The sequence below is a fragment of the Massilia sp. HP4 genome (assembly GCF_005222695.1).
GTDB lineage: Bacteria > Pseudomonadota > Gammaproteobacteria > Burkholderiales > Burkholderiaceae_D > Telluria.
In genome coordinates this window covers 57,672-173,014 of the sequence record NZ_STGG01000012.1, presented here as the reverse complement: position 1 = coordinate 173,014, position 115,343 = coordinate 57,672, and the positions used below count along the sequence as shown (strand labels likewise).

General features: G+C 65.8%; 93 protein-coding genes, 4 tRNA genes and 1 riboswitch (2 of these 98 cut by a window edge). Of the genes, 58 read left to right on the top strand and 39 right to left on the bottom strand.

What is annotated here, in order from left to right; translation table 11 throughout:
* From E8M83_RS06195 to E8M83_RS06130, 14 genes are all read left to right on the top strand, one after another.
* Window positions 1-232, top strand: the end of a protein-coding gene (locus tag E8M83_RS06195) for a S41 family peptidase (RefSeq protein WP_137172497.1). 1,238 nt of this gene lie to the left of the window's left edge; the window shows 232 of its 1,470 coding nt (coding positions 1,239-1,470); its start codon lies off the left edge, out of view; it ends in the stop codon at window positions 230-232.
* A gap of 35 nt (window positions 233-267) precedes the next feature.
* Complete coding sequence (locus tag E8M83_RS06190; protein ID WP_137172496.1) at window positions 268-1,038, top strand: molybdopterin-synthase adenylyltransferase MoeB; 771 nt, start codon at window positions 268-270, stop codon at window positions 1,036-1,038.
* A gap of 195 nt (window positions 1,039-1,233) precedes the next feature.
* Complete coding sequence (gene gspG / locus E8M83_RS06185) at window positions 1,234-1,671, top strand: type II secretion system major pseudopilin GspG (protein WP_137172495.1); 438 nt, start codon at window positions 1,234-1,236, stop codon at window positions 1,669-1,671.
* 8 nt (window positions 1,672-1,679) lie between these two features.
* Window positions 1,680-2,171: a GspH/FimT family pseudopilin gene (locus E8M83_RS06180; protein WP_137172494.1), complete on the top strand. Its 492-nt coding sequence runs from the start codon at window positions 1,680-1,682 to the stop codon at window positions 2,169-2,171.
* A 14-nt stretch (window positions 2,172-2,185) separates the two neighbouring features.
* Window positions 2,186-2,566, top strand: coding sequence for a type II secretion system minor pseudopilin GspI (gene gspI / locus E8M83_RS06175; RefSeq protein ID WP_137172493.1), 381 nt, complete (start codon window positions 2,186-2,188; stop codon window positions 2,564-2,566).
* Entirely contained in the window at window positions 2,563-3,225 is a 663-nt protein-coding gene (locus E8M83_RS06170; protein ID WP_137172492.1) for a type II secretion system protein J, read from the top strand. Before gspI ends, E8M83_RS06170 begins: the two co-directional genes overlap by 4 nt.
* Window positions 3,225-4,211, top strand: coding sequence for a type II secretion system minor pseudopilin GspK (gspK, locus tag E8M83_RS06165; protein ID WP_137172491.1), 987 nt, complete (start codon window positions 3,225-3,227; stop codon window positions 4,209-4,211). Before E8M83_RS06170 ends, gspK begins: the two co-directional genes overlap by 1 nt.
* 16 nt (window positions 4,212-4,227) lie before the next feature.
* Complete coding sequence (gene gspL / locus E8M83_RS06160) at window positions 4,228-5,478, top strand: type II secretion system protein GspL (RefSeq protein ID WP_137172490.1); 1,251 nt, start codon at window positions 4,228-4,230, stop codon at window positions 5,476-5,478.
* A complete protein-coding gene (gene gspM, locus E8M83_RS06155) occupies window positions 5,475-5,990 on the top strand; it encodes a type II secretion system protein GspM (protein WP_137172489.1) in 516 nt (171 codons plus the stop codon). The genes gspL and gspM overlap by 4 nt, the downstream gene beginning before the upstream one ends.
* The gene (gene gspN, locus E8M83_RS06150; protein WP_137172488.1) at window positions 5,987-6,760 is read left to right on the top strand and encodes a type II secretion system protein N; all 774 of its coding nucleotides are present in this window, start codon (window positions 5,987-5,989) and stop codon (window positions 6,758-6,760) included. The genes gspM and gspN overlap by 4 nt, the downstream gene beginning before the upstream one ends.
* A complete protein-coding gene (gene gspD, locus E8M83_RS06145) occupies window positions 6,760-9,252 on the top strand; it encodes a type II secretion system secretin GspD (protein WP_229491432.1) in 2,493 nt (830 codons plus the stop codon). The genes gspN and gspD overlap by 1 nt, the downstream gene beginning before the upstream one ends.
* 13 nt (window positions 9,253-9,265) lie before the next feature.
* Window positions 9,266-10,687: a type II secretion system ATPase GspE gene (gene gspE / locus E8M83_RS06140; protein WP_137172487.1), complete on the top strand. Its 1,422-nt coding sequence runs from the start codon at window positions 9,266-9,268 to the stop codon at window positions 10,685-10,687.
* Window positions 10,688-10,718: 31 nt separating this feature from the next.
* Complete coding sequence (gene gspF / locus E8M83_RS06135; RefSeq protein ID WP_137172486.1) at window positions 10,719-11,939, top strand: type II secretion system inner membrane protein GspF; 1,221 nt, start codon at window positions 10,719-10,721, stop codon at window positions 11,937-11,939.
* Between the two features lie 20 nt (window positions 11,940-11,959).
* Window positions 11,960-12,688 carry a hypothetical protein gene (locus E8M83_RS06130; RefSeq protein WP_229491431.1) on the top strand — a complete coding sequence of 243 codons (729 nt, stop codon included), beginning with the start codon at window positions 11,960-11,962 and terminating at the stop codon, window positions 12,686-12,688.
* Window positions 12,689-12,742: 54 nt separating this feature from the next.
* On the opposite strand, the gene E8M83_RS06125 is transcribed toward E8M83_RS06130, so the two are convergent.
* From E8M83_RS06125 to E8M83_RS06065, 13 genes are all read right to left on the bottom strand, one after another.
* On the bottom strand, window positions 12,743-13,474 hold the full coding sequence (locus tag E8M83_RS06125) for a helix-turn-helix domain-containing protein (RefSeq protein WP_137172484.1): 732 nt from the start codon (window positions 13,472-13,474) through the stop codon (window positions 12,743-12,745).
* A gap of 198 nt (window positions 13,475-13,672) precedes the next feature.
* The gene (locus tag E8M83_RS06120) at window positions 13,673-14,086 is read right to left on the bottom strand and encodes a type II toxin-antitoxin system HicB family antitoxin (RefSeq protein ID WP_137172483.1); all 414 of its coding nucleotides are present in this window, start codon (window positions 14,084-14,086) and stop codon (window positions 13,673-13,675) included.
* Window positions 14,087-14,123: 37 nt separating this feature from the next.
* A complete protein-coding gene (locus tag E8M83_RS06115; RefSeq protein WP_137172482.1) occupies window positions 14,124-14,306 on the bottom strand; it encodes a type II toxin-antitoxin system HicA family toxin in 183 nt (60 codons plus the stop codon).
* 132 nt (window positions 14,307-14,438) lie between these two features.
* The gene (locus E8M83_RS06110; protein ID WP_137172481.1) at window positions 14,439-14,642 is read right to left on the bottom strand and encodes a hypothetical protein; all 204 of its coding nucleotides are present in this window, start codon (window positions 14,640-14,642) and stop codon (window positions 14,439-14,441) included.
* Window positions 14,643-14,663: 21 nt separating this feature from the next.
* Window positions 14,664-16,004 (bottom strand): ATP-dependent protease ATPase subunit HslU, encoded by a 1,341-nt coding sequence (hslU, locus tag E8M83_RS06105; protein ID WP_137172480.1) that lies wholly within the window; start codon window positions 16,002-16,004, stop codon window positions 14,664-14,666.
* A 13-nt stretch (window positions 16,005-16,017) separates the two neighbouring features.
* Window positions 16,018-16,554, bottom strand: coding sequence for an ATP-dependent protease subunit HslV (hslV, locus tag E8M83_RS06100; RefSeq protein ID WP_137172479.1), 537 nt, complete (start codon window positions 16,552-16,554; stop codon window positions 16,018-16,020).
* Window positions 16,555-16,683: 129 nt separating this feature from the next.
* Entirely contained in the window at window positions 16,684-17,982 is a 1,299-nt protein-coding gene (locus tag E8M83_RS06095) for an STAS domain-containing protein (RefSeq protein WP_170976708.1), read from the bottom strand.
* 258 nt (window positions 17,983-18,240) lie between these two features.
* Complete coding sequence (gene dksA / locus E8M83_RS06090; protein WP_137172477.1) at window positions 18,241-18,687, bottom strand: RNA polymerase-binding protein DksA; 447 nt, start codon at window positions 18,685-18,687, stop codon at window positions 18,241-18,243.
* 262 nt (window positions 18,688-18,949) lie between these two features.
* The gene (locus tag E8M83_RS06085; RefSeq protein ID WP_137172476.1) at window positions 18,950-20,008 is read right to left on the bottom strand and encodes a GTP-binding protein; all 1,059 of its coding nucleotides are present in this window, start codon (window positions 20,006-20,008) and stop codon (window positions 18,950-18,952) included.
* A gap of 142 nt (window positions 20,009-20,150) precedes the next feature.
* Entirely contained in the window at window positions 20,151-21,077 is a 927-nt protein-coding gene (gene xerC, locus E8M83_RS06080; protein WP_137172475.1) for a tyrosine recombinase XerC, read from the bottom strand.
* A gap of 10 nt (window positions 21,078-21,087) precedes the next feature.
* Window positions 21,088-21,753: a DUF484 family protein gene (locus E8M83_RS06075; RefSeq protein WP_137172474.1), complete on the bottom strand. Its 666-nt coding sequence runs from the start codon at window positions 21,751-21,753 to the stop codon at window positions 21,088-21,090.
* A gap of 116 nt (window positions 21,754-21,869) precedes the next feature.
* Window positions 21,870-23,150, bottom strand: a complete 1,281-nt coding sequence (locus E8M83_RS06070) for a porin (protein WP_137172473.1) — start codon at window positions 23,148-23,150, stop codon at window positions 21,870-21,872.
* 207 nt (window positions 23,151-23,357) lie between these two features.
* The gene (locus tag E8M83_RS06065; RefSeq protein ID WP_137172472.1) at window positions 23,358-24,407 is read right to left on the bottom strand and encodes a porin; all 1,050 of its coding nucleotides are present in this window, start codon (window positions 24,405-24,407) and stop codon (window positions 23,358-23,360) included.
* Between the two features lie 512 nt (window positions 24,408-24,919).
* On the opposite strand from E8M83_RS06065, the gene E8M83_RS06060 reads away from it, so the two are divergent.
* Window positions 24,920-26,569, top strand: a complete 1,650-nt coding sequence (locus tag E8M83_RS06060) for an SEL1-like repeat protein (protein ID WP_137172471.1) — start codon at window positions 24,920-24,922, stop codon at window positions 26,567-26,569.
* A 146-nt stretch (window positions 26,570-26,715) separates the two neighbouring features.
* Here E8M83_RS06060 and dapF read toward each other — a convergent pair whose 3' ends face one another.
* From dapF to E8M83_RS06045, 3 genes are read right to left on the bottom strand one after another with little or no spacing between them, the layout of a single operon-like run.
* Entirely contained in the window at window positions 26,716-27,576 is an 861-nt protein-coding gene (gene dapF / locus E8M83_RS06055) for a diaminopimelate epimerase (RefSeq protein WP_137172470.1), read from the bottom strand.
* A 3-nt stretch (window positions 27,577-27,579) separates the two neighbouring features.
* Window positions 27,580-28,443: a lipid A biosynthesis acyltransferase gene (locus tag E8M83_RS06050; RefSeq protein WP_137172469.1), complete on the bottom strand. Its 864-nt coding sequence runs from the start codon at window positions 28,441-28,443 to the stop codon at window positions 27,580-27,582.
* Window positions 28,440-29,291, bottom strand: coding sequence for a lysophospholipid acyltransferase family protein (locus E8M83_RS06045; protein WP_137172468.1), 852 nt, complete (start codon window positions 29,289-29,291; stop codon window positions 28,440-28,442). Before E8M83_RS06045 ends, E8M83_RS06050 begins: the two co-directional genes overlap by 4 nt.
* A 198-nt stretch (window positions 29,292-29,489) precedes the next feature.
* Here E8M83_RS06045 and metK point away from each other — a divergent pair, with 198 nt between their 5' ends.
* The 4 genes from metK to metF all read left to right on the top strand — a co-directional run bounded on the left by metK (window position 29,490) and on the right by metF (window position 33,680).
* Entirely contained in the window at window positions 29,490-30,656 is a 1,167-nt protein-coding gene (gene metK / locus E8M83_RS06040; protein ID WP_137172467.1) for a methionine adenosyltransferase, read from the top strand.
* 208 nt (window positions 30,657-30,864) lie between these two features.
* Window positions 30,865-30,939, top strand: a riboswitch (S-adenosyl-L-homocysteine riboswitch).
* Window positions 30,940-30,968: 29 nt separating this feature from the next.
* Complete coding sequence (ahcY, locus tag E8M83_RS06035; RefSeq protein WP_137172466.1) at window positions 30,969-32,393, top strand: adenosylhomocysteinase; 1,425 nt, start codon at window positions 30,969-30,971, stop codon at window positions 32,391-32,393.
* 113 nt (window positions 32,394-32,506) lie between these two features.
* Entirely contained in the window at window positions 32,507-32,863 is a 357-nt protein-coding gene (locus E8M83_RS06030; RefSeq protein ID WP_137172465.1) for a phage holin family protein, read from the top strand.
* Window positions 32,850-33,680 (top strand): methylenetetrahydrofolate reductase [NAD(P)H], encoded by an 831-nt coding sequence (gene metF, locus E8M83_RS06025; RefSeq protein WP_137172464.1) that lies wholly within the window; start codon window positions 32,850-32,852, stop codon window positions 33,678-33,680. The genes E8M83_RS06030 and metF overlap by 14 nt, the downstream gene beginning before the upstream one ends.
* A 111-nt stretch (window positions 33,681-33,791) precedes the next feature.
* Here the strand turns inward: metF and E8M83_RS06020 are convergent, their stop codons facing one another.
* On the bottom strand, window positions 33,792-34,400 hold the full coding sequence (locus E8M83_RS06020; RefSeq protein ID WP_137172463.1) for a 5-formyltetrahydrofolate cyclo-ligase: 609 nt from the start codon (window positions 34,398-34,400) through the stop codon (window positions 33,792-33,794).
* Window positions 34,401-34,513: 113 nt separating this feature from the next.
* Here E8M83_RS06020 and E8M83_RS06015 point away from each other — a divergent pair, with 113 nt between their 5' ends.
* The 6 genes from E8M83_RS06015 to E8M83_RS05990 all read left to right on the top strand — a co-directional run bounded on the left by E8M83_RS06015 (window position 34,514) and on the right by E8M83_RS05990 (window position 41,768).
* The gene (locus tag E8M83_RS06015) at window positions 34,514-36,502 is read left to right on the top strand and encodes a lytic transglycosylase domain-containing protein (protein ID WP_137172462.1); all 1,989 of its coding nucleotides are present in this window, start codon (window positions 34,514-34,516) and stop codon (window positions 36,500-36,502) included.
* A gap of 2 nt (window positions 36,503-36,504) precedes the next feature.
* Window positions 36,505-37,473: a complex I NDUFA9 subunit family protein gene (locus E8M83_RS06010; protein ID WP_137172461.1), complete on the top strand. Its 969-nt coding sequence runs from the start codon at window positions 36,505-36,507 to the stop codon at window positions 37,471-37,473.
* Between the two features lie 16 nt (window positions 37,474-37,489).
* Entirely contained in the window at window positions 37,490-38,209 is a 720-nt protein-coding gene (locus E8M83_RS06005) for a glutathione S-transferase family protein (RefSeq protein WP_137172460.1), read from the top strand.
* A 2-nt stretch (window positions 38,210-38,211) separates the two neighbouring features.
* Window positions 38,212-39,312 carry a multifunctional CCA addition/repair protein gene (locus E8M83_RS06000; RefSeq protein WP_137172459.1) on the top strand — a complete coding sequence of 367 codons (1,101 nt, stop codon included), beginning with the start codon at window positions 38,212-38,214 and terminating at the stop codon, window positions 39,310-39,312.
* Between the two features lie 167 nt (window positions 39,313-39,479).
* Window positions 39,480-41,075, top strand: coding sequence for a diguanylate cyclase (locus tag E8M83_RS05995; RefSeq protein ID WP_229491430.1), 1,596 nt, complete (start codon window positions 39,480-39,482; stop codon window positions 41,073-41,075).
* A gap of 33 nt (window positions 41,076-41,108) precedes the next feature.
* Entirely contained in the window at window positions 41,109-41,768 is a 660-nt protein-coding gene (locus E8M83_RS05990; protein WP_137172458.1) for a GNAT family N-acetyltransferase, read from the top strand.
* 23 nt (window positions 41,769-41,791) lie between these two features.
* Here E8M83_RS05990 and E8M83_RS05985 read toward each other — a convergent pair whose 3' ends face one another.
* Both E8M83_RS05985 and E8M83_RS05980 read right to left on the bottom strand, forming a co-directional pair.
* A complete protein-coding gene (locus tag E8M83_RS05985) occupies window positions 41,792-42,484 on the bottom strand; it encodes a hypothetical protein (protein ID WP_137172457.1) in 693 nt (230 codons plus the stop codon).
* 157 nt (window positions 42,485-42,641) lie between these two features.
* Entirely contained in the window at window positions 42,642-43,151 is a 510-nt protein-coding gene (locus tag E8M83_RS05980) for an Lrp/AsnC family transcriptional regulator (protein ID WP_137172456.1), read from the bottom strand.
* 172 nt (window positions 43,152-43,323) lie between these two features.
* Between E8M83_RS05980 and E8M83_RS05975 the strand changes: the two genes are divergently transcribed.
* From E8M83_RS05975 to E8M83_RS05960, 4 genes are all read left to right on the top strand, one after another.
* On the top strand, window positions 43,324-46,899 hold the full coding sequence (locus tag E8M83_RS05975; RefSeq protein WP_137172455.1) for an indolepyruvate ferredoxin oxidoreductase family protein: 3,576 nt from the start codon (window positions 43,324-43,326) through the stop codon (window positions 46,897-46,899).
* 173 nt (window positions 46,900-47,072) lie between these two features.
* Window positions 47,073-48,662 (top strand): S41 family peptidase, encoded by a 1,590-nt coding sequence (locus E8M83_RS05970; protein ID WP_229491429.1) that lies wholly within the window; start codon window positions 47,073-47,075, stop codon window positions 48,660-48,662.
* Between the two features lie 102 nt (window positions 48,663-48,764).
* Complete coding sequence (locus E8M83_RS05965; protein ID WP_137172453.1) at window positions 48,765-50,534, top strand: M14 family metallopeptidase; 1,770 nt, start codon at window positions 48,765-48,767, stop codon at window positions 50,532-50,534.
* Window positions 50,535-50,828: 294 nt separating this feature from the next.
* The gene (locus E8M83_RS05960; protein WP_137172452.1) at window positions 50,829-51,686 is read left to right on the top strand and encodes a transposase; all 858 of its coding nucleotides are present in this window, start codon (window positions 50,829-50,831) and stop codon (window positions 51,684-51,686) included.
* Window positions 51,687-51,781: 95 nt separating this feature from the next.
* Here E8M83_RS05960 and E8M83_RS05955 read toward each other — a convergent pair whose 3' ends face one another.
* The 4 genes from E8M83_RS05955 to E8M83_RS05940 all read right to left on the bottom strand — a co-directional run bounded on the left by E8M83_RS05955 (window position 51,782) and on the right by E8M83_RS05940 (window position 54,567).
* The gene (locus tag E8M83_RS05955; protein ID WP_229491428.1) at window positions 51,782-52,315 is read right to left on the bottom strand and encodes a histidine phosphatase family protein; all 534 of its coding nucleotides are present in this window, start codon (window positions 52,313-52,315) and stop codon (window positions 51,782-51,784) included.
* A gap of 109 nt (window positions 52,316-52,424) precedes the next feature.
* Window positions 52,425-53,318, bottom strand: a complete 894-nt coding sequence (gene ttcA, locus E8M83_RS05950; protein ID WP_229491449.1) for a tRNA 2-thiocytidine(32) synthetase TtcA — start codon at window positions 53,316-53,318, stop codon at window positions 52,425-52,427.
* Window positions 53,319-53,368: 50 nt separating this feature from the next.
* Window positions 53,369-53,767, bottom strand: a complete 399-nt coding sequence (locus E8M83_RS05945) for a dihydroneopterin aldolase (protein ID WP_137172450.1) — start codon at window positions 53,765-53,767, stop codon at window positions 53,369-53,371.
* Between the two features lie 2 nt (window positions 53,768-53,769).
* Window positions 53,770-54,567, bottom strand: coding sequence for an SDR family oxidoreductase (locus E8M83_RS05940; RefSeq protein ID WP_137172449.1), 798 nt, complete (start codon window positions 54,565-54,567; stop codon window positions 53,770-53,772).
* Between the two features lie 58 nt (window positions 54,568-54,625).
* Here E8M83_RS05940 and E8M83_RS05935 point away from each other — a divergent pair, with 58 nt between their 5' ends.
* From E8M83_RS05935 to rpoC, 17 genes are all read left to right on the top strand, one after another.
* Window positions 54,626-55,774, top strand: coding sequence for a class I SAM-dependent methyltransferase (locus E8M83_RS05935; RefSeq protein ID WP_137172448.1), 1,149 nt, complete (start codon window positions 54,626-54,628; stop codon window positions 55,772-55,774).
* Between the two features lie 121 nt (window positions 55,775-55,895).
* On the top strand, window positions 55,896-56,858 hold the full coding sequence (locus E8M83_RS05930) for a J domain-containing protein (RefSeq protein ID WP_137172447.1): 963 nt from the start codon (window positions 55,896-55,898) through the stop codon (window positions 56,856-56,858).
* Window positions 56,859-57,007: 149 nt separating this feature from the next.
* Entirely contained in the window at window positions 57,008-58,645 is a 1,638-nt protein-coding gene (locus E8M83_RS05925; RefSeq protein WP_137172446.1) for a tetratricopeptide repeat-containing response regulator, read from the top strand.
* A gap of 15 nt (window positions 58,646-58,660) precedes the next feature.
* Complete coding sequence (locus E8M83_RS05920) at window positions 58,661-60,205, top strand: HDOD domain-containing protein (RefSeq protein WP_137172445.1); 1,545 nt, start codon at window positions 58,661-58,663, stop codon at window positions 60,203-60,205.
* A gap of 195 nt (window positions 60,206-60,400) precedes the next feature.
* A tRNA-Tyr gene (locus E8M83_RS05915) sits at window positions 60,401-60,485 on the top strand.
* A 37-nt stretch (window positions 60,486-60,522) separates the two neighbouring features.
* Window positions 60,523-60,596, top strand: a tRNA-Gly gene (locus tag E8M83_RS05910).
* Window positions 60,597-60,629: 33 nt separating this feature from the next.
* A tRNA-Thr gene (locus E8M83_RS05905) sits at window positions 60,630-60,704 on the top strand.
* Window positions 60,705-60,790: 86 nt separating this feature from the next.
* Complete coding sequence (gene tuf, locus E8M83_RS05900) at window positions 60,791-61,981, top strand: elongation factor Tu (RefSeq protein WP_137172444.1); 1,191 nt, start codon at window positions 60,791-60,793, stop codon at window positions 61,979-61,981.
* 120 nt (window positions 61,982-62,101) lie between these two features.
* A tRNA-Trp gene (locus E8M83_RS05895) sits at window positions 62,102-62,177 on the top strand.
* A 36-nt stretch (window positions 62,178-62,213) separates the two neighbouring features.
* Complete coding sequence (gene secE / locus E8M83_RS05890) at window positions 62,214-62,600, top strand: preprotein translocase subunit SecE (RefSeq protein ID WP_005663637.1); 387 nt, start codon at window positions 62,214-62,216, stop codon at window positions 62,598-62,600.
* 1 nt (window position 62,601) lies between these two features.
* Complete coding sequence (nusG, locus tag E8M83_RS05885) at window positions 62,602-63,264, top strand: transcription termination/antitermination protein NusG (protein WP_137172443.1); 663 nt, start codon at window positions 62,602-62,604, stop codon at window positions 63,262-63,264.
* A gap of 112 nt (window positions 63,265-63,376) precedes the next feature.
* The gene (rplK, locus tag E8M83_RS05880; protein ID WP_137172442.1) at window positions 63,377-63,808 is read left to right on the top strand and encodes a 50S ribosomal protein L11; all 432 of its coding nucleotides are present in this window, start codon (window positions 63,377-63,379) and stop codon (window positions 63,806-63,808) included.
* Window positions 63,808-64,509: a 50S ribosomal protein L1 gene (rplA, locus tag E8M83_RS05875; RefSeq protein ID WP_137172441.1), complete on the top strand. Its 702-nt coding sequence runs from the start codon at window positions 63,808-63,810 to the stop codon at window positions 64,507-64,509. Before rplK ends, rplA begins: the two co-directional genes overlap by 1 nt.
* A gap of 273 nt (window positions 64,510-64,782) precedes the next feature.
* Entirely contained in the window at window positions 64,783-65,313 is a 531-nt protein-coding gene (rplJ, locus tag E8M83_RS05870) for a 50S ribosomal protein L10 (RefSeq protein ID WP_109345476.1), read from the top strand.
* Between the two features lie 62 nt (window positions 65,314-65,375).
* The gene (gene rplL / locus E8M83_RS05865; protein ID WP_137172440.1) at window positions 65,376-65,753 is read left to right on the top strand and encodes a 50S ribosomal protein L7/L12; all 378 of its coding nucleotides are present in this window, start codon (window positions 65,376-65,378) and stop codon (window positions 65,751-65,753) included.
* Between the two features lie 298 nt (window positions 65,754-66,051).
* On the top strand, window positions 66,052-70,158 hold the full coding sequence (rpoB, locus tag E8M83_RS05860) for a DNA-directed RNA polymerase subunit beta (RefSeq protein ID WP_137172439.1): 4,107 nt from the start codon (window positions 66,052-66,054) through the stop codon (window positions 70,156-70,158).
* 229 nt (window positions 70,159-70,387) lie between these two features.
* Complete coding sequence (rpoC, locus tag E8M83_RS05855) at window positions 70,388-74,632, top strand: DNA-directed RNA polymerase subunit beta' (protein WP_137172438.1); 4,245 nt, start codon at window positions 70,388-70,390, stop codon at window positions 74,630-74,632.
* A gap of 76 nt (window positions 74,633-74,708) precedes the next feature.
* Here the strand turns inward: rpoC and E8M83_RS05850 are convergent, their stop codons facing one another.
* Both E8M83_RS05850 and E8M83_RS05840 read right to left on the bottom strand, forming a co-directional pair.
* Window positions 74,709-75,644: a bifunctional 2-polyprenyl-6-hydroxyphenol methylase/3-demethylubiquinol 3-O-methyltransferase UbiG gene (locus tag E8M83_RS05850; protein WP_137172437.1), complete on the bottom strand. Its 936-nt coding sequence runs from the start codon at window positions 75,642-75,644 to the stop codon at window positions 74,709-74,711.
* Between the two features lie 500 nt (window positions 75,645-76,144).
* Entirely contained in the window at window positions 76,145-76,618 is a 474-nt protein-coding gene (locus tag E8M83_RS05840; RefSeq protein ID WP_137172435.1) for a penicillin-insensitive murein endopeptidase, read from the bottom strand.
* 323 nt (window positions 76,619-76,941) lie between these two features.
* Between E8M83_RS05840 and E8M83_RS05835 the strand changes: the two genes are divergently transcribed.
* Complete coding sequence (locus tag E8M83_RS05835; protein WP_206077438.1) at window positions 76,942-77,604, top strand: superoxide dismutase; 663 nt, start codon at window positions 76,942-76,944, stop codon at window positions 77,602-77,604.
* Window positions 77,605-77,689: 85 nt separating this feature from the next.
* On the opposite strand, the gene E8M83_RS05830 is transcribed toward E8M83_RS05835, so the two are convergent.
* From E8M83_RS05830 to E8M83_RS05815, 4 genes are all read right to left on the bottom strand, one after another.
* The gene (locus tag E8M83_RS05830; protein WP_137172434.1) at window positions 77,690-78,538 is read right to left on the bottom strand and encodes an alpha/beta fold hydrolase; all 849 of its coding nucleotides are present in this window, start codon (window positions 78,536-78,538) and stop codon (window positions 77,690-77,692) included.
* A gap of 95 nt (window positions 78,539-78,633) precedes the next feature.
* A complete protein-coding gene (locus tag E8M83_RS05825; protein ID WP_137172433.1) occupies window positions 78,634-80,250 on the bottom strand; it encodes a M28 family peptidase in 1,617 nt (538 codons plus the stop codon).
* Between the two features lie 82 nt (window positions 80,251-80,332).
* Window positions 80,333-82,582 (bottom strand): M28 family peptidase, encoded by a 2,250-nt coding sequence (locus E8M83_RS05820; protein ID WP_137172432.1) that lies wholly within the window; start codon window positions 82,580-82,582, stop codon window positions 80,333-80,335.
* A 125-nt stretch (window positions 82,583-82,707) separates the two neighbouring features.
* Window positions 82,708-83,370, bottom strand: coding sequence for an energy transducer TonB (locus tag E8M83_RS05815; RefSeq protein ID WP_137172431.1), 663 nt, complete (start codon window positions 83,368-83,370; stop codon window positions 82,708-82,710).
* Between the two features lie 388 nt (window positions 83,371-83,758).
* On the opposite strand from E8M83_RS05815, the gene E8M83_RS05810 reads away from it, so the two are divergent.
* From E8M83_RS05810 to E8M83_RS05795, 4 genes are read left to right on the top strand one after another with little or no spacing between them, the layout of a single operon-like run.
* Window positions 83,759-84,409 (top strand): response regulator transcription factor, encoded by a 651-nt coding sequence (locus E8M83_RS05810; RefSeq protein WP_137172430.1) that lies wholly within the window; start codon window positions 83,759-83,761, stop codon window positions 84,407-84,409.
* A gap of 4 nt (window positions 84,410-84,413) precedes the next feature.
* Window positions 84,414-85,361 (top strand): hypothetical protein, encoded by a 948-nt coding sequence (locus E8M83_RS05805; protein ID WP_137172429.1) that lies wholly within the window; start codon window positions 84,414-84,416, stop codon window positions 85,359-85,361.
* A complete protein-coding gene (locus E8M83_RS05800; protein WP_137172428.1) occupies window positions 85,358-86,899 on the top strand; it encodes an ATP-binding protein in 1,542 nt (513 codons plus the stop codon). The genes E8M83_RS05805 and E8M83_RS05800 overlap by 4 nt, the downstream gene beginning before the upstream one ends.
* Before the next feature lie 5 nt (window positions 86,900-86,904).
* Window positions 86,905-88,596 (top strand): M14 family zinc carboxypeptidase, encoded by a 1,692-nt coding sequence (locus tag E8M83_RS05795; RefSeq protein ID WP_137172427.1) that lies wholly within the window; start codon window positions 86,905-86,907, stop codon window positions 88,594-88,596.
* Here E8M83_RS05795 and E8M83_RS05790 read toward each other — a convergent pair.
* Window positions 88,580-89,626 carry a YafY family protein gene (locus E8M83_RS05790; protein WP_170976707.1) on the bottom strand — a complete coding sequence of 349 codons (1,047 nt, stop codon included), beginning with the start codon at window positions 89,624-89,626 and terminating at the stop codon, window positions 88,580-88,582. The genes E8M83_RS05795 and E8M83_RS05790 overlap by 17 nt on opposite strands.
* Before the next feature lie 234 nt (window positions 89,627-89,860).
* Here E8M83_RS05790 and E8M83_RS05785 point away from each other — a divergent pair, with 234 nt between their 5' ends.
* Together E8M83_RS05785 and E8M83_RS05780 are read left to right on the top strand one after the other, a co-directional pair.
* Entirely contained in the window at window positions 89,861-91,132 is a 1,272-nt protein-coding gene (locus E8M83_RS05785; RefSeq protein ID WP_137172425.1) for a hypothetical protein, read from the top strand.
* A 27-nt stretch (window positions 91,133-91,159) separates the two neighbouring features.
* Window positions 91,160-91,762 (top strand): GDSL-type esterase/lipase family protein, encoded by a 603-nt coding sequence (locus E8M83_RS05780; RefSeq protein WP_137172424.1) that lies wholly within the window; start codon window positions 91,160-91,162, stop codon window positions 91,760-91,762.
* Here the strand turns inward: E8M83_RS05780 and E8M83_RS05775 are convergent, their stop codons facing one another.
* The 3 genes from E8M83_RS05775 to E8M83_RS05765 all read right to left on the bottom strand — a co-directional run bounded on the left by E8M83_RS05775 (window position 91,763) and on the right by E8M83_RS05765 (window position 95,281).
* Window positions 91,763-93,574 carry a DUF885 family protein gene (locus E8M83_RS05775; RefSeq protein ID WP_137172423.1) on the bottom strand — a complete coding sequence of 604 codons (1,812 nt, stop codon included), beginning with the start codon at window positions 93,572-93,574 and terminating at the stop codon, window positions 91,763-91,765.
* Between the two features lie 19 nt (window positions 93,575-93,593).
* Window positions 93,594-94,721 (bottom strand): branched-chain amino acid ABC transporter substrate-binding protein, encoded by a 1,128-nt coding sequence (locus E8M83_RS05770; protein ID WP_137172422.1) that lies wholly within the window; start codon window positions 94,719-94,721, stop codon window positions 93,594-93,596.
* A 74-nt stretch (window positions 94,722-94,795) separates the two neighbouring features.
* On the bottom strand, window positions 94,796-95,281 hold the full coding sequence (locus E8M83_RS05765; protein WP_137172421.1) for an Lrp/AsnC family transcriptional regulator: 486 nt from the start codon (window positions 95,279-95,281) through the stop codon (window positions 94,796-94,798).
* A 151-nt stretch (window positions 95,282-95,432) separates the two neighbouring features.
* Between E8M83_RS05765 and E8M83_RS05760 the strand changes: the two genes are divergently transcribed.
* The 3 genes from E8M83_RS05760 to E8M83_RS05750 all read left to right on the top strand — a co-directional run bounded on the left by E8M83_RS05760 (window position 95,433) and on the right by E8M83_RS05750 (window position 105,483).
* The gene (locus E8M83_RS05760; RefSeq protein WP_137172420.1) at window positions 95,433-96,983 is read left to right on the top strand and encodes an aminotransferase class V-fold PLP-dependent enzyme; all 1,551 of its coding nucleotides are present in this window, start codon (window positions 95,433-95,435) and stop codon (window positions 96,981-96,983) included.
* A 192-nt stretch (window positions 96,984-97,175) separates the two neighbouring features.
* Window positions 97,176-105,275, top strand: coding sequence for a GH36-type glycosyl hydrolase domain-containing protein (locus E8M83_RS05755; protein WP_137172419.1), 8,100 nt, complete (start codon window positions 97,176-97,178; stop codon window positions 105,273-105,275).
* A gap of 37 nt (window positions 105,276-105,312) precedes the next feature.
* The gene (locus E8M83_RS05750) at window positions 105,313-105,483 is read left to right on the top strand and encodes a hypothetical protein (protein ID WP_307721849.1); all 171 of its coding nucleotides are present in this window, start codon (window positions 105,313-105,315) and stop codon (window positions 105,481-105,483) included.
* A gap of 1 nt (window position 105,484) precedes the next feature.
* On the opposite strand, the gene E8M83_RS05745 is transcribed toward E8M83_RS05750, so the two are convergent.
* The 3 genes from E8M83_RS05745 to E8M83_RS05735 all read right to left on the bottom strand — a co-directional run bounded on the left by E8M83_RS05745 (window position 105,485) and on the right by E8M83_RS05735 (window position 109,705).
* Window positions 105,485-106,969 carry a DUF2779 domain-containing protein gene (locus E8M83_RS05745; protein ID WP_137172418.1) on the bottom strand — a complete coding sequence of 495 codons (1,485 nt, stop codon included), beginning with the start codon at window positions 106,967-106,969 and terminating at the stop codon, window positions 105,485-105,487.
* Between the two features lie 38 nt (window positions 106,970-107,007).
* Complete coding sequence (locus E8M83_RS05740; RefSeq protein ID WP_137172417.1) at window positions 107,008-109,101, bottom strand: ATP-binding protein; 2,094 nt, start codon at window positions 109,099-109,101, stop codon at window positions 107,008-107,010.
* Window positions 109,102-109,168: 67 nt separating this feature from the next.
* On the bottom strand, window positions 109,169-109,705 hold the full coding sequence (locus E8M83_RS05735) for a hypothetical protein (protein WP_137172416.1): 537 nt from the start codon (window positions 109,703-109,705) through the stop codon (window positions 109,169-109,171).
* A gap of 210 nt (window positions 109,706-109,915) precedes the next feature.
* Here E8M83_RS05735 and E8M83_RS05730 point away from each other — a divergent pair, with 210 nt between their 5' ends.
* Together E8M83_RS05730 and E8M83_RS05725 are read left to right on the top strand one after the other, a co-directional pair.
* The gene (locus E8M83_RS05730) at window positions 109,916-110,329 is read left to right on the top strand and encodes a hypothetical protein (RefSeq protein WP_137172415.1); all 414 of its coding nucleotides are present in this window, start codon (window positions 109,916-109,918) and stop codon (window positions 110,327-110,329) included.
* Window positions 110,329-111,336 carry a YafY family protein gene (locus tag E8M83_RS05725; protein WP_137172414.1) on the top strand — a complete coding sequence of 336 codons (1,008 nt, stop codon included), beginning with the start codon at window positions 110,329-110,331 and terminating at the stop codon, window positions 111,334-111,336. The genes E8M83_RS05730 and E8M83_RS05725 overlap by 1 nt, the downstream gene beginning before the upstream one ends.
* On the opposite strand, the gene E8M83_RS05720 is transcribed toward E8M83_RS05725, so the two are convergent.
* The 3 genes from E8M83_RS05720 to E8M83_RS05710 all read right to left on the bottom strand — a co-directional run.
* Window positions 111,327-112,979: an ATP-binding domain-containing protein gene (locus E8M83_RS05720; RefSeq protein ID WP_137172413.1), complete on the bottom strand. Its 1,653-nt coding sequence runs from the start codon at window positions 112,977-112,979 to the stop codon at window positions 111,327-111,329. The genes E8M83_RS05725 and E8M83_RS05720 overlap by 10 nt on opposite strands.
* A 95-nt stretch (window positions 112,980-113,074) precedes the next feature.
* Window positions 113,075-114,058 carry a LacI family DNA-binding transcriptional regulator gene (locus E8M83_RS05715; RefSeq protein ID WP_137172412.1) on the bottom strand — a complete coding sequence of 328 codons (984 nt, stop codon included), beginning with the start codon at window positions 114,056-114,058 and terminating at the stop codon, window positions 113,075-113,077.
* 11 nt (window positions 114,059-114,069) lie between these two features.
* Window positions 114,070-115,343, bottom strand: partial view of a GH92 family glycosyl hydrolase gene (locus tag E8M83_RS05710; RefSeq protein WP_137172411.1) — the 3' portion only. The gene runs 1,066 nt beyond the window's last position; the window shows 1,274 of its 2,340 coding nt (coding positions 1,067-2,340); its start codon lies off the right edge, out of view; the stop codon is at window positions 114,070-114,072.

Genomic DNA, 115,343 nt, shown 5'->3' with positions numbered 1-115,343 from the left:
GGACCAGGACGGCAGCCTGGCGCAGCAACAGCGCGCGCTGGCCCTGCTCAAGGACCGCAAGCCGATCGAGTTCGGCGGCCAGGAAGATTTCCAGCTGGCCCAGGCGCTCAATCACTTCAAGGGCCAGCCGGTGCAGTTGGCCAAGGGCGTGCCCGATGAAGACAAACCCGCGCCGGCGCCGTTGCCGGGGGCGGAACACAAGCCGCCTGAACTGAAAGCGCCGAAGCAGTAGGGTTGGCGTTCAGGCTGCGCACGCACACCCGATACATGAACGACAACCAACTCCTGCGCTACTCGCGCCACATCCTGCTCGACGACATCGGCATCGAAGGCCAGCAGCGCCTGCTGGACGCCCACGCCCTGGTCATCGGCGCCGGCGGCCTCGGCTCGCCCGCCGCGCTCTACCTGGCCTCGGGTGGTATCGGCCGTATCACCCTGGTCGACGACGACACGGTCGACCTGACCAACCTGCAGCGCCAGGTCATGCACACGACCGAAAGGGTCGGCCAGCCCAAGGTCGACTCGGGCCGCGCGGCCCTGCTGGCGATCAATCCCGAGATCGAGGTCGTCGCCCTGCGTGAACGCGCCGGCCCCGAACGCCTGCTGCAACTGGCCCGCACGGCCACGGTCGTGCTCGACTGCAGCGACAATTTCGCCACCCGCCACGCCGTCAACCGCGCCTCTGTGGCGGCCGGCGTGCCGCTGGTGTCGGGGGCGGCGATCCGCTTCGACGGCCAGTTGTCCGTATTCGACCCACGCCAGCCGGGTGCCCCCTGCTATGCCTGCCTGTTCCCAGAGGGCAGTGGTTTCGAGGACGTTGCCTGCAGCACCATGGGCGTATTCGCGCCGCTGGTCGGCATCGTCGGCGCGGTCCAGGCCGCCGAAGCGATGAAATTGATCTCGGGCGTAGGCGAGCCGCTGGTCGGCCGCCTGCTCATGCTGGACGGGAAATCGATGGAGTGGAGCGCGGTCACGGTGGCGCGCAATACCGGCTGCCCGGTGTGCTCGGTGCGGGGCGGCAAGCACGATGCGGTTTGATGAAGACCGCCTTAAAGGGACGGATCCAAGGTGTCGTGACAGGCGTAGGTAGCTTACAATTGCACACCCGCCGCCGCCGGCGATGTAAGCGATTTGCACGGTTTTGTACCGAGTTTCATCCGTAGTATTGTCCTGTCATATTTCGGACGTATACTGTCCCGGTTTCACCGATTCACCAGCCTAACCACACTGCATATGAATTTCCAACGCACACAACGTCGCGCCCGCGGCTTCACCCTGGTCGAGATCATGGTCGTCGTGGTGATCATCGGCATCCTCGGCGCCCTGGTCGTGCCCAAGCTGCTGGGCCGCACCGGCGAGTCGCGCGTCACCGCCGCCAAGGTCGACATCGCCACCATGATGCAGGCCCTCAAGCTGTACAAGCTCGACAACCAGCGCTATCCGACCACCGAGCAGGGCCTGAACGCCTTGATCGCCAAGCCCACGTCGGGCCCGTCCGCCAACGGCTGGAAAGACGGCGGCTATATCGAAAAGCTGCCAAAAGACCCATGGGGTAACGCCTACCAATACCTGTCGCCGGGCGTGAAAGGCGAGATCGACGTGTTCTCGTACGGCGCCGACGGCCAGCCGGGCGGTACCGGCGAGGACGCCGACGTCGGTTCCTGGCACTGAGTTTTCCCATGCCGGCCTGGCGCAGACGGGGCGCATCCTCCGGCTTCACCCTGGTGGAGCTGCTGGTCGTGATGGTCATCATCGGCATCACGCTGGGGCTGGCCACGCTGAACGCCATCCCGAGCCCGCGCCAGGACCTCGAGAACGAGGCCAAGCGCATCGCGCTGCTGCTGCAACTGGCGCGCGACGAAGCCATCGTGCGTAACCGCCTGGTGGCTTTCGAGGCCAACGGCGAGCGCTACCGCTTCATGGTGCGCGGCGACACCGGCTGGGCGCCGGTCACGCGCGACGACCTGCTGCGCGAGCGCAGCTTCAAGAATCCGCCGCTGCGCCTCGTGCTCGAGCCGGCCGCTACCGGCATCGGCAGCGGCAGCCCGGATCTGCTGCGCATCACCTTCGGACGCGAGCCGGTCGACCGCCCCTTCGTGCTGACCCTGGCCTCGGGCGCCAATGCGGTGGCGATCCGTGCCGACGGCGTCGGCCACTTTACCGTCGAATGAAGCGCCACGCCATCATGTCATCTCGCCGTGCATCAGGATTCACCCTGCTCGAAGTGCTGGTGGCGCTGGTCATCGTCGGCACCGCGCTGGCCGCCGGCCTGCGCGCGGTGGGTAGCCTGACCACCAATAGCGCCGGCCTGCGCGCCTCGATGATGGCGACCTGGTCGGCCGAGAACCGCCTGGTGCAGATCCGCCTGGGGCGCGAATTCCCCGAGATCGGCAAGCGCAGCTTTCCCTGCCCGCAAGGCGACCTGAACCTGCTGTGCGAAGAGGAAGTGCTGACCAGTCCCAATCCGCTGTTGCGCAGGATCGAAGTCTCGGTATTCGACGCCGACAATCCGGGCCGCCGCATTGTCAAACTCATCCAACTGGTCCTGAGGCCTTCCCCGATATGAACGCCAGGTCGCGCCGTGCAGGCTTCACGCTGGTCGAGCTCCTGGTGGCGATCGGCATCCTCGCCATGGTGGCCGTGCTCGGCTGGCGCGGGCTGGACGGCATCGTGCGTGCCCGCGTGGCGCTGACGAACGAGATGGAAGTTACGCGCGGCATGCAGCTGGCCTTTGCCCAGTTGCAGAACGATTGCGAGAATGCCGCCGGTAGCGAGCTCATGCGCGGCCAGCCGGCGTTGCTGTGGGACGCCGACCGCCTGACCCTGGTGCGCAAGGTGTATGTCGAACACGAACCCTCGCGCCTGCAGGTGATCAGTTACCGCGTCGTCAATGGTCAACTGATCCGGCGCGAGTCGCCCGGCACGCGCGACCTGAACCAGGTCGGGCAGCTGTGGCAGGCGCTGGCGTCGGATACGCCGGCCGACAATTCGCCATCGGTCGTGCTGCAAGTCGGCGTGACCGGCATGCAGGTGCAGGGCTGGCAAAACAATGCCTGGCGAAATGAACCGACCGCCGTTGGCGGCAATGTCGAGCCGCAGCAGCCGAACCCTTTGCCGCCCCCGGTCGCGGGCCGCTCGCTCGAGCCGACCGGCGTGCAGGTGGCGCTGACGGTGCAGGGCCTGGGCCAGCCGATGGTCAAGGCGTTCTTGCTAGGGGGCACTTGATGCGGCGCCAGGTCCACCGTCATCCTGCCCGCCAGCGCGGCGTCGCCGTGGTCACTGCCTTGCTGCTGACCACGCTGGCGATCTCGATCGTGGCCAGCCTGTTCTGGCAGCAGCAGGTGCAGGTGCGCTCGATGGAAAACCAGCGCCTGCAGCTGCAGACCAAGTGGATCCAGCGCGGCGCCCTCGACTGGGCCAGCGTGATCCTGCGCCAGCCCTTCGGCGGCCGTATCTCGCTCGAGCAGATCTGGGCCACGCCGCTGGCCGAAACCCGGCTCGACCAGTACATCGAACGCGAGCGGGTACAAGGAGAAAACTTCAATGCATCCCTGTCGGGTCAGGTTTACGACGCCACGGCGCGTTACAATCTGAGCAACCTGGCAAATGGCGGTATACGTAGCCCGGTGCAGACCGAGGTGCTGGCGCGGCTGTTGACCAATCTGCGCCTCGAGGCGCGGCTGGCGCGGCCGATCGCCGACTTCGTGGCGGCCGGCCAGCCGCTGGCGGTGGTGGATCCCGACGCGACGACCGCGGGCCCGCAGACGCCGCGTACCGGCAACCCGATGCCGATCATGCGGGTGGACGACCTGCTGGCGGTGCAGGGCGTCAAGCCCGAGACCGTCGAGGCCCTGCGCCCCTTCGTGATCGTGCTGCCGTCCGACGATACGACGGTGAACGTGAACACGGCGCCGGCCGAGGTGCTGGCCGCGGTACTGGCCGATTGCTCTCTGGCCCAGGCCAATGCCATTGTCGAGCAGCGCAAGCGGATACCGTGGAACGATGTGCAGCTGTTCAAGAGTGAATTCGAGTGCGCGCAACAACAACAGCCGCAGGGAGAAGCGAAGATTAATATCACCAGCAATTACTTCCTGGTACAGAGCCGCATCCGGCTCGACCGCGCGGCGCTGGATGCCGAATCGCTGGTGGAGCGCGGCGGCAACCTGGTCAACCGCGGCAGCATCAATGTGATCTGGACCCGCCAGAACTAGAAGAAAGCGAGACAGTTTGACTACTCTTTATATCCGGCATCCGGCCAGGAGCGAGGGCGAAGGCGCCCTGGCGCGGTTCGCGATGGTCGGCGACAACGGCGCCATCGGCCAGCAGGGCGAAGGCGCGCTGCGCAACCTGGGCGACGTGGTCGCGGCCAGCCGGCGCGTGGTGCTGATCCTGGCCGCCAGCGACGTCACCCTGCTGGCGGTAAAGGCCCCGCCGCTGGCCGGCGCGCGCCTGCGCGCGGCGCTGCCGGCCCTGGTCGAAGAATATATCCTGGGCGACCCGCTCGATTGCGTATTGGTGGCCGGCCCGGCCATGGCCGACGGCCGCCGGCCGGTGGCCGTGGTGCAGCAGGCCTGGCTCGAGCCGCTGGTGCGCAAACTCCTCGAGATGGGCGCGCGCGCGGTGGTGGCCGTGCCCGAGCAACTGTGCCTGCCGCTGCATCCGGGCAGCGTGAGCGCCGCCTTCGGCAAGGGCGAATTGATCTTGCGCCAGAGCCAATACGAAGGCCTGGGCCTGGCGCTCGACGGCAGCCCGGTGGTGGCCCTGCAGACGGCGCGCGCGCTGGCGGGCGATGCGCCGCTGGTGCTGTACGTCGAGCATGAACGGCTCGGCGAATACGGGGTGCTGCTGGCCGAGGCCGGCCCCGGCGTCACCCTCGAGAGCGACAACTGGGCGCACTGGATTGCCGGCGCCCGGGGCAGCAACCATGGCGCCGGCGCCGTCGGCCCCGCGCTCGACCTGGTGCCTGGCCTCGGCACGGCCGGCGTGGCGCGGCGCGACTGGCGCCGCTGGCGCTGGCCGGTGCGGCTGGCCCTGGCCGCGCTGGTGGTCAACGTCATCGGCCTGAACGTCGAGTGGCTGGGCATGAAGCGCGAGGCCGACGCCGTGCGCCAGCAAATGAGCCAGACCTTCCGCGCGGTCTATCCGAACCAGCCGGCGATCGATCCGGTCGCGCAGATGCAGCAGAATATCGCGCGTTCCCGCGCCGGCAGCGGCGAGGTGGGCGGCGACGAATTCACCTGGATGGCGGCGGCCTTCGGCGAAGCCATGGGTGGCCTCGGCGCGCCGCCTGCGATTGCATCAATGGAGTTCCGCGAACGCGCCCTCACGGTGCGCGTCAAACCTGAATCCGCCAACCCAGGCGCCGCAGACCAGCTGCGTCCGGCCCTGGCGGCACGCCATCTCAGCCTGGAAGCGCCTGACGCCAACACCTGGCTGATCCGCAGCACTGGAAGCACGCAACCGGGAGTCACCCAATGAGCATCGCTGGCCAAATCAGCGGCCTGCGCGAACGCGCAACCGCCTACTGGATCGCGCGCACCGAGCAGGAACGCAAGTTCCTGATGGTCGGCGGCCTGGTCGCTCTACTTGCGCTGTTCTACCTGGTCCTGCTCGAGCCCGCGCTTGATGGCCGCGAGCAGTTGCGCCGTTCGCTGCCCGAGCTGCGCCAGCAGGCCGCCCAGCTCGAGGCGCTGGCCGGCGAGGCCCGGGCCGTCGCCAGCGAGCCGGCGCCTGCCATCGCGCCGGTCACGCAAGCGTCGCTCGCGGCCAGCATGTCGGCGCGCGGCCTCAATCCGGCCTCGCTGTCGGTGAGCGGCGAATACACCAAGGTTCAGCTCAACAATGTTTCCTTCGCCAACCTGATGGCCTGGCTCGACGCCCAGCGGCGCGAAAGCCGCCTGATGGTGCAAGACGCGCAATTCTCCGCCCAGACCGCGCTGGGCCAGGTCGACGCCACGCTCACGCTGCGCCAGAGCGGTCCGGCTTCATGAGGCGGGTGCTGACGTGGAGCGTGCTGGTCATCCTGGCGGTCGTGGCAACGGTGCTGGCGTTCCTGCCGGCGTCCTGGCTGGGGCCGCTGGTCGAACGCCAGACCGGCGGTCGATTGACGCTGGGGGACGCGCAAGGTACGCTTTGGCGCGGCTCAGCCTTTATCGGCGGGGCGCCGGGGCCGGGCGGGGCGGTGACGCCCTTGCTGCCGGGCCGTTTCGCCTGGACCTTGTCGCCGCTGGTGGTGCTGGGCCAGGTGAGCATGACCCTGGAAAATGCCCAGGCGCTGGCCAACCCGGTGCGGGTCGAGGGCAGCTGGTCGCAGTGGCAGGTCAATGCCGGCGAACTATTGCTGCCAGCCGAGGGCTTGTCGGGCCTGGGCGCGCCATTGAACACATTGGCGCCGAGCGGCCGCATCCGTCTGAGCTGGAACACGCTCGACCTGCTGCGCCAGCAACATGCCGTGACGGTGCAGGGGCGCACCGTCCTGTCGATGAGCGATATGGGTGCCCGCATGTCGCCCATCAAGCCGCTCGGCAGTTATGAAATGATCATGGACTGGCGTGGACCGCAGGCCGATTTGACCCTGCGCACCGTGCGTGGCGCTTTGCTGCTGTCGGGCGCGGGGGTACTGCAAAATGGACGCCTGCGCTTTTCGGGCCAGGCCAGCGCCGCCGATGGCTATGAAGACCAGCTCGGGACCATGTTGAACCTGCTGGGCCAGCGCCGGATGGTGAACGGCAAAAACGTAATCGCACTCGAGTTCAGATAATGAAGAAAACACACCGCTCCACCTTCGCGCCCCTCGACATGTCGGCCCGGCAGCAGTTGCCGGCCCTGCAGTTGCGGGCCCAGCGCCTCGCCGCCGGCGCCATGCTGTGCTGCGCCGCCACCCTGGTCGCGCTGCCGCTGCCCGTGCGGGCGCAAGAAAGCGCGAATGCCGCTGCCTTGAGCTTCGTCAATGCCGACATCGAATCGGTGATCAAGGCCATCGGCCACTACACCGGCATGACCTTCATCATCGACCCGCGGGTCAAGGGTACATTGACACTGGTGTCCGAGAAATCGCTGAGCAAGACCGAAGCCTTCGGCCTGCTCACCTCGACCTTGCGCCTGCAGGGCTTCGCGGTGGTCACCAGCGGCGACGGCTATGCCAAGGTGGTGCCCGAGGCCGAAGCCAAGCTGCAATCCTCGCCGACCCAGGTCGGCGGCGTGCGCTCCAGCAAGGCGACCGGCGACCAGATCGCAACCCAGGTGTTTTATCTCTCCTACGAGTCGGCCGCCAACCTCACCGCCGTGCTGCGGCCGCTGATCTCGCCCAATAATTCGATCATGGCGAACCCGGGCAACAACACCCTGGTCGTCACCGACTACGCCGACAACCTGCGCCGCCTGGCGCGCATCATCGCCGCGCTCGACGCGCCGGTGGCTGCCGACCTCGACGTGATCCCGATCCGCAACGCGATCGCGAGCGACATCGCCACGCTCGTCACGCGCCTGATGGAACCGGCGGCCGGCGGCGATTCGGGCCGGGTCACGGTGCTGGCCGATCCGCGCACCAACTCGGTCGTGATCCGCGCGCCGTCGCAGGCACGCGCCAACCTGGCCAAGAGCCTGATCGCCCGCCTCGACCAAGAGAGCTCGAGCAAGGGCAATATCCACGTGGTCTACCTCAAGAATGCCGAAGCCACCCGCGTGGCCCAGACCCTGCGCGCCGTGGTCTCGCAAGACTCGTCGGCGCTGCAGGTGCAGCAGGGCACCCAGGGCAGTTCGATCACGTCCGGCACCGGCAGCCAGGCGGGGCAGGGCGGCCAAAGCGGCCTCGGCGGCCAGCAGGGCCTGCAGGGCGGCACCGGCATGGGCGGCTCCGGCAACACCTTCGGCCAGCAGGGCCAGCAAGGACAGCAGGGCGGCGGCGGCGGCCAGGGCTCGGGCTTCATCCAGGCCGACGCCTCCACCAACAGCCTGATCATCACCGCGCCGGACGCCGTGTACCGGAACCTGCGCTCCGTGATCGACCAGCTCGACGTGCGCCGGGCCCAGGTCTATATCGAGGCGCTGGTGGTCGAAGTGTCGTCCAATAAAGCCTCCGAATTCGGCGTGCAATGGGTCGGCGCCACCGGCGACTCCGACAGCAAATACCGCTTCGGCGGCTTGCAGAACTTCAATGGCGGCGGCTCGGGCAACAGCATCGTCAACCTGGCGCTGGCGGCCAGCCAGGCGACCGGCGGCACCAGCGGCACCTCGGTGCCGACCCTGCCGACCGGCCTCACCTTCGGCCTGTTCCGCCAGGTGGGCGGCGAGCTCGGCCTGGGCGCGGTCGCCCGCGCGCTGGAAAACGACGGCAACGCCAACATTCTTTCCACGCCGAACATGATCACGCTGGACAACGAGCTGGCCACCATCAAGGTCGGCCAGAACGTCCCGATCATCACCGGTTCGTTCGCCACCAACAGCACCACCGGCGGCGGCAACCCGTTCCAGACGGTCGACCGGCAAGACGTCGGCCTGCTGCTGCGGGTGCGCCCGCAGATCTCGGAAGGCGGTACCATCAAGATGGCCATCTACCACGAGAACTCGAGCGTGGATGCCTCGACCCGCAATGCCGAGTCGGGCCTGACCACGAACGTGCGCGCCATCGAGAGCAATGTGCTGGCCGACGACGGCCAGATCATCGTGCTGGGCGGCCTGATCGAAGACAGCGAAGGCGATGGCGAAGAGAAAGTGCGTGGCCTGGGCGACATCCCGGTGATCGGCAACCTGTTCAAGTACCGCACACGCAGCCGCGTCAAGACCAACCTGATGGTGTTCCTGCGCCCGGTCGTGGTGCGCAGCAAGGAAGCCTCGAATTCGATCGCGATGGACCGCTACGACTACATGCGCGCGGCCGGCGCCGCCGCCCAACCCGAGTCGTCGGCCCTGCTGCGCGACCTGGGCGCGCCGCAACTGCCGCCGCTGGTGAATGGCCAGCCGCCGGCCGGCGGCGGCATGGCGACCGTGCCGCAACAGCGCCAGCCGGCGCCGAATGCGGCGCCGGGCGCGTCGCTCGATGGCGCCGCATCGCGCCACCAGGGTACGCTGGGTGCGCCGCAAGCAACGCAGGGAACCATGCCGGGGGCGGGCGTGTCTGAACCTGGATCGGCCGTCAATCCGGCCTCGCAATTCCGCCCGGTGACGCAACCGAACCCGAGCACGAACCCGGGCTCCACCCCGGGCTCCACCCCGGGCTCCACCCCGGGCTCCACCCCGGGCTCCACCCGATAATGAGCGCAACATCATGAACAACCTGCTGCCCTACGCCTTCGCCCGCGACCATGGCGTGCTGGCGCGCGGTAACGGCGAGCCGGGCCAGAGCGTCGAAGTGCTGGTCTCCAGCGCCACGCGGCCGGCCGCCATTGCCGAGGTGTCGCGCCGCTTCGGCCGCATCCAGCTGCGCCGCCTCGACCGCGACGAGCTCGACGCGGCGATTGCCGGCGCCTATGCGGGCGGCGGCGGCGATGCGTCGCAGGTGGTCGACGAATTCGACGCCGACCTCGACCTGACCAAGCTGCTGCAAGACGTGCCCGCCATCGAAGACCTGCTCGAATCGTCCGACGACGCGCCGGTGATCCGCATGATCAATGCGCTGCTCACGCAATCGCTGCGCGAAGGCGCATCCGACATCCACATCGAGCCGTTCGAGCAAACGTCCGTCGTGCGCTTTCGCATCGACGGCGCGCTGCGCGACATCGTGCGCCCGAAAAAGGCGATCCACGCCTCGCTGATCTCGCGTATCAAGATCATGTCGCAGCTCGACATCGCCGAGAAACGCCTGCCGCAAGACGGTCGCATCACCCTGCGCGTGGGCGGCAAACCGGTCGATGTGCGCGTCTCGACCCTGCCGACCGGCCACGGCGAACGCGCCGTGCTGCGCCTGCTCGATAAAGAGGCAGGGCGGCTCGACCTGTCGCACCTGGGCATGGCGCCCGGTATGCTGCCGCAGTTCGACCGCCTGATCAACCAGCCGCACGGCATCGTGCTGGTGACCGGCCCGACCGGTTCCGGCAAGACCACCACCTTGTACGCGGCGCTGTCGCGCCTGAACGCTTCCACCACCAATATCATGACGGTGGAAGACCCGATCGAGTACGACCTGAACGGCGTCGGCCAGACCCAGGTCAATGCCCGCATCGACATGACCTTCGCCAAGGCCCTGCGCGCGATCCTGCGGCAAGACCCCGACGTCATCATGATCGGCGAGATCCGCGACCTGGAAACGGCGCAGATCGCGGTGCAGGCTTCGCTTACCGGTCACCTGGTGCTGGCGACCCTGCACACGAACGACGCCGCCTCGGCCGTCACCCGGCTGCTGGACATGGGCATCGAACCGTTCCTGCTGTCCTCGTCGCTGCTGGGCGTGATGGCCCAGCGCCTCGTGCGCAAACTGTGCTCGCAGTGCAAGACCTTCGACGGCTCCACCTGGCATGCGGTCGGTTGCGAGCGTTGCGGCCACACGGGCTACCACGGCCGCGTCGGTGTCTACGAGCTGCTCGAAACCACCGAGCAGATCCGTTCCCAGATCCACAACCGTGCCTCCGAAGCCGAGATCCGCGATGCGGCGCTGGCCACCGGCATGAAGACCATGCGCGACGACGGCGAACGCTGGCTGGCCGACGGCACCACCACCCGCGCCGAACTCGTGCGCGTGACGAAAGATTAGCGATGGGAACTGCAAGGATGGGACCTGACTGATGCCGGCATTCCGTTATGAGGCCGTCGACCTGGGGGGCGCCACCCGCAAGGGCGTGGTCAATGCCGACAGCCCGCGCGCGGCGCGCGCCGACCTGCGCACGCAAGGCCTCACGCCCCTCTCGGTCGAGGCCATCGCGGCCCAGGTCGACGCTTCCGGCGCCACCCGTGCGCGCGGCCTCGGCGAGCGCCTGTCGCAAAACGAGCTGGCGCTGTTCACGCGCCAGCTGGCCAGCCTGCTCGAGGCCGGCCTGCCGCTCGAGCAAGCCTTCACCGCCCTGCTCGAGCAGGCCGAGCGCGCCTATATGCGCGACCTGATCGCCTCGATCCGCTCCGAAGTCATCGGCGGCTCGCCATTCTCCACCGCGCTATCGCACCACCCGCGCGACTTCGCCGAGATCTACCGGGCGCTGGTCGCCTCGGGCGAGCAGATCGGGCAATTGTCGCGCGTGCTGTCGCGCCTGGCCGACTACATCGAGCGCCGCAACGCCCTGGTGCAAAAGGTGCGCCTGGCGTTTACCTATCCTGCGATCGTCACCGTGGTCGCGTTCGCGATCGTGATCTTCCTGCTCACCTATGTGGTGCCGCAGATCGTCTCGGTGTTCGCCAATACCAAACAAAAGCTGCCGTTCCTGACCATCGTCATGCTGGCCGTGTCCGACTTCGTGCGCGCCTACGGCATCTATTGCGCGATCCTGATCGCCGGCGCCTTCTGGCTGTGGCGGCGTGCGCTGCGCAATCCCGACCTCAAGCGGCGCTGGCATACCTGGCTGCTGACGGCCCCGGTCTACGGCAAGTTCGAGCGCAGCCTGAATACGGCGCGCTTTGCCAGCACCCTGGCGATCACTACCGGTTCCGGCGTGCCGATCCTGCGCGCGCTCGACACCAGCCGCGAAACCCTGTCCAATGTGGCGATGCGCGAGCTGGTCGAGCAGGCCACCGGCAGCGTGCGCGAAGGCGTGAGCCTGGCGCGCGCGCTCTCGGCGCAAAAACATTTCCCGCCGATGCTGGTGCACATGATCCGCGCTGGCGAGATTACCGGCGAACTGCCGGCCATGCTCGAACGCGCCGCCAATTCGCAGCAGGCCGACCTCGAGCGCCGCACGCTCACCATCGCCGGCCTGCTCGAGCCGGTGCTGATCCTGGCCATGGGCCTGGTGGTGCTGCTGATCGTGCTGGCGGTGCTGATGCCGATCATCGAAATCAACCAGCTGGTGCAGTAATCACGATGGCATTGAACCCTATGAACAAGCGTTTGCCTCTTCTCCTCAGCCTGCTTGCCCTGATCCTGCTGGCGGCCTCGATCGCCTACTGGGTGCTGCAGCTGTACAAACCCGAGCAGCGGCCGTTGGCGGCGGCGCCGGTCGCCACCCAGCCTCCACCGAGCCCCGAGGCTGCCGCCACCCTGTTCGGCGGCCAGCCGACGGCCGTGATCTCCAGCTTCCAGCTCACCGGCGTGGTGTCGGCCGGCGCCAACAGTGCGGTGATTCTCGTGGCCGACGGCCAGCCGCCGAAGGCCGTGCGCATCGGGCGCGAGATCGCGCCGGGCGTGACCGTGGCCGAAGTACACCGGCGCTACGTGATGCTGTCGGATGGCGGCGTGATGAAGCGGGTGGAGCTGGCGCCCGATACCGGCCAGTCGACGGCAATCATGCCGCCCGAGCCGCGCATGATGCAGCAGCAAGCGATGGGTGCGCCGCCCGCCATGGAACCGCAGACCGCACCGGGCGTGGTCAGCGCGCCGCCCACGATGATGAACCGGCCGCCGCCGGGCGGTGGACCCCAGGGCACGCCGACCACGCCAGAAAACGCGCAGGTGGTGCCCGAACCGCAGATGGATCCGGACGTCGATCCGAATGCACCGCCGGCCGAGCTGATCAACCAGCCGCAGACCACTCAGCCAATGAGTCAGCCGCAAATGCCGCCGAATGCCGTGCCGGTCAACCAGACCCAGCAGCCAATCACCCAATAATCCTGGCGCCGCGACCCGGCGCCGCCGCCACTGGCATCGACGTCTATCGTGCATTTAGCGCCGCAGCGCCGTGAATGCCGCCAGTTCCCATGACCTGAACCCCAGCAGCAAGGTATAGCCATCGCGCTCGGCGGCCGGCAGGCGCCGGTCGTTCAGGTGCAGCCGTGCCAATTCTGCCGCCAGGTGCTCGATCTTGAGCGACAGTTCTTGTGCACTGGCTGGTGACAGCCGCGCCGGCAGGCACATCAGCGTCTCGCCCGCGCCATCGAAGCGCCCGGCAAAATAATCCTCTACCACATGCGCGCGGAAGAACTGCTGCACCGGCCCATCCGGCAGCCAGCGGAATGCGTTCGACACCCGCAGCTGGTAGCGGTTCAGCGGCTTGAGTTCGATCAGTCCCAGCCGGTCGAGTTCGGCGAGCAGGGTGATGCATTCGGCTTCGCCCAGCTGATAGGTCTCGATCACCTGTTCCACATTCCAGTGACCGAGGCAGCAGATTGCCATCAGGAGCAGGCGCGGATTGGCCACCAGCGAACGCTCTTGCGGCAGGCTCAGCGCGTCGAGCCGGGGCCGGGTATCGAGGGCGCCGCGCAGCAGTTCTTCCAGCGGGATGCCGGTGGCCTGGCAAATCTCGGCCAGCCGCGACAGCGCCATGTCTTTTTGCCCGAACATGCGCTTCACGCTCGATTCGCTCACGCCGATGCGTTCGGCCAGCAGCTTGTAGGTAATGCCAGCCGCGCGCAGCCGGGCGCGCAGGGCGTCGAGGATCAGGTCGGGTGAGCTCATGGGTCCAGTGATGAATGACGACGGCTGACTCTACCGTTGAACAAGGGCGCGAACAAGGCGCATGCGACGAATGGCATCCAGCGCCGATGAATAGCCGGAACAAGGTGGAGTGCAGGATTGTGAGTCCTGACGTCGCTGGACAGCGCCCAGCGACGGAAGTCCCCGCGTTGAGCGGACGCGGGGCGAGGAGTTTGGTGACTACGCGTGCTCGGTTTCCTCGGCAATCATTGCCAAAGCTGCGCGCGAGATGAATCCGCTGCGGGTTTCGTGTCTCGCTTCTGCAAAGCTATCGATTTTCTTCAAGACGAAACGCGGAATGGAAATATTAATCCTTTCGGGCTTGGAGTCGAACTTTGACGCATCGATATCCACCAAAGCCCAGATCGCCCCAAAGAATTCTTCATTGGAAACAAGATCCTGGATCTTCGAGGTCTTGAAATCCAGGGGCTCGCCGCTCTCCGCCAAGACTTCATAATGGCTGTAGATCGCCTCCTTGGCGTTCTTGATTGCATCGTCGATCGTCTCACCCCAGGAATAACATCCTTGGACATCAGGAACTGTCACGCCATAAACGCTATTTTCATCCTTGTGAATTGCGATTGGCATTTCCATTTTTAATCCCATCATGTAAAAGGTCGCGGAGACCGGCCTACCGTAATCCAGCTTTCTTGAGAATGCCATTCACCGTCCCAATCGGCAAATCTTTCTTTGGATGAGGCACCGTGAGAATCAGCATACGGTCGGGGTGTTTGAAGGTGTGATGGCTTCCGGCTATACGAACCTCATGCCACCCTGCCGCGGTCAGCATCCGAATCAAGGTTCTTGAATCCATCAGGATTCCTTCACGTTTGCGTCTTGGTGTGTGTAATTTTACACACGAATGTCGCGTGATGTGTGATTGGTCGTAAAAAAGCGGGCACCGAAGTGCCCGCGAAGGAGAAATGTTTACAGCACGAATGCGGACTCAGTCATCGTCGTCCGCCACCAGCTTGACCTTCTTGAGCACCCGCTTCGCTTGATGCCGCTCGCTCGACAAGGGCTTGGCATGCGGCCCGGCCGCACGTGCCTTGGCCAGCGCGGCAATCGGATTGCGCGGCTTGCCGAACTGCTGCGAGGGTTCGACCCGCAGCCGCATCTTTTGCCGTGTCGCCAATGCCTTGTTCGCCATGCGGGACTCCGGGGAAAATTATTACAGCACGTAGCGCGACAGGTCTTCGTTAACCGCCAGCGCGTCGAGCCGTTCATTGACATAGGCCGCGTCGATCCGCACCATCTGGTCCTTCTCGGACCCGGCGCTGAACGAGATTTCCTCGAGCAGCTTTTCCATTACCGTGTACAGGCGGCGCGCGCCGATGTTCTCGGTGCGCTCGTTGACCGAGAACGCGATCTCGGCCAGGCGGTGGATGCCTTCGTCGACGAACTCGATCTTGACGCCCTCGGTCGCCAGCAGCGCCTCGTACTGCTTGGTCAGGCTGGCGTGGGTCGAGGTCAGGATGCTCTTGAAATCGTCGATCGACAGCGATTCGAGTTCGACGCGGATCGGGAAGCGGCCCTGCAGTTCCGGGATCAGGTCCGACGGCTTGGCCAGGTGGAACGCGCCCGAGGCGATGAACAGGATGTGATCGGTCTTGATCATGCCGTACTTGGTGTTCACCGTCGTGCCCTCGACCAGCGGCAGCAGGTCGCGCTGCACGCCGGCGCGCGAGACGTCGGCGCCGCCGTGTTCGGAACGGGTTGCGATCTTGTCGATCTCGTCCAGGAACACGATGCCGTTCTGCTCGACGTTGGCGATCGCCTTCTGCTTGAGTTCGTCTTCGTTGATCAGCTTGGCGGCCTCTTCGTCGACCAGCAGCTTCATCGCGTCCTTGATCTTGAGCTTGCGCGCCTTCTTGCGCGCATTGCCCACGCCGGCGAACATCGACTTGATCTGTTCGGTCATTTCTTCCATGCCCGGCGGCGCCATGATTTCCATCTGCGGCGCAGCTTCCGCCACCTCGATCTCGATCTCGCGGTCGTCGAGCGATCCTTCGCGCAGACGCTTGCGGAAGGTCTGGCGCGTGGCTTCCCCCTCTTTTGGATCGCCATTGCCATTGCTGGCGTTGAAGCCGAAGTCGCGCGCCGGCGGCACCAGGATGTCGATGATGCGGTCTTCGGCCGCGTCCTCGGCGCGCTGGCGCACCTTTTTTGCCTCGCTGGCGCGGGTCTGCTTGACGCCGATGTCGATCAGGTCGCGGATGATGGTGTCGACGTCGCGGCCGACATAGCCCACCTCGGTGAACTTGGTCGCCTCGATCTTGATGAAGGGCGCATCGGCCAGCTTGGCCAGGCGGCGCGCGATCTCGGTCTTGCCCACGCCCGTGGGGCCGATCATGAGGATGTTCTTGGGCGTGATCTCGTAGCGCAGGCTTTCGTCGACCTGCTGGCGGCGCCAGCGGTTGCGCAGGGCGATGGCGACGGCCTTCTTGGCCTTGCCCTGGCCGACCACATGCTTGTCGAGTTCGGACACGATTTCCGGTGGGGTCATGTTCATGATGCTGCTCATATCAATCCAGGGTCTCGATGATGTGGGACATATTCGTGTAGATGCACAGTTCGCCGGCGATGGTGAGCGCCTTCTTGACGACCTCGCTTGGGGCCATGTCGGTGTTCTCGTACAGCGCCTTGGCGGCCGACTGGGCGTAGATGCCGCCCGAACCGATGGCGCCGATGCCGTCTTCCGGTTCCAGCACGTCGCCGTTGCCCGTGATGATCAGGGTCGACTCGCGGTCGGCCACCAGCAGCATCGCTTCCAGGCGGCGCAGCACGCGGTCGGTGCGCCAGTCCTTGGCCAGCTCGACCGAGGCGCGCAGCAGGTTGCCCTGGTGTTTTTCCAGTTTGCCTTCGAAGCGGTCCAGCAGCGTGAACGCGTCGGCGGTGCCGCCGGCGAATCCGCACAAGACCTTGCCCTGGTACAGCTTGCGCACCTTGCGCGCCGAGCCCTTCATGACCACATTGCCCAGCGTGACCTGGCCATCGCCGCCCAGCGCGACCTGGTTGCCGCGCCGCACACTGACGATGGTTGTACCGTGAAATTGTTCCATTTTGACCTCGTGATGTTCTAGCCAACAGCAGGTGGGGATCGTGCGCGCGATTGCAAGATTAGCTCTGCCTTAAATGCTCGAAGCCAAGTGCGCGCCGGTAGCGGCTGACGGCTGACGGCTAATCGCGAGCTAGTATCGGTGCGGATAAAGCCGCACGCCATCGCCGGCGCCGAGCAGGCGCAGCAGGGCGGCGACGAGATGGTTCAGTTCGCGCAGCTCGACCGCGCGTCCGGCGGCGGCATGCGCATCCAGCCGCGCCAGCAGGCTGCCGGCGCCGGCGTAGTCGATGCGCGCCAGCCGCGAGCAATCCAGCACCAGCGTCTCGCGCCCCTCGGCGTAGGCATCGATGGCCGCCAGCAGGCTTCCATCCGCGCCGCTCACGAGCGCCGGCAGCATGAAGCGGTCACCGTGGCCCGGTGCCGGCGCGGCGGTGGACACGTGGAGCGGGGCTTCGAAGGAGGGCGGCGACACCTCGTAGGTGACGCAGTAATCCATCGCCGCTTCCTCGAACTGTTTTTCGCGGTGGGTCAATAGCAGCAGCTCGAGCAGCAACAGCCACGGCGCCGGGCTGGCGCCGCGCTGGCCGATGACCAGCATCGGGCGCAGGGTGGCGAGCAGGGTGTCGGCGCCGGCCAGCACCAGCTCGCGTCCGCCGGTCTGTTGACGGCGCAGGTCTTGCAGCGCCGCCAGCAGGCAGGCGGCGCCGTCGGCGTCGATCGCCGTGACCCGGCCGAAATCGAGGCGCACGAGCGGCGCCGTCGCCTCCAGCACGCGCTCCAGGCGCGGCGCGACGGTGGCGTCAAGCATGGGGCCGAAGGTTTCGGCCGTCGCCAGGCCGGCATGGGCACGGGTCGTATCCAGCGCCGCCGGCAGCGGTTTCCAGGCCGGCGGCGAGGTCTCGAAATGGCTGGCGTAGTCGATGGCCACGCTCTCGAAAGCGTCTTCGCGGCCATCGGCCTGGTACAGGTCGAACAGCATCCACCATGGCAGGCGCTCGGCGTGGCCCAGGGTCGGCAGCGAGGCGCGCAGCAGTTGCTCGGCAGCGCCCGCCTGGCCGTTGGCGTACAGGATGGCGCTTTCGTCGACCGCCGGCGCGCTGGCGGGCGCCGCGGCCTGGTCCGGGAGGTCGTGCTCCGGGTGCACGGCGCCGTTGGCCGGGCGGCGCGCGGCGCTGCCCCAGGCCGGCTCGTCGTCGAACATGTCGGCAGCGAATTCGAGCTCGATCTCGTCGATCTTGGCGGCGGTGGCGCGCGCGATCTCGCGCTGGCGCTCGCGCTCGGCCTCGGTGTCCAGGCGCGATGGCTCGTCTCGCAGGCGCGATGGCTCGTCTCGCAGGCGCGATGGCTCGTCTCGCAGGCGCGATGGCTCGTCTCGCCTGCGCGACGGCTCGCCGCGCAGGCGCGACTCGGGCGGCGGCCAGTCGCGCATTTCCGCCGTATCGTTCTTTCTCTTCAGGAAGGAGAAAAGCCCCATGCTCACCGTTGTCAATTAGGCCAGACGTGCCAGACCATAGCACGAACCCTGCGCATGCATGCTGTGCGCACGCCGCCAGCGTTAGTGTATCCGAAGGGAAACGGACAGACCGCATGGCGCTTGAACCGTGCGCGGCCCTGTCGGCGCAACGGACGTGCAAACAAAAAAAGCATGCGAAGGGTCGCATGCTTTTTTGGTGGGCGCGGCGATAAATCAGTCGCCGTACAGTTTTTGCTTCAGCTCACGGCGCTGCTGGGCTTCCAGCGACAGCGTGGCGGTCGGGCGGGCGATCAGGCGCGGGATGCCGATCGGTTCGCCGGTTTCTTCGCACCAGCCGTATTCGCCGCCGTCGATCGACTGGATCGATTGCTGGACTTTCTTGAGCAGCTTGCGTTCACGGTCACGGGTGCGCAGTTCGAGCGCGTGCTCTTCCTCGATCGTCGCCCGGTCGGCCGGGTCGGGAACCAGGACGGTTTCGCGCAGGTGTTCCGTGGTTTCGCCGGCGTTCTTCAGCAGTTCCTTCTCGAGTTCCTGCAGGCGGTTCTTGAAGAACGCGAGCTGGGCCGGATTCATGTAGTCGTCATCGCCCATCGCCCGAATCTCTTCTTCCGTCAGGAGGCGTTCTTCGGGGGCGGTATTCGGTTTCGTTGTTTTAGTCATGATGCCTTCGATACGACAGAGGTTTTCATTTTATCAGCTTGTCAATTTTGCAACCGATTAAGGTGTGCATCGGGACAAGCTTCCTTGATGGCGACCTGGCGCCATCCCATCTCTGGCCGCGCCGCATATGCAGCAAGGACAGTTCGCTACAGCAGGCTGGCGGCTAGTATATAGCGCACCGGTCCGTCCGGCGAGTAGGCTGCGACAAACTGTCGCAGCAGTCGTCATGCGTCCTTAACCGAGCCGGTCAAACCGATGTAGTTTATACCAAACATTGTTCAAGTCCGCGGACAAATACGTCTTTTGGTAAATTCTTGCCAATAAACACCATCTTGGTGGCAGGCGTCTCGTTTTCGCCCCATTTCGGCCCGACGTCGCTACCCATGATTTGGTGTACGCCCTGGAACACGACCTTGCGGTCCACGCCTTCCATCCGCAGCACGCCTTTATAGCGCAACATTTGCGGCCCGAATACCTGCACCAGGCTGCCGAGGAATTGCTCCAGGCGCTCGGGATCGAAGGCACGCTCGCTCTTGAACACGAAGGCGGCGATGTCGTCCGTGTGGTGGCCGTGGTGGTGGTCGTGGTTGCAGGCTTCGCCATGCGCATGGTCGTGGCCGCAGTGGGCGTGATCGTGATCATGGTCGTGATCGTGGTCCTCTTCGACTTTCAGGAAGTCGGGGTCCAGTTCCAGCTTGTCGTTCAGGTTGAAGCCGCGCAGGTCGAGCACATCCGAAATCGGCGCCCGGCCGAAGTCGCTGGTCGCGATCGGGGCGCGCGGGTTGATGCGGTGCAGGCGCGTCTTGAGCGCCTCGACGGCGGCGGCATCGACCAGGTCGGTCTTGGATAGCAGGATCTTGTCGGCAAAGCCGACCTGGCGCTGGGCTTCCTCGTTCTGGGTCAGCTGGTCCATTGCATGGCGGGCGTCGACCACGGTGACCACGGCGTCGAGCAGGTAGTTAGCGCCTACTTCTTCGTCGACGAAGAAGGTCTGGGCGACCGGGCCCGGATTGGCCAGGCCAGTGGTTTCGATCACCACGCGGTCGAACTGGATCTCGCCGGCGGCGCGTTTCTGCGCCAGGCTGTTCAGGGCCACGATCAGGTCGCCGCGCACGGTGCAGCAGATGCAGCCGTTGTTCATCTCGACGATTTGCTCGCTCGCATCCTGCACCAGGATTTCGTTGTCAATATTCTCCTGCCCGAACTCGTTTTCGATGACGGCGATGCGCATGCCATGCTCTTCTTGCAGGATGCGGTTGAGCAGGGTGGTTTTGCCCGCGCCGAGGAAGCCGGTCAGGATGGTGCTGGGAATCAGGTCCATTGGTTCGCTACTCGTGTTGGGGGTTGGACAAAAGAACCGGGGGATTATGCCGCAATTCCTGCAAGCTCACCATGAAGCGTGTTCGGTGTTGATCGAGTTCAAACCATCCACTGGAAGATGTGGCCGGAATGGCGCGCCTGCGTCAGGCCTTACTTGCCTTGGCGCGAGGATGGGCCGCATCATACACCTTCGACAAGTGCTGGAAGTCCAATGCCGTATAGATCTGGGTCGAGGTGATGCTGGCGTGGCCGAGCAATTCCTGCACCGCGCGCAAGTCGCCCGAGGATTGCAGCAGGTGCGAGGCGAAGGAGTGGCGCAGCACGTGCGGATGCACGTGGACCGGGGTGCCGGCGCGCAGCGCATGCTGCTTGAGCCGGCCCTGCACCACGCGCGGCGAGATGCGGGTATCGCGCGCCGACAGGAACAGGGCGGCGCTGCCGTCGCGCGCCGCGGGACGCACCGCCAGCCAGGCCGCCAGCGCTTCGCGCGCCGGGCCGCCGACCGGCACCCGGCGCATCTTGTTGCCCTTGCCGGTGACCACCACTTCGCCGGCCTGCAGGTCGAGCCAGCCGAGCGAGGCCGGCTGGCCGGCGCGTGCATCCTGCCAGGCGAGGTCCAGCCCAGCCAGCTCCGATACCCGCAGGCCGCTCGAATACAGCAGCTCGAACATGGCGCGGTTGCACAGCTCGAAGGGTTCGGCGTGGCCGCGTGTATTTGCTTCCATCAATTGCACGGCATCGTCGACGGCCAGCGCCTTGGGCAGGCTCCGGGGGCGTTTCGGGGCGTGCACGCCGTCGACCGGGTTGGCCGCCAGCGGGGTCTGGTTCGACAGCCAGGCATAGAAACCGCGCCAGCCGGACAGCTTGCGCGCGATCGTGCGCGCCGACTGGCCGCCGGCATGCAGCTTGGCGGCGTAGCGGCGAATGTCGACATGGGTCAGCCTGGGCCAGTCGTCGTGGCCGGCCAGCCTTGCGAGCTCGGCCAGGTCGCGGCGGTAGGCGGCGACCGTGTGCGCCGACAGCTGGCGCCCGGTGGCCAGCTCGCCCAGGTAGCGCGCGACCCAGTCCATGGCCCCTGGCTCAGGCGCGCAGCGGCGCCAGCGCGGTGGTCGAGGTGGCGGCGATGTGGACCAGGAAATCGGTCGACATCGCGGTCGTGAAGCGCGCCGGATCGGGCGAGCCCAGCACCAGCAGGCCGACACTCTGGCCCGGTTGGCCCAGCGGCAGCATCACGGTCGAGCGGATCGCATCGGCATCGTCGAGCCAGCGCACCGCCTCGAAATCGTTGTTCGGGCCGCAATACGGCGCGCGCAGGCTGTTGGCGAAGATGCGCGCATCGTCCGACACGCCCTGGGCGAACCATTCGCCGGCAAATTCCGGCGCTACATTCCACAGACGCAGGGTCACTTGCGGCACGATGAAATGGGTGCGCAGGCCGTCGGCCAGGTCGCGCGCCATGGCCGCGCCGCCCTTGGAGACCAGCAAGGCCTGGGTCCAGGCGTGGAAGCGGTTGGCGATGCCGGCGTTTTCCTCGGCGCGGCGCGACAGGTCCGACAGGCGCAGTTCGAGCGCACGGAATTTATCGCGCATCACTTCCATCTGCCGTTCCTGCAGCGACACGGCGCGGCCGGTGAGGGGGCTCGACAGTTTCACTTCGCCCAGCAGGCCGGCGTGCTCCTGGAAGAATTGCGGGTGATCGATCAGGTATTGCGCGACAGTGTTGGCGTCCAGTGGGGCGATGCTCATGGGGAATTGGGTGGTGGAAAGAATCGAAGCATTTTACCCGACGCGGGCATGGTGCCGAAGTTTTAAGATATAACAAAAAAGACGCCCGAAGGCGTCTCGATCGTGCCCGAAAGCCGTCAGAAGCGGTGACGGATGCCCATCTGCAGGGCGCGGCCGTCGGCGCCCGGCGCTTCGGTGAAGCCGCCCGGGTTGCCCGAGGTGCCCGGCGAATACTGCGCCTCGTTGTCGTTCTTGATGAAGGCCAGCGCCGTGTACAGGTCGGTACGCTTGGACAGGTAATAGTTGTAGCCGACCGCATACAGGTTGGCGTCGCTGTTCGATGCCGTGCGGTCGTTCTGGTGCGCGTACGAGGCCACGATGCGGCCGTTGCCGATCTTGTAATGTGCGCCGACCTGGTAGCTGTTGGCGTCCTGCTGGGTGTTGGCGCTGATGTTGGTCGCGAAGATCGCGCGCAGGCCCTGCTGGACCGGAACCGGAATGCCTTGCGCGACCAGCGCCGGTACCACCGCCTGGTCCCAGCCGCCCAAATAGTCCGGCAGCAGCGCGGAATTCTGGTTGCGCTGGCTGTGGAAGCCGGCGAAGAATTTCCAGCTCTCGCCCAGGGTATAGGAGCCGCCCACCGTCAGGGTGCGCAGGCTCGGACGGTTCTGGAGGTCGTAGCCGTGGTTGTAGCCGACGCCGACATCGAAGCCGTTGGCCTTGTAGGTGATGGCACCGGCGCGGAATTTCTTGTAGCGGCCGAGGTAGCCGGAATTGCGCGCGCCATACATCACCGAGCCGCCCAGGCCGTTCGGCAGGGCGATACGGTACTGGATCGCCTCTTGCGAGCGGATGTCGGCGCCCAGGGCGGTGAAGCCGGCGGTGCCTCCCGTGACGTGGCCCCAGGTGCCGGCGGTGCCCGATTCGAAGGCGTCGGCCATATTGAACACCTCGTAGCCCGGGGTGTACATGCGGCCCAGCATGATGGCGCCGATCGGGGTGATCAGGCCGACCATCGCGGTGCGGTCGAACAGGGCTTTTTCCTGGTTGACGGCCGGTGCGCCCGGCGGTTGGATCGTCGCCTGCAGGCGGTCGCGGATGGCTTGCGGAATCTGTTCCATGCCGCGCAGCAGGTAGCGGCCGGGATTATCGTTCATCAGGGCCGGCTGCTGCGAGCCGTTGTCGAGTTCGACCCGGGCCTCGAGATTGAAGATGGCCTTGTAGCCGTTGCCCAGGTCTTCGCTGCCCCGGATACCGAGGCGGGAGCCATCGGCACCGCCACTATAGACCTTGGTCGGTCCGCCTTTTTGCCACATCACGCCGGCATCGGCGATGCCGTAGATCTGGACGCTGGTCTGGGCCAGGGCGGAGCATGCAAACGTAGCGCCGAGCAGGGCGGCGATCAGGCTTTTCTTCATCGTGTCTCCATATTATTTTCTTGGGGCGATGCATGAGCTCGCTTCTCCAATATGCCATTGCCCTTGCGCACTGTACAGAACGCTCGTTCGCGAAATCGCAGAGGAGGAGATGTCGTTGTGAAAACACGACATGAACGGGCAATAAGCTGCGTTTCCGGCCTGTTCCCGGGAGCGTCCATGCAGGAAGGATGAGAGAAAAACCTGGCGTCAGAACGTGTGGTGGATGCCGATGTCGTACTGGTTGACCGTGGCCGGATTGTTCCGCAGTCCCTTCTTGCGCGAGGCGTCAATATAGAGATAGGTGCGTTTGGACAGGCTGTATTCATACCCCAGCGACAATTGCCTGACCTTCTCCAGTCCGTCGCTGTCTTTCTGGCCATAGCCCGCTAAAAATTTGCCAGGACCGAAGGTGTAGTTGGCGCCCAGCACCCACGACCGGGTGTCCGTATTGAGCAGGCGGGTATGGTCTTCGTCGAGCCGGGTGAACGTGCCCATGAGCTTGAGCCCAGGGGTGGCCTGGACCGAGGCGCCGACCGACCAGACCTTCGATTCGATCGCATTGCGCTCATATGCCGCCATCAGGGCGGCCGGGCCGTGGCTGTAGGTGGCCGAGACCGAGAACGGATTGGCCGACGCTTCGGCGCCGGCCGGGTATTGCGGCGCACCGGCGCTGCCGCGGCCGATGATGGCGACGCCGCCATTGCTTTCCTTGGTCGCGAGCGCGGTATTGAGCTGGAAGCCATTGACGACCGGCGAGTTGTACCAGACGGCGTTCGACCAGCGGTTGCCGGAAGCGCCTACCGGATCGAGCGGCTGCGAGCTGTAGCCGGCGACGCTCAGATCGGTATGGAAGCCGCCCTCGGTCGGGATCGCATGAAAGGGTTCGAAGTTGCCGATGGTTTCGTGGAACGGGGTCAGGCCGCGGCCGATGCGCAGCGTGCCGAAGCCGCCCTGCAGGCCGACCCGGCTCTGGCCCTGGAACAGCGCGCGCCGGTTGCCATCGGGGCCGACTTCGCTGCTGCCGGTATCCGGCTCGTACCGCATCTCAATGTGGAACAGGGCCTTGAAACCATTGCCCAGGTCTTCGGTGCCGCGAAAGCCAAGGGTATTGGCGGCGCGCTTGCCGATGCTCACGTCCTGGCCGCTGCGCTTGACGATGCCGGCATCGAGGTTGCCGTAGACTTGCACCGAACCCTGCGCATGGGCCGCACCGGCGCAAGCACCAAGCAGTGCGACGGCCAGGAGGGATTTCTTCATCGATTTTTCCCCGCATCAGGATAACGCGTGCAATCGGCCCGTTGGCAAGACGGACGCCGCTTCGTCACCTTGATTGTTTCAAACTTCAGGACCAGCTATTCGGTCGATTATCAGCGGCAGGCTTGGTAGATCGCCAATAAATCCAATTGTGCTGTTGTATTTTTGAAACGCGCTTCATCATGCGTGTAACAAATCCCGGGTTTTTCGCATCCGGGACAGGAATGACGGCGTTTCTCGGTAAGGCGGCCACGAGCGCTAGCCCTTGATGTGCGTCCAGCAGGGCCGGTTTCATCCGTTTGACTCTGCTTTGCGCCGGCTCAACTCAGCCCAGAATCGAATCGAATCGCTGGTGTCCGCGGCTTAGACTTTGGCCTCTACACACGGGGGACGACAGGGCTTGTCAATACCTTGTATATTGGCAAGCTCGCCAGGCCGGTGCGCCTTGGGGCAGACCGGTCGTCATGCCGTCGCCGTTGCGTGTTGCCGATTCACTTTTTTACTGTATTCCAACGATGGCTAACCGCGAAGAACTGGCGATCATTCGCAACGCCCGCGCCGGGCAGGTGGCGGCCCAGCTGGAGCTGGGCAAGCTGTATTTGTTCGGCAGCGCCGGACTCCCGCAGAGCCTGCCGACGGCCCTGCACTGGCTCGAACGTGCGGCCCGGCAAGACTGTCCACCAGCATGGCAGTTGATCGGCAACCATATTCCTCTTGAACTAGCTCAGCGCAACGCAGCCGCAGTCGCCCAGTGGTACGAGCGCGCCTACGACGACGGCAGCCTGCATGCCGGCCTGGTATTCGCCCAGCTGGTGCTCGATGCAGCGCCGGCGGCGGCCCAGCAGCAGCCGAAGGCGGTGCGGGCGCTCGAGGACGCGGCGCGCGCGGGTTTCCAGCATGCGCAGTGGATGCTGTCGCAACGCCAGGGTAAGCAAACCCAGCCTGCAACGCGGGCGCCGGCGCCCAAGGCCGACACGCCAGGCGCCACCGGGCGCACGCCAGCGCGTTCGCCTGACCCCGACGGGCGCCAGCCTGGCGCCGGCAGCGCGCAATACGCCGCCCTCGACGCGGCTTGGGCGGCGCGGCGCTGGGACGACTACCTTGGCCGCGCCTTGCCGCAGGCACGCGCGCTGGTGAACGAGCGCGGCGAACAGGGCGAGATGCGCCGTTTCGCACCCGACGAGATCACGCTGCTGTCGTGCTGCGCGCGTCTGCTCGATCCGGCGCTCGACGGCGTGAGCGGCCTGCCGGCACTGGACGCCGGCGCCGTGGCCGCGGTCTGCCGGCCGGGCGAACCGGCCGTGTTCTGGGAACTCGCCGCGGCCGAGCACGACTGCCACGCCCAGCTGGCGCTGGGCCTGCGCCATGCGCGCATGCGGGTCGACGGCCGGCGTTGCGCCAGCGGCGCTTGCCCGGTCAATGCCCAGGCGGGCAGCGCCCCGGTGGCCAATTTCAAGAAGGCGATCCGCTGGCTCACGCTGGCGGGAGAGCAAGGCCTGGCCGAGGCCTGGTATGCGCTGTCGCGCATCTATATCAAGCCCGAGTTTTCGCAGCGAAACGTGGCCGACGCCCAGCGCTACCTGGAACGGGCCGCCGAGATGGGATACCGCGACGCCCAGCTCGAGTGCGGCCACAATGCCTGGCGCGCGCGCCGCGAAAACGAGAGCAACGACGTGCGCGCCGTGTACTGGTTGCAGAAGGCGGCGGCCCAGGGCTCCCCAGAGGCCGTGGAACTGTTGCGCAAGATCGCGCCGCGCGCCGCCAGCGCGCCGTATACCGAGACCGGCCGGCTGCTGGCCAGCCACGCCGACGCGCTGGCGGCGCATCCGCTGCTGGCCGCGCGCATCGAGCTGGCGGCGCTGTTCGATCTCTCGCGCGCCGAGGCGCTGTTGCTCGACGTGGGCGCCGCCGACCAGGGCCATTGCCTGGTCATCGACATCCGCGCCAGCTACGGCCGCAGCAAGCGGCGGCTGGTGATGGTCGAATCGACGCAGCAGCGCGAGGCGCTGGACCGCATCGTGCGCCTGTTCGAACAGGTCGACTGCGGCCCGACCGGGCCTGAAGGAAACTACCGGCAGCGCCTGTACCGGTTGCGCACCCTGCTCAATGTGGCGATGCCCGGCAACGACGACGATGGCGGGGGCGACATCGAGCTGGCTGCATGAGCGCCGAGGCGTGGAAGGCGCCAACTGGAACATGAATGGTTGCTGCACATAGGTGACTTGAACGCGTGGAAGGCAGACCCTTCCACCCTACGCAGGCAGAAAAGAAAAAGGGCGCCGCTGCGCCCCCGAATGCGAGATCGGCTGCGTCAGATCTCGATGTCGCCCTCGAATACCGACACCGCCGGTCCGCTGAGGTAGACCGATTGACCCGGCCCCGCCCAGGCGATGCTGAGTTCGCCCCCACGGGCCGATACGCGCACCGGCGAATCGAGCAGGCCGCGCCGAATACCTGCCACCACCGCCGCGCAGGCGCCGGTGCCGCAGGCCAGCGTCTCGCCGGCGCCGCGTTCATGCACGCGCAGGCGAATATGATGGCGGTCGACCACCTGCATATAGCCGGCGTTGACGCGCTTTACAAAGCGCTCATGGTGTTCGATCAGCGGGCCGGTCTGTTCCACCTGCGCGGTGTCGACGTTGTGCACGACCTGCACCGCATGCGGATTGCCCATCGAAACCACCGAGATCTGCACCGCCTCGCCGCCAACCGGCAAGGGCCACAGCGTGTCCTCACCCTCGGGCTTGCCGTTCAGGCCAGCGCTGTCGAACGGCACCTCGGCGGGATCGAGGCGCGGGGCGCCCATGTCCACCGTCACGCTGCCATCGTCTTCCAGGCGCGGGTTGATGATGCCCGACATGGTTTGCACGCGGATGCTGCGCTCGCGGGTCAGGCCTTGCTCGAGCACGAAGCGGACGAAGGCGCGCGAGCCGTTGCCGCATTGCTCGACTTCGCTGCCATCGTTGTTGAAGATGCGGTAGCGGAAGTCCACGCCGTCCTGGTTCGGGCGCTCGACGACCAGGATCTGGTCGGCGCCGATGCCGAAGCGGCGGTCGGCCAGGCGCTGCCATTGATCGGCCTGCATGCCATCGACGTCGATCGGCTGGTTGATGGCATCGATCACGACGAAGTCGTTGCCGGCGCCGTGCATCTTGGTGAATTTCAATTTCATAGATTAATCATACAGCGAAGGTTCGCCCGGCGGACGGGTCTTGAAACGCTTGTGGGTCCAGAAGTATTGTTCCGGCGCCTCGCGCACGCGCTCCTCGATGAAGGCGTTCATGCGGCGGGTCGCTTCGACCATATCGTCGCCCGGATAATTTTCCCACGCAGGGTAGAAGCGCACGCGCCAGCCCTGGTAGTTCGGCAGATAGGTGGCGATCACCGGGATCACCTTGGCGCCGGTGGTCGCGGCGATGCGGCCCAGCGCCGTCAGGGTCGCCGCCTGCACGCCGAAGAAGGGCACGAACTCGGCATCCTTCTCGCCGAAATCCATGTCCGGCAGCATGAAATAGGGCAGGCCGTCGCGCAGCGCGCGCAGGATCGGCTTGATGCCTTCCTTGCGTGTCACCAGCCGCACCGGGCCGTAGCGTTCGCGGCCGTGGCGCAGCAGGCGGTCGAAGGCTTCGTTTTTCTGCGGCACATACATGCTGCACACCGGGATCACGCGCGAGGCGACGCCGGCCACGTCCAGGCACACGAAGTGCGGGCACAGCAGGATCGTGGGGCCGGCTTCCATCTCGGCCTGCGGCACCGCCGGCTCGACCTGGATCAGGCTGCGCACCCGCTCCTCGGGCGCCCACCACAGGATCGAGCGCTCGACGATACTGCGCGCGTAGGCACGGAAATGGCGGCGCGCGATGTCGCGCCGCGCCGCTTCGTCGAGTTCGGGCATGGTCAGGCGCAGGTTGGTCAGCGCGATATGGCGCCGCCGGCCCATGATCACGAACATCAGGCTGCCGATCGCTTCGCCGATGCGGCCCAGGATGGGCAGCGGCAGGAAATGCAGCAGCCACAGTACACCGAGCAAGAGCCTCATGCCGGGACCTCGCTGTCGGGTCCGGCCACGCCGTCCGGCTGCTTGTAGCGGTTATAGCTCCAGAAATATTGGGCCGGCGCACGAGCGATCAGCTGCTCCATGGCGCGGTTGATCGCCGCCGCCTGCTCGGCCGCGCTGCCGCCCAGATCGCCATCGAAGGGGACGAAGCGCACGATATAGCCGGCGCCGCGAGGACGGCGTTCTGCATACACCAGCAGGATGTCGGCCTTGCCCAGCTGGGCCAGCTTGGCCGGCAGGGTCATCGTATAGGCGTTGCGGCCGAAGAAAGGCGCCCACACGCCTTCGCCTTCCTGCGGCACCTGGTCGGGCAACAAGCCGATCGGCTGGCCGCTCTTGAGCGTCTTGGCCAGGATGCGCACGCCGGACAGGTTGGCCGGCGCCAGGAGCAGGTTGTGGCGCGCACGCGCGCCTTCGACCAGCGGCCGGAGTGCATCCTTGCGCGGCGGACGATACATGACCGTCAACGCGGTCTTGAGCGCGATTTGCTGCGCCGTCATTTCGAAGCAGCCCAGGTGTGGCGTCAGGAACACAATGCCGCGGCCGGCGTCGAGTTTTTCCTGGACCAGTTCCCAGTTTTCCACCGTGGCATGCCTGGCAACCCGTTCCGGCTTGGCGCACCACACGAAGGCGAGCTCGATCGCGGCCTTGCCGGCTTCGGAAACGGCCTGTTTCCAATGCCCGTCATAGCCGGCCTGGGCCAGGTTGGCGCGCAGCCGGCGCTTGTACGACGGCGACAGCCAATACACCAGCCAGCCCAGCGCTGCGCCGAGCGCGTGCAAGAAGGACAAGGGGAAAACAGATAATATTCGGAAAATTACTACTAGCATGTCGATTGATGGGTGTCGAAGCGCATCAGCATAAGCGCGTGCGTTTCCACACCAAAATTCCAAGGAAGCGTAAAATACCACTTTATGCTGGATCCGCCGAGTTAACAGACAACTTGCGAAGCGGAATATAAATTTCGCTAAAGCGTCGCAGGCAACAGTTTGCTGCGGCAATTCATGTACACAGTAACTGGAGCCTACATGTCGAACGACTACCTCTTTACTTCCGAATCCGTCTCCGAAGGCCACCCGGACAAGGTCGCTGACCAGATTTCCGACGCCATCCTCGACGCCATCTTCGAGCAAGACCCGCACGCGCGCGTTGCCGCCGAAACCCTGTGCAATACCGGCCTGGTGGTGCTGGCCGGCGAGATCACCACGCATGCCAACGTCGACTACATCTCGGTGGCGCGCAATACCATCAAGCGCATCGGCTACGATAACACCGATTTCGGCATCGACTACAAGGGCTGCGCCGTCATGGTCTGCTACGACAAGCAGTCGCCAGACATCGCCCAGGGCGTGGACGAAGGCGCCGGCATCGACCTCGACCAGGGCGCGGGCGACCAGGGCCTGATGTTCGGCTACGCCTGCGACGAAACGCCCGAGCTGATGCCAGCCGCCATCTATTACGCGCACCGCCTGGTCGAGCGCCAGTCGCAGCTGCGCAAGGATGGCCGCCTTCCATGGTTGCGTCCGGATGCGAAATCGCAGGTCACCCTGCGTTACGTCGACGGCCGCCCGGTCGCGGTCGACACCGTGGTGCTGTCCACCCAGCACCACCCTGACGTCACCCATTCGCAGATCGAAGAAGCCGTCATCGAAGAAATCATCAAGCCGACCCTGCCGCGCGAGTGGCTGGAGAAAACCCGCTTCCTGGTCAACCCGACCGGCCGCTTCGTCATCGGCGGCCCGCAGGGCGATTGCGGCCTGACCGGCCGCAAGATCATCGTCGACACCTACGGTGGCGCAGCCCCGCACGGCGGCGGTGCGTTCTCGGGTAAAGATCCGTCCAAGGTCGACCGTTCGGCCGCCTATGCCGCACGCTATGTCGCCAAGAACATCGTCGCCGCCGGACTGGCGCGCCAGTGCCAGGTGCAGGTCAGCTACGCGATCGGCGTGGCGCGTCCGATCAACATCACCGTGTACACCGAAGGCACCGGCGTGATCCCGGACGACAAAATCGCGGCCCTGGTCAACGAGCACTTCGACCTGCGCCCGAAAGGCATCGTGCAGATGCTCGACCTGCTGCGCCCGATCTACACCAAGACCGCGGCCTACGGCCACTTCGGCCGCGAAGAACCAGAGTTCACCTGGGAACGCACCGACAAGGCGGCCGAACTGCGCGCTGCAGCGGGCCTGGCATAAGCGTTCAATACTGTAGGGTTGGCGGCTACGCCGCCGACGCGGTGATTGTTATCGGCGCCGATTGCGCGCCGCATGATTTGACCGCCAACTTTATCAGCGCCGATTTCGCGCCCGATGATTTGACCGCCAACTATCACCGCGTCGGCGGCAGAGCCGCCGACCCTACGCGGCGTTGTTCCTTCCGCCGTTCAAGCGTGCTAAACTACCCCGTTCCGAGGAGCGTTGCGACAGAGAGGTCCCTCTTTGCCAGGCTCGGATATCACAGCAACTGCGCTCACGTTACTTTTTTCTAAACATTGAAAGGAGGGCGTGATGAACGCCGTACTCAAAGATTCCCAAGACTACATCGTCACCGACATTTCCCTGGCAGCCTGGGGCGAGAAGGAAATCCGCATCGCCGAAACCGAGATGCCGGGCCTGATGGCGATCCAGGACGAATACGCCGCGACCCAGCCGCTCAAGGGCGCGCGCATTGCCGGTTCGCTGCACATGACCATCCAGACCGCGGTCCTGATCCGCACCCTGGAAGCCCTGGGCGCCACCGTGCGCTGGGCATCGTGCAATATCTATTCGACGCAAGACCACGCCGCCGCGGCCATCGCCTCGGTCGGTACGCCAGTGTTCGCCGTCAAGGGCGAGACCCTGGACGAGTACTGGGAATACACCCACCGCATCTTCGAATGGCCTGGCGACGCATCTGGCCAAACCTACGCCAATATGATCCTGGACGACGGCGGCGATGCCACCCTGCTGCTGCACCTGGGCGTGCGCGCCGAGAAAGACATCTCGGTGCTCGACAAACCAGGCTCGGAAGAAGAAATCTGCCTGTTCAACGCGATCAAGGGCCGCCTGGCCCGCGATCCGTCGTGGTACTCGAAGCGCCTGCCAGAAATCAAGGGCGTGACCGAAGAAACCACCACCGGCGTGCACCGCCTGTACCAGATGCACCAGGAAGGCAAGCTGGCCTTCCCGGCGATCAACGTCAACGACTCGGTCACCAAGTCGAAGTTCGACAACCTGTATGGCTGCCGCGAATCGCTGGTCGACGGCATCAAGCGCGCCACCGATGTGATGGTCGCCGGCAAGATCGCCGTCATCGCCGGCTATGGCGACGTCGGTAAAGGTTCGGCCCAGGCCATGCGCGCGCTGTCGGCCCAGGTGTGGGTCACCGAAATCGATCCGATCTGCGCACTGCAGGCGGCGATGGAAGGCTATCGCGTCGTGACCATGGACTACGCCGCCGAACACGGCGACATCTTCGTCACCTGCACCGGCAACTACCACGTCATCACCGAGCAGCACATGCTCAAGATGAAAGACCAGGCCATCGTCTGCAATATCGGTCACTTCGACAACGAAATCGAAGTCGCTGCACTCAAGAAATATGAGTGGGACAACATCAAGCCGCAAGTCGACCACGTCATCTTCCCGGATGGCCATCGCATCATCCTGCTGGCCGAAGGTCGCCTGGTGAACCTGGGTTGCGGCACCGGCCACCCGTCGTACGTGATGAGCTCGTCGTTCGCGAACCAGACCATCGCCCAGATCGAGCTGTTCATGAACACCGCGCAGTATCCGGTGGGCGTGTATACCTTGCCGAAGAAACTGGACGAGAAAGTCGCGCGCCTGCAGCTCAAGAAGCTCAACGCCCAGCTGACCACGCTGACCGAAGAGCAGGCGAACTACATCTCGGTGAGCCAGGAAGGCCCGTACAAGCCGGAACACTACCGTTACTGATCGGTAGCCGCTTGTAATCATGTGAAACGTCCTTCGGGACGTTTCGCTTATCTAATAACCGGATGCCGCATTGCTGACGATGCGGCATCCGCGTACCACGAAAGTCTGTACCGATGCGCCTGCTGATTACCTGGCTGATCAATGCCGCGGCCCTGATGGCCCTGCCTTACCTGATGCACTCCGTCGACGTCTCCAGCATCGGCACCGCCCTGATCGCGGCGCTGGTGCTCGGACTGGTCAATACCCTGATCCGTCCGGTATTGGTGATCCTGACCCTGCCGGTCACCCTGGTGTCGATGGGCCTGTTCATCCTGGTCATCAACGCCTTGCTGTTCTGGCTGGTGTCGAATGTGGTCGACGGCTTCCAGGTGGCGGGTTTCTGGTCGGCCTTCCTGGCAGCCATCCTGTACAGCATTATTTCGTGGGCGCTTTCTACCTTGCTTCTTTCCGACAAAGATGGAAACTCCTGATTTCAGTATCGAGTTCTTCCCGCCCAAGACGCCGGAAGGCGCCGAGAAACTGCGCCTCGCGCGCGCGAAGCTGGCCGAGCTGAACCCGAAGTATTTTTCGGTGACCTTCGGCGCCGGCGGCAGCACCCAGCAGGGCACGCTGGCGACGGTGCGCGAGATCCAGGCCGCCGGCCATGAAGCCGCGCCGCACCTGTCCTGCATCGGCGCCACGCGCGATTCGATCCGCGACGTCCTCAAGCAATACCAGGACAGCGGCATCAAGCGCGTGGTGGCCCTGCGCGGCGATTTGCCGAGCGGTTACGGCGGCGCGGGCGAGCTGCGCTATGCCAGCGAACTGGTCGAATTCATTCGCCAGGAAACCGGCGACTGGTTCCACATCGAGGTCGCGGCCTATCCCGAGATGCACCCGCAGGCGCGTTCGCCGCAAGACGATTTGCAGGCTTTCGCGCGCAAGGTCCAGGCCGGGGCGAATGCCGCCATCACCCAGTATTTCTACAATGCCGACGCCTATTTCCAGTTCGTCGACAATGTGCGCAAGCTGGGTGTCGATGTGCCGGTCGTGGCCGGCATCATGCCGATCACGAACTATATGCAGCTGATGCGTTTCTCCGATATGTGCGGCGCCGAGATCCCGCGCTGGGTGCGCCTCAAGCTGGCCAGCTTCGGCGACGACAGCGCCTCGATCAAGGCCTTCGGGCTGGACGTCGTGACCGGCCTGTGCGAACGCCTGCTGGCCGGTGGCGCGCCGGGGCTGCATTTCTACAGCATGAACCAGGCGGCGCCGACGACGGCGATCTGGCAACGGTTGCGGGGGTAATGCCGGGCTGTTCATCGGTCGCTTGAACGCGTCGGCAGCAAGCTGCCAACCCTACATAGGGTTGGCAGCTTTGCCGCCGACGCGTTCAGCTTACGTTCGCATCGTGGCGCGCTACTCCTCGGTGATGACGCTATCCAACGGCACATCGTGCACATCCCCATCGAACGCGACCAACTGGCACGCATACGCAATCCCCACCGTCGCCGGCCGCGGCGCCGGCGCCAGGGTCCGGTCATAAAACCCACCCCCATACCCCACCCTATACCCTTGCGCATTGAACCCCAGGCAAGGCACCAGCAAGGCCGGCGGCCGTTCGATCATCCGCAACGCGCTCGGCACCGCCACCCCCAGCCGGTCCGTCTCCGTCGGCTCACCCGGAATCCATTCGGCAAATCCCAACGGCGCATCGCGCTCGACCACCACCGGCAATGCCAGCCGTACGCCTGCCGCGGCCATTTCCGCGTAGGCTGGACGCAAGTCCGGTTCGCCCGCCAGCGGCCAGTACACGCCCAGCGTTGTCTGGGGATGCGCCTGCCACCAGGCAATCACGCGCGCGCCGATGCGGTCGTCCCAGGCATGCCTGGTGGCCGGATCGATCGCCCGCCGCAAGGCCTTGAGGGTGTTGCGCAGCAAGGCTTTATCCTGTTGCTGGGCAACATTGCTGACTGCCGTGTCTGGTAGAGGCCCGGAGGCGCGTGGTATTCTTGGTTCGCCGGTCATGGTTTCAATGCAGCGTAATGTGAGAGTTGTGGATGTATCAATCGAAATTGTCAGCCGGCCTGTTGCCGGCCGCTATTGCCCTTGTTCTGTCCTGCGCATTGCCTGCAGGCGTCATGGCCCAGGAAGACCCCGATGCACCCGCGCCCGAGATCGCGCTGCCGCCGATACCTGCCGGTGCGCCGTCCGTTCCCGGCGCCGGCACGGTGGGCGTGCCGGCCGCCGGCGGGCCGACCCTGGTGGCCGACAGCCGCGCCGATGACGACAATTTCCTGCTATTGCGGGCAGCGGCGCGCCAGAACGATGATGCGCGCACCAATGCGATCGCCTCGCGCCTGTCGTCGAATTACTCGCTGGCATCCTACGTCGACTATTATCGTCTGAAACCGCGCCTGCGCGATGCCATCCAGGATGAGGTGCTGCAAGTGCTGCGCCGTCACGAAGGCACGGCCGTGGCCGAACAATTGCGCGCCGAATGGCTGCTGGAGCTGGGCAAGCGGCGCGAATGGAATACCTTCGAGCGCGAAGCCGGTACGCTGGCCCAGTCTGGCAGCGTGCAGATCCGTTGCTATGCCTTGCTGGCACGCGCCGAACGCGGCGAGCGGGTGGCCGACGAGGCGCGCGCATTGCTCAAATCCCCGGCCAGCTATGGCGATGCCTGCGGCGGCCTGATCGCGCAACTGGCCGGCAACGGCCAGTTCACCCAGGCCGACCTGCTGTGGCAGCTGCGCATTGCCGGCCTGGACAATACCACCGGCCCCGCGCGGCGCGTCGGCGTGCTGCTGGGCCTGCCGGAAACCCGCGCCGCCCAGGCGGTCGACATGCCCGCGATGGCGCTGGCGCGCGGCATCGGCAAGAGCCGCGCCGAGCGCGAACTATACCTGGTGGCGGTCGGCCGCATGGCGCGCACCACGCTCAAGATCGCCGTCGCCAGCCTGGAAAAGAACGGTCCGCAACTGACGGGCGAAGAGCGCGCCATCGGCTGGGCCAATGTGGCGCTGGCCGCCTCGATCGCGCTGGCGCCCGAGGCGCACGGCTACTGGGACCGCGCCAGGGGTGCAACGCTGACCGAATTCCAGATGCAGTGGAAGACCCGCATGGCGCTGCGCCGCGGCGACTGGAAGGAAGTGCGCGCCACCATCGAGGCGATGCCGTCCAACCTGCGCGCCGATTCCACCTGGATCTACTGGCTGGGCCGCGCCCTGCAGGCCGAAGGCCGCAGCGACGAGGCGCGCGCGCTGTGGCAGGGCATCGCCGCCCAGACCACGTTCTATACCCAGCTGGCTTATGAAGAGCTGGGCAACCAGGTGGTGGCGCCGCCGCCGGTAGCGCCGATCACGGCCGCCGAACTGTCCCAGGCGACCAATAATGCCAGCCTGCAGCGGGCCCTGAAGTTCTACCGTTTGAGCCTGCGCGCGGAAGGTAACCGCGAATGGAACTGGGGCTTGCGCGGGCTGTCTGAACGTCAGCTGCTGGCCGCCGCCGAGCTGGCGCGCCGCAACGAGATGCTCGATCGCATGATCGAAACCTCGCTGCGCACGCGCACCGAGCTCAGCTACGACCAGCGCTTCCCGGCGCCGCACCTCGAGGTCCTCAAGCCCACCGCCCATGGCCTGAGTCTCGACAAGGCCTGGGTGTATGGCCTCATCCGGCAAGAATCGCGCTTCATCCGCGACGCCCGTTCCGGCGTCGGCGCGTCGGGCCTGATGCAGGTGATGCCCGCCACCGGCAAGTGGGTGGCGGCCAAGATTGGCCTGGATAATTTCGTGCACACCATGCTCAACGACCTGCATACGAATATCACGCTCGGCGCCAACTACATGAATATGGTGCTCGCGAATTTCGAAGGCTCGCAAGTGCTGGCCACGGCCGCCTACAATGCCGGCCCGGGCCGCTCGCGCACCTGGCGCGGCCGGCTCGATGCGCCGATGGAGGGCGCGATCTTCGTCGAATCCATCCCTTTCACCGAGACGCGCGGCTATGTGCGCAACGTCATGGCCAATGCCACCAACTACGCCTCGATCTTCGAGGGCAAGCCGCAATCACTCAAGGCGCGCCTGGGCACGATCAGCCCGCGCCCGGGCAGCACGTCGGTACTGGACTAGCCATGGTCGCGCGGCCGCTCAAGGTGGTCCTGATCGGCGGCACCGGCTTCATCGGCCAGCACCTGGCCGCGCGCCTGTCCGACGATGGGGTGGGCGTGCTGGTCCTGGCGCGCCACTACGAAAGCGCCAAGCAACTGACCATGCTGCCGGGTGTCGACCTCGAGGTGGCCAATATCCATGACGACGCCGTGCTGCGCAAGCTGCTGGCCGGGCGCGACGCCGCGATCAACCTGGTCGGCGTGCTGCATGGCGGCCATGGCCGGCCCTATGGCGAAGGTTTCCGCCACCTGCACGTCGAACTGCCGCGCCGCATCGCTGCTGCCTGCGCAGATGTGGGCGTGCCGCGCTACCTGCACATGAGCGCGCTCGGCGCCAGCGCTTCCAGCCCTTCGATGTACGGGCGCTCCAAGGCCGATGGCGAACTCGCCGCGCGCAGCCAGCCGCAGGTGGCGGCCACCGTGTTCCGGCCCTCGGTGGTGTTCGGCCCCGGCGACCATTTTTTAACCATGTTCGCGCGCCTGCAGCGCCACCTGCCGCTGGTGCCGCTGGCGGCCAGCCGCGCGCGTTTCCAGCCGGTGTACGTGGGCGACGTCGCCGCCGCCTTCTCCATTGCCCTGGCGCGGCCCGACACCCGCGACGCCACGATCGAGCTGGGTGGCCCGGCCATCCATACCCTGGGCGAGCTGGTGCGCCTGGCCGGCCGCTTCGCCGGCCGCGAGCGCCAGGTGATCGGCTTGCCCGGCTGGGCGGCCCGCCTGCAGGCGCGGCTGTTCGAGCTGCTGCCGGGCGACCCCGTCGTCAGCCGCGACAATCTCGACTCGATGCTGGTCGATAATGTGGTGGCCGCCGACACCCATGCCTTGACAGCCGAGGCGCTCGGGATCAAGCTCACGGCGATCGAGTCGGTCGCGCCGCACTACCTCAACCGGCACGATCGTCTCGATACCCATCGTACCCACGCCGGACGCTGAAAGACCAACGACAACCATGCAGACCATCGAACGCGACCCCATTCTTGCCCGCACCCTCGACACGACCCGACACCCCGGTTTAACCCTGATCATCGGCAACAAGAACGTCTCCTCGTGGTCGATGCGGCCCTGGGTTGCGGCGGTCGCCTTCGGCATTCCTTTCACCGAAATCAAGGTTCTGCTCGACCAGCCCGATACCGCCAACCAGATCGCGCGCTACTCGCACGCGGGCCGGGTGCCGGTGCTGATGTCGGGCGACATGACGGTCTGGGACAGCCTGGCCATCACCGAATACTTGGCTGAGCAATTTCCTGACAAGCATATGTGGCCGCAAGACGTGGCCGCGCGCGCGCTGGCGCGTTCCATCGTGGCCGAGATGCATTCCGGCTTCGCCGATTTGCGCAACAGCATGTCGATGAACGTCCAGGCGCGCCTGCCGGGCCGCGGCCGCACGCCCGGCACCCAGGCCGACATCGGCCGCATCTGCGAGATCTTCGAGGATTGCCTGTCGCGCTTCGGCCACCACCAGTACCTGTTCGGCGACTTCTCGATCGCCGATGCCTTCTATGCGCCGGTGGTGTGCCGCTTCCAGACCTATGGCGTGACGCTGGCCCCGGCCCTGCAAGCCTATTGCGACCGCGTGCTGGCGCACCCGGCGGTAGCGCGCTGGGTGAGAGAAGCCATGGAAGAGACCGATCCGACCCCGCTGCACGACGCCGACCTGCCTGGCGAATGACGATGCGCAGCTACGTCGTTGGTGGCGCCGTGCGCGACGCCCTGCTGGGCCTGCCCGTGAAAGACCACGACCACGTGGTGGTTGGCGCCACCCCCGAACAGATGCTGGCGGCGGGCTTTCGCGCCGTCGGCAAGGATTTCCCGGTATTCTTGCATCCGCGCACGCAAGAGGAATACGCGCTGGCGCGCACCGAGCGCAAGACCGCGCCCGGCTACCACGGCTTCGTGTTCCACGCCGCGCCCGACGTCACGCTGGAACAAGACCTGGTGCGGCGCGACCTGACCATCAATGCGATGGCGCGGGCCGAGGACGGCAGCATCGTCGACCCCCACAACGGCCGGCAAGACCTGCAGGCACGCCTGTTCCGCCACGTGTCCGACGCCTTCGCCGAAGACCCGGTGCGCATCCTGCGCATCGCCCGCTTCGCCGCGCGCCTGCCCGACTTTACGGTGGCAAGCGACACCAACGCCCTGATGCGGCGCATGGTCGATGACGGCGAGGTCGACGCGCTGGTGGCCGAACGCGTCTGGCAAGAGCTGGCGCGCGGGCTGATGGAGCGCCGGCCGTCGCGCATGCTCGACGTGCTGCGCGACTGCGGCGCGCTGGCGCGCATCCTGCCCGAGCTCGATGCGGCATGGAGCGCGTCGATGCTGGCGACGATCGACCGGGCCGCCGCACAAGATCATCCGCTCGAGGTGCGCTTCGCCGTCCTGGCGCGCGCCATGCAGGGTGTCGACACCATCCAGGCCGTATGTAAACGCCTCAAGGTACCCAACGAATGCCGCGACCTGGCCGTGATGACGGCGCGCGAGATACACACCGTCGGCCGCGCGCCGCTGCTCACCGCCGAGGAAATCGTCACGTTGTGCGAGCGTTGCGACGCTTTCCGCAAGCCCGAGCGTTTCGCCCAGATGCTGCTGGCGGCCGCCTGCACCGAAAGCGGCGATGCCGATTCGCACGCAGCGCGCCTGCTCGCTGCCCTGGGCGCGACGCGCGCCGTCAACGCGGGCGAGGTCGCGGCGCGCCACGCCGGGCACAAGGACCGCATTCCCGGTGCGGTCCATGCCGCGCGCGTCGAGGCCGTGGCAGCGATGTTGCACTAAACCAACTAATCGGCATACACCCACGCATTCTGTTACATGTAGTTACACGGTGGGTAGAGTGTGGCCTGTCGTTTTGGTATCCTTCAGTAAAGTAAATTGTTGCGCTGGAGAAAACGATGTTCACCTTGCTGGCACGGCGTGTTGCGAGTTGGAGCCGACGCCGCCGTATGCTGCTGGCCAGCGTGGCGATCCTGTTCATGAGCGCAACGCTGGTGTTCCTTTATGTGCGGACCGAATCGGTCGATCCGGAGATCCGCAACAGCGTCATGCTGAACATGCGAGAGCTGGAAAAGCTCGACGCCGAATGGGACGCCAACATCCTGCGCGCCCATACCGGCCGCGCGTCGACCCCGCTCGACCTCTCTTCGCAACTGCCGCGCATGCACGACCTGATGGCGCGCCTGGGCGATACCTTGCCGCTCACCGGCGACAGCGCCGCCCAGGCCGCCTTTTCCCAGCTGCAAGAGGCGCTGCAGGGCAAGGAGCAGCTGGTGGCCCAGTTCGCCCGGCACAATCCGCCGCTGCGGGCGGCATTGCTGCACATGCCGCCGGCCGTGGCCGACCTCAAGACCGAGATTTCCGGCATCGAAGGCGCGCTGGCGCCGGGGCGCATCGTGGTGCGGCTCGACACCACCCTCAATTCGCTGCTGACCGAGACCCTGCGCTACAACATCGCGCCGAGCCCGGCGCTGGCGGCCCGCATCGATGAAATCCTGGGCGACGTCGCGGCCCAGCAGATCGCGTTCTCGCCGGCCACGATCGACAAGATGGATGCCGTGATCGCCAGTTGTCGCGTGATCCTGGAAAAACGGCCGCTGGAAAACCTGCTCGAGGCCCAGATCGCCGCCGCCGGCAGCGACGTCGCGCTCGACCGCCTGGAGCGCGAGTTCGAACGCTCCTTCGACGCCGTGCTGCTCGAGCGCCAGCGCTTTCGCGGCTACCTGTTCGCCTATTGCGCCGTGCTGATGGTGCTGCTGGCCTATGCCGGCGCGCGCCTGCGCAGCAGCTACCGCGTCATCGGCGTCGTCAATCGCCGCCTGCAGGCCGCCAACGAGACGCTCGAGCAGCGCGTGGCCGAGCGCACCGCCGAGCTCGAAGCGCAGTCGCGCCAGCTCGAGCGCCTGGCCCAGCACGACAGCCTGACCGGCCTGATCAACTACCGCCAGCTGACCCGCCTGCTGGAACGGGCGCTGGCACGCGCCGACCGCCGAGACAGCGTGGTGGTGCTGATGTTCATCGACCTCGACGGCTTCAAGGCGGTCAACGATACCTGGGGCCATGCCGCCGGCGACCTGGTGCTGCAGATGGTGGCGCGCCGGGTAGGGGCCAAGCTGCGCGCCGAGGATGCGCTGGCGCGCCTGGGCGGCGACGAATTCGTGATCCTGCTCGAAGACGTGGCCTCGGAAAGCGGCGCGTTGCGCGTGGCGCGCCTGGCGCTCGAGGAAATCGAATCGATCACCGAGGCCGACGGCCATGCGGTGACGATCTCGGCCAGCATCGGCATCGCCAGCGCGCGCGGCCAGATGGGCGCCGCGCGCGGACAAGAGGCCTTGCTGGCCGATGCCGACAAGGCCATGTACGCGGCCAAGCAGGCCGGCAAGGGGCGCTTCGTGGTCAGCCCGCAATCGCAATGGCTGGGCCAGGACCTTCCTTCGGGACTGGCGCCCGACCATGCCGCGCGCGACAATGTGCCAGGCAGCCTGCCGGACGCCGCGGTCAGCAGCCAGGTTGGGAATACGGCGGGCGCCGACCCGATCGGCTAGAATCAGGCTGTTGCAGTCCATGAAAGTGTCGAGATGCTGGACAATCCCCTACGTCGCTGGATCCAGGGCCTGAGAGGCAAGAAGGGCCAGCCGCCGGTGCTGGTCAAGGAGCTTGGCGAACGCGACCGCCGTCGCGTGCTGCGCCACCTGCTGGCGCTGGACAGCAATGACCGCCTGCTGCGCTTCGGCAGCATGATCCCGGATGCGCAGATCGCCGCCTACGTCGCCAAGATCGATTTTTCGCGCGATATCGTGTTCGGCGTGCTCAATAATGTGTTCCAGCTGGTGGGCATGGGCCACCTGGCCTTCGCCTCGGCCGACGGGCGCCGGTCGACGACCAAGGAGCAGGTGGCCGAATTCGGCGTGTCGGTGTCGAAGTCGGCGCGCGGGCAGGGCGTGGGCACGCGCCTGTTCCAGCGCGCGGCGATCCACTGCCGCAATTCGGATGTCGACACCCTGTATATGCAGTGCCTGACCTCGAACCAGACCATGATGCACATCGCCAGGAAGGCCGGCATGCGCATCAAGCGCGAGTATGGCGAGGCCGACGCCCACCTGGAACTGCCGCCGCCCAGCCCGGGCAGCGTGATGGCCGAGGCGCTCGAAGAGCAGTTCGCGGCCATCGACTACACGGTCAAGGCCAATACCCGCGCGGCGCTCAAGTACCTCACGCCCTGGAAGCGCCCCAGGTAGGCACAGCGCACCAGCCGACCTTCCTACTGCGTCTTGGTGGTGGTGACGGTGGTCGCGCCCGCGGGACTGGTGACGGTGGCCGCCTGGGCTTTCTTGTCGGCCTCGGCTTTCTTGTTCTTTTCCATCTCGGCTTCCGTTATTTTTTCCTGTTCCTTGCGCCGCTCTTCTGCGGTTTTGCGCTTTTCTTCTTCGACGCGGATTTCCCTGATCGCGGCTGTTTCGGCAAGAACGATTCTCTCGGCAGTGTTCAGGGCCGCGGTCTGCAGTTTTAATAATTCTTGCTCGGTAATGACCCGGTTCGCATACATCTGGCAAAACTGGTAAGAGGTTGCCTGGTACAGGATGATGCCTGGCGAGCGCCGGTTCAGGACGTAGTTATTGCTTGCCGCAGACAACGCCACTTGTGCCTCGAGCAGCGAGGTGCCGGTCTGTTTCAGGTCGGCGGCCAGCCTGGATGCCGAGGCCATGTCGATGCCGACCTCGGTGGGATTTTCCGAGCAAAAGCGCTGGCTCTCGAAATGATAGAGCACGGCCCGGCGTTCGGGATTCAGTGATAACACGCCCAGTTTGGAATAGTCGAAGCTGCTGCGCCGCAGATTGTCTTCGATGACCGGCTTTTCCATGGGGCGCGTCAGCCAGGAGCATCCCGGTAGCGCGATGGCGCCAAAAACCAGCACGATGGAGATGCATTCCCTGCCGAAGCCGACGGATTTCATGGCATGTCCTCCCAAATTACCGGGACATCATGTCACGCCATCTGTATGGCAAATAGCGGTTTTCGATTGGCGTCGTGGGCGAGCGACATCGCCAGGGCGGTTCTCCGGATTCGACGACAGCATCGAACAAAATGGAGGCCGCGCCCGGCGGCTCCGGTCAGACCAGCGGCATCGCCGTGGTTTCCTTGATGCGCTGCAGGGCGAAGCTCGATTTCACGTCGAGCACCGCCGGATGCTTGAGCAGGGTGCCCATCATGAAGCGCGAGAAATGGTCCATGTCCTCGACATGCACGCGCAGCAGGAAATCCATGTCCCCGGTCATCGCATAGCAGGCCACGACTTCGGGCCAGGCGCCGACCGACACCGCGAAATCGTTGCGCGGCGACGTCGCCGGCAAGCCGGGCTGGCGGGTGGTGCTGGCCACCTCGCTGTGCTTTTCCAGCCGCACATTCACATAGGCAAGCAGCCCGAGCCCGATCTTGTCCGGGTCGAGCAGCGCCACGTACTGGCGGATGACGCCCGCTTCTTCCAGGCGCTTGATGCGGCGCAGGCAGGGCGAGGGCGACAGGTTGACCCGCTCGGCCACGTCCTGGTTGGACAGCCGGCCATCGCTTTGCAAGATCTCCAGTATCTTGCGGTCTGTTTTATCCAGTTCAATCTTCGACATACCCATCCCTGTTCGACTTTTATGTGGCAATTTTATTGCGCAATTCAAGAAGAAGGGGGAATTATTTGGAATTTAATGCTGGAGGGGCAGGACTATACTGGCTCGCATACGGCAGGCGAGATGCAGGAAATGCGCCGCTGCGGTATCCGACACGAGAATCTTGGAGACACCCATGAACGCACCCACGGAGCGCGCCCACCTGGCGTTGCCGGAGCAGTCCTCGCCTTCCCAGCCGCAGCACGACATCACGCTCGACGACAAATGGACGCTCGAGCGCGGCCGCGCCTTCATGACCGGCACCCAGGCCCTGATCCGCCTGCCGATGCTGCAGCGCGAGCGCGACCTGAAGGCCGGCCTGAACACCGCCGGCTTCATCACCGGCTACCGTGGCTCGCCGGTCACCTCGGTCGACCAGACCGCGATGAAGGCGAAGAAGCACCTCGACGCCCACCACGTCAAGTTCCACCCCGGCATGAACGAAGACCTGGCGGCGACCTCGGTCTGGGGCACCCAGCAGACCAATCTCTACAAGGATGCCAGGTACGACGGCGTGTTCGCCATGTGGTACGGCAAGGGGCCTGGCGTGGACCGCTGCGGCGATGTCTTCAAGCATGGCAACAATGCCGGCTCGTCGAAGCATGGCGGCGTGCTGGTGCTGGCCGGCGACGACCACGCGGCCAAGTCGTCCTCGACCGCGCACCAGTCCGACCACATCCTGACCCACTGCGGCATCCCGGTGCTGTATCCGTCCTCGGTCCAGGAATACCTCGACTTCGGCCTGCATGCCTGGGCCATGAGCCGCTATACCGGCCTGTGGGTGTCGATGAAGTGCGTGACCGACATCATCGAATCGGGCGCCGTGGTCGACCTGGATCCCGACCGCGTGCAGATCGTCACCCCGACCGATTTCCAGCTGCCGCCGGATGGCCTCAACATCCGCTGGCCGGACGCCGTGCTGGACCAGGAAGTGCGGATGAGCAACCACAAATGGTATGCCGCCCTGGCCTATGCGCGCGCGAATAAACTGAACCGCATCATCTGGGACAGCCCGCAGCCCAAGATCGGCATCATCACCGCCGGCAAGAGCTATCTCGACACGCGCCAGGCGCTGGCCGACCTCGGCATCGACGAACAGGCCGCGCGCGACATCGGCCTGCGCCTGTACAAGGTCGGCATGACCTGGCCGCTCGAGGCTGAAGGCGTGCACGAATTCGCACGCGGCCTGGACGAGATCCTGGTGGTCGAGGAAAAGCGCCAGGTGATGGAATACGCGCTCAAGGAAGAGCTGTACAACTTGCCGGACGGCGAGCGCCCGCGCGTGGTCGGCAAGTTCGACGATACCGGCGAGTGGAGCAACAAGAACCGGATGGGCCATGGCGACTGGCTGCTGCCGGCGACCTATGAGCTGAACCCGGCACAGATCGCGCGCGCCATCGCCTCGCGTATCTCGCACTACTGCGCTGGCCACCCGGTGGCCGAGCGGGTCAAGGAACGCATCGCCTTCCTGGAAGCCAAGGAGCTGGTGCTCAAGAGTATCCCGGCGAAACCGAATCCCGAGACCGACCGTATCCCGTACTTCTGCTCGGGCTGCCCGCACAACAGCTCGACCAAGGTGCCGGAAGGCTCGCGCGCCATGGCCGGCATCGGCTGCCACTACATGGTGCTGTGGATGGACCGCGAGACGTCGACCTTCACCCATATGGGCGCCGAGGGCACGACCTGGATCGGCCAGGCCCCGTTCACCGACGAGAAGCACGTGTTCGTCAACCTGGGGGACGGCACCTACTTCCATTCCGGGATCCTGGCGATCCGCGCCGCGGTGGCGGCCAAGGTCAACATCACCTATAAAATCCTGTACAACGATGCGGTCGCGATGACCGGCGGCCAGAACGTCGACGGCCCGCTCGACCCGGGCATGATCAGCCGCCAGATCGCGGCCGAAGGCGTCACGCCGATCATCGTCGTCACCGACGAACCCGATAAATACCCGAGCGACTACGCCTGGGCGCCGGGCACCACGGTGCGCCATCGCTCCGAGCTGATGGAAGTGCAGCGCGAGCTGCGCGAGATGCCGGGCGTGTCGGCCGTGATCTACGACCAGACCTGCGCCTCCGAGAAGCGCCGCCGTCGCAAGAAAGGCGAGTTCCCCGACCCGGCCAAGCGCGTCGTGATCAACGAAGCCGTGTGCGAAGGCTGCGGCGACTGCTCGGTGCAGTCCAACTGCCTGTCGGTCGAGCCGCTCGAAACCGAATTGGGCCGCAAGCGCCAGATCAACCAGTCCTCGTGCAACAAGGATTATTCGTGCGTGTCGGGCTTCTGCCCGAGCTTCGTCACCGTCGAAGGCGGCGGCTTGAAAAAGCCGAAGAAAGCGGCGACCAGCGAGGCCGCGCCGCCTGTGTTGCCGATGCCCTTCATCCCGTCGGTCGTGGCGCCGTACGGCATCCTGGTGGCCGGCGTCGGCGGCACCGGCGTGGTCACCGTGGGCCAGATCCTGGCCGTGGCGGCCCATGTCGAAGGCAAGGGCGCCGTCGTGCTCGACCAGAGCGGCCTGGCCCAGAAGGGCGGCCCGGTGATGTCGCACGTGCGCCTGGCCGAGCGCCAGGCAGACCTGCACTCGACCCGCGTCGGCACCGGCAGCGCCGACCTGGTGATCGGTTGCGACCAGATCGTCGCCGCCAGCCGCGACGCCCTGAGCCGCATGGGCGAGGGCCGCACGTGGGCCGCGGTCAACGCCAGCGGCTCGACCACCGCGGCCTTCGTCAAGAACCCGGACTGGCAATTCCCGGCCGAGGGCTCGCGCGGCGCCATCGAACAGGCCTGCGGCAAGGACAACGTCGACTTCCTGGACGCCGGCCAGATCGCCACCGCGCTGCTGGGCGACGCGATCGCGACCAATATGTTCATGCTCGGCTACGCCTTCCAGAAAGGCCGCGTGCCGCTGCAAGAGAGCTCGCTGCTCAAGGCGATCGAACTCAATGGCGTGTCGGTCGCGTTCAACAAGGCGGCCTTTAATTGGGGCCGCAGCGCGGCGCACGACCTGGCCGCGGTGAGCCGCGCAGCGATGCCCGCCAAGGTGATCGAGTTCAAGCGTATCCAGACCCTGGACGACATCGTCGGCCGCCGCATCGAGCTGCTCACCGCCTATCAAAACGCGGCCTATGCAGGCCAGTACAAGGCTTTCGTCGACCAGGTGCGCGCGCAGGAAGAACGACTCGGCAAGGGCACCCGCCTGGCCGAAGCGGTGGCGCGCTACTTCTACAAGCTGATGGCCTACAAGGACGAGTACGAGGTCGCGCGCCTGCACACCGACCCGGTCTTCCGCGAGAAGATCGGCGCCATGTTCGAAGGCGACGCCAGGCTCAAGTTCCACCTGGCGCCGCCCTTGATGGCCAAGCATGACAAGGAAGGCCGCGCCATCAAGCGCGAGTACGGCCCGTGGATGATGAGCGCCTTCGGCGTGCTGGCGAAGTTCAAGGGCTTGCGCGGCACCGCCTTCGACGTGTTCGGCTACACGGCCGAGCGCAAGATGGAGCGTGCCCTGATCGGCCAGTATCGCGAGACCGTGGCGGCGCTGCTGCCGAAGCTCACCGCCGACAATCTGGCGCAGGCGGTGGCGATCGCCAGCATCCCGGAACACATCCGCGGCTATGGCCACGTGAAGGAGCGTCACCTGAAGGCGGCCAGGGAGAAAGAGGCGGCGCTGGTGGCGGCCTTCCACGCGCCGGGCATCACGCCGCGGGCCGCGTGACGATCGATGGCGCGGACGACGTCAGGTGTCCGCGCCATTATTCATTGACCGCTTGATATCACTCGTTGTCCGCTAGCCTCAACCGTGACAGTTGGTTGTATTCGGGCCTGATTTCGGCGTCTATAATCAGGCGCATGAGCACGCCATTCACGCCCCGTCGCACGACCCTCCCATTGCGTTTGATTTCCAGCTCGCTCGCCGCGCTGTTCGTCCTCGCCGGCTGCGGCGGTGGAGGCGGATCGCCGGGCGTGGGCGCGCCGCCGGTGGCGCAACAACCGCCACCGACCACGCCGACCAATCCGGCGCCCCCGACCGGCACCCAGCCGACCCCGGAAGACCTGAACCCGAACCTGCTGGGCGATGCCTACGGCACCTACTGGAACAAGTGCGCCGTCCCGCGCACGGGTGTGGATGCGAGCGGCAAGGCGTATCCGGACACGCAAGGCACGCTGCTCGACGAACTCAAGTTCCTGCGCGCCTGGACCAACCAGTACTACCTCTGGTACAACGAGGTCCCGAACACCTACAAGATGGCCGATTTCACGAGCGCGCTCGATTACTTCGATGTGCTCAAGACGCCGGCCGTCACTGCCAGCGGCCAGCCCAAGGACCGGTATCACTTCACCTATACGACCGCCGAGTGGGATGCGATGCAGACCCAGGGCATCAGCCTGGGCTATGGCATCACCTGGTCGCGCAGTACCAATGAAGGCGCGCCGCGCACCTGGCTGGTCACGGCGGTCGAGCCGGGTTCGCCGGCCTCTGCCGCCGGCCTGCTGCGCGGCGACATGCTGCTCAAGGTCGATGGCGTCGACTTCGTCAATACCGAAGACGAAGCAGCGATCGACATCATCAATGCCGGCCTGTTCCCGGAAAGCGTGGGCGCCGCCCACCGCTTCACCTTGCAGCGCGCCGGCGTGCAGTACGAGGCGAGGATGATCGGGGCCGAGGTGGTCAAGGCGCCGGTCAAGAACGTCAAGGTGATCGAGACCCCCAGCGGCAAGGTCGGCTACCTGACCTTCGACAGTTTCAACGCGGTGTCCGAGAAGCAGCTGTATGACGCCTTCACCACCTTCAGGCAGGCCGGCGTGAATGACCTGGTGCTGGACGTGCGCTACAACGGCGGCGGCTTGCTGTACGTGGCCAGCCAGCTGGCCTATATGATCGCCGGCCCCGAGTCGACGAGCGGCAAGGTGTTCGAGCGCTCGCAGTACAACGACAAGACGCCGGCCTACCAGCCGATCCTGTTCCGCTCGACCGCCTGGGGCTTCGCGTCGAGCAATCCGCTGCGCACCGGCACCTCGCTGCCGACCCTGGGCCTGAAGCGGGTGACCGTGCTCAGCACCGAGGGCACCTGCTCGGCCAGCGAATCGGTGATCAACGGCCTGCGCGGCGCCGACATCGAAGTGATCCAGATCGGCGGCACCACCTGCGGCAAGCCCTATGGCTTCACGCCGGTGCCGAACTGCGGCACGACTTATTTCTCGATCGAGTTCCAGGGCGTGAACCACAAGGGCTTCGGCGATTTCACCGACGGTTTCACGCCAACCTGCCGGGCAAGCGACGACCTGTCGCGGCCGGTGGGGGACCAGGACGAAGGCTTGCTGGCCACGGCCCTGGCCTACCGCGCCAGCGGGGCTTGCCCGGCCTCAAGCACGGCCTCGAGCGCGGCCCGGGCGCGCCTGGTGCCGATGCGGATCGTGCGGCCTGAGGTCGAGGAGATCTCGATCCATACCACGCCGGGCGCGCCGCCGGCGCGTTGATCCATTGATATGGTGGGCGGCCATGCCGCCCACCATAACTGTTGCATGTAGAACACGTCTATAATCTCCGGCTTCCTTCCTAGTCATTGCCGGAGCTTTTCGATGATCCGTTCTGCGTTACTGCTGGCCCTGTTGTCGGCTTTCCCCCTCAGCCAATCCGCCCATGCCGCCCCCGACCTGACTACCGTGTCGGAACGCTCGGGCTTCACCGCCACCGGCCGCTACGACGAGACGATCGCCCTGTGCGCCGCCTTCCAGCAGGCTTACCCGAAACAGGTCCAGTGCATCGACTTCGGCATCACCCCGGAAGGCCGCCCGATGAAGGCGCTGGTCGCCAGCAATACCGGCGCGTTCTCGCCCGCCGAGGCGAAGAAACAGGGCTTGCCGGTCACCCTGATGCAGGGCGGCATCCACGCCGGCGAGATCGACGGCAAGGACGCCGGCTTCCTGGCGCTGCGCGAGCTGCTCGAAGGCCGCGCCGCCAAGGGTGCGCTGGACAAGCAGGTCTTCCTCTTCGTGCCGGTATTCAACGTCGACGGCCATGAGCGCTTCGGCAAGTGGAACCGCCCCAACCAGCGCGGCCCGGTCGAGATGGGCTGGCGCACCACCGCCCAGAACTACAACCTGAACCGCGACTACCTGAAGGCCGACGCGCCCGAGATGCAGGCCATGCTGGCGCTGGTGAACGCCTGGGATCCGCTGGTCTATGTCGACCTGCACGCGACCAACGGCGCCAAGTTCCAGCACGATATCTCGATCCAGGTCGAGCCGGTGTACTCGGGCGACCCGGAATTTCGCAAGGCCGGCCTGGCATTGCGCACCAACGTCATCAAGGACATCGCCAGGGAAGGCTCGACCCCGCAGTCCTACTACATGTCGTTCGTGAAGCACGACGACCCGATGTCGGGCTTCATGGACGGCGTGTCCGACCCGCGCTTCTCGACCGGCTACTTCCAGCTGCGCAACCGCATGGCGATGCTGGTGGAAACCCACTCGTGGAAGGAATACCCGGTGCGCGTGCGCATCACCCGCAACACGGTGGTCTCGGTGCTCGACCAGGTCGCGCGGAACGGCAAGCAATGGCAGCAGGCCGCGTATGCGGCCGACGCGCGCGCCGCCAGGCTGGGCAACCAGCCGGTGGCGCTGTCCTATAAAGCGAGCGACAAGAAGGAGATGGTCGACTTTAACGGCTACGAATACACGCGCACGCCGTCGGAAGTGTCGGGCGCCCTGATGACGCGCTACGACGAGACGAAGCCGCAGGTATGGCGCGTGCCGCTGTGGCAGGACATCGTGGCCGACTTCCAGATCACCGCGCCGCGCGCCGGCTACGTGATCCCGGCGGCGTACGCCGCGATCGTGGGCGAGAAGCTGCGCCAGCACGGCGTCGCGTTCCGCACGCTGGACAAGGCGGTCGCCCGTTTCGACGCCGAGACCTTCCGCGCCGACAAGGCAACACTGGCCGCCGGCTCGGTCGAAGGCCACCAGCGCCTGACGGTGGAGGGCAAGTGGAAGCCGGAAGCACGCGCGATCGCGCAGGGTTCGCTGTTCGTGCCGATCGCCCAGCCGAAGGCACGCCTGGTGGTGGCGATGCTGGAGCCGCAGGCGCCGGATTCCTTGCTGGCCTGGGGCGCCTTCAACTCGGCCTTCGAGCGCAAGGAATACATGGAGGACTACGTGGCCGAGGACGTGGCGCGCGAGCAGATGGCGGCCGATCCGGCCGTGGCGAAGGCCTTCCGCGAGCGTCTCGACAGCGATCCGGCATTCGCCAGGAACCCGCAGGCGCGCCTGGAGTTTTTCGCCAAGCGTCATTCCTCGTATGACGAGCGGCTGAACCTGTATCCGGTGCTGCGCGCGAACGTCGCGCCCTGATCCGACCGCGTCAGGCTGGAGCCCGCTCTAGCCGCTTGCCGCCGGCCTAGGCCCCGAGAGAAACATCGGGGTCAAGAAACATCGGGGTCAGGTCTGACATTCGCTGATCCGACCGCGTCAGGCTGGAGCCCGCTCTAGCCGCTTGCCGCCGGCCTAGGCCCCGAGAGAAACATCGGGGTCAAGAAACATCGGGGTCAGGTCTGACATTCGGACACGAGTTCAGCAGTAATCAAGGTCTTTGAAGAGTCTGAGCGATCTCAGCGCTGATGTGTGCTGATCCAGTACCGTTATCGGATGACACGACCACTCAGAGTTAATTTTCCAGGGGCGCTCTACCACGTAACGTCGCGCGGAAACCGACGCGCACCAATCTTTCGGGATGACACTGATCGACGTATTTGGCTAGGCGTGCTCGCGCAGGTTTGCGAACGCCATCACTGCGTCATTCACAGCTTCTGCCAAATGACGAACCACTACCACTTGTTGGTGGAAACGGTCGAAGCGAACCTACCAAGCTGCATGCGCCAACTCAACGGTCATTACTCACAGCATTTCAATCGACGGCATCGTGTTGTTGGGCACCTTTTTCAAGGGCGCTATAAGGCGATATTGGTGCAGAAAAATAGTTATCTGTTGGAGGTTTCACGTTATATCGTTCTGAATCCCCTACGCGCTAACATCGTGGCGACGCTGAACGAATGGAGATGGAGCAGTTACCATTATTTTATCGGTGCTGGCATTTCGCCCGACTGGCTTGAGTGCAACTGGGTTCTAGGACACTTTGGTAATACGCCGCCAAGCGCGATCGCAGCCTATCAGGATTTTGTGCTTGCTGGCTTAGGACAACCGAATCCATTTAAGACTATTAGTCATCAAACCTTCCTTGGCGATCAAGCCTTCGTATTGTTGCACCAACAACTGCAGCAATCCAAAGAGCTGCTAGAAACAAAAAGGTCCGAGCGGCGCGCAGTAGCGCTTCCGTTGTCTGACTATCAGGACCGGTATCCGGACCGGGACGAGGCAATGGCACGTGCTTACGCCTCGACTGCCTTTACCATGTCGGAAATAGCAGGCGTATTTGGTGTGTCGACCAAGACGGTCAGCCGAGCGGTTGCCGGCTTTGAGAAGGCATATAAAAGCAAATCATTGTAGAGGCCGTGTCCAAATGTCAGACCTGACCCCGTAGTTGTGCGTAGTTGTGACCCCGTAGTTGTGTGACCCCGTAGTTGTGACCCTGCGCCGGCGGTTCAGGGTTTGCTGCCGGACGCCGGCAGCGAGGTCAGGACGACGGTCCGGACGGCGCCGCCGGCATCGGGCGTGAGCTGGTAGAGGCGATCGTATTCGTCGTCGCCGATGTCGGCGCCGGGCGCGCCGCCGAACAGCCGCACCAGTTCCGGCAAGGTGTTCGAGTGGCCGACTACCAGTACGGCGCCGCGCAGCGCGTTCACCTTGTCGACCAGCGCCTTCGGCGTCGCCGGGTCGTATCGTTCGATCGTTAATCCGAGCTGCTGCGCCAGCGGCTGCGCTGTCTGCAGCGTGCGCGCGGTCGGCGTGCTGAGGATGGCCTGGATGCCGGTGCGCTGCAGGATCGCCGCGATGTTTTGTGCTCGCAGCCGACCTTGCGGGGTCAGGGCCGGGTCCTGGCCGACGCTGGCTTTTTCGCCGTGGCGGACGAGGTAGATTGCGCTGGGCTCGGCGGCGGCCATGGCAGGCAGCAGCATGGCGATGGCCAGCGAAAAATATCGTAACAGGCGTGCAGTAGGGGTCGATGGTGGGAACATCGCAATCCTCTCGAAGACGGTGAGGGAGCCAGCGTAGCATGACCGCAATCGAGTGCATGGGCGAAAAAAAGCAGAGGTCGACGCCTCTGCTTTTCTCATCGTGCTGGCATCAAAGCTGCGTCAGCGAAATCGTAGTGCTCGCCGGCGTCGAACACGGCTCCTCATCGAACGCAATATCCCCCAGCGGATTCGGCACGCCATCGGTCTTCAATTTAACGAAGTCGAACAGCTCGCGATCCTGCAAATGCGACGGCACCACGGTCGACAGCGCCGAGAAGGTATTCTCGACCCGTCCCGGATGCTTCTTCTCCCACTCGCGCAGCATGTTCTTGATCTGCTTGCGCTGCAGGTTTTCTTGCGAGCCGCACAGGTCGCACGGGATGATCGGGAAGCCCTTCACCTCGGCATAGCGTTCGGTATCGGCTTCCTTCACATAGGCCATCGGGCGGATCACCATGTGCTTGCCATCGTCCGACACCAGCTTGGCCGGCATGCCCTTCAGTTTCCCGCCGAAGAACATATTCAGGAAGAAGGTCTCGAGGATGTCGTCGCGGTGGTGGCCCAGGGCGATCTTGTTGCAGCCGAGTTCGTCCGCCACGCGGTACAGGATGCCGCGCCGCAGGCGCGAGCACAGCGAGCAGGTGGTCTTGCCTTCCGGGACCAGGCGCTTGACGATGCTGTAGGTGTCCTGGTTCTCGATGTGATAGGGCACGCCGAGCTTGTCCAGGTAGGCCGGCAGGATATGCGCCGGGAAGTTCGGCTGCTTCTGGTCGAGATTCACCGCGACGATGTCGAAGTGGATCGGCGCGCGCTCGCGCAGGGTGAGCAGGATGTCGAGCAGGGCATAGCTGTCCTTGCCGCCCGACAGGCAGACCATCACCTTGTCGCCGTCCTCGATCATATTGAAGTCGCCGATCGCCTGGCCCACCAGGCGGCACAGGCGCTTGTGCAACTTGTGGTCCTCGCGCGCGATCTTCTCTTGTTTCTTGGCGTCGATTTCCATGTTCGCGGTCGGGAAGTCGTCTTCGACCACGCGCTCGATTACCGTCTCATTCATGCTGCGTCCTTGATCTGGAATACTTCGACACCGACGCCTTCGCAATCGGCATACACATCCGGCTTCATCGTCGACACGCCCGCGGCGCGCACGCGCGGGTGCGCCAGCATCGCCTTGACCACGTCGTCGCACAATGTTTCTTGCAGGTGGATGTGGCCCTTGGCGATGCGCTGCGCGATGGTCTCGCGCATGAAATCGTAGTCGACCACTTCGGCCAGCTGGTCGGCCTTTGGCGTCGACAGCTCCAGCGGAATGTACAGCTCGACATTGATCAGGACACGCTGCTCGCCCTTCTTCTCGAAATCATGCACGCCGATATTGATCATCACTTCGTAATTGCGCAGGAACAGCCGGCGGCAATCGCGCAAGCTCGGGTGGGACAGGGCGGACAACATGGTTAAGCCTTATTGGTAGTGTGATTCGATTCGGTCAGGAACATCACGTCGCGGCCTAGCGGCGCCAGGTGCTGGCCGCCATCGACCAGCAGCGTGGTGCCGGTCACGGCGCGCGCCGTGGCGGCGTAGACCACCGCGTCGGCGATGTCCTGCGGGGTCGAGGAGCGTCCCAGGGGTGTCTTGCGGTGCGCCTCGGCGAAGCCTTCCTCGCTCTGCTCGCCCGAGACCAGCGTGATGCCGGGCGCCACGCCGACCACGCGCAGCTTTGGCGCCAGCGCCTGTGCCAGCATCGTGGTCGCCGCATGCAGCGCCGCCTTCGACAACGTGTACGACAGAAAATCCGGGTTGAGATTGTACAGTTTCTGGTCCAGTAGGTTGATCACGACCGCCTGCCCGCCTTCCGGCGTGGCCGCGTGCAGCGCCTGCGCCAGCAGCAGCGGGGCGGCCACGTTGGCCTGCATATGGGTATTCAACAGCGCCGGCGAGAAGTCGGTGGCGCTGTCGTATTCGAACAACGAAGCATTGTTGACGATGCAAGACAGCGGTCCCAGCGCCTCGGCTGCGCGGCCGGCCAGCTGGCGCACCGCCGCCTCATCGGCCAGGTCGCATTGGACCAGCGCGGCGCGCCGGCCCAGCGCCAGGATGGCGTCGCGGGTCGCGATCGCATCCTCTTCGGAATGGCGGTAGTGCAGCGCGACGTCCCAGCCGGCCCCGGCCAGGCCGAGTGCGATCGCGCGGCCCAGGCGGCGGCCGGCGCCGGTCACCAGCGCGACACGGGGAATCGAAGGGCTTTCCGTCATCGTTGTTCCATCAGGGCAGTAAATTGTTGATAAAAGCTATTCTGGCTACAATGCCGGCATGTCCCTGCCCGCACCCGATTCCGACGCCCTGGCCGCGTCCCATTCCCTGCAACAGCTCATCGCCGCCGAAATCGCGCGGCATGGCGGGCAGATCGCCTTTTCTCGTTTCATGGAACTGGCGCTGTACGCGCCCAGGCTCGGGTATTACAGCGGCGGGGCGGCCAAGCTCGGGGCTGAGGGCGACTTCACCACCGCGCCCGAGATGACGCCGCTGTTCGGGGCGGCCGTGGCGCGCGTGGCAGCCGCTATTATCGCCCAAAGTGCGCCCGACATCATCGAGTTCGGCGCCGGCACCGGCCGCCTGGCGCGCGACGTGCTTGCCGCGCTGGACAAGCAGGGCGTCCAGGTCAACTCCTATACCATCATTGAATTGTCCGGCGAGCTGCGCGCGCGCCAGCAGGAAAACCTGGCCGACCTGCCGCAGCTGCGCTGGCTGGACGCCATGCCCGGCAAGTTCAGCGGCGTGGTGCTGGCCAACGAGGTGCTCGACGCCATGCCGGTCGAGCTGGTGATCCGTACCGCCGATGGCTGGCGGCGGCAAATGGTCACGGTCGAAGAGGGCGCCTTCGCCTTCGTCCAGGCGCCGCTCGGAGAGGACCTCGAGCAGCAGCTGGCGCGCCAGGTAAGCGACCATGAACAGATGATCGAGGGCTATGTCACCGAGCTGCACCCGGTCGGCGCCGGCTTCATGGGCTCGCTGGCGGCGATGTTCACGGGCGGGCGCGGCGCCGCCATCCTGGTCGACTACGGTTTCCCGGCCCATGAGTACTACCTCGACCAGCGCATCGGCGGCACCCTGATGTGCCATTACCGCCACCACGCGCACCCGGACCCCTTCTATCTGCCCGGCCTGCAGGACATCACGGCCCACGTCGACTTCACGGCGATGGCGCTGGCGTCCCAGGATGCCGGCCTGCCGGTGCTGGCCTATATGAGCCAGGCCGCCTTCCTGCTCGGCGCCGGCATCGGCGAACTGTTGCTGGAAAACGACCCCGGGGATGCGAAGCGCTTCCTGCCCCAGTCGCGGGCCGTGCAAAAACTGGTTTCTCCTGCTGAAATGGGCGAATTGTTCAAGGTGCTGGTGGTCGGACAGGGCGTAGAATTGCCCGAGGCAATCGTGCATGCGGACCGCAGCCACCGACTGTAGACTTATTGATATCTTGCACAGGGGACACAAATCCGGCTAAGCTGTGAGGATATTCCCGCGCCTCGTCAACCGACAGGCATCGGCCGAGGAAAGACAGAACGCCGGGTAGACTTGACAGATCATGGCCAAGATTCACACACATTATGACAACCTGAAGGTGTCGCGTCATGCGCCCCAGGAAGTCATTCGTGCTTCCTACAAGGCCCTGAGCCAGAAGTATCACCCTGACAAGAACCCGGGCGACGAAAAGTCGGCCCGCATCATGGCGGTCGTCAACACCGCCTATAACGTCCTGTCCGATCCCGTCCGCCGCAAGGAGCACGACGAATGGATCGCCTCCGAGGAATGGGAAGTCGAATGGCTGGAAAGTTCCAGCGCCAAGGATGGCCAGCCGCGCAAGAACGGTGAACACCACGAAGCGCAGCCGAGCCCCAAGCCGCGCCGCAAGCGCCTGTGGCGCGATCCGCGCTGGTGGTTCGGCTTGTCCAGCTGCTTCGTGGCCGGCGCCGTGGCCGCTGTCTTGACCATCGAGCAGCAGCCTGACATCGTTCCCAGCGCCCTGGCCTGGAGCGGCATCGCCCAGCCCGAGCCCGTCAAGACCAGCCGCCCCGACGCGCTGGGCGTCGACGCCAGCAGCGACGACTGGGCCCGCCGCGTCGGTCCGGAAGGCGCTAAGGGTCCGCCGCCCGAGGTGCGCGCACTCGCCGTCGCCCACTTGTCGGTGCCGGCCCGCGCCCCCGATTGCAGCACCGACCTGCAGACCCTTGCCGCCCCCAGCGGCGATCCATGGCCGCTCGAATCGTCCTACCTGCCGGGCTACCCGGTCGGCAACGAAGGCGAAGAGATGCAGGTCCTGGTCGACAATAGCGCCAATGCGGCGCCGGTGTTCGTCAAGCTGTACGATCTCGACCGCCGCGCCAACGTCCGCCACGCCTTCGTGCAGCAGCGTTCGAGTTTTACCTTCGACAAGCTGGCGGCCGGCAAATACGAGCTGCGCTACCAGAACATCGTGGACGGCGCCAGCAAGTCGGAGTGCGACAGCCGCCATACGGCCCTGCGCCAGGCCGCGGCCGACGCGCAATAAGGCTGTCGTTTTTTCGGCGTGTGACATATTCTCATGTCACGACCTTACCCGATTTCATTATTTTCGTTCCTCGCCGTAATATACTGGCCTGATGCCGCGCGCCCATGCAGCCGCGGCGCCATGCCCAACGCAGGCTTACACGGACCATCATGAACGAACTGGAAGGCCTGACGGCCCTGATCATCGAGCCCCACGCGGGGATGCGGGCCAGCATCCACAGCATGCTCACCCTGTGCGGCCTGACCCGGATCGAGCACGCCAGCACCTCGAACCAGGCCGTCAAGCACCTCGGCCTGCGCCAGTTCGACATGATTTTGTGCGAGTACGATCTGGAAGGCGGCCAGGATGGCCAGCAATTGTTGGAGGACCTGCGCCACCACAAGCTGATGCGCCTGGCCACCATGTTCTTCATGGTCACCGCCGAAGGCAACCACAGCAAGGTGGTCAGCGCCGCCGAGCTGGCGCCGACCGACTACATCCTCAAGCCCTTCACCGCCGACCGCCTGCTCGACCGCATCGCGCGCGCCCTCGACAAGCGCAACGCCTTCCTGCCGGTGTACACCCTGATGGAGGCGGGCGACCAGGAGCAGGCGATCGCCGCCAGCATCGAAGGCCAGCGCCTGCACACGCGCTACGCGATCGACTTCCTGCGCCTGCGTGCCGAGCTGCACATGTTCCTGGGCCAGGCCGACCAGGCCGAGCCGATCTACCGCCACCTGGTCGAGATCAAGGCCATTGCCTGGGCCCGGCTCGGGCTGGCCAAGACCCTGTTCGTGCGCAAGCGCTATGACGAGACGCGCGAGATCCTGGAAGACCTGGTCGACAGCAACCGCAACTTCGTCGATGCCTACGACTGGCTGGCGCGCACCCATGCCGCGGTCGGCGAACTGGCCAGGTCGCAGGGGGTGCTCGAAGACGCGGTGGCGGTCTCGCCGCACGCCGTGCGGCGCCTGCGCACCCTGGCCGACACCGCCTTCGAGGCGGGCGACGTCGACACCGCCGAAAAAGCGCTGCGCCAGGTGGTGGGCAAGGCCAAGTATTCCGAATTCCGCGACCCCGAAGACCACGTCAAGCTGGTGCGCACGCTGGTGCACAAGGGCGACCCGGTGGGCGCCGCCGCCGTGATCCGCGACCTCGACCGCTCGATGGGCGGGCGCAACAATACCTCGCTGTGCAGCGCGATCGCCTCGGCCCTGGTGCACGAGTACACCGGCAACGAGGCGCGGCTGGGCGAAGCACTGGGTACGGCGCTGGCCGCCAGCAAGGACGCGCCCGGCCTGTCGGCCGACCTCAAGCTCGAGCTGGCGCGGAGCTGCCTCGACAATGGGCGCGAGGAGGGCGCTTCCGAGATCGTGCGCGAGGTGATGAGCAATGCCCCGAATGACGCCATGGTCACGCGCGCCATGGGCGTGCTCGAGCAGGCCGGCAAGGGCGAGCTGGCGCAGACCCTGGCGCAGCAGAGCCGCCAGCAGGTGGTCGACCTGGTCGCCGGCGGCGCCGCGCGTGCCAGGAATGGCGACTACCGCGGCGCCGTGACCCTGATGCTCGAAGCCGCGGTCAAGCTGCCGAGCAACCCCGCGGTGGCCTTCAACGCCGCGCTGGCGGTGCTGCGCTGCCTGGAGCACGAGGCCTGGGACAACCGCCTCGGTGCGCAAGTGCCTGGCCTGATCGGCAATGTGCGCAAGCTCGACCCGCTCAATCCCAAGCTGCCGGCGCTGGCCGCGCTGCACCAGCAGGTGCTCAAGCAGCACAAGCAGAACGCGGCGCCGCTGCGCAAGGCCGGTTAACGTGGATCGCGCGCGATGACCGAGCTCCCCCAGGACGGCGCCTCGCGCCGCGTGCGGCCCGCCCTGATGCGCAAGCTCAGCGGCACCGAACGCATGTTCACCCTGGGCGGCGCCGTCATGCACGTGATCGGCATGGGGTATAGCGACGACCAGGGCACGGCCGATCTTGCCTATTACGTGGTGTCCGACGTGGCCCTGACCCAGCGCATCCTGCGGTTGTCGAACACGGTCCAGTACCGCACCCTCTCCAACACGCCGGTGACCACGATCTCGCGCGCCATTTCCCTGCTCGGCTTCGACAATGTGCGCGCCGCCGCGCTGGCGATGCTGCTGGTCGATGCGCTCGACACCGCCGAGCACGGCGTGCGGGTCGAGCTCGAAGCCTCGCTGTGCGCCAGCCTGGTGGGACGCGAGCTGGCGCGCCACAGCCCGATCCCCGGCGCCGAGGAAGCGGCGATCTGCGCGCTGTTCAAGAACCTGGGCGCGCTGCTGCTGGCCAGCCATGAGCCAGAACGCTACCGGGAGATTGCCGCGCTGGTGGCGGCCGGCAAGCACACGCCCAGCCAAGCCGCACAACTGATCTTGGGCTGCAGCTTCGAGGCGCTGTCCGAGGCGGTATTGCGCGAATGGCAGATGCCGGCACTGATCGTGCAGGCCCAGGCCGCCTTGCCGGCGGGGCCGCTCGAGGTCGCCGCCGAACGTAATGAATGGATGCGCCAGGTGGCCGCCTTCAGCCGCGACGTGGCGCGCCTGATGGGGCGCCACCACGACCCGGCCGCAGCGCCCGAGACGCAAGACCTGATCGCGCGCTACGGCGCGGCGCTGGGTGTCGACCATCCGGCCATGGTGGCGCTGTTCGACGAGGTGCAGGATGGCATGAATGGCATGCTGCAGAGCATGAACCTGGAGCGCGCGCCGAAGACCGACCCCAAGGCCGGCAGCGGCATGCCGAACGTGCTGGCGCTGGCCACGCTCGATGCCGGCGAGGACGACGAGGGCGAGTGCTACCCCAGCGGCAAGCCGAAGAATGCGCGCGACCTGCTGCTGGCGGGCGTGCAGGACGTGACCTTGCTGGGCGCCACCGGCGCCGGTGTCAACGACGTGATCATGGCGGTGCTCGAGACCTTGTATGGCGCGCTGGGCTTCCGTTTCGCCACCGTCTGCCTGCGCGATACGCGGACCAGGCAGTTCCGCGCGCGGGTGTCGCTGGGCGAGGGCAGCGTCGACCTGCAGGACGGTTTCGTCTTTCCCTGCGCGTTCGCGCGCGACGTGTTCCACCTGGCGCTCGAAAACGACGCCGACATGATGATCGCGGACGCCTTCAGCCCCAAGATCCGCGACCTGCTGCCGGCCTGGTACAAAACCCTGCTGCCGGACGCCGAGAGCTTCATCGTACTGCCACTGGTGGTGGGCAAGGCCCAGCTGGGGCTGGTCTATGCCGACCGCGTCTTCACCGCGCCCGAGGGCGTGGCGCCGGACGAAACGGCCTTGATCAAGGCGCTCAAGGCGCAGCTGCTGGCGGCACTGGCGCCGGCGGGAACCAACGCCCAGCAGCCCTGAAAAACGCGCACGCAGAACAATTCCAGATAAGTTCATAAAGATTTTTTCGCAGTTGGCAAAATCACCCTTGCAGCTTTACAGTCCGACCGTTACAATCACGCCCCGAAGCAACGCTGTCAGGCGAAGTAGATAAGACTTCTACCCAAACCTGATTGACAGTACGTTGAGCTTGCTTCATACTCTGCGGTTCTTCGCGGTGGGGTGGCCGAGTGGTTAAAGGCAGCAGACTGTAAATCTGCCCTCTCTGAGTACGCTGGTTCGAATCCAGCCCCCACCACCAAAAAGAAGATCGTGAAGTCGGATAGAAGTTGTACCTCGCGGGTGTAGCTCAATGGTAGAGCAGAAGCCTTCCAAGCTTACGACGAGGGTTCGATTCCCTTCACCCGCTCCAGTTAGTGCGGTGGTTTCTACATCGCAAATATCAGCCCTTGTAGCTCAGTGGTAGAGCACTCCCTTGGTAAGGGAGAGGCCACGTGTTCAATCCACGTCAAGGGCACCAGAATTTCGTACGGCAGTCGCGTTGCACTCGTCCGTCAGGTGTGCCTGGTAATCCCCAAATATATCGTTAGATCTTAGGAGTCTGAAATGGCAAAAGGTAAATTCGAACGGACCAAGCCGCACGTCAACGTCGGCACCATCGGTCACGTTGACCACGGTAAAACCACGCTGACGGCTGCAATCGCTACCGTCCTGTCGAAGAAATTCGGCGGCGAAGCCAAGGCCTACGACCAGATCGACGCGGCACCAGAAGAAAAAGCACGCGGCATCACCATCAACACCGCACACGTCGAGTACGAGACCGAAAACCGTCACTACGCGCACGTCGACTGCCCAGGCCACGCCGACTACATCAAGAACATGATTACCGGTGCCGCGCAGATGGACGGCGCGATTCTGGTGTGCTCGGCCGCTGACGGCCCAATGCCACAGACCCGCGAGCACATCCTGCTGGCGCGCCAGGTTGGCGTTCCATACATCATCGTGTTCCTGAACAAGTGCGACCTGGTCGACGACGCAGAACTGCTGGAACTGGTCGAAATGGAAGTCCGCGAACTCCTGTCGAAATACGAGTTCCCAGGCGACGACGTGCCAATCATCAAGGGTTCGGCACGTATGGCCCTCGAAGGCAAACCAGGCGAAATGGGCGAAGAGTGCATCACCCGCCTGGCTGAAGCCCTGGACACCTACATCCCAACGCCAGAGCGCGCTGTTGACGGCGCCTTCCTGATGCCAGTCGAAGACGTGTTCTCGATCTCGGGTCGCGGCACCGTCGTGACCGGTCGTGTCGAGCGCGGCATCATCAAAGTCGGCGAAGAGATCGAAATCATCGGTATCGTCGACACCGTCAAGACCACCTGCACCGGCGTGGAAATGTTCCGCAAGCTGCTGGACCAGGGTCAAGCTGGCGACAACGTCGGCCTGCTGCTGCGCGGTACCAAGCGTGAAGACGTGCAACGTGGTCAAGTCCTGGCAAAGCCAGGTTCGATCAAGCCGCACAACCACTTCACCGGTGAGATCTACGTCCTGTCGAAAGACGAAGGCGGCCGTCACACCCCGTTCTTCAACAACTATCGTCCTCAGTTCTACTTCCGTACGACTGACGTGACCGGTTCGATCGAACTGCCAGCAGACAAAGAAATGGTCATGCCAGGCGATAACGTCTCGATCACCGTCAAGCTGATCGCTCCGATCGCGATGGAAGAAGGTCTGCGCTTCGCAATCCGCGAAGGCGGCCGTACCGTCGGCGCCGGCGTGGTTGCCAAGATCCTGGCCTAATCAGCCAAGGTAGGGGGGGGGGGCAGGCAGGGTTGCGAAACCGGCCTGTTTCCCTCGAACAGCATTGCCAGTGAGCGCGCGCTTGCTGTATAATGCTGGATTCAGCAGTAAAGTCTTCGTAGGGGTGTAGCTCAATTGGCAGAGCGTCGGTCTCCAAAACCGAAGGTCGCGGGTTCGATTCCCTCCGCCCCTGCCACCGAATTCTGGTGCGCAGCACCGAAAGTAAAGAAGAATGTCTAATCAATCCGTGCAAACTGTCAGCACCTCGAATGACAAGTTCAAGGTCGCGCTGGCGGTGGTTGCAGCGATTGCAGGCGTCGTCGGGTTCTTTTACCTGACTGGCCAGAACAAACCAGCCTTGGTCGCCGCAGGCGCCCTCGTGGCTGGTTTAGTTTTTGCTGTCCTGCTTTTGTGGACTTCCACCACTGGCCGCGATTTCCTGAGCTTTGCCAAGGAGTCGGTGCGCGAGACCAAGAAGGTTGTCTGGCCTACCCGCCGCGAAGCCATGCAGATCACCGGCATCGTGTTCGCCTTCGTGGTCGTGATGGCGATTTTCCTGTGGGGCACGGATAAGCTTCTCGAGCTCCTGTTGTACGACTTTGTCCTGGGTTGGAAATAACATGAGCGATAACGTGCAAGACAATGCACCGGTGCCGGGTGAAGTCCCGGCGGCCGGCGTCCCGGCGGCCGGCGCTCCGGCCTCTGACGCTGGTGAGCAACCGGCTGCCGCTCCAGTGAGCGTCCCGGTCAGCAACAAGCGCTGGTACGTCGTCCATGTCTATTCGGGCATGGAAAAAAGCGTGATGCGCGCCCTGAACGAACGCGTCGAACGCGCGGGCATGCAAGAGCAGTTTGGCCAGATCCTGGTGCCGACCGAGGAAGTCGTCGAGATGCGCAACGGCACCAAGGCCGTTTCCGAGCGCCGCTTCTTCCCGGGTTACGTGCTGGTTGAGATGGAAATGACCGACGAAACCTGGCACCTGGTGAAGAACACCAGCAAGGTGACCGGCTTCATCGGCGGCAAATCGAACAAGCCGACCCCGATTCCAGCCCGCGAGATCGACAAGATCATGCAGCAGGTCCAGGAGGGTGTCGAGAAGCCTCGGCCAAAAGTGCTGTACGAAGTGGGCGAGCAGGTCCGGATCAAAGAGGGCCCGTTCACCGACTTCAACGGCAACGTCGAGGAAGTGAACTACGAAAAATCGAAGGTGCGTGTTTCTGTTACCATCTTCGGCCGCGCAACTCCGGTGGAGCTGGAGTTCGGGCAAGTCGAGAAAGTCTAAACGTTAGAATCGGGACGTCGCAGTAGTCAGGCGGAATCCGATAAGAGGAGCCCCGCCGGGACGAGTAGTCGTGGTGGGGCGCTACTACTCAAGTCAAAGATAGGAGCCTTTCATGGCAAAGAAAATCATTGGCTTTATCAAGCTGCAAGTTCCAGCTGGTAAAGCAAACCCATCCCCACCGATCGGTCCAGCACTGGGTCAGCGCGGCCTGAACATCATGGAATTCTGCAAGGCGTTCAACGCCCAGACCCAGGGTGTCGAGCCAGGCATGCCAATCCCGGTCGTGATCACCGCGTTCGCCGACAAGTCCTTCACCTTCGTGATGAAGACCCCACCGGCAACCTACCTGATCAAGAAAGCCGCTGGCATTACCAAGGGTTCGGCCAAGCCGCACACCGACAAGGTTGCGTCGCTGACCCGTGCCCAGGCTGAAGAAATCGCAAAAACCAAGCAGCCGGACCTGACCGCCGCCGACATGGACGCAGCAGTGCGTATCATCGCTGGCTCGGCACGTTCGATGGGCATCACGGTGGAGGGTCTGTAATGGCTAAGCTGTCCAAGCGCGTTAAAGCAATCAAGGCAAAAGTTGACCGTAACAAGGTCTACGAGTTCGACAACGCTGTGTCGATCATCAAGGAATTCGCCACCGCCAAGTTCAACGAGTCGATCGACGTCGCCGTTCAACTGGGCGTGGACCCGAAGAAGTCGGATCAAGTGGTCCGCGGTTCGGTCGTGCTGCCAGCTGGCACCGGCAAGACCGTGCGCGTCGCTGTGTTCGCTTCGGGCGACAAGGCTGAAGCTGCCAAGGCAGCCGGCGCCGACGTGGTCGGCATGGAAGACCTGGCAGAGCGCGTGAAGGCCGGCGACATGCCGTTCGACATCGTCATCGCTTCGCCAGACACCATGCGTATCGTCGGTACCCTGGGCCAGATCCTGGGCCCACGCGGCCTGATGCCTAACCCGAAAGTCGGCACCGTGACCCCAGACGTCGCTACCGCCGTCAAGAACGCCAAAGCCGGTCAGGTCCAGTACCGTACCGACAAGTCGGGCATCATCCACGCGACCATCGGCCGCAAGTCGTTCAGCGACGCAGATCTGAAGAGCAACCTGGTTGCCCTGATCGACGCCCTGAACAAGGCCAAGCCAGCGACCTCGAAAGGCGTGTACCTGCGCAAGGTCGCCCTGTCGTCGACGATGGGTGCCGGCGTTCGCGTCGATCACGCTTCGATCTCGGCTGCTGCCTGATCAGTAAGTATTAAGTCCCGGTGCTTCGGCACTGGGCGCATCTTTGGGCTGTCGGGGCAACACACCGCTCCGGCAGGCAATCAAAGACCGTTGGGCCGAAGGCAGAGGTTGAGCTGACGGTTAATAGACCACCCAACGCAGATGGTGTACCCGAACAAGTTTTGTAGTCCAGCTGTGTGAATGTATCCGCCCAGTTTTAAGACTTCTTAACTTCGGACGCCGTGTGTTCGAACCGATAGAAACATCCGTTCCTATCATTTAAGGAGATTGACCGTGGGTCTTAATCTGAATGACAAAAAGGTCGTCGTCGAAGAAGTTTCCGCAAAAGTAGCAACTGCGCAAACCATCGTCGTGGCTGAGTACCGTGGCATCCAGGTTAGTCACTTGACCAAGCTCCGTGCAACCGCACGTGCCCAGGGCGTGTACCTGCGTGTTCTGAAGAACACGCTGGCTCGTCGCTCTGTCGAAGGCACGCAGTTTGCCTCGCTGGCTGATTCCATGACCGGTCCGCTGATCTACTCGATCTCGGACGACGCCGTTGCTGCAGCAAAAGTCATCAATGACTTCGCTAAAACCAACGACAAGCTGGTCATCAAAGCCGGTAACTACGCAGGTAAGCAGCTCGACGTAGCTGGTGTTACCGCGTTGGCAAGCATCCCATCCCGTGAAGTCCTCATCTCGCAGCTGTTGGGCGTCATGCTGGCTCCGGTGTCGGGCTTTGCACGTGGTCTGGCTGCACTGGCAGCGAAAAAAGGCGAAGGTTCGGAAGCTGCTCCTGCAGCTGAAGAAACCGCTGCGGCTTGATAGCGCAGCCTTTTTTCTCAAGTACTAACTGAACTACACACACATTAAAACTGGAGTTTCAAATGGCAATTAGCAAAGACGATATCCTGAACGCAGTGAGCGAAATGTCCGTCATGGACCTGAACGAACTGGTCAAGGCATTCGAAGAGAAGTTCGGCGTGTCGGCAGCTGCAATGGCAGCACCGGCAGCTGGCGGCGCCGCTGGCGGTGCAGCTGCTGCTGAAGAGCAGACCGAATTCAACGTCGTGCTGACCGAAGTCGGCGCGAACAAGGTCGGCGTCATCAAAGCCGTCCGTGAAATCACCGGTCTGGGCCTGAAAGAAGCCAAGGACGTGGTCGACGGCGCACCGAAGATCGTGAAAGAAGCCCTGCCGAAAGCTGACGCTGAAGCCGCCAAGAAGAAGCTGGAAGAAGCTGGCGCCAAGGCCGAACTGAAGTAATACATATGCACCGGGCACTTGCTAAAAGTGCCCAGCGCGGGAGTCAAAGCTTGCAAAACCTTCCGGAAGGAAGGAATTGCTGCTTTGGCTCTTTTGTCGTCCCTGCGGCAAACGTCGGATTTGAGTGACGACAGGGCATAAGCAGTACCGAATTGAAGCAGCATCGTATCACAGCAGTTTGCTTGTCCTTTTCATCTGGCGCGAAAGAGTAAGAGACTTCAGGACTTGTGTGTGGTAGTGGCGTTCGCCACTGGCAAATCCTGAAATCTCCATCCTTTCTGTCACTCACGGAGTGTCCATGCACTACTCATTTACTGAGAAGAAGCGCATTCGCAAGTCGTTCGCGAAGCGCGCCAACGTTCACAACGTTCCCTACCTGCTGGCTACCCAGCTGGAATCCTACGAGAACTTCCTGCAGGCCGAATTCGCTCCGTCCTCGCGCAAGAACGAAGGCCTGCAATCGGCCTTCTCCTCGATCTTCCCCATCGTGTCGCACAACGGTTTTGCGCGCCTCGAGTTCCTGTCGTATGTGCTGGGCGACCCTGCGTTTGACGTGAAAGAGTGCCAGCAACGTGGCCTGACCTTCGCGTCGCCGCTGCGCGCCAAGGTGCGTCTGGTGATCCTGGACAAGGAATCGCCGACCAAGCCAGTCGTCAAGGAAATGAAGGAGCAAGAAGTCTACATGGGCGAGCTGCCGCTGATGACCACGAACGGTTCGTTCGTGATCAACGGCACCGAGCGCGTCATCGTCTCCCAGCTGCACCGTTCGCCTGGCGTGTTCTTCGAGCACGACCGCGGCAAGACCCACTCGTCGGGCAAGCTGCTGTTCTCGGCACGGATCATTCCTTACCGCGGCTCGTGGCTCGATTTCGAGTTCGACCCGAAAGACATCCTGTTCTTCCGCGTCGACCGTCGCCGCAAGATGCCGGTCACGATCCTGCTGAAAGCCATCGGCATGACGCCGGAGCAGATCCTGGCGAACTTCTTCGTCTTCGACAACTTCACCCTGCGCAACGACGGCGGCGAACTCGAGTTCGTCTCCGAACGCCTGCGCGGCGAAGTCGCGCGCTTCGACATCGTCGACAAAGCGGGCAAGACGATCGTCACCAAGGACAAGCGTATCAACGCCAAGCACGTCCGTGACATCGAAGCTGCCGGCATCAAGTCGATCTCGGTGCCAGAAGACTACCTGCTGGGCCGCGTGCTGGCCAAGAACATCGTCGACCAGGACACCGGTGAAATCATCGCCGTGGCCAACGACGAGCTGACCGAAGAACTGCTGGGCAAGCTGCGCGACGCCAGCGTGACCGACATCCAGACCTTGTACACCAACGATCTGGACCAGGGCGCCTACATCTCGCAAACCCTGCGCACCGACGACACCGCCGACCAGACCGCCGCTCGCGTGGCGATCTACCGCATGATGCGTCCTGGCGAACCGCCAACCGAGGAATCGGTCGAAGCCCTGTTCAACGGCCTGTTCTACATGCCTGAACGCTACGACCTGTCGGCTGTCGGCCGCATGAAGTTCAACCGCCGCATTGGCCGCGATGAACTGACTGGCGACATGACCATGTCGAACGAAGACATCCTGGCCGTGATCAAGATCCTGGTCGAGCTGCGCAATGGCCGCGGCGAAGTCGACGATATCGATCACCTGGGTAACCGTCGCGTGCGTTGCGTCGGCGAACTGGCTGAGAACCAGTTCCGTGCCGGCCTGGTGCGCGTGGAACGCGCCGTCAAGGAACGCCTCGGCCAGGCCGAAGCGGACAACCTGATGCCGCACGACCTGATCAACAGCAAGCCGATCTCGGCCGCGATCCGTGAATTCTTCGGTTCGTCGCAGCTGTCGCAGTTCATGGACCAGACCAACCCGCTGTCGGAAGTGACCCACAAGCGTCGCGTCTCGGCACTGGGGCCTGGCGGCCTGACCCGCGAACGTGCAGGCTTCGAGGTGCGCGACGTGCACCCGACCCACTACGGCCGCGTGTGCCCGATCGAAACGCCTGAAGGCCCGAACATCGGCCTGATCAACTCGCTGGCACTGTACGCCCGCCTGAACGAATACGGCTTCCTGGAAACCCCGTACCGCAAGGTCGACGATTCCAAGGTCACCGACAAGATCGAATACCTGTCGGCAATCGAAGAAGGCCGCTACATCATCGCCCAGGCGAATGCTGCCATCAACGACGCAGGCCAGCTGGTCGACGAACTGGTGTCGGCGCGTGAAGCCGGTGAAACGATCCTGGTCTCGCCAGAGCGCATCCAGTACATGGACGTGGCGCCAGGCCAGATCGTGTCGGTCGCAGCTTCGCTGATTCCGTTCCTGGAACACGATGACGCGAACCGTGCACTGATGGGCGCCAACATGCAGCGCCAGGCCGTGCCTTGCCTGCGTCCAGAGAAAGCTGTCGTCGGTACCGGCATCGAGCGCACCGTCGCGGTCGACTCGGGCACCACCGTGCAGGCCCTGCGTGGCGGCGTGGTCGACTACATCGATGCGGGTCGTGTCGTCATTCGCGTGAACGACGAAGAAGCGCAAGCCGGTGAAGTCGGCGTCGACATCTACAACCTGATCAAGTACACCCGTTCGAACCAGAACACCAACATCAACCAGCGTCCGATCGTGCAGGTTGGCGACCGCGTTGCCCGTGGCGACGTGATTGCCGACGGCGCATCGACCGACCTGGGCGAACTGGCACTGGGCCAGAACATGCTGGTGGCGTTCATGCCGTGGAACGGCCTGAACTTCGAGGATTCGATCCTGATCTCGGAAAACGTCGTCAAGGACGACCGCTATACCTCGATCCACATCGAAGAGCTGTCGGTGGTCGCACGCGACACCAAGCTGGGCGCGGAAGAAATCACCCGCGACATCTCGAACCTGGCCGAGAATCAACTGGCGCGCCTGGATGAATCGGGCATCGTCTACATCGGCGCCGAAGTGCAAGCCGGTGACGTGCTGGTCGGTAAGGTCACCCCGAAAGGCGAGACCCAGCTGACCCCGGAAGAGAAGCTGCTGCGCGCGATCTTCGGCGAAAAAGCGTCGGACGTGAAAGACACCTCGCTGCGCGTGCCTTCGGGCATGGTCGGCACCGTGATCGACGTCCAGGTGTTCACCCGCGAAGGCATCCAGCGTGACAAGCGCGCCCAGCAGATCATCGACGATGAGCTCAAGCGCTTCCGCCTGGACCTGAACGACCAGATGCGTATTGTCGAGGGCGATGCCTTCGAGCGTCTGGAGCGTATGCTGGTCGGCAAGATCGTCAACGGCGGTCCGAAGAAGCTGGCCAAGGGCGCGGCGATCACCTCGGAATACCTGGCAGACCTGGACAAGTTCCACTGGTTCGACATCCGCCCGGCCGAAGACGACACCGCGAACGCCCTGGAGGCGATCAAGGAATCGATCAACGAGAAGCGTCACCAGTTCGACCTGGCCTTCGAAGAGAAGCGCAAGAAGCTGACCCAAGGCGACGAGCTGCAGCCTGGCGTGCAAAAGATGGTCAAGGTCTACCTGGCCGTCAAGCGCCGCCTGCAGTCGGGCGACAAGATGGCGGGCCGCCACGGTAACAAGGGTGTGGTCTCGCGTATCGTGCCGGTGGAAGACATGCCGTTCATGGCGGACGGTCGTCCAGCCGACGTCGTGCTGAACCCGCTGGGCGTTCCGTCGCGTATGAACGTCGGTCAGATCCTGGAAACCCACCTCGGCTGGGCAGCAAAAGGCCTGGGCTGGCGCATCGGCGAAATGCTGCAGGCGCAAGCGAAGGCGGCAGAACTGCGCACCTTCCTGGGCAAGATCTACAACGACACCGGCCGCAAGGAAGACCTGGACAGCTTCAGCGATGAAGAAATCCTGACCCTGGCGGGCAACCTCAAGAACGGCGTGCCGTTCGCGACCCCGGTGTTCGATGGCGCCCACGAGGAAGACATCCGCCGCATGCTGGACCTGGCCTTCCCTGACGACATCGCTGCCCACCTGGGCATGACGCCGTCGAAGAACCAGGTCACCATGTTCGACGGCCGCACCGGCGAAGCGTTCGAGCGCAAGGTCACCGTCGGCTTCATGCACATGCTGAAGCTGCACCACCTGGTCGACGACAAGATGCACGCCCGTTCGACCGGTCCGTACTCGCTGGTGACGCAGCAGCCGCTGGGCGGTAAAGCCCAGTTCGGTGGCCAGCGCTTCGGTGAGATGGAGGTGTGGGCACTGGAAGCGTACGGCGCATCGTACGTGCTGCAAGAGATGCTGACCGTCAAGTCGGATGACGTGAACGGCCGTACCAAGGTGTACGAGAACCTGGTCAAGGGCGACCACGTGATCGACGCCGGCATGCCGGAATCGTTCAACGTGCTGGTCAAGGAAATCCGTTCGCTGGGTATCGACATCGATCTCGAGCGCAACTAAGCAGGGCCAGCATGGCCGCCAGCCTTCGGGCTGGTCCGCGACCTTCGAAGTCGTCGCCCCGGGGCAGCCTGGGGCCTAAGCCCGGTGAATTGGCCGGCAAACTTGGATTCCCGCCTGCGCGGGAATGACGCTTTTTAGGGTAAGGTGGGTTCAGCAAACGCCGGCGAAAATCGGTGAGAAGCGGCGGCAGTAGTACTCAGTACAGAATCAATCACCTTTGGAGTGATACATGAAAGCACTGCTCGATCTATTCAAGCAAGTTCAGCAAAACGAAAGTTTCGACGCCATCAAGATTGGCCTGGCGTCGCCTGAAAAAATCCGTTCGTGGTCGTTCGGCGAAGTCAAGAAACCCGAGACCATCAACTACCGTACGTTCAAGCCTGAGCGTGATGGCCTGTTCTGCGCCAAGATCTTTGGCCCGATCAAGGACTACGAATGCCTGTGCGGCAAGTACAAGCGCCTGAAGCACCGCGGTGTGATCTGCGAGAAGTGCGGCGTTGAAGTGACCCTGGCCAAGGTGCGCCGCGAGCGCATGGGCCACATCGAACTGGCCTCGCCAGTTGCCCATATCTGGTTCCTGAAGTCGCTGCCGTCGCGTCTGGGCATGGTGCTGGACATGACCCTGCGCGATATCGAACGCGTGCTGTACTTCGAAGCGTACGTGGTGACCGATCCTGGCATGACTCCGCTCAAGAAGAGCCAGATCATGTCGGAAGACGACTACGCCGCCAAGTACGAAGAGTACGGCGACGACTTCACCGCCTTCATGGGCGCCGAAGGTATCCGCGAACTGCTGCGCTCGATCGACATCCATCGCGATGCCGAAGCCCTGCGCGTGGAACTGAAGGAATCGAAATCCGAAGCCAAGATCAAGAAATACGCCAAGCGCCTGAAAGTGCTCGAGGCGTTCCAGCGTTCGGGCATCAAGCCTGAGTGGATGATCATGGAAGTCCTGCCGGTCCTGCCGCCAGAACTGCGTCCGCTCGTCCCGCTGGACGGTGGCCGTTTCGCCACGTCCGACCTGAACGACCTGTATCGCCGCGTCATCAACCGTAATAACCGCCTGAAGCGCCTGATGGAACTGCGCGCGCCAGAGATCATTACGCGCAATGAGAAACGCATGTTGCAGGAGGCAGTGGACTCGCTGCTGGACAACGGCCGTCGCGGTAAAGCGATGACCGGCGCCAACAAGCGTCCGCTGAAGTCGCTGGCCGAGATGATCAAGGGTAAAGGCGGTCGTTTCCGTCAGAACTTGCTGGGCAAGCGCGTCGACTACTCGGGCCGTTCGGTCATCGTGGTCGGTCCACAGCTGAAACTGCACCAGTGCGGCCTGCCGAAGCTGATGGCCCTCGAGCTCTTTAAACCGTTCATCTTCAACAAGCTGGAACTGATGGGTCTTGCGACCACCATCAAGGCTGCGAAGAAGCTGGTTGAAGTGCAAGAGCCGGTGGTCTGGGACATCCTGGAAGAAGTCATCAAGGAACACCCGATCATGCTGAACCGTGCGCCTACGCTGCACCGTCTCGGTATCCAGGCGTTCGAGCCAGTCCTGATCGAAGGTAAAGCCATCCAGCTGCACCCGCTGGTCTGCGCGGCGTTCAACGCCGACTTCGACGGTGACCAGATGGCAGTCCACGTCCCGCTGTCGATCGAAGCACAGATGGAAGCACGTACGCTGATGCTGGCGTCGAACAACATCCTGTTCCCATCGAACGGCGAACCGTCGATCGTGCCGTCCCAGGATATCGTGCTGGGCCTGTACTACGCGTCGCGCGAGGCGATCAACGCCAAGGGCGAAGGCATGATGTTCCCGGACGTGTCGGAAGTCATCCGCGCGTACGACAATAAAGAAGTCGAACTGGCGACCCGCATCACCGTGCGTATCGTGGAATTCCCACGCAACGCCGAAGGCGGCTTCGACCAGACGCTGACCCGCTACGAGACCACGGTTGGCCGTGCGATCCTGTCCGAGATCCTGCCGAAAGGCCTGCCATTCTCGGTGCTGAATCGTTCGCTCAAGAAGAAAGAGATCTCGAAGCTGATCAACACGTCGTTCCGCAAGTGCGGCCTGCGTGCAACCGTCGTCTTCGCCGACAAGCTGATGCAGTCGGGCTTCCGCCTGGCAACGCGCGCCGGTATCTCGATCGCTGTCGACGACATGCTGATCCCGGACGTCAAGAAGGGCATGATCGCGACCGCCGAAGCCGAAGTGAAACAGATCGAGCAGCAGTACGCCTCGGGTCTGGTCACCGCCGGCGAGCGTTACAACAAGGTCGTCGACATCTGGGGCAAGACCTCGGATGAAGTCGGCAAGGCGATGATGGACCAGCTGAAAATCGAGCCGGTCACCAAGCGTGACGGCACCGAAGGCACCCAGGAATCGTTCAACGCGATTTACATGATGGCCGACTCGGGCGCCCGTGGTTCGGCAGCCCAGATTCGCCAGCTGGCGGGTATGCGCGGCCTGATGGCGAAACCGGACGGTTCGATTATCGAAACGCCGATTACCGCGAACTTCCGCGAAGGCCTGAACGTTCTGCAGTACTTCATCTCGACCCACGGCGCTCGTAAAGGTCTGGCGGATACGGCACTGAAGACCGCGAACTCGGGTTACCTGACCCGTCGTCTGGTGGACGTGACGCAAGATCTGGTGGTGATCGAAGACGATTGCGGCACCAACAACGGCACCCACATGAAGGCGCTGGTCGAAGGTGGTGAAGTCATCGAAGCCCTGCGCGACCGTATCCTCGGCCGCGTGACGGGCACCGATGTCGTCAACCCTGAAACCCAGGAAACCCTGTACGAAGCCGGCACGCTGCTGGACGAAGACATGGTCGAAGAGATCGAACGCGTCGGCATCGACGAAGTGAAGGTCCGCACCCCGCTGAACTGCGACACGCGCTTCGGCCTGTGCGCCAAGTGCTACGGTCGCGACCTGGGCCGCGGCATGCTGGTCAACAGCGGCGAAGCAGTCGGTGTGGTTGCAGCACAGTCGATCGGTGAGCCGGGTACCCAGCTGACCATGCGTACCTTCCACATCGGTGGTGCGGCATCGCGTGCAGCAGTGGCATCGTCGGTCGAAGCCAAGTCGAACGGTACGGTCCGCTTCACCGCGACCATGCGTTACGTCACCAACGGTAAAGGCGCGCAAATCGTCATTACCCGTTCGGGCGAAGTGCTGATCACCGACGACCACGGCCGTGAGCGCGAGCGTCACAAGGTGCCGTACGGCGCGACCCTGCTGGTCAAGGACGGCCAGACCGTCAAGGCCGGCCTCGCCCTGGCAACCTGGGATCCGCTGACCCGTCCGATCATCACCGAGTACGCCGGTACGATCAAATTCGAGAACGTGGAAGAGGGCGTCACCGTCGCTCGCCAGGTCGACGAAGTGACCGGCCTGTCGACCCTGGTGGCAATCGATCCGAAGCGTCGTGGTTCGGGCAAGGTCGTGCGTCCGCAGGTCAAGCTGCTGAACGAAGAAGGCCAGGAAGTGAAGATCGCCGGCACCGAACACGCCGTGACGATCGGCTTCCAGGTCGGCGCGCTGATCATGGTCAAGGACGGTCAGCAAGCGACCGTTGGTGAAGTGCTGGCACGTATCCCGACCGAATCGCAGAAGACCCGCGACATTACCGGTGGTCTGCCGCGCGTTGCCGAACTGTTCGAAGCACGTTCGCCGAAAGACGCGGGCATGCTGGCTGAAGTGACCGGTACCGTGGCATTCGGTAAAGAGACCAAGGGCAAGCAACGCCTTGAGATCACCGACATGGACGGCAACAAGCACGAGTTCCTGATCACCAAGGACAAGCAAGTGCTGGTCCACGACGGTCAAGTCGTGAACAAGGGCGAGATGATCGTGGACGGCCCGGCCGATCCGCAAGACATCCTGCGCCTCTTGGGTATCGAAGCGCTGGCCCGCTACATCGTCGACGAAGTGCAGGACGTGTATCGTCTGCAGGGCGTGAAGATCAACGACAAGCACATCGAGGTGATCGTTCGCCAGATGCTGCGTCGTGTCCAGATCGTCGAAGCAGGCGACACCGACTACATCGTCGGCGAGCAGGTGGAACGCTCGGAACTGCTGGACGCGAACGACCGCGTGAACGCCGTCGGCAAGCTGCCGGCACAGTACGAAAACGTGCTGCTGGGTATTACCAAGGCATCGCTGTCGACCGATTCGTTCATCTCGGCCGCATCGTTCCAGGAAACCACCCGCGTGCTGACCGAAGCGGCGATCATGGGCAAGCGCGACGGTCTGCGCGGCCTGAAAGAGAACGTCATCGTCGGCCGCCTGATCCCTGGCGGTACCGGTCTGGCATTCCACCGCGCCCGCAAAGAGAAGGAAGTGTGGGAAGCGGAAGAGCGCCAGGCACTGCTGCAGCAAGAGAAAGCCAATATGGCTGCCGAACTGCAGGCGATGGAAGACCAGCAGACTGCGCAGGCTTCGGCTGAGCAGCATAACGACGGCGAGTGATCGCGTAAGTTGTTAGCGAAGACGGCACCCTGAGGGGTGCCGTTTTTTTTGCGTGATGGGTTCGTAGCGCCGGACCTCACGAGGCAACCAGCATCACGGTGTGCCCGACCCCCAGTGCGGGATGAGCCTTCAGGGCACTTCGCACGAGATAGTGACGCAGCGCCGACATCCGAACCAGGCGACCCAGCAGCCGGTAACGCACGCTGTTGTCGATCAGGCGTGGACGGTAGAGGCCGGATCGCGTCAACGCATGGTAGGCCAGCGTTGTGGCATGCCATTCCTTGTGAAAGTCGGCGACGGGTTCGTGCCAGATATCGGCCTTGTGCAAGCCTTCGCTATGGGCCAGTTTGGTCAGGGCGCGGTCGGTCCAGCGGGTGACGTGGTGCGGCGGCATATTGAGTGGCGAGTTCGGTGCGATCGCCAGGAAGCTGTCCTGCGCCGGAACGGCGATCATCAGGGTGCCGCCGGGTTTCAGCGCCTGGACACAGGCGTGAAAGAACTGTTTGGGACCGTCGACATGCTCGAGCACCTGGAATGCGCACACGACGTCGTAGCGCCTGCCTTCGTCCGCATGGGCTTCGACCGGCTGCTTCCTGACGTCCAGTCCGGCCGTGCGCGCCTTTTGTACGGCTTCATCGTTGAACTCGAGGCCGCTATAGCGGACCGATTCCGGCAACCAGGCCCGGAACGCTCCCTTTCCACAGCCGACTTCCAGCAGCGAGCTGCCTTCGCGGACCAGCTTCGCCGCGTAGGCATATTCGGGCTTCGCATCCTGGTAGTACCATTCCTGGGTTTGCAACTGCTCGTAGAATTGACCGTCGCCCACGCAGATCGGGTCGAAGAAGCCGAGCTCACAACGGTTGCAGTGGCATAGGGTGATGCTGCTGCCGGGGAGATAGGCGCTGACGTCGATGCCTTTCTGGCGGTAGCTGCGGATAAGGTCTTGCCGGTCCACTGACTCGACCGCTTCGGTATCATCCGCATGGCATGCAGGGCAAATGCGCTCAAGCATGACGTCCTTTCAGAATTGAGGTAGGCAGGGGCGTGTCGATGTGCTGTGAGCGTAGCAAGCTGTGAACGTTCAAACTTGCCCACCCTCAAACGTGCGCTCTTCTGGCGCGGGGAACGGTGCATATGAATTAGATCAGCAGATGCTCCCGCCAATGCTCTTGCCGCTGACAAGATCGAACCCAAAGCTACATGTGTAGGTGTTCTCCTTGCCACGTGTGCAGCTAAGATTTTCCTTATCTCTACTACGAAAGCGTGTTGCGCGTCCTTCGCTGCACACGTCTTTTTTATCCGGTCCGATTGCCTCAAAAATCTGCTTGGCGGCGTCGCCTTCGATAGAGAACGCTATTTTCTTATCCTTCGACGTGGGAGTCGCGGGGTCGCCAAGTCCCCCACCGTATATCCAATATGATGCGGTTGCCTGCTTATACAGTCCAAGGTCGTCAGCGGCTAATGTGGCCGGGAGCATAAGCACAAGGAACAGTGGATAGAGCCGCTGAATATTCATTGTCCGCCTTTGGTCAGTTCAACATGGAAGTGGTCGTTGTGGCCCCGAGCTGGTCGGACACCCACAATGGTAGTGTCATTGAAGAGTATTCGGTGAACGAATGGATGACGCTGAAATAGACTGATAAACAAGGCGGTAGCTGCTCGATCGTATTGGCCGTCAAAGATGCTGCATGGCGTCTCGCGACCGTCTTTTCTCAAACCGCGCACATCAACTTGAAGCCCATTTTGATGTGACCGATGTGGCTTGAATTCAGTACCATCGGCAAGGCTTATGTTTCCAACTCCGAACTTACGAACATCGAACTGGCTCCATTGATTTGCTACCGAAAGCAGCATCGTAATCATTCGCGAATGTGCGTACTGCCCTTGGCCGCGTCCTGGTGTTCCGTAGGTGTAGTAGCCGCCACCTTCGTATTTTTGCGGCAGGATGAAAAAACCTCGTTTGTCCTGAAACGGTATCTCACTCATCAACTAGCTCCAGATAGGCAGTTTGGCTCCAAACCCACTGTAATAAAACGGTATGGCCGAGCGCTGATGAAAAGCAAGGAGCATGGATACGGGCGAGTGCACAAAATCAATCTGGCAAACGACCCGAGTCAGCAGGACGCCTGGACGAATGGGAATGATCTACACTAGGTTGGCTTTTTAATCACATGGGCAGGTTTGGCTTGTTGTCCGATCCGGTCCTGTCCCGCCCGTGCCCTTCCTAGGAGAATCTAATGCGACGTATGACCAAAGTTCTTGCCGCTTGTCTATTCCCCCTCGCCGCCGTGCCGCTCGCGCATGCTGCGATGCAGGCCGCAGCGCCGGCAACCTCGGCTGCTGCGACAGCCTCGTTCACGTTGCCTCAGCTTCCTTATGCTGCCAATGCGCTCGAACCCGCCATTGACGCGCAGACGATGACGCTGCACCACGGCAAGCACCACCAGGCCTACGTCGACGCGCTGAACAAGGCTGTGGCTGCCGACAAGGCATTGTCCGGCCAGACGCTCGAGCAACTGGTGGCAAAAGCGGGTACGCATCCTGCCGTCATCCGCAACAACGCTGGCGGCCACTGGAACCACACGTTCTTCTGGAAGACCATGGCTCCGCAGGCACAGGCAGGCAAGCCTTCCGCAGAACTGACGAAGGCCATCAACAGCAGCTTCGGCTCGATGGACAAGTTCAAGCAATCGTTCAAGGAAGCGGGCACCAAGCGCTTTGGATCGGGATGGGTCTGGCTGATCGTCGACAAGGATGGCAAGCTGGCCATCACCTCGACGCCGAACCAGGACAATCCGCTGATGGATGTCGCCGAAGAGAAGGGCATGCCAATCCTGGGAAACGACGTCTGGGAACACGCGTACTATCTCAAATACCAGAATCGCCGTGCCGACTATCTGGACGGATGGTGGAGCGTCGTGAATTGGGCAGAGGTCTCGCGCCGCTATACCGAAGCCGCAGCCCGCAAGTAATATCGGACGCATGGCTCGCGGCGTGATTGGGTACGCCGCGACCTGTACTGCAAGCGGATGGCGGCGCTCGGCGCGCCGTCCGCGATCAATCCACGCGCGCCTGCCCGCGCAGCCACACCAGGCTCGATGCGGCGTAGTTCATCACCGAGATATGCCCGTCGTCCGGCCGCTGCCACAGCTCGGCCCAGCGGCAGTGCTGCGCCAGCCATTCGCTGTGCGCCGCCGGCACCACGCGATCCCGCATCCCATGCACGAACAGCACCGGACAGGCGATGTGCGTGCAATCGAATCCCCATGGCGTCACATAGGCGATATCGTCGTCGATCGCGCCGTCAGGCCCCTTGGCCATCGCCGGTCCCACCACGCTGTCGAACCATGACCACGGCCCCGCCAGCGCGTCCCAGTCTTCAGGCGTGAACATCTCCCGGTCGAACGCGAGCCCGAGCGCTTCATGATAGGCCTTGGCCGCGCGCCCCTGCGCCGCTGCGCGCAGCCCCGCCGCACCGTATGCGCCCATGCCTTTGAACCAGTCGAGTCCTTCCGCATCGGGCGGCGCCAGGCCAGCGATGCTGACCGCGCCCACTACCCGCTCGGGCAGCAGGGCGGCGCAGGCCAGCGCGTGCGGCCCGCCGCCCGAATGCCCCATCACCGCGAAGCGCCGGATGCCCAGCCGGTCGGCGATGCGCTCGACGTCGAAGGCCGCCGAGGCGACGTCCCGCCCGCTGCGTTCCGACGAGCCGCCGTAGGCGGGGCGGTCGTAGCCGATCAAGCGAATATGCAACTGCGCCGCGAGCGCGAACAGCGGCTCGGGCGGGCGGCCGATGTTGGGCGTGCCGTGGTGCCAGAACACGGCCAGCTCCTGCGCGCCGGGCGGCGCCAGGTCGTAGAAGTGCAGCGTGCGCCCGTCGCCGAGCACCAGGTCTTCTTCGCGCATCGTTCGCCTCTCAAAAAAGGGTCGGCCAAAAAAAATGCGCCGGTGGACCCAGTGTGGTCCTCCGGCGCGTTCATGTCGAGCGCTTGCCTGCTTACTTATTTGGCAGCGCGCGCCTTGCCGAACGGATCGCCTTCCTTCCACGCCGGCATCTTTGGCGCGTCAGCCACCGCGCGGCCCAGGTTCAGCGTGTACTGCGCCTGCTGCACCATGCCCGACAGGTCCCAGCTCGGATCGTATTCGTCCGACGCCTGGTGGTACTTGTCGCGGTAGGTCGCGGCCTTGGCGTTGTTGGCTTCGACGTCCTTCACCCAGCTGCGGCCCGCGCCGACCGAGAATGCCGGCACGCCGGCCTTGGCGAAGCTGAAGTGGTCGCTGCGGAAGTAGCCGCCGGCCAGGTCAGGCTTGGCCGGCGCCACGGTGAGACCCATCGCCTGGGCGGTGGCGGCGGCCATCGCGCCCAGTTCGGTGCGCTCGCTGCCCGGTACGCTGACATCCTTCACCAGGCCCACCCAGTTCAGGCTGTCCAGGTTCAGGTTGGCGGCGGTCTTCGCGACTGGCCACAGCGGCTTGGCGACATAGGCGGCGCTGCCCAGCAGGCCCTGTTCTTCGGCGGCCACCCACAGGAACATCTGGCTGCGCTTGGCCGGATGCTTGACGGCTTCGGCCGCCATCGCCAGCAGCGCGCCGGTGCCAGATGCGTTGTCGACCGCGCCGTTGAAGATGGTGTCGCCTTCGGTGCCTTGCTTGCCCATATGGTCCCAGTGCGCGCTGTAGATCACCACTTCGTCTTTCAGCTTGGGATCGGTGCCCGGCACGACGCCGGCCACGTTGAACTCTTCGAGCTTGCGCACTTCTGCACGCGCGGTGCCTTTCAGGCGGGCCTTGAGGGTCACCGGCTTGAAGTTCTTGTCTTCGGCGGCGGCGCGCAGTTTATCGAGGTCCTGGCCGGCGGCGGCGAATACCTTGCGCGCGGTGTCGTCGGTCATCCAGCCTTGCAGGCCGGTGCCCACTTTGCCTTCGGTGAGCTGGAAGCGCTCGGCATTGGCCCAGCTGTTCTGCACCACGCTCCAGCCGTACGAGGCCGATTTGTCGGTGTGGATCAGGATGGCGCCGGCCGCGCCCTGGCGCGCCGCTTCCTCGAATTTATAGGTCCAGCGGCCGTAGTAGGTCAGGCCTTCGCCGTTGAAGCGGTTCGGCTCCGCCGCGGTCGGCATCGGATCGTTCACCATCATCACCAGCACCTTGCCCTTCAGGTTCATGCCCTTGAAGTCGTTCCAGCCGCCTTCTTCCGGCGCCACGGTGCCGTAGCCGACGAAGACCAGGTCGGCGTCCAGCTTGTGGTCGGCCTTGCCGTCGCCCGGGCCCCAGACCCAGTCCGCGCCGAACTGCAGCGGCAGCGCCTTGCCGCCGGCCGAGATGGCGATATCGCTCTTGGCCGGCAGCGAACGCACGCCGGCGATCTTGACCGCCTGGCGGAAGCTGTTGCCGTTGCCCGGCTTCAGGCCCACGGCCTTGGCCTGGGTCTCGAGGTAGGCGACGGTCATCTCGCCGCCGCGCTGGCCGGTGCCGCGGCCTTCCATGGCGTCGTCTGACAGGTGGGCCAGGTGGGTGCGCAGCGGCGCTTCCTGGACGGTTTGCGCGTGGGCCGGATAGGCCAGGGCCAGGCTGCCTGCGAGGGCGGTAAGGACGAGGGAAGAGACGAATTTGTGCATGGAATCCTGCGACGTAGTTAGTCAACGCGTTAATCGGGAAGGGCACGTTCGTGGCGTGCGCGGGACATTCTATGACAAGTCTTCAATAAAATCGCAGGATATCGGTCGACATCGTCGCTCCCAACGGCGCCGGTAAATACGGGGCATCTGCGCCGCGCGGCGGCAAAAGATGCTGCGGCAGGCCGGGCATGCGCTCCTGCACCGTGATCGCGAAGATCTCGTGGGGCGCGGTCTCGATCTCGAACCGCATTAGCCGGTCTTCCATCCCGTACAGCGACAGCATCCATGGCGCTTCCTTCGACGTGAGCGGCACGCCGTCGAGCCGCGAGCGCAGCGCCTTGGCGCCCGACATGCGCAATTCGATATGCGGCGCGCGGTTCCGGGAGCGCACCGTGAATTCTCCCAGCCGCACCTTGCCGACGCTGTTGCGGAGCAAATAGCATTCGGGGAAAGCGATCGCATCCTCGCGCGGCGCTTCGGCATACCACTGGCGGGGACTGTTCCAGCCGAAGACTTCGACGAAGATCGTCGGCTGCCGGCCGGGGAACAGCTGCTGGCGCCAGTCGTCGAGCGGCTGCTCTGGCAGCAGCCAGTAGGCGCGCCAGGTGTTCATGTCCTTGTAGTAGACCAGGCGCTCGATGCCGGCCGATGCCGATGCTGGCGCCCCCGTAGCGCGCGGCGCCGCCTGTCCCGGCAGCGCGAAGCAGGCGGCTGCCAGCAGCGCCAGCACGCCGGCGACGGCCGGCGCGATGGACAGCATGAGCAACAGGCTGGCGAAGCACAGCATCGGCAGCGCCATCAGCATCGGCGGCAGGTACATGTGGTGGGGCGCGAGCAGGAGCCAGGCATCGCGCAGCGCCGGCGGGAACAGCGCGGCGGCAGGCGCCAGCCCGGCCACCAGCATCAGCAGGCGCAAGGTGAAGGCCTGGCGCTGGCCCCAGCGCGAATGCAGCGCCAGGAAGGCGGCGAGCGCCGCTGCCAGCGGCCAGGCCAGGACATGGGCGGCGCCGGGCAGGAAGAAGGCGACCGGCAGCAGCACCAGCGCCGGCCAGGCCAGCGCGCCAAGCACCGTCGCTGCGGCTCCGGCATTGCGCCGCAACAGATACAGGCCGGCGACGAAGGCGCAGGCCCCCACCATCAAGACCGCCAGCGGCAGGCGATGCTCGCCTGCGAGGCCGGCGGCGGCCACTTCCTCGCGCCAGTTCCAGCTGCCGATGCGCACCGCGAGCAGCAGGAAGCACACGCCGAAGGCGCCTTGCGCCGCCTCGAGCGCGCCGTCCGCGCCGAACAGGCGGCGCCAGGCAAAGGCCAGCATCAGGCAAGACAGGATGGTCGGCGCCCACGTCAGCCAGATGGGGTAATGGATCGGGCCGACGATGGGCAGCGAAAAATAGGCGGCGGCCGACTGCGCCCCGCGCATCAATGGCGTGCCGCCGTAGTTGCGCGCCAGGCGCAGCATCGCGTCGCCCAGCTGCCGCGGCGCCGCTTCGCCGCCGGCGAACAGCAGCACGGGCGCACCCAGTTCGGCCAGCGGGCCGATATGCGGCGCGTCGTTCAGCATGCGCCCGAACAGCGTCTCGAGCGAGGAGCCGCGCAGCTCGGGCGCGGCGCGCATCCAGCCTTTGAACGCCGCGCCGCCCGCGCCGCTGGTCTCGGCCATGCGCAAGCCGGCATCGGCGCCGCCATCGAACTTGAGCGCCAGGCCGATATTGGGCGCCAGCGGGTGCTGCTCGACGAAGCCCTTGGCGCCCAGCGCGCCGACGTGGTGGCCGTCTGCGAACAGCAGCACCACGTCGTTGGCGGGCGGCGCCGCTTGCAGGATGCGCGCCGTCTCGAGCAGGGCGGCGCCTGCCGCCACGCCGCGCGCTGCGTCCTGCAGGGCATTGCCGCTGTCGTAGTGCGTCGCCAGCAGCAGCGCCGGGCGCCGCCCCGCATCTGGCGCCGTGCCGGGAATCCTGGCGACCACGTTATGGACCACGCCGATCGTGTTGTGGATGCCGCCAAAATAATAGACGACCGACTTGCGCACGGTGGCGCGCTGCACTGCCGGCGCCAGGCCCATCGCCCGCAGCTGCGACAGCAGGTAGGCGCGCGCCTGGGCATTGCCCGCGGTCGCGATCGGGCGCGGGCTGGACGCCAGCACCCGCATATGGTCCTGCATATGGGTGTTCCACCGCTTCGCCGCGATCTCTGCCGCCGGCTCGGGTGGCGCCGGCCGCGTCAAGGCCATCCAGCCCAGGCCTGCCAGGACGGCCAATCCCAGGCAGCCGGCAAGGGCGTGCCTGAATCCGGCCAGGCGTATCGCCGGTATCGGTGCGCTTGCTGCATCCATGTGTTCTCTCTCCATTATTGTCGTGGTCGAACGGAATCGCGTCCACGCAGGCGTCTATGCACCTGTCATAGGGCGAAAAAAAAGCCCGCCGGGTGAAGATTGGCGGGCTCAAGAGCGGAAACGGTTTATTCGAGTGTCCAGACGTAGGCGAGCTGCGCCCACCCGGCTTCGGCTGCGCCGGCGTTCATCGCCGGTTGGAATTTGCACAGGCTCAGGGCATTCACGGCAGCGCGATCGAGGTCACGCGAACCGCTGGAAGACTGGATGCGGGAGTCCTGCACCCGGCCATCGGCTCCGACCAGCAGCGCCAGGGTCACGGTCCCGGTCTCGCCATTGCGCGCGGCGCGCATCGGATAATCCGGTTTGGCGCAGCCGTTGGCATCGGCCAGCACCGCGCTGCGCATCTGGCCGCTGTTCGACGACGGCTCGGCGGCCGGTTGCGGCGGGGCTTCGGACTGCGCCTGCTGGACCGGTTCCGGCGACGGCTCGGTGCTCGCTTCGATGACCTGTTCGGGTGGCGGCTCGGCGATGTCCACTTCCACCTTCGGCACCACGACTTCGGGCGGCGCGGCCTTCACTTGCGGCTTGGGCGGTTCGGGCGGCGGGGCCGGCGGCGGGACTTCCGGCTGGATCCACACCAGCTTGTCTTCCAGCATGGCGGGCAGCGAAAGCGACTTGGCGTTCATGGTGCTGATGACGCCCATCGCCACCAGGACGTGCAGGCCGGCCACCAGGGCGAACTTGCCGGCCTTGCCGCCAGCGCCTTGATTGATGTCAGAAAAATGCATGGCAACCTCCTTTATTTGTCCCGTTGCCCATTGGGCCGCCGGGTTTCACTACCTTGGAAGAATGCATATCTACAGCTCGTTGGAATCAATATATGCTATGTCATAGCAATTTGCAAATCCATAATCTAGTAAATTTGTTTCCAGTTGTGTGTGCGGCAGCGTACCAAGCAAGCCTATTCATAGGGTGGACGGCTCTGCCGTCCACGCGTCCAGCCAAAGGAAGCATCCCAAATTGGTCGACGACAAACCCGCGAATCCCTCCCCCTTTCCATTCGCTTTCCCGCCCCTTGTATGAAATAATTCCCAACTGTGCCGTGGCTTTGTCGCCCCGGCTCCCGCAGCGCCAGCCACTGGCAAAGCACACCGGCTATACGCCAGGAGAATCAAATTGGCAGAACAGAACAAACCCATCCGCATCATGCTCGCGGATGACCACCCGATCGTCATGACCGGTTTCGCCATGTCGCTGGAAGCGGCGGGCATGCAGGTGGTGGGGCAGGCCAAGACCCCGAGCGAGGCGACTGCCCTGTACGCGGCCGAGCACCCCGACGTCGCCGTGCTCGACATGCGCTTCGGCACCGAGCTGACCGGCATGGACGCGGCCCAGGCCATCCTCAAGTCCGACCCGTCGGCCAAGATCGTCTTCCTCAGCCAGTTCGACCAGGACAGCCTGATCAAGGAAACCTACCGCCTGGGCGCCCACGCCTTCGTCACCAAGGACTGCGACCCGGCCGACCTGGCCACCGCGGTGCGCCACGCCCACGAGGGCAAGCTGTACTTCCTGCCGCATATCGCTTCGCGCCTGGCCAGCATGGCGGTGCGCGGCGAAGTCACGCCGCAGTCGCAGCTCGACGAGCGCGGCCTCGAGATCTTCAAGTTCATGGCCGAGGGCATGACCAATGCCGAGATCGCGGAGCGCCTCGACCTGTCGACCAAGACCATCAGCAATATCAGCCAGTCGATCAAGGAAAAGCTGGGCGTGCACCGCCAGGCCAGCATCACCCTGCTGGCGGTCAAGCATGGCCTGATCGAGCCCTGACGCGATGGCCATCCTCCTGCGCCGAGTGCGGCACCGCAGGCGCGCCCCCGCGCTGGCGCCGCTGCTGGTCCTTGCCTTCATGCTGGCGCTGTCCGCCGGCAGCGTCCACGCTGCCCAGCAGGCCGAGCGCGAGCGCGAAGAAGCGCAGGGCTACCGCTTCCAGATCCTGACCGGCGACGACAGCGCCGTCACCCACCGCATCGCCGACGACCTGTACAAGCGCCTGGTGCCGACCTTCGCGGCGTTTCGCACCGAGCTGGCGCAGAAGCGCCGCATGCTGTACGTGGCGATCGGTCCGACCGCGCTGCGCGATGCGCTGTCGCGCCGCTGCGATTGCGTGGTGATCTCGGCCTATACCTCGAGCCAGGTGTGGCGCACCCTGACCGCGCGCCTGCCCAAGCCGCGCCGCATGGCCATGACCGCCATCTACGCCGAGCCGGCGCCGAACGACCAGATGCGCCTGGCCGAACTGCTGTACGGCCGCCCGGTGCGGGTCGGCGTGCTGCTGGGCCCCGATACCGCCTTCCTGCGCCCGGTGCTGAACGACGCCACCGAGATCCAGATGTACGACCCGGGCGACGACCTGAATCACACGCTGGGCAGCATGACGCGCGCCGAGGCCCTGCTGGCGCTGCCCGACAGCGACATCTACAACGCCGAGAACGTGCGCAATATCCTGCTCTCGACCTACCGCCGCAAGCAGGGAGTGATCGGCTTCTCGGCCGACATGGTCAAGGTCGGCGCGCTGGCCACCACCTATTCCGAGATCGAGGAGATCAACGCCCAGGTGGCCGAGCTGGCCGCCGACTTCGTGCGCACCGGCGAACTCGATCCGCCGCAGTTCCCGCGCTACTTCCGCACCATCATCAACGAAGGCGTGGCCAGTTCGCTCGACCTGCGCGTGACTGACGCCGCGCGCAACTTCGCGCGGCGCGCGCCGGCCCTGCAATGAACCTGCGTTTCTGGCGCGGCTGGGGGATCGGACGGCGCATGGCCGTCATCACCATGCTGCCGGTGATCCTGCTGTTCACTTCGTTCGTCTGGTATTCCTGGTATGCGCACCGCGCCCAGGTGGCCGAGGAACTGGCCGAACGCGGGCGCATCCTGGCGCGCGCGCTGGCCGAGACGTCCGAATACAACGTCATCTCGGGCAACCTGTCCGACCTGCGCCTGACCATCAACGGCCTGGTGCAGTCCGACCGCAGCATCTATAAAGTCGACGTGATCGACGGCAGCGGACGCGCCGCGGTGCGGGTGGTGTCCGAGTCCGCCAGCGATGCCCAGGCCCACTACTACGAAGCGCCGATCCGCAAGCAGGTGGTGTGGATCAACCTGTTCTCGGACAACGGCACGCCGCACGTGTCGGCATCGAGCGATTCGCGCCCGCCCACCCTCACCACGGAGGTCGTCGGCTGGGTGCGGGTGACGATGTCGCCGGCGAACATGATGGCCAAGCAGACCGACCGCTTCCAGATCGAGCTGTCGATGGCGGCGCTGGCGCTGGCCGCCAGCGGGATCCTGGCCTGGGTGCTGGCGCGCTCGCTGATCGTGCCGCTGCGCGAGGCGATCGGCACCCTGCGCCAGATCCGGGGCGGCAACTACCGCGTCCATCCGCCGGTGACCACCGGCGGCGAGATCGGCGAGCTGCAGGCATCGATCGGAGAGATGTCGCTGGCGCTCGACGAATCCAAGCGCGACCTCGAAAATAAAGTGGCTGAGCGCACGCGCGACCTGCTGGCCTCGCGCAACGAGGCGCTGCGTGCCGACGCCGACAAGCGTAAACTCATCCAGAAGGTCAACGAGATCATCGAGGACGAGAGGAAGAGCATCGCGGTCGAGATCCACGACGAACTCAATGCTTCCCTGATCGCGGCGCGCCTCGAGGCGCAGTCGATCGGCCTGCTGGCGGCCAAGGCCCCGCCCGGCCCCGAAGTCGACGAGATCCGCCGCAAATCCGAAGCCATCACCAAGCTGGCGCTCGACCTGTACGCCAACGGCCGGCGCCTGGTGCGCCGCCTGCGCCCCGAAGTGCTCGACATGCTGGGCCTGCATGGCGCGGTGGAAGAGATGGTGCGCCACTACGACACCACGTCCGGCTGCCGCTTCGACCTGCACAGCGAGGGCGACTTTGCGCGCCTGTCGAACGAGCTGGCGATCTCGGCCTACCGCATCGTGCAAGAGGCGCTGTCCAACGTCATGAAGCACGCGGCCGCGCGCTCGGCCCACGTCAGCCTGCTGCTCGACGAAGGCAAGGGCATGCTGCGCATCCGCGTGGTCGACGACGGCGCCGGCTTCGACACCGCCAGCGCGTCGGAAGGCATCGGCATCATCGGCATGCGCGAGCGCGCCTATGCGCTGCACGGCACGATCGAGGTGCGTTCCAGCCCGGGCGAAGGCACCGACGTCGCGATCGCGCTGCCGCTCAACCTGCCGGTCCAGGCGCCAGCCGTGCCGACGGGGATTTCTGAAGCATCAACCTCACAACGATAAGATCCATGTCTATTGAATTGCTGACGCCCTACGAGAAGGGCAACCTGAACCAGACCACCACCTGGGCCGAGTGCATCGCCTGGTACGAATCGCTCGCCGCCGACTATCCGGACGTGCTGCGCTTCGAAAAAGTGGGCGTGTCGGATGCGGGTGTGCCGATCCACGCGGGCGTGGTCAGCAGCGACGGCGTGTTCGAGCTTGATGCGATCAAGCGTGCGGGCCGGCCGGTCTTCTTCAACAACAACGGCATCCACCCGGGCGAACCGGAAGGCGTCGACGGCTGCATGGCGATCGTGCGCGATTTCTGCCTGCAGCCCGCCAAGCTTGCTGCGCTGGGCCAGACCGTGTTCCTGTTCGTCCCGCTGTACAACGTGGACGGCAGTTTCAACCGCGCCGACACCTCGCGCGTGAACCAGGACGGCCCGGAGCAGTTCGGCTTTCGTGGCAACAGCCGCCACCTGGACCTGAACCGCGACTTCGTCAAGTGCGACACCCTGACCGCGCGCGTGTTCAACCAGTTGTTCACGCGCTGGGATCCGGACGTGATGGTCGACACCCACACCTCCAACGGCGCCGACTACAGCTATACGATGACGCTGATCCACACCCAGGCCGACAAGCTGGGCGGCGGCCTGGGCGATTTTCTCCGCGCCGAGATGCTGCCGGCGATGTACGCGGGCATGGATGCGCGCGGCTGGCCGACCTGCCCGTATGTGAATCCGGTCAAGGACAGTCCGGACCACGGCATCGCCGAATTCCTCGAGACGGCGCGCTTCTCGACCGGCTACGCGGCGCTGCACCACACGATCGGCTTCATGCCAGAAACGCATATGCTCAAGCCGTTCAAGGACCGCTATGAGTCGATGGTGGCGCTGGTCGAAGTCGCGCTCGACTTCACCGTGAAGAACGCCGATCGGATCCAGGCGCTGCGCCGCATGGCGCGCGAAGAGGGCCGCACGCAGGCCGAGTGGCCGGTGCGCTGGAAGATGGACGAAGCCAATCCGTCGAGCTTCCGTTTCAAGGGCTATGAGGCCAAGTACAAGAAGAGCGCCATCGGCGACTACTCCCGCCTGTACTACGACCGCAGCAGCCCGTGGGAACGCGATATCGCCTATTACAACAGCTTCCCGGTCGACGTCGCGGTGCCGGCGCCGCAAGCGTATGTGGTGCCGCAGCAGTGGCGCGAAGCGATCGAGCGCCTGGAGTGGAATGGCGTGCGCATGGAGCGGATCGACGCGGACCGTGTGCAAGAAGCCGCCTATTACCAGGTTGCTTCGGTGACCTCGCGCCCGACGGCCTACGAAGGCCATCTGTTCCACGATGACGTGGTGCTGGAGCGCCGCATCGGGCAGGTCTTGCTGCGCGCCGGCGACTATATCGTGCCGCTGGACCAGGACCGGGCGCGCTATGCGGTCGAGACGCTCGAGCCGCTGGCGCACGACAGCTTCTTCCGCTGGGGCTTCTTCAACAGCGTGCTGGAGAAGAAAGAGCACTACTCGGATTATGTGTTCGAAGACGAGGCCGAGAGGCTGCTGAATGAAGAGCCCGAACTCGCCGCGAAGTTCGCTGAGTGGAAAGCTGCCAATCCAGGGCTGCTGGCCAGCCAGGAAGCGGTGCTGGACTTCATCTACGCCAACTGCGCGCGCTATCGCGAGCCGGAGTGGAACCGGTATCCGGTGTTCATGATCGCGCGCTGACGTCTGCCTGCGGCGCGTAGTGCTCGGCCGCCATGGCGACGAAGCGCTCCACCTTCTGGCGCAGCGCGGGCGGCTCCAGCACTTCCAGCAAGTGCGCCTGGCCCTGCAGCATCCACAACAGCTCGTGCGTGTCGCGCACCTGCGCCTCCAGCAGGAAGCCGCCGTCCAGCTTTGTAATGCGCTGGTCGCGGCTCAGCGGCGTGTCCCGGTAGTTGTTGATGAGTTCATCGCCTGCCCTGGAGGGCCTGGAGCGTAGCGTCAGCGCGACCAGGTCCTTGGGAAAGTAGGCGAGCACGCCGCTGTCGAGCACGGTCTGGAGGTCGGGCAGCTTTGATGCGACCGATTCGTGATGGCGGCGACTGGCCGAGACAACGCGGTCGAGGCGGAAGGTCCGCGCGCCGTCGACCAGGCGGTTCGCTTCTTCCTTGAAGGCGATCAGCCAGATGAATAACCCCTTCTTGACGATGCCGACCGGGTGCAGGCGATAGTCGTTCTCGACGCCGCGGCTCGCGGCGCGGTAGCGCAGCGTGATCTGTTCGTCGTTTAGCAGCGCTTCGTTGATCTCGCGGACATGTTCATTGTCGATCTCGGGCGGATGCATGAGCGGGCCGTCGGCCAGGCTGCGCACCTTGGCGTGATAGCGTCCGTGGCCCGTGCGACCGGACCGGCGCAGCACGTCGTCGGATGTCGCTTGGTGGGCCGACAGCACGCTGGAGGCGGAGCGAGGCAGGAAGGGCTGCAGTTCCTGCGCCATCAGGGCCACCAGCAGCGCGTCCTCGGCGGACGCCCGGTTCAGGAGCAAGGGCTTGCACGGCCCCTTGTGGGCCCACAGGCGCGTGTTCGGCTGGATCGGATCGGGCGTCCACGCGATGTCGACGCCGACCTCGCTCCACACCGGGTGGTAGTCCATCTCCTCGAGGTCGCGCTCGACCGTGCGCTTGCAGCAGGGATAGCGATCCCGGTTCAGCTTTTCGGTCAGTACCCTGGCACACAGGCCGGACTGGTCGCCGTAGGGAAGCAAATCCAGCAAGGCCAGACGGCGCCTCAGCGTGTTCTCCGCACCGCTCTTGCCCGCCTTCTTCGTCACAGCGGGCGCCTCGCCCCCTGGTTTGCTGCCGGAATCCACACGCATGCTCGTCCTTTCATCGCGTCACTTACTGTCGTGACCATCATGCATCATAGATTGTGAATTGGCAATATTTTGGCGATGATGTCCAGTTGCCGATGCATCCCGCAATTCGCGCGTTCAAACAGGAGATTACCCATGCCGCATATTCAGTTCGTACACCAGGGCCAACGACAGGCCGACCTGCTTCTGGTCATCGCCTTGTGGCATGAATTGATGAGCGAGTGGCATCCGGAACATGCTGACCCGTTGAAAGCAAACGCGGTGCGCGGTCATACGATCAGCGCGATGCCGACCTACCTGGCGGGAGATCCATTCAAGGCATGCAGCTTCGAGACCATGCTGCGCCTGGCCTCTGGCGTCTTGAACAGCATGCACGCTACCGGCCCCTTCTTTGCCGATCCGCATAATGCTCCCTGGTTCGAGCCGCTTGACGTCCATCCCATGGCGGTTCGGCTGACCCCGGCTGCAATCGACATCTGGAATGCAGCTGGCGACGCGCGGGAAGCAGCGCTGGTCGCGGCGCGCGCACGGATCGACTCGGACCTGGAGTGGAAAGGTGAGCCGATCGTACTGCTGCCTGATTCGCAGGTAGAAGAACCCGCCGTCGAACTGCAGCGCGCGTCTGCCGGATCGCCGGCAGAGGGGCGACGCGGTCATCTTGAGAATCTCGTACGCCAGATTCATGAAGAGCCTTTCCAGCCCATGTACAGGAAAAAAGCCTTCGGCGCGCCGGTAACGGGTTGGGACGCGCGTTTGAATGCCTATTTCTGGCCGCTGCCGGCCTGGAATTACATGCGTGCTTCCCCGATCGTAGGGCAACTGGTCGAGCGGGCGAGTGTGCTGGCCGATATCCTGGAACGCGAGCGTGCCTGGAGCGAGGAACAGGGACGCATGGCGGTCGCGCTCGCACACGACATCTTCACCTGGGGCGGCGTTCCACAAAACCCCGATACCGTGACGCCGGCGACTGTGGAGCAGGTATTCCTGTCCGCCCTGGGCAATGCCGGCAGCCCGACGGCGTACATGAACAGCGGCTGGACCAAGGTGGCGGCGTTCGCGACAGCGCACCTCGAAGACGACGGCATGCGGCATCCGCAGGTGATCTGGGACAGCCGCGTGGCCACTGCTGTCATCGGCCGCCTGGACGGGAATGCTGCCCCGGTCAGCGCGTTCCCCGATATCGGCACGGTCCCGGGCCGGGGCGGCACGCGCCCGCGTCAATTCGCAAGTCGCTGGCCCTCGGGCTACCGCAGCTGGCCGGCACAAATCGCCGGCAGCGCCCTGGTACGCGAGATCCGCGATATCCTCAACCGCGGCGACTACCCGCAGATGCCGTTGCCGGATGGCGGCGCGGGCCCATGGACTACGCGCGGCGTCGAAATGGTGCTGTTCATGGACGGCTACTGACACCCTCGAAAAAAACGGGAGCAAGCAATGACCCACATCGTCCTGCTGGGCGACTCGATCTTCGACAACGCGCCCTACGTCCCGGCCGGGATGGCGGTTGCGGACCACCTGCGCGCCTGCCTGGCGCCGCACGGCCGCGTGACCCTGCTGGCCCGCGACGGCAGCGAACTCGATGACGTGGCGGCCCAGCTGGCCGGCCTGGCGGCGCTGCCCGAGCCGCCGACCCGGCTGGTGCTCAGCTGCGGCGGCAACGACGTGCTGGGATTGCTGGGGGCGATGCACGGACCGGTGGCGTCGGTGCTGGAAGCGGTGGAGCTGCTGGCGGCGTGGCAGCGCGATTTTCGCGCCGCCTACCGCCGCATGCTCGACGCCGTGCTGGCGACCGGTTTCCCGCTGGCCGTGGCCACCATCTACGAGGCGGTGCCCGGCCTGACGGCCGGCCTGCGCGTGGCGCTGGGGGTGTTCAATGACGTGATCCTGCGCGAGGCCGCATTGCGCGGCCTGCCGCTGCTCGACCTGCGGCTGGTGTGCACCGAGCCGCAGGACTATGCCGCCTGTTCGCCGATCGAACCTTCCGTCCAGGGTGGACAAAAGATCGCCCAGGCACTGGCGGCGCTGGCGACGGCGTGATTACTTCGAGGCGGCGATCCAGCGGTCGACCTTCGCCTCCAGCACCGCCAGCGGCAGGGTGCCTTCGTCCAGGACCACCTCGTGGAACTTCGGCAGGCTGAATTTATCGCCCAGCGCCGCCTGCGCACGCTGGCGCAGTTCCATGATCTTCAGCGAACCGATCTTGTACGCCAGCGCCTGGCCCGGCATCACCATATAGCGCTCGATCTGGGCACGCGCTTCCAGTTCCGAGTAGCCCAGCGTATCGCGGAAGTACTTGATGCCCTGGTCGCGGCTCCAGCCCTTGCTGTGCAGGCCGGTGTCGACCACCAGGCGCGCGGCGCGCAGCATCTCGTCGTTCAGGTGGCCGAAGTAATCCTCGGGCTGCTCGAACAGGCCCATCTCCTTGCCCAGGGTCTCGGCGTACAGTGCCCAGCCCTCGGTGAAGGCGGTGTTGCCGCCGAATTTGCGGAAGTTCGGCAGGCCCAGTTCCTGCAGCAGCGCGATGTGGAAGTGGTGGCCCGGCTGGCCCTCGTGCAGGTACAGGGTGACCATGCCGGTGCGGCCGTACTTGGTCGGATCGTTCACCACCGACCAGAACACGCCCGGACGCGAACCGTCGGCCGCCGGCGCCGAATAGTGGTCCGATGCGGTCTCGCGCGTCAGTTCCGGCTCCAGGCGCACTTCCAGTGGCGCCTTCGGCATCAGGGTGAACAGGGCCGGCAGCTTGGTGCGCACCTGGGCGTCGAGCTTCTGGAATACCTCGATCACTTGCTGGTCCGAGGTGAAGGGCTTGTATTTCGGCTGTTCCGAGACCCACTTCGGCAGGCCGGCGGCCGGGCCGGTATAGCCCATCCTGGGGCCGATCTTGCCGTATTCGCCCTGGATGCGCGCCACTTCCTTCTGGCCGATCTCATGGATCTGCTCGGGCGTCATGGCGGTCGTGGTCATCGCCGCCACGCGCGCCTTGTACCACTCGGCGCCGTTCGGCAGGGCGTTCCAGCCGGCTGTGTTGCGGGTCTTGGGCAGGTAGTCCTTCTCGACATAATCCGCCAGGCGCGTCAAGGCCGGATTGAGCTTGTCGCCGATCGTCTTGCGGTAGGTGTCCGTCAGGCTGCGCTTGTCGGCGCTTGAAAAGCCGGCCGGCAGGTTCTTGATCGGCGAGTAGAAGATGCTGTCGTCCGGCTTGGCAGCCACCAGCTGCTTGAGCTGCGGCAGCAGCGATTGCATCGGCTCGCGCGGATGCACGATGCCGCGCTTGACGCCCTCGCGCATGTTCGCGATCGACTGGTCGATGTACGCCACCATCTGGTCCAGGCGGCTCAGGTAGTTCCGGTAATCCTTCGGCGTCTTGAATGGCTGCGCGCCTTCGCCCCCGGCGTAGTTGGCGATGAAGGTCGGCATGCTGAACATCTGGTCCAGCGGCAGCAGGTGCTCGGGGAAGGCGCCCAGGCGCAGGGCGGTCTCGAGCTCGAACTTGACGATGTCGTAGCTGGCCTGCTCGTGCGCATTCAGGCGCTCGCGCGGGATCGAGGCCAGGCGCTTCAGGTAGCCGCGGTACAGCGCGAACTGCGTCTCGCGGTTCCTGGGCGCGATCGACAGGCCGAGCTGGTCGAAGAAACGGCCATCGCCGCTCTCGGTCGCCCACACCGGCTCGAAGCGCGCATAGGCCTCGTAGTAGTCGTCGACCAGCTTGTTGATCGCCTTGCCGGCTTCGGTGGTGGCGACTTTCTGCTTGGTGGGCGCGGTGTCAGCCGCAGGCGCGGCCTGCAGCGGCGCGCAGGCGAGCAAGGCGGCCGTTGCCAGCGCGCCGAGCCTGAAATCCTGTTTCATGTTCGTGTCCTTGTGATGGTCAGTAGCTGGCCAGCGGCGTCAACGCGCCGTTCTTGAAGGTGTAGACCGTGACCGCCGTTTTCTTGAGGTTGCCCTTGGCGTCGTAGCCATAGGTGCCGACCACGCCCTGGTAGCCGATCGTGTGCATCGCGGCGCCGACCTGTTTGGCGTCGACCGACTTGGCCTGGACGATCGCCTGGGCGATGAACTTGGTCTGGTCGTAGAACGATGGCGCGTACACATCGGGATCGCGGCCGAAGCGTTTCTTGTAGCTGGCCAGGAAGGCCGGACCGCCAGGCTGCTTGGCGACGATGGCGCCGGCCTGCGCGCAGCGCACGTTTTCGCCGACCGCGGCGCCGCCCAGCTTGGCCATCTCGGGGCTGCACAGGGTGTCGCCGCCGAGCAGCGGCACGTTCAGGCCCAGCTGCTTCATCTGGCGCACCATCGGCGCGCCCTGCGGAGCGTAGCCGCCGAAGAAGATCGCGTCCACCTTCTTGGCGCGCAGCGAGGTCAGGATGGCGGCGAAGTCGCTCGCCTTGTCGTTGGTGAACTCGTGGCCCGCGACCTTGATGCCGGCCTGCTGCGCCTGGCGCTTGAATTCCGTCGCGATGCCCTGGCCAAACGCCGTGCGGTCGTCGATCACGCCGACATTCTTGACCCTGAGTTCCTTGGCCGCATAGCCGGCGACCGAGGCGCCCACCTGGGTATCGCTGGCCACGATGCGGAACACCGTCGGGTAGCCGGCGGCCGTGATCTTGGGATTGGTGCCGACGGTCGACATCAGGATGCCGTTGTCGTTGTAGACGCGCGAAGCCGGAATCGCCACGCCCGAGTTGTACGGGCCGAGCACGAACTTGACGCCGGCGTCGGCGAATTTCTGGGCCACGGTCACGCCCTGTTTCGGGTCGCCCGCGTCGTCCTCTGACTGCAGCACGAAGCGCAGCACATTGCCGCCGACCTGGATCTTTTGCGCGTTGAGTTCCTCGATGGCGAGGCGCACGCCGTTTTCATTGTCCTTGCCGGCGAAGGCGTTGGAACCCGACAGCGGGCCGCTCACGCCGACCTTCACGACTTGTTCCGCGGCGCTTGCCTGCATGGCGAACAGCGCCGCCAGCGCCAGCGGCGCCATCTTTATTTTCGATCGCATTCCCTTGGTCTCCGTTGATGTCAACGGCCGCCATCATCGCACGATCGCACGCCGCGCGAAAGCACGGCGGGCACTCAGGCCGGCACGCCGTGCGAGATCAGTTCGAGCGGCAGGGCGGTGGTCGACTTGATCTGTTCCATCGAGAAGGCGGACGATACGCCGGTCAGGCGCGCCGTCTTGATCAGCTTCTTGTAGAAGCGGTCGTAGCCGGCGATATCGGTCGTGACGACCTTGAGCAGGTAGTCGACGTCGCCGCTCATGCGGTGGAATTCCAGCACTTCGGGCAGGGCGATCACGGCGGAGGCGAAGCGCGACAGCCATTTTTCGTCGTGCTCGGTGGTCTTGACGCTGACGAAGACCGTCACCGGCAGGCCGACCTTCTGGCGGTTGACGATGCTGACGCGGCTTTCGATATAGCCGTCTTCTTCAAGGCGCTTCACGCGTTTCCAGCAGGGTGTGCTGGACAGGCCGACCTTTTCGCTCAGGCCCGAGATGGAGAGGGTGGCATCCGCCTGCAAGGCGGCGAGAATCGCACAATCAAACTTGTCGAGTGAGTTCATATTCCGCAAAGCGTCATTATAAGAATAATTATTCTATTAACTGCCCACAAATCGAGAAATTTGGGACGTTTCGATCGACATAACTCCGTACCATATTACTGGACAATAACGTGTTGTGCGACACCTTTTTTATGTTTTTGGCAGCTAATCCATGATCACCGACATCTACCTCGACGCCAACGCGACTTCGCCCGTGCTGCCTGCCGCGGCGGCGGCCGCCATGGCCGCGATGCAGGACTGTTTCGGCAATCCGAGCAGCAGCCATGCGACCGGCCTGCGCGCGCGGGCGCTGCGCGAGCGCGTGCGTGCCTGTGCGCGGCGGGTCGTGGGCGCGCCGGAGGGGCGGCTGATGTTCAATAGCGGCGCCACCGAAGGCATCCAGACCGCGGTGCTGTCGGCGCTGTGCGCGGTGCGCGAACGGCGCGCAAGCGGCAAAGCCTGCGGTGAAGGGTTTGCAGACATCGTGCTGGTCGGCGCCACCGAACACAAGGCGGTGTCCGAAAGCCTGGCGCACTGGAACCGCCTGCTGGGCCTTGGGCTCGAACTGCGCGTGCTGCCGGTCGACGGCGATGGCCGCCACCGGCTCGACGTGCTGCGCGCGCTGGCGCCGCGCCTCGCCTTCGTCTGCACCATGGCCGCCAACAACGAGACCGGCGTCGTGTCCGACCTCGATGGCATCTCGGCGGTGCTGCTCGATACCACCAGCCCGGCGCTGTGGATGGTCGATTGCGTGCAGGCGCTGGGCAAGCTGCCGCTCGGGCTGGGCGCGAGCCGCATCGATTACGCCCCGTTCTCGGGCCACAAGCTGTATGCGCCGAAAGGCATCGGCATGCTGTACGTGCGTGAAGGCGCGCCGTTCACGCCGCTGATGTGCGGCGGCGGCCAGGAAGACAACGCACGTTCGGGCACCGAGAACATGAGCGGTATCGCGGCGTTGGGCGCGGTGCTCGAGGCGCTCGAGCGCGGCGACACCTTCCTCGGCACCGAGGCGCTGCAGGCCTGCCACGCGCGCCTGGCGGATGCCGTGGCCCATGCCTTCCCCGGCGTCGTGTTCAATGCGCCGGCCTATGCACTGCCGACCACGCTCAATTTCTCGGTCCCCGGCGTCACGAGCGCCGAGCTGCTCGATCTGTTCGACGCCGCCGGCATGCGCGTGAGCGCCGGTTCCGCCTGCGCCGCATCCAGGGCTGCGCCGAGCTACGTGCTCGATGCGATGGGCTTGCCGGCCTGGCGCAGCATGTCCGCGGTGCGCCTGTCGATCGGACCGCTGCTGGACGATGCCGCGCTGGAGCTGGCGTGCCAGCGCATCGCGCAGTGCGGCGCGGCGCTGGCGCTGCCGGCGTCGATGGCAGCCGGTCTCGAGACGGTGAAACCCGATGCGGCGCTGGAGGCAGGCATGGAGCTCGACGCCATCGCGGCCCACGGTTGGCTGGCTGCGCATCCTGATGCGATCGTGGTCGACGTGCGCGACGCGCGCGAGCACAGTGTCGCCTGCCAGCTCGAGCTGCATGGCCGCCAGGCGCTCAATGTACCGCTGGCGCGGGTGGCCGAACATGCCGCCGCCTGGCTGGGCGCCGATGCCCGCCCGCTGCTGTTCGTATGCCGCAGCGGCGCCCGCAGTGCCCGCGCCGCGCGCACCCTGCGCGCGCTGGGCCATCCGCGCGCCTGCTCGCTGGCCGGCGGACTCGCGCTCGCCGTCTAGGCTCCTGTCGACCGCCTGCCGGCCCGGCAGGCGGTGTGTGTACGCCAGCGCACGGTAACCTGTCCCGCCTTTCCCTAGCATGGTGTCAACCGTGCGCACCCGGCATCGTTTGCCGGGTTTCCTGCCCTGATCCGCCCCGGGGCTCCGTCTTGCGGCGGTCCACCGCGCACGCCTGTGTCCCGAGGTCCCCGTTTGAAAGCTGAGAACGACAAGATGCCCTCCGGGCAGCATGCGTCACATGGCGCCGGCGCCAACGCCCTGGTGGCGCTACTGGCCGCGCATGCGGAGAACATCGCACGTTCCTGCGATGCGCTCGATCGCGCCAAGCGCACCGGCGTAGAGCTGCCGCCCGCCGGCGTGCGCCTGCTCGATGGCTACCACCTGCTCGACGCCCAGCTGCGGCTGGCGCGCGCGCAGTCGCGCACTGTCGGCCCGGGGCGCGCCTGGGAACTGGCATGCGATGCGGTGGCACGCGGCGATGGCCTGGTCGACACCGATGAACTGGCCGGCTTGTTGTCCACCAGCCAGGAAAACGCGCCGCTGCGCATCGCCGAACTGGACGCCATGCCGGCGCTGCTGCGCCTTGCGCTGATCGACCGGCTGGCTGCTCTTGCCGCGCGCGCCGCGCAGGCCTGCGCCAGCCGCGAGCGGGCCGCCGCCTGGGCCGCGCGCTTGCTCGACACCGCCGAGGCCCGCCCCGGCGACCTGGTGCTGCTGTTTGCCGACATGGCGCGCGGCCTGGATGCCGATAACGGCGCCTTCATGGTCGAACTGGCGCGCCGCCTGCAGGGCCGCGGTGCGCCGCTGTCCCATGTGATGGACTGGATCGACGCGCGCCTGGCAGACCGCGAGGGCAGCATCGCCCAGCTGGCGCAGGACGAGCGCAGCGAACAGGCGCAAGACGCGACCGCGGCCGGCAACGCGCTGGCCAGCCTGCGTGCGCTGGGCGGCGTCGACTGGCGTGCCTTCGCCGAGCGCCTGGGCGTGGTCGACGCGCTGCTGCGCGACGATCCGGACGGCAGTTATGCGCGCATGGACGGCGCCACCCGCGACCGCTATCGGCACACGGTGGCGCGCCTGGCCGATACCCTCGGCGTGAGCGAGGCCGCGGTGGCGCAAGAGGCCATCGCGCTGGCCGGCATCCACCGCGCGCCGGGCGAAGGTGGACTCGATACACGGATTCGCCACGTCGGTCACTATCTCGCCGGGCCCGGACTGGCGACGCTCGAGGCCAGGCTGCGTGGCGGGCCTGGCAGGGCGCAGCGCCTGCGCGCCGCCCTGCAGCGCGCCTCGACCGGCATGCAGATCGCCGCGACGGCGGCCCTGGCCTCACTGTTCACGGCCGCGATCCTGGTCCACGCCTGGCAGGGCGGGGCGGGTCCGCTGCTGCTGGTCTTGATGGGCATCCTGGCGCTGCCGGTCGCCGCCGGGCTGGCGCGCGCGCTGGCAGGCATGGCCCAGCAGTGGCTCGCCCGCCCGCAGGCCACGCCGCGCATCGACGTCACTGCCGGCATTCCCCACGATGCGCCCACGGTGGTGGCCGTGTCGGCACAGTTGCTTGACGCCGCGCAGCTCGCCGCGCTGTGCGAAGACCTCGACGTGCGCTATCTCGGCAACCGCGATCCGCGCCTGCGCTTTTGCCTGCTGCTCGACCTGCCCGACGCGCCGCAAGAAACGCTGCCGCTCGATGCCGGCCTGCTGGACGGGGGGCGCGCCGCGATCGACGCCCTGAACCGCAAGCATGGCGACGAACAGCGCGGTCCCTTCATGCTGCTGGTGCGCCCGCGCACCTGGAGCGTGGACCAGCAGGCCTGGATCGGCCGCGAACGGCGGCGCGGCCAACTGGCCGACCTGAATGCCTGGCTGTGCGGCGCGCGCGAACGCTTCCTGCTCGCGGCCGGCAATCTCGGGGCGGCGGCCGAGATGCGCTATGTGATCGCGCTCGATGCCGACGCCGGGCTGCCGCGCGACGCCGCGCGCAGCCTGGTGGCGGCGATGGCGCACCCGCTCTGCCGGCCGCTGCAGGATGACAGTGGCCGGGTGCGGGAAGGGCATGCCATGCTGCTGCCCGGGTTCAAGACCGCCTTGCCGGATCGCCGCGCCATGCGCTACCAGCGTTTGTGGCGAGATGCCGGCCACGGCTGGGCCGCCATCTACGACGTCGACGCCTGGCGCCGCGCGATGGGTCTCGAGCTGTGCGACGAGGGCCGGTTCGAGCCCGGCACGCTCGAGGAAGACCGGCTGCGCGCCGCCGGCGTGGCCGACCTGCGCCTGGAAGCCGCGCATCCCGGGAGCTATGGCGAACATGTGCTGCGCCGCCACCGCGCCGTGCGCGCTGCCTGGCAGGAGGCGCGCCGGCTGGGGCCGGGCGCCGATGGCTTGCGCACGGCGCAGGTGCGCTGGCGCCTGTTCGACGAATTGGCCGGCAGCCTGGTGGCGCCAGGCGCGATCGCCCTGCTGGTGCTGAGCTGGAGCCTGCTGGCCGCGCCGGTGTTCTGGAGCGTGGCCATCCTGGCGCCGGTGTGGCTGCCGGCGCTGCTGGAGATGCTGGCGGCCTTGGCAAGCCGCCCGGTCGATGCCCCGCTGCGCCAGCACCTGGACGCCTGGGCGCGCAGTGCGCGCCCGACCCTGGTGCGCGCCGCGCTGGCGCTGGCCTTCCTGCCGCATACCGCCTGGGTCGATGCCGATGCGGTCGTGCGCGGCCTGTGGCGGCGCGACGTCAGCCGGCGCAAGCTGCTCGAGCTGCGGCCCCCGGCGTTGGCGCGCGCCAGCAGCGCGATGGAAAACAACTGGCGCACGATGTGGTTCGCACCGCTGCTGGCGGTCGGCGTCGCCGTGCTGCTGACCTTCGCCAACCCGTACGCGCTGTTCGCGACGGCGCCGCTGCTGCTGGTGTGGTTCCTGTCGCCGGTGCTGGCCTGGTGGAGCAGCCAGCCGTCGCGGCGCGGCAGGCGCCTGGCGAAGGGGCAGACCCAGTTCCTGCGCACCCTGGCGCGGCGCAGCTGGGCTTTCTTCGAGCAGCACGGGGCAGGGCGCCACGGCCTGGCGCCGGAAGCCGTGTTCGAACACGCCGAATACACGGTCGACGACCGCCTGTCGCCCGCCGCCATGGGCCTGGGCCTGCTGGCGACCCTGGGCGCGCGCGACTTCGGCTACCTGCCGCTGGGCGCCCTGCTGGCGCGGGTCGAGGCGGCCCTGGCGTCGATGGCGCTGCTGGAGCGCTGGAACGGCCACTTCTTCGAATGGTACGACGGCGCCACGCTCGGCCCCATCGAACCGGCCCGGGTCGACACCGCGGCCAGCGGCGGCCTGGCGCTGGCGCTGCGCACCTTCGCCGCCGGTTGCGATGAACTGCTGGACCGGCCCATCGTCGACGGCGCCGCGCTGGACGGCATCCGCACCACGCTGGCCGTGGTGCGCGAGCATGCCTCGCCCGGCCTGCTGCCGGCGCTGGACGCGGTCGATGCGGCGCTGGCGCCGGGACGCTGCCGCGCCACCGATACCCTGCCGGGCCTGGCCGATTGCCTGCGTACGGTCGCCGCCAAGGCGGCCGAGCTGGACGCCGGCCTGGCGCTCGACGCCGATCCCGCGCTGCGCGCCTGGACCGCGCGCCTGGCGCGCCAGTGCGAGGCCCAGCTGCACGACCTGCATGCGCTGGCGCCCTGGACCCGCGCGGTGCAGGAATACGTGCTCGACGCCAGCCTGACCCGGATCCCGACCTTGCGCGAGCTGGCCGCGCTCGCGCCGCCGGCCGGCAACGAGGGCCTGGCCCAGCTGGTCGAGGCGGGCCGCGCCTGCGCGCACGAGCGGATCGACCGGATCGCGGCCCTGGCCGCGCAGGCGCGCGAAGCGGCGCGCATGAATTTCGGCGCGCTGGCCGACCCTTCCAGCGGCCTGCTGGCCGCGGGCTACCAGGTGCGCGACAAGCGGCTCGACAGCGACAGTTGCGACCTGCTGGCGTCCGGGGCGCGCATGGCCAGCTTCGCCGCCATCGCCCAGGACCAGCTGCCACAGCAGCACTGGTGGTCGCTTGGCCGCCCGCTGAGGATGACGGGCGCCGGCGCCCTGCTGCTGTCGCGCGCGGGCGCGCTGGTCGATCTGCTGGGGCCGCAACTGCTGATGCCGTCCTGGCGCGACACCCTGCTGGACGATGCCGGCGGGGCGCTGGTGCGCCTGCAGGCCGCCCACGCCAAGGGCAAGGGCCTGCTGTGGGGCTACACGGAATCGGGCTGCAACGCGGTCGATGCGGCGGCGCGCTATCGTATCGAGCGCTTTGGCTTGCCGGCCGCAGCCCTGCGCCGGCGCCCGGACGACGACCTGGCCGCCGCGCCGCATGGCGCCGCGCTGGCGCTGGGCGTGGCGCCGGCACTGGCGGCGACCAACCTGCGCCGCATGGCGGACCAGGGCCTGCTGGGCGAGACCGGCTTCTACGAGGCGCTCGACTATGCGCCGGCACGCCTGCCGCAGGGCGAACGCCAGGCGGTGGTGCGGGCCCAACTTGCGCGCCACCAGGCCGCGACCCTGCTGGCGCTGGCGCGTCACCTGCAGGGCGAGCCGATGCAGCGCCGTTTCGAGCGCGACCCTGAACTGCGCGCCGCGCTCGGCCTGCTGCACGAAGCGGCGCCTGGCGCCGGCGCCGAGCCGCCCCTGCGCTATGAGGCCGGCGTGGCGAGCGACGGCATTGCCGCGGCCCGGCCCTACGCGCGCGTGCTCGCGCCGGCGGCGTCGCCGCTGCCCGAGATCCAGCTGCTGTCGAACGGCCGCTACCACCTGGCCGTCGACAGCACCGGCGCCGCCGTCAGCTGCTGGGAAGGCGTGCGCCTGACGCGCGCCGGTCACGGCGAGACCGGCCTGGCCTGCCATGTGCGCGACACGGCCTCCGGCGCCGCCTGGGCCAATGTCGTGCTGCCCGGCGCGCCGCCGCCCGGCGAAGCCGAGGCGGTGCTGGCCGAGGGGCGGGCCAGCCTGCGCCGCGTGGACCACGGCATCGAGATGCGCACCGACGCGGTGGTGGCCCCTGGCGATGACGTCGAGCTGCGCCGCATCCGCATCGTCAACCGCGCGCCGCAAGCGCGTACGCTGGAATTGACCAGTTGCGTGGCGTTGGCCGGACCGCCGCTGGAAGAGGGCGGCCGGAGCGGCATCCGGATCGAGTTCGACGGCGCCGCCCACAGCCTGCTGTGCGTGACCGCGCCGGCCGCGCCCGTGCTGGTGCACCGGATGACGGTGCGCGACATGGCGGGCCAGCCGAGCGTTTCAACGAGCCGCGCGCGCTTCATCGGGCGCGGTCATGACCTGCACCTGCCGCGGGCGGTGCAAGAGGGCGGCGCGCTGCCCGGCCTGGAATCGGAGCCGGACGAAGCGCTGCTCGCCCTGCGCCGCACGGTGACCCTCACGCCGGGGCAGGAGATCACGGTCGACCTGGTGCTGGGGGCAGCCTCCGGCCGCGCGCTGGCGCGCGAGCTGGCGGCGCGCTACAGCGCGGGCCACGCGGTCGACCACGCGATCGAAGCCGCCTGGACCCTGGCCCAGGCCGAGCTGCGCCGCGGCGAACTTGGCGAGGCCGACGCCCAGTCGATCAACCGCCTGGCCGGCTGCCTGCTGCAGCCGCTGCCGGCGCTGCGCGCCGTTCCCGCCGTCATCGCGCGCAATCTGCGCGGGCGGGCCGATTTGCAGCCTTATGGCATCGGGGGCGACTTGCCGGTGCTGCTGTTCCAGCTGGGCGACGGGCCAAGCACGGGCCTGGCGCGCCAGCTGCTGCAGGCGCACGGCTATTGGCGCAAGCACGGCCTGGCGGTCGACCTGCTGGTGCTGTGCGACAGCCGCGCGGCGCGCGAGGCGCTGATGCACCTGGCCGTGCCGCTGGTCGATCCGGACAGTTTCGACCAGCCGGGCGGCCTGCACCTGCACCTGAAAGAAGAAGTGCCGCGCGAAGACCGCATCCTGCTGCGCGCCGTCGCGGGCGTGCTGCTGTCGAGCGAGCGCGGCGACCTGGCCGACCAGCTGCGCCGCGCCGAACGCGCGAGCAGCGCGCCGGCGCCACGGCTCGTGCCCGCCACGCCGGCGTGGACCGCCGAGCCTCCTGCGCTTGATGATGGCAGCGACGGCTTCACGCCGGACGGCCGCGAATATGTGGTGCGCAGCGGGCCCGGACACGCGGCGCCTGCCGCGCCCTGGATCAACCTGCTGGCCAACGAGACCTTCGGCAGCATCGTCTCGGAGCGCGGCCATGCGGTCAGCTGGAGCGGCCAGCGAACCACCCGCCTGACGGCCGGCGACGAGGAGTCGATCGCGCCACAGGGCGGCGAAGCTTTCTACCTGCGCGACGAGGACAGCGGCGCCGTGTGGTCGCCGACGCCGTGGCCGGCGCCGTCGCCCGAGCAGTACACGACGCGCCACGGCATCGGCTACAGCGTGTTCGAACACCGCGCCCACGGCGTCCATTCCGAATTGCGCTGCTTCGTGGCCCAGGACGCGCCGCTCAAGTACAGCGTCCTGCGCCTTCGCAACGACAGCGATGCGCCGCGCCGCCTGAGCGCGACCGGCTACGTGGAGTGGCTTCTGGACGACCGGCAAGCGCCACCCGGCCTGCAGGTGGTGACCGGCCGCGATCTCGCCAGCGGCGCGCTGTTCGCCCGCAACGCCTTCGGCGCGGGATTCCAGGACCAGGTCGCGTTCTTCCACGTCGACGCCGAGCAGGCCGTCGCGACCTGCGACCGCCAGGAATTCATCGGCCCGCTGGGGACCATCGCGCGCCCGGCGGCGCTGGAGCGCAGCAGCCTGTCCGACATCGCCGGCGCGGGATTCGATCCCTGCGCCGCGCTGCAGGTGGCGGTCGTCCTGGAGCCGGGGGCCAGCTGCGAACTGGTGTTCATGCTGGGCGTGGCTGGCCCGGGCGCGCTGGACGCCAGCGCCGTCGTGCAGCGCCATGGCGGAGCGCAGCCTGCCGCCGCCGCGTGGCAGCGCCTGTGCGACTGGTGGGACATGACGCTGGGCGCGCTCACCGTGCGCACGCCCGATCCCGCGCTCGACCTGCGTGTCAACTGCTGGCTGCCGTACCAGGCCATCGCGGCCATGATGGGCGAGCGCGATACCGCCACGCGCCTGCAGTCGGCCCTGGCCTGCGTGCACGCACGGCCCGCACTGCTGCGCGATGGCCTGCTGCGCGCCGCGCACGAATTCACGACCGGTTCCGCGGTCGAGGACTTCCTGTGGCTGCCCTATGCGCTGACGCGCTACCTCGCGGTGACGGGAGACCATGCGCTGCTGGCTGTGCGCCCGACAGAGCGCGACGACCTGTACCAGTATTGCGTGCACGGCCTGCGCGGGTGCCTGCGCTTCGGACCGCGCGGCCTGCCGCCGGCAGCGGCGCGCCTGCACGAAGAGGGCGTCGCCGGGCGCGTCGAGAGCGTTCGCCTGGGCTTCTTCATGGCGACGGTGCTGCAGCGCTTCGCCGAGGTGGCCGAACGGCGCGGCGACTTCGGCTTCGCCACCACCTGCCGCGGCGCCGCGCTGGCGCTACGCGCGCAGTGCGAGGAACATGGCTGGGACGGCGACTGGTATCGCTGGACCTGGCTGGACAGCAGCACCGCGCTCGGCTCGATCGCCAACCCTGCCTGCCGCGCCGAGTTGTCGACCCAGTGTTGGGCGCTGGAAGCCGGCGCCCGGCAGGGCGAACAGGCGCTGCGCGCGGTGACCCGGCGCCTGGCGAGCGACGGCGCCGTGCCGCGCTGCGATCCGCCGGTGGACGGAGCGTGGAGCGAACGCGTGGTGTCGAGTCCCGGCCAGGACCACCGCGCCACGGCCTGGGCCGCGGCCGGTCTTGCACGGCTGGGCGACGGCGAGCACGCCTGGCAACTGGCGCGGATGCTCGATCCGGCGGCGCGCGGCAACGGCCCGCCCTACCTGATGAGTGGCGGCCTGCGCACGGTCGATCCGCATCCTGGGCGCGCCATCGGCGGCTGGACCACGTCATCGGCAGCATGGACCTGGCTGCTGCTGGTCGAAGCGCTGCTGGGCGTGGAGCGCCATGAGGATAGCCTGCACCTGCGGCCGCGCCTGGCGCCGGGCTGGGAAGGTGTCGACCTGCGCTACCGCTACCGCAGCGCGGTCTACGAGATCGCGGTACGGGTCACGGACGGGCCAGAGATCATGCTGCTGGATGGCCAGCCCTGTCCGGACTGGAGCCTCGCACTGCAGGACGACCGGCGTGACCACAAGGTGGAATTGCGCCTTTCGGCTGGGCCGGAGCCCCTGCCGGCCGCGCCCGACGCAGAGGATACAGAATCATGAACGTCGTCACCCCACCGGTGCCGAGACCAATATCGACATGCAGCTGATGTACGACGTCGGTTATCGCTTCGGCCAGAAGAAGAAGCGCTTGCGCGTCGGCCTCGCGTACCAGTTCTGGAACAACAAGTTCGGCAATACGCGCGCGACCACCGGCGGGCGCGGCCAGCGCGCCAGCACGCCGATGATCCGCGCCGAATACCACTTCTGAGCTATGTTCCGCTGAAGTAGCGCCACAGCCGCACCATGGCCAGCGTATCGAGCTGGCAGTAGCTCAACAACTGCGTCTCGATCTCGCGCTTGCGCGCCGGCGCCGTGCCGGCCGCGATCGCTTCCAGGAAGGCCTGCATCGCGGCCCCGCCGTCCTGCACACCCTCGAGGTCGTCGTAGCGCAGGTCGGGCGCGACCGCCGGCAGCACTTTCTTGATGCTCCAGCTGCCTTCTTGCGACGGGTGATAATAGCGCTCGCGCGCCACCGGCAGCAGGTCGACCACGCGCGCATTGATCGCCAGCAGCGCATCGGCCAGGCGCGGGAAGCGCTCGGCCAGCTCGGCGATGCGCGACTTCTCGAAACCGGCGTTGTACACGAAGACCGGGCCGTGCGCGCCGCAGGCATCGATCAACGCGGTGGCGAAGGCGTGCGATGGATCGGCCCCCGAGAGGTCGAGGAAGGCGGCGTGTTCGATCTCGCCCTCGCGGTCCAGCCGGTGCACGCTGAACTGGAACGGGATCATCTGGAACGGCCGCGTGCCTGGCCAGATCGGCACCGCGAAGGCGATGGTCTCGAAGTCGAGGAAATACCCCGGCAGCGGATGCGGCGCCAGGTCGGCGGCAGCGCCCGCGGCATTGAAATAGATCTGACCCGACAGGGTGTGCTGCTTCACGCGCAGCTGCTTGTCGTTCAGCAGCGCATCCGGCATGTCGCGCATATCGAGGGCGCCATCGTCCACGAGCTGTTTGACCTCCTTGCTGCGGAGCTGCGGCAGCCAGGCCACCGGATACTCGGCCTGCGGCATGCCGCTGGCGCAGTGGGCGGCAAAGCCGCAGTCGTAGGGACTTGCGCAGTGCTTGCCGGGCTTGACGTCGGGTTCGTCGCTGGATGCGGCCACGGCGCGCGCGCCGGCCACCCAGGCCGCGACTTCATCAGCGCGACCAAAGGCTTCGTCGGTCAGGTCTTGTTCGACCAGCAGGCCGCGGTAGTCGCCGCCGCCCGGATAGACCCAGCTGCTGTCGATATGGGCCAGCGCGATGCCGTCCAGGGCCACGCCGGCGTCCAGCGCCACCCGGGCCTGGATCGCGGCGTCGTCGCGGTGGTAGTCCTTGACCGAGGTCGAGGACTTGACCTCGACCATGCGCCAGCGGCGCGGTCCCTGGCCCGGTACGGGCAGCAGGACGTCGGCGAAGGCCATGGCGCCGCCGGCGGCGAAGCCGGCCTCGAAGATCGGGCGGCCGGAATCGAGCAGCGCCAGGCTGCGCGCCAGCGCCGTTTCATGGCCTTCGGTCTGCGGATCGAGCAGGGCGCCGGTGCCGTGCGGGTCGTACAGGCTGCGCGCCAGGTCGCCGACCTGGTGGCCGGCGGCGAAGGCGGCCATGCTCGCCGCACCGTCCGCGCGCAGCTCGGGGCGGTGCAGCTCGAGCCACAGGCGGCGTTCGCACTGGCGATAGGCCATCAGCCTGGATTTCGAAAAACGTCGCATCGGTTCTCCTTCAGAACGGTGATTATGGCATCGCAGGTTCAGGCCAGGAAGCCGATCGATGCCTGGCGGCCGCGTTTAAGCGCGCATTCCTGCTCGAGCGCCGCCACCAGTTGCGCGCAGCCGGCAAAGGGAGCGAAGCGGTGGCGCCGCGCCAGGGCGGCGAAGTCGCCCGGGGTCAGCTGCGGCAAGCCGCGCAGGCGCTCGGTGTCGCAGGCGCCGGGCGGCGCCAGGCCGAGGGTGGCGCACTGGCGTTCCAGCATCAAGAGCGCCTGTTCGGGGCGCAGGTAGCCGAAGCGCAGCTTGAGGTCGAAGCGGCGCAGCGCGGCCGGGTCGATGCCGTCCATCAGGTTGGTCGAGGCGATGAACACGCCGCCGAAGGCTTCCATCCGGGTCAGCATCTCGTTGACGCGCGTGACCTCCCACGAGGCGCGCGCGCCTTCGCGGTCGCGCAGGAAGCTGTCGACTTCGTCGATCATCAGGAGCGCGCCTTCGCGTTCGGCCTGGCGGAAGGCATGGGCGATCGCCTTTTCGCTCTCGCCGACGTATTTCGACATCAGCTCCGAGGCGCTGCGCAGCATCAGCGGCATCTCGAGCTGCTCGGACAGCCAGCGACCGAAGGCGCTCTTGCCGGTGCCGGGCGGACCGTACAGGCAGATGCGGCCCGAACGCGCATGCTGCAGGCCGGGCAGCAGCGCCGCCGGCTCGGTGTCGGCGTTCAGGATGGCCGGATGGTAGTCGGGCGGCAGCCGGCTGGCGGCGCCGGCATCCAGGCCCGCATGGCCCTGCGCCTCGAGCGAGCGGTTGGCGAGCCAGGCGACGGCGCGCGCGGCGCCGCGCTCGTCGAACTGGTCGCGGATCGTGCGCACCACCGAGGCCACGCGGTCGACCACGGCCGGGGCCAGCGTCTCGACCTGCGCCATGCGCGCCAGGGTCGGGGGATCGACCAGGTCGCCGCAGGCGGCCTGCAGGATGCGTTCGCGCTGCGCGCGCGGCGGCACCTGGACCTCGACCAGCACGTCGAAACGGCGCAGGAAGGCCGGGTCGATGCCGTCGATCGAATTCGACAGCCACAGGGTCGGCACCTGGTTCTGTTCCAGCGTGCGGTTGATCCATGCCTTGCGCCGCTGGGCGGTGCTGCGCTGCCCGAACATGCCGTCGTCGGCGAACACGTCCTCGACCTCGTCGAACAGCAGCAGCGCGCGGCGGCGGTCGAAGAAGCTCTGGGCGGCGCGGTAGGCGCGCAGCCGGCGTTCGCCGCCGACCGGGTCGCCGTCCTCGTCTTCGCTGGCCACTTCGAACAGCTCGCAGCCCAGCTCCGCCGCCAGGGCGCGCGCCAGCTCGCTTTTTCCCGTGCCGGGCGCGCCGTAGACGAACACGTTTACGCCCTGGTGCACGCCATCCCGGGCCACGGTGCGCGCCAGATAGGGGCGCAGGATGGCCAGTTCCTGTTCCAGGTGGGGGAAGTCGTCCAGCGTCAGGCGCGCCGGGGCGCTCGGCGCCACCGTGTCGCGCAGCAGCGAGATCGGATCGGCGTCGAGGCCGACCACCGAGTCGGCGAAGCGGTTCGACAGCAGGTCGAGCTTGCTGCGCAGCGAACCGCTGATGGCGCGGTCGACGGTGAGCAGGCCCGAGCGCGCCAGCACGCCGCCGGCGGCCAGCGCGGCGCGCACCTCGTCGGGTGGCAGCTCGAGCAGCGTGGACAACACGTCGACGATCTTCGCGGCCGACAGGTTGCCCAGCGTCTCGGCGGCGTCGTCGAGGATGCGCTCGTGGTGCAGCATGGTGGCGAATTCAAGGATGCGGCATTCGGTGGCGGACATCCCGACCAGGGCCGCCAGGCGCGCCACGTTGGCGTGCAGGATCGCGGGCACCTTGCGCTCGGCGTTGCGTTCTGCCTCGCGATGCAGTTCACGCAGGCGCGCGCGCACCAGCGCCGCGTCGAAGCCGCGTTCGTCGTCGTCGATCCAGTCGCCCAGTCCCAGCGCGCGCGCCAGGTGGTCGTTGGAGAAGCACATCGACCCGACCAGGTCGCGGTGGCCGCCGAGCGGCATCATGATGCGCAGGACCCACAGGCTGGCGGCCGGGGCGAGTTCCTGGGGGACGGGGCGGATACGGCGGCGGCGTACGGTCAAATTGGCTCTCCTGGTGATGGGATGACGTCATTGTGCGGCAGGTTTGCGACAGTATGTGTCGCTGTGGCTACTTGATGCGGGTGAGTCGCGGCGCGGCGCCCAGGGGCCGCGCCGGCAGGCCGGCGTCGGCCAGGCCGCGCCGCTGCGCCATCTCGGCGTAGCGCTTGCGGAATTCGCCCTTCCACGGCGCGACCCCGGTCCCGGCCTGCGCCAGGCCGTCGCGCAGGCCGGCCAGGCGGCCGACCACGAAGGCGCCGAGCCAGTCGCGGCGGCTGGCCACCTGCATCGCCGGGCCGTTGCCGGCCACCGCATCCTGCACCGAACCGGGCCACGGCGCGCGGCTGGCGCGCACCTGGTCGTCGAGCGCACCGAGGGCCAGGCGCAGGTCGAAGTCGCGGCTGTCGACGCAGGCCAGGATCGCGGCCAGCTTGAGGTGCGGGGACAGCGCCGACATGCCGATGAAGGCCAGCAGCGCATCGTGATGGCGGACCGGGTCCTGGCCTGGCAGGCTGGCGGCCTGCTCGAGAAGGGGATGCCACTGGCGGCGGATGGCGTCGAGGCTGCGGCACTGTTCGAGCGGGAGATACCAGCGCAGGTCGGTCATTGATTCCTTGTCGGGCTGTGGAAGACAGGACACAGGATAGGAGACCCCGGCGACAGGATGTGTCGCGCCGAGCGCGGGTATGGAGCGACGCATGCTGTCGCGCGCGCATGCCAATCTGCGTCTGCCCCGCCAAGGCTTTAATTTCCTGCGGGTAAGTTATTTGATAACATCACATCTTGAACGCGCCACGTCGGCGCGGCGAAAGCCACCATGCCAGCACTGATCGAACACATCGACGCCATCGCGCGCAAGAAGGGGCGCGCCGCGCTCTACCTCGAATTCCATCCGCAAGCGGCGGCCGAACGGCGCAGCTATCACCACGAGCACGACCCGATGCGCGCCCAGGTGCTGGCCTGGCTGGACGCCAACGGCGTGCCGTGGCGGCCCTGCGGCCCGCTGGCCAATCCGTCGGTGATGGCGTCCTGGCGCGGCCAGGTCTACCTCGACCTGCCGTGGGACGACGCGCTGCCGGCCTACCAGGTGCTGCGCGACTATCTCGAGCTGCCCGACGGCAGCATGCGCCATGCCGGCGTGCGTTTCTACGCGATGCCGCTCGAGCTGGCGATGGAGAACGCGGAGCACGACGAGCCCGGATACTGGCAGCGCCAGGCGGAGCAATTCTGATGGCGAGCAACCAGCAAGCCCTCCTGCGCCAATGGCATATGCTGCAGCTGGTGCCGCGCGCGCCGCTGTCGATCGAGGCTGGCGAATTGTGCAGGCGTCTCGATGCGCTCGAATTCCCGGTCACCAAGCGCACCGTCGAGCGCGACCTGAATGCCCTGTCCGAGGTGTTCCCGCTGGTGTGCGACGACGCCGAGAAGCCGTTCAAGTGGAGCTGGCTGCGCGGCGCCCAGCGCTTCGACCTGCCCGGCCTGACGGTGCCCGAGGCGCTCACCATGACCCTCGTCGAGCAGCACCTGCACCACCACCTGCCGCCCAGCACCGCCGAAGCGCTGCAGCCATATTTCGTATCGGCCGCACGCACCCTGTCGACCGACGACGATCCGGCGCCGTCGAAGGCCTGGCTGCGCAAGGTGCGCAGCGTGCCGCCGCACCAGCCCTTGATTCCGCCGCGCCTGGACCACGACTGCCAGCGCACCGTGTACCTGGCCCTGATGGAAGACCGCCAGCTCACGCTGCACTACCGCAAGCGCGACGCCAGCGAGCCCACCGTCTACGAGGCGGTGCACCCGCTGGCGATCGTCCAGCGCGGCGGCATCGTCTACCTGGCCTGCATGTTTGGCGATTATGAAGACGTGCGCACCATCGCGCTGCACCGCATCGTGGCGGCCGAGGCGCGCTACGAGGATGCGCGCAAGAAGGAAGGGTTCGACCTCGACGCCTATATCGCCTCGGGCCAGTTCGGCGTGATCGCCGGCGAACCGCTGCGCCTGCGCGCCGTGTTTACGCGCGCGGCCGGCGAGCACCTGTACGAAACGCCGCTCAGCACCGACCAGCAACTGACGGCGCATGGCGACGGCCAGCTGCTTCTGTCGGCCACGGTGCCGCATACGCGCGCGCTGGTGTGGTGGTTGCTGGGCTTCGGCGACGGCGTGGTGGTCGAGGAACCGGCCGGCCTGCGCCAGGAGATGGCGCAGACCGCGGCCAGGATGGCGCGCGCCTACGCCTGATCGGAGCCCGCGGCGGCGTCCTGCAGCGCCGCATACAGGCAGCGCTCGGCCTCGGGCGACAGCACCAGCTCGACCGCCATCTGCGCCCGCGTAAGGGCCACGAACAGCATGCGCCGCGCCTTTTCGTCGAGGGCGTCGACGTCGAATTCGGTCACCACCACCGCCGGCGCGCTCTGGCCCTTGTAGCGGTACACCGATTCGACCAGCAGCTCGCCCTCGCTCCAGCGCTGGGCGCCGTCGCGCTCGTATTCGCCGGTGAAGCGGCGCGTCAGCCAGGGGCCGATCGTGGACCGGTTCAGGAGCTGCGAGCCGCCGCGCCCGCGGCCGCACACGACCGCGATGTCGGCCAGCGCAAAGCCGCGCGCCAGCAGCGCCGCCACCGCGGCCTCGGTCGCCGCCAGCAGTTCCTCGCCGGAGGCATAGCTGCGGATGCCCGGCACTTCGCCGGCATAGGGATTCATGCTGCGCACCGGCGGGCGCACCAGGTCGAGCGCATTGATCATGTCGCACAGGATGCGCGGGCTGCGGAAGTTGTCGCTGCAGCGGATCATGACCGCCTCGCCCAGCTCGAAGCCCTCCTTGCCGTAGATGCGCTGGGCCTCGTCTTCCAGCACGTACAGGCGGCCGCCTTCGCGCAGCTGGCCGCACAAGCTGGCCACCCACTCGGCGCTGAAATCCTGGGCTTCGTCGATCACCAGCAGGTCGAAGCGCGCCTTGAAGCCGGCGCTGTCGTCCAGGTAGGCCTGGGCCATGCGCTCGAAGCCATCGGGCGAGAATTCCGGTTCGCCGTGGCGGTCGCGGTAATGCTCGACGCACAACTCGTGGTAGTTGACCACCTCGCACGACGGCGGCGCCAGGCTGCGCACATGGTCGGCCAGGCTGCGGTTGTAGCAGACATAGAGCGCGTCCCGGCGCGCGGCGCGCGCGTCTTCCAGCAGTTGCAGGGCGAGCTGGGTCTTGCCCGAGCCGGCCGTGGCCTGCACCCGCACGATGCCGGACGCCGCCTCGACCCGCGGCACCCAGGTCGCCAGGCCGTCCGCCAGTCGGCGCACCGTACCCTGCAGCTGGTCGCGCAGTACGTCCAGCGCCGGCATCACCTGGAACTGGTTGAGCAGCAGGCGCCGCAGCGCCTCGCGGTCGACTGGGCGCGGAGTCGGCGCCAGCCAGTCGCGCACCGCGCTGATCATGCGGTCGTAGCCGTGGGCGTCGATGATGCGCTCGCGCGGGATCGCCGAGACCTGGCCGTCGCCCAGCACGTAGTCGGGCAAGACCAGGCAGCTGATGAGCTCCGGATGGATGCCGGCCTGCTGCAGGCGGTTCTGCATGGCGCCGCGCTGCACCGTGGTCTGGCGCGCGACGTCGCATTCGCGACGGCCGTACAGCTTGTAGATGCCGCCTTCACGCAGCACGACGTCGCCGGCCTTCACTTCCATCAGCAGCAGGTTGCCGTTCGGCGCCAGCACCACGATGTCGATCTCGCCATAGCGGTCGCGCTCGTGGTGCAGGGTGTGCAGCGCCACGCTGTGGAAGACCTCGAAGCCGTCGGGCAGGTGGTCGCGCAGGCGCTCGAGGACGTCGAGTTCGCGGTAACGCCCGGCGTCGGTGCGCAGCGGCGGGAGCAGGTGGGGAGACAGGGTGGCCATGGTGGGAACAATCTTCAGGAGTTGCCCATTATCAAGCAACATGGCGGCCGACACCATGCCTTGTCGCTTTTTTTGCACCTGTGGGAGCGTTCGGATCAGTCGTCGTTGCTGCTCTCGCGCACCATCAGCTGGACCGCCAGCGTCTGTTCCAGGCTGGCGCTGGCCGTCTTCTCGAGCAGGAAGTCGACGCCCATCCGGCCCAGCAAATCCTTGTCGATCTGGACGCTGGACAGCGGCGGGATCGCGGTGGCGGCGGCGCTGATGTCGTCGAAGCCGACGATCGCGATATCGTGCGGGATCTTCAGGCCGCGTTCCAGGCAGTGGCGCATGGCGGCGAGGGCCGTGCTGTCGTTGTAGCAGAACAGCGCGTCTGGCCGCGGCTCGCGCGCCAGCAGGGCGTCGACCGCCTGGCGTACATTCTCCAGCGGGTTGCCGATGCTGGGCAGCTGCACTTCGAGCTCGGGATCGGCCAGCATGCGCGCCTCGAACAGGGCCTTGCGAAAGCCGCGGTAGCGTTCCAGGATGCTGTGGTGGGCCAGCGGGCCGGTGAGCATGGCGATGCGGCGCCGGCCCTGCGTGATGAGGTGGCGCGTGGCCGCGTAGCCGCCCAGGGCATGGTCGGGATTGACCGAGCGGTAGCCGGGCAGGCGCATGTCGAGCAGCACCAGCGGTTTGCCGGTGTCGCGCAGCGCCGCCACCAGTTCCGGCTCGAAGAAGCCGGCGCACAGCAGGGCGTCGGGCTGGTGCAGGCGCAGCAGGTCGAGCACCGGCTCGGCCGGGCCGACCACCACGAACGAGAGCGCGATGCCGCGCTTGCGGCAGGCATCCTCGGCGCCGTGCAGCACCGGCAGGTAGAAGGGGCTGGCCGACTGCGTATTGTGCTGGCGGTGCAGCAAGAAGGCGATGCGGCGCACATCGCCTTCGCGCAGCTTGGCAAAGTCATAGCCCATCTCGCGCGCCACGGCGCAGATATTGGCGCGCGTCTTGTCGGTCAGGCCGTCCTGGTTCTTGAGCGCGCGCGAGACCGTCCCGATCGAGTAGCCCGTGGCGCGGGCGATGTCGCGTATCGTGACGGCCATGGCGCCCCCGCTCAGTACTTGGTCTGGGTGTAGGGACGGGCGCCCTGCTCCTTGCCCCAGTCCTTGTTCGGCGTCGCCTGCATGGTGAACACCAGTTCGCCGCCGGCCATGATGTCTTCGTGGCGGATGAAGGTGCGGTCCAGGGGCTTGCCGTTCAGGGTCACGCGGCCGACGTAGCCGTTGGCATCCGATAGCTTGTCGGCGCGCACCGTGAAGCGCTTCCCGTTCGGCAGGTTCAGGACCGCCTTGTCCAGGAAGGGGCGGCCGAGCACGTACTCATTGCTGCCCGGCGCCACTGGATAGAAGCCGAGCGCGGTGAAGGCGAACCAGGCCGACATCTGGCCCAGGTCGTCGTTGCCCGACAGGCCGTCCGGCTTGTCGCTGTACTGGGTCGCCATGATATTGGCCAGGCGTTCCTGGGTGCGCCATGGGGCGCCGGCGTAGTTGTACAGGTAGGCCACATGGTGCGATGGCTCGTTGCCGTGGGCGTAGTGGCCGATCAGGCCCGAGATGTCTTCCATGTGGGCGTACACGGTCTCGTCGACCTTGGCGTCGAACACCTGGTCGATCTTGCTCACCAGGCCGGCGTCGCCGCCCAGGAAGGAGATCAGGCCGGCGTTATCGTGCGGCATATACCAGGAATACTGCCAGGCGCTGCCCTCGGTATAGTCGCTGCCGAAGTTCGACAGTTCAGGGTTGAACGGGGTGCGGAATTCGCCGGTCGACTTGCGGGCGCGGATGAAGCCGGTCTCCTTGTCGAACACATTGCGGTAGTTCTGGGCGCGCTTGTAGTAGCGGGCGGCGACGTCCTTCTTGCCCATCTTCTCGGCCATGCGCGCGATGGTCCAGTCGTCGAAGGCATATTCGACGGTCTTCGATGCCGCTTCTTTCTCGAGGTCGATCGGCACGTAGCCCAGCTTCATATAGTGTTCCAGGCCGCCGTAGGGGCCGTATTCGGCGCTGGCGGTCATCGCGGCCAGGGCCTTGTCGGCGTCGAAGCCGCGGATGCCTTTCATATAGGCGTCGGCGATCACCGGCACCGCGTGGTAGCCGATCATGCACCAGGTTTCCAGGCCGTGGAACTGCCACACCGGCAGGATGCCGTAGGGGCTGTGCTGCTGCGAGGCGATCAGCGAATTGACGAAGTCCGCATTGCGCTGCTCGGGCGCGAGGATAGTGAGCAGCGGGTGCAGTGCGCGGTAGGTGTCCCATAGCGAGAAGGTCGAGTGGAAGCGGAAGTTCTTCGCCTTGTGCACCTGGTTGTCCGGGCCGCGGTAGCTGCCGT

Bases quoted from the DNA above. Each gene is read 5' to 3' on its own strand.
- E8M83_RS06190 (WP_137172496.1), top strand. From the start codon at position 268: ATGAACGACAACCAACTCCTGCGCTACTCGCGCCACATCCTGCTCGAC.
- gspG (WP_137172495.1), top strand. From the start codon at position 1,234: ATGAATTTCCAACGCACACAACGTCGCGCCCGCGGCTTCACCCTGGTC.
- E8M83_RS06180 (WP_137172494.1), top strand. From the start codon at position 1,680: ATGCCGGCCTGGCGCAGACGGGGCGCATCCTCCGGCTTCACCCTGGTG.
- gspI (WP_137172493.1), top strand. From the start codon at position 2,186: ATGTCATCTCGCCGTGCATCAGGATTCACCCTGCTCGAAGTGCTGGTG.
- E8M83_RS06170 (WP_137172492.1), top strand. From the start codon at position 2,563: ATGAACGCCAGGTCGCGCCGTGCAGGCTTCACGCTGGTCGAGCTCCTG.
- gspK (WP_137172491.1), top strand. From the start codon at position 3,225: ATGCGGCGCCAGGTCCACCGTCATCCTGCCCGCCAGCGCGGCGTCGCC.
- gspM (WP_137172489.1), top strand. From the start codon at position 5,475: ATGAGCATCGCTGGCCAAATCAGCGGCCTGCGCGAACGCGCAACCGCC.
- gspN (WP_137172488.1), top strand. From the start codon at position 5,987: ATGAGGCGGGTGCTGACGTGGAGCGTGCTGGTCATCCTGGCGGTCGTG.
- gspD (WP_229491432.1), top strand. From the start codon at position 6,760: ATGAAGAAAACACACCGCTCCACCTTCGCGCCCCTCGACATGTCGGCC.
- gspE (WP_137172487.1), top strand. From the start codon at position 9,266: ATGAACAACCTGCTGCCCTACGCCTTCGCCCGCGACCATGGCGTGCTG.
- gspF (WP_137172486.1), top strand. From the start codon at position 10,719: ATGCCGGCATTCCGTTATGAGGCCGTCGACCTGGGGGGCGCCACCCGC.
- E8M83_RS06130 (WP_229491431.1), top strand. From the start codon at position 11,960: ATGAACAAGCGTTTGCCTCTTCTCCTCAGCCTGCTTGCCCTGATCCTG.
- E8M83_RS06125 (WP_137172484.1), bottom strand. From the start codon at position 13,474: ATGAGCTCACCCGACCTGATCCTCGACGCCCTGCGCGCCCGGCTGCGC.
- E8M83_RS06120 (WP_137172483.1), bottom strand. From the start codon at position 14,086: ATGGAAATGCCAATCGCAATTCACAAGGATGAAAATAGCGTTTATGGC.
- E8M83_RS06115 (WP_137172482.1), bottom strand. From the start codon at position 14,306: ATGGATTCAAGAACCTTGATTCGGATGCTGACCGCGGCAGGGTGGCAT.
- E8M83_RS06110 (WP_137172481.1), bottom strand. From the start codon at position 14,642: ATGGCGAACAAGGCATTGGCGACACGGCAAAAGATGCGGCTGCGGGTC.
- hslU (WP_137172480.1), bottom strand. From the start codon at position 16,004: ATGAACATGACCCCACCGGAAATCGTGTCCGAACTCGACAAGCATGTG.
- hslV (WP_137172479.1), bottom strand. From the start codon at position 16,554: ATGGAACAATTTCACGGTACAACCATCGTCAGTGTGCGGCGCGGCAAC.
- E8M83_RS06095 (WP_170976708.1), bottom strand. From the start codon at position 17,982: ATGCGCGACTGGCCGCCGCCCGAGTCGCGCCTGCGCGGCGAGCCGTCG.
- dksA (WP_137172477.1), bottom strand. From the start codon at position 18,687: ATGACTAAAACAACGAAACCGAATACCGCCCCCGAAGAACGCCTCCTG.
- E8M83_RS06085 (WP_137172476.1), bottom strand. From the start codon at position 20,008: ATGGACCTGATTCCCAGCACCATCCTGACCGGCTTCCTCGGCGCGGGC.
- xerC (WP_137172475.1), bottom strand. From the start codon at position 21,077: ATGGACTGGGTCGCGCGCTACCTGGGCGAGCTGGCCACCGGGCGCCAG.
- E8M83_RS06075 (WP_137172474.1), bottom strand. From the start codon at position 21,753: ATGAGCATCGCCCCACTGGACGCCAACACTGTCGCGCAATACCTGATC.
- E8M83_RS06070 (WP_137172473.1), bottom strand. From the start codon at position 23,150: ATGAAGAAAAGCCTGATCGCCGCCCTGCTCGGCGCTACGTTTGCATGC.
- E8M83_RS06065 (WP_137172472.1), bottom strand. From the start codon at position 24,407: ATGAAGAAATCCCTCCTGGCCGTCGCACTGCTTGGTGCTTGCGCCGGT.
- E8M83_RS06060 (WP_137172471.1), top strand. From the start codon at position 24,920: ATGGCTAACCGCGAAGAACTGGCGATCATTCGCAACGCCCGCGCCGGG.
- dapF (WP_137172470.1), bottom strand. From the start codon at position 27,576: ATGAAATTGAAATTCACCAAGATGCACGGCGCCGGCAACGACTTCGTC.
- E8M83_RS06050 (WP_137172469.1), bottom strand. From the start codon at position 28,443: ATGAGGCTCTTGCTCGGTGTACTGTGGCTGCTGCATTTCCTGCCGCTG.
- E8M83_RS06045 (WP_137172468.1), bottom strand. From the start codon at position 29,291: ATGCTAGTAGTAATTTTCCGAATATTATCTGTTTTCCCCTTGTCCTTC.
- metK (WP_137172467.1), top strand. From the start codon at position 29,490: ATGTCGAACGACTACCTCTTTACTTCCGAATCCGTCTCCGAAGGCCAC.
- ahcY (WP_137172466.1), top strand. From the start codon at position 30,969: ATGAACGCCGTACTCAAAGATTCCCAAGACTACATCGTCACCGACATT.
- E8M83_RS06030 (WP_137172465.1), top strand. From the start codon at position 32,507: ATGCGCCTGCTGATTACCTGGCTGATCAATGCCGCGGCCCTGATGGCC.
- metF (WP_137172464.1), top strand. From the start codon at position 32,850: ATGGAAACTCCTGATTTCAGTATCGAGTTCTTCCCGCCCAAGACGCCG.
- E8M83_RS06020 (WP_137172463.1), bottom strand. From the start codon at position 34,400: ATGACCGGCGAACCAAGAATACCACGCGCCTCCGGGCCTCTACCAGAC.
- E8M83_RS06015 (WP_137172462.1), top strand. From the start codon at position 34,514: ATGGCCCAGGAAGACCCCGATGCACCCGCGCCCGAGATCGCGCTGCCG.
- E8M83_RS06010 (WP_137172461.1), top strand. From the start codon at position 36,505: ATGGTCGCGCGGCCGCTCAAGGTGGTCCTGATCGGCGGCACCGGCTTC.
- E8M83_RS06005 (WP_137172460.1), top strand. From the start codon at position 37,490: ATGCAGACCATCGAACGCGACCCCATTCTTGCCCGCACCCTCGACACG.
- E8M83_RS06000 (WP_137172459.1), top strand. From the start codon at position 38,212: ATGCGCAGCTACGTCGTTGGTGGCGCCGTGCGCGACGCCCTGCTGGGC.
- E8M83_RS05995 (WP_229491430.1), top strand. From the start codon at position 39,480: ATGCTGCTGGCCAGCGTGGCGATCCTGTTCATGAGCGCAACGCTGGTG.
- E8M83_RS05990 (WP_137172458.1), top strand. From the start codon at position 41,109: ATGCTGGACAATCCCCTACGTCGCTGGATCCAGGGCCTGAGAGGCAAG.
- E8M83_RS05985 (WP_137172457.1), bottom strand. From the start codon at position 42,484: ATGAAATCCGTCGGCTTCGGCAGGGAATGCATCTCCATCGTGCTGGTT.
- E8M83_RS05980 (WP_137172456.1), bottom strand. From the start codon at position 43,151: ATGTCGAAGATTGAACTGGATAAAACAGACCGCAAGATACTGGAGATC.
- E8M83_RS05975 (WP_137172455.1), top strand. From the start codon at position 43,324: ATGAACGCACCCACGGAGCGCGCCCACCTGGCGTTGCCGGAGCAGTCC.
- E8M83_RS05965 (WP_137172453.1), top strand. From the start codon at position 48,765: ATGATCCGTTCTGCGTTACTGCTGGCCCTGTTGTCGGCTTTCCCCCTC.
- E8M83_RS05960 (WP_137172452.1), top strand. From the start codon at position 50,829: ATGACACGACCACTCAGAGTTAATTTTCCAGGGGCGCTCTACCACGTA.
- E8M83_RS05955 (WP_229491428.1), bottom strand. From the start codon at position 52,315: ATGTTCCCACCATCGACCCCTACTGCACGCCTGTTACGATATTTTTCG.
- ttcA (WP_229491449.1), bottom strand. From the start codon at position 53,318: ATGGAAATCGACGCCAAGAAACAAGAGAAGATCGCGCGCGAGGACCAC.
- E8M83_RS05945 (WP_137172450.1), bottom strand. From the start codon at position 53,767: ATGTTGTCCGCCCTGTCCCACCCGAGCTTGCGCGATTGCCGCCGGCTG.
- E8M83_RS05940 (WP_137172449.1), bottom strand. From the start codon at position 54,567: ATGACGGAAAGCCCTTCGATTCCCCGTGTCGCGCTGGTGACCGGCGCC.
- E8M83_RS05935 (WP_137172448.1), top strand. From the start codon at position 54,626: ATGTCCCTGCCCGCACCCGATTCCGACGCCCTGGCCGCGTCCCATTCC.
- E8M83_RS05930 (WP_137172447.1), top strand. From the start codon at position 55,896: ATGGCCAAGATTCACACACATTATGACAACCTGAAGGTGTCGCGTCAT.
- E8M83_RS05925 (WP_137172446.1), top strand. From the start codon at position 57,008: ATGAACGAACTGGAAGGCCTGACGGCCCTGATCATCGAGCCCCACGCG.
- E8M83_RS05920 (WP_137172445.1), top strand. From the start codon at position 58,661: ATGACCGAGCTCCCCCAGGACGGCGCCTCGCGCCGCGTGCGGCCCGCC.
- tuf (WP_137172444.1), top strand. From the start codon at position 60,791: ATGGCAAAAGGTAAATTCGAACGGACCAAGCCGCACGTCAACGTCGGC.
- secE (WP_005663637.1), top strand. From the start codon at position 62,214: ATGTCTAATCAATCCGTGCAAACTGTCAGCACCTCGAATGACAAGTTC.
- nusG (WP_137172443.1), top strand. From the start codon at position 62,602: ATGAGCGATAACGTGCAAGACAATGCACCGGTGCCGGGTGAAGTCCCG.
- rplK (WP_137172442.1), top strand. From the start codon at position 63,377: ATGGCAAAGAAAATCATTGGCTTTATCAAGCTGCAAGTTCCAGCTGGT.
- rplA (WP_137172441.1), top strand. From the start codon at position 63,808: ATGGCTAAGCTGTCCAAGCGCGTTAAAGCAATCAAGGCAAAAGTTGAC.
- rplL (WP_137172440.1), top strand. From the start codon at position 65,376: ATGGCAATTAGCAAAGACGATATCCTGAACGCAGTGAGCGAAATGTCC.
- rpoB (WP_137172439.1), top strand. From the start codon at position 66,052: ATGCACTACTCATTTACTGAGAAGAAGCGCATTCGCAAGTCGTTCGCG.
- rpoC (WP_137172438.1), top strand. From the start codon at position 70,388: ATGAAAGCACTGCTCGATCTATTCAAGCAAGTTCAGCAAAACGAAAGT.
- E8M83_RS05850 (WP_137172437.1), bottom strand. From the start codon at position 75,644: ATGCTTGAGCGCATTTGCCCTGCATGCCATGCGGATGATACCGAAGCG.
- E8M83_RS05840 (WP_137172435.1), bottom strand. From the start codon at position 76,618: ATGAGTGAGATACCGTTTCAGGACAAACGAGGTTTTTTCATCCTGCCG.
- E8M83_RS05835 (WP_206077438.1), top strand. From the start codon at position 76,942: ATGCAGGCCGCAGCGCCGGCAACCTCGGCTGCTGCGACAGCCTCGTTC.
- E8M83_RS05830 (WP_137172434.1), bottom strand. From the start codon at position 78,538: ATGCGCGAAGAAGACCTGGTGCTCGGCGACGGGCGCACGCTGCACTTC.
- E8M83_RS05825 (WP_137172433.1), bottom strand. From the start codon at position 80,250: ATGCACAAATTCGTCTCTTCCCTCGTCCTTACCGCCCTCGCAGGCAGC.
- E8M83_RS05820 (WP_137172432.1), bottom strand. From the start codon at position 82,582: ATGGATGCAGCAAGCGCACCGATACCGGCGATACGCCTGGCCGGATTC.
- E8M83_RS05815 (WP_137172431.1), bottom strand. From the start codon at position 83,370: ATGCATTTTTCTGACATCAATCAAGGCGCTGGCGGCAAGGCCGGCAAG.
- E8M83_RS05805 (WP_137172429.1), top strand. From the start codon at position 84,414: ATGGCCATCCTCCTGCGCCGAGTGCGGCACCGCAGGCGCGCCCCCGCG.
- E8M83_RS05800 (WP_137172428.1), top strand. From the start codon at position 85,358: ATGAACCTGCGTTTCTGGCGCGGCTGGGGGATCGGACGGCGCATGGCC.
- E8M83_RS05795 (WP_137172427.1), top strand. From the start codon at position 86,905: ATGTCTATTGAATTGCTGACGCCCTACGAGAAGGGCAACCTGAACCAG.
- E8M83_RS05785 (WP_137172425.1), top strand. From the start codon at position 89,861: ATGCCGCATATTCAGTTCGTACACCAGGGCCAACGACAGGCCGACCTG.
- E8M83_RS05780 (WP_137172424.1), top strand. From the start codon at position 91,160: ATGACCCACATCGTCCTGCTGGGCGACTCGATCTTCGACAACGCGCCC.
- E8M83_RS05775 (WP_137172423.1), bottom strand. From the start codon at position 93,574: ATGAAACAGGATTTCAGGCTCGGCGCGCTGGCAACGGCCGCCTTGCTC.
- E8M83_RS05770 (WP_137172422.1), bottom strand. From the start codon at position 94,721: ATGCGATCGAAAATAAAGATGGCGCCGCTGGCGCTGGCGGCGCTGTTC.
- E8M83_RS05765 (WP_137172421.1), bottom strand. From the start codon at position 95,281: ATGAACTCACTCGACAAGTTTGATTGTGCGATTCTCGCCGCCTTGCAG.
- E8M83_RS05760 (WP_137172420.1), top strand. From the start codon at position 95,433: ATGATCACCGACATCTACCTCGACGCCAACGCGACTTCGCCCGTGCTG.
- E8M83_RS05750 (WP_307721849.1), top strand. From the start codon at position 105,313: ATGCAGCTGATGTACGACGTCGGTTATCGCTTCGGCCAGAAGAAGAAG.
- E8M83_RS05745 (WP_137172418.1), bottom strand. From the start codon at position 106,969: ATGCGACGTTTTTCGAAATCCAGGCTGATGGCCTATCGCCAGTGCGAA.
- E8M83_RS05735 (WP_137172416.1), bottom strand. From the start codon at position 109,705: ATGACCGACCTGCGCTGGTATCTCCCGCTCGAACAGTGCCGCAGCCTC.
- E8M83_RS05730 (WP_137172415.1), top strand. From the start codon at position 109,916: ATGCCAGCACTGATCGAACACATCGACGCCATCGCGCGCAAGAAGGGG.
- E8M83_RS05725 (WP_137172414.1), top strand. From the start codon at position 110,329: ATGGCGAGCAACCAGCAAGCCCTCCTGCGCCAATGGCATATGCTGCAG.
- E8M83_RS05720 (WP_137172413.1), bottom strand. From the start codon at position 112,979: ATGGCCACCCTGTCTCCCCACCTGCTCCCGCCGCTGCGCACCGACGCC.
- E8M83_RS05715 (WP_137172412.1), bottom strand. From the start codon at position 114,058: ATGGCCGTCACGATACGCGACATCGCCCGCGCCACGGGCTACTCGATC.